At 71.8% G+C, this 111,755-nt stretch carries 111 protein-coding genes, 1 rRNA gene, 1 pseudogene and 1 riboswitch; of the genes and pseudogenes, 75 read left to right on the forward strand and 38 right to left on the reverse strand.

Going from position 1 to position 111,755, the window contains the following annotated elements; genetic code table 11:
- Positions 1-71: ribosomal RNA gene (gene rrf / locus ACX27O_RS31320) — 5S ribosomal RNA — on the forward strand; the annotation flags it as partial.
- Positions 72-157: 86 nt separating this feature from the next.
- Here rrf and ACX27O_RS31325 read toward each other — a convergent pair.
- Entirely contained in the window at positions 158-844 is a 687-nt protein-coding gene (locus ACX27O_RS31325) for a hypothetical protein (RefSeq protein WP_030336594.1), read from the reverse strand.
- Positions 845-913: 69 nt separating this feature from the next.
- On the opposite strand from ACX27O_RS31325, the gene ACX27O_RS31330 reads away from it, so the two are divergent.
- The 3 genes from ACX27O_RS31330 to ACX27O_RS31340 are packed head-to-tail and all read left to right on the forward strand — an operon-like array spanning position 914 to position 5,294.
- Entirely contained in the window at positions 914-3,532 is a 2,619-nt protein-coding gene (locus ACX27O_RS31330; RefSeq protein WP_030336593.1) for a valine--tRNA ligase, read from the forward strand.
- Complete coding sequence (locus ACX27O_RS31335; RefSeq protein WP_030336592.1) at positions 3,529-4,863, forward strand: bifunctional folylpolyglutamate synthase/dihydrofolate synthase; 1,335 nt, start codon at positions 3,529-3,531, stop codon at positions 4,861-4,863. The genes ACX27O_RS31330 and ACX27O_RS31335 overlap by 4 nt, the downstream gene beginning before the upstream one ends.
- A complete protein-coding gene (locus ACX27O_RS31340) occupies positions 4,860-5,294 on the forward strand; it encodes a DUF4233 domain-containing protein (protein ID WP_458940529.1) in 435 nt (144 codons plus the stop codon). Before ACX27O_RS31335 ends, ACX27O_RS31340 begins: the two co-directional genes overlap by 4 nt.
- Positions 5,295-5,336: 42 nt before the next feature.
- On the opposite strand, the gene ACX27O_RS31345 is transcribed toward ACX27O_RS31340, so the two are convergent.
- A complete protein-coding gene (locus ACX27O_RS31345; protein ID WP_210862213.1) occupies positions 5,337-6,794 on the reverse strand; it encodes a VOC family protein in 1,458 nt (485 codons plus the stop codon).
- A 142-nt stretch (positions 6,795-6,936) separates the two neighbouring features.
- On the opposite strand from ACX27O_RS31345, the gene ndk reads away from it, so the two are divergent.
- Positions 6,937-7,362, forward strand: coding sequence for a nucleoside-diphosphate kinase (ndk, locus tag ACX27O_RS31350; RefSeq protein WP_458940530.1), 426 nt, complete (start codon positions 6,937-6,939; stop codon positions 7,360-7,362).
- A 61-nt stretch (positions 7,363-7,423) separates the two neighbouring features.
- Here ndk and sigJ read toward each other — a convergent pair whose 3' ends face one another.
- Positions 7,424-8,350 (reverse strand): RNA polymerase sigma factor SigJ, encoded by a 927-nt coding sequence (gene sigJ / locus ACX27O_RS31355; protein ID WP_458940531.1) that lies wholly within the window; start codon positions 8,348-8,350, stop codon positions 7,424-7,426.
- Positions 8,299-8,730, reverse strand: coding sequence for a carboxymuconolactone decarboxylase family protein (locus ACX27O_RS31360; RefSeq protein ID WP_247676182.1), 432 nt, complete (start codon positions 8,728-8,730; stop codon positions 8,299-8,301). The genes sigJ and ACX27O_RS31360 overlap by 52 nt, the downstream gene beginning before the upstream one ends.
- A gap of 228 nt (positions 8,731-8,958) precedes the next feature.
- Between ACX27O_RS31360 and ACX27O_RS31365 the strand changes: the two genes are divergently transcribed.
- On the forward strand, positions 8,959-10,509 hold the full coding sequence (locus ACX27O_RS31365; RefSeq protein ID WP_030336580.1) for an alkaline phosphatase D family protein: 1,551 nt from the start codon (positions 8,959-8,961) through the stop codon (positions 10,507-10,509).
- Between the two features lie 66 nt (positions 10,510-10,575).
- Here ACX27O_RS31365 and ACX27O_RS31370 read toward each other — a convergent pair whose 3' ends face one another.
- Positions 10,576-11,754: an acyltransferase family protein gene (locus ACX27O_RS31370; RefSeq protein ID WP_209444607.1), complete on the reverse strand. Its 1,179-nt coding sequence runs from the start codon at positions 11,752-11,754 to the stop codon at positions 10,576-10,578.
- Positions 11,755-12,048: 294 nt separating this feature from the next.
- Positions 12,049-13,068 (reverse strand): ArsR family transcriptional regulator, encoded by a 1,020-nt coding sequence (locus ACX27O_RS31375; protein ID WP_030336576.1) that lies wholly within the window; start codon positions 13,066-13,068, stop codon positions 12,049-12,051.
- A 306-nt stretch (positions 13,069-13,374) separates the two neighbouring features.
- On the opposite strand from ACX27O_RS31375, the gene ileS reads away from it, so the two are divergent.
- Both ileS and ACX27O_RS31385 read left to right on the forward strand, forming a co-directional pair.
- A complete protein-coding gene (gene ileS, locus ACX27O_RS31380) occupies positions 13,375-16,521 on the forward strand; it encodes an isoleucine--tRNA ligase (RefSeq protein ID WP_458940532.1) in 3,147 nt (1,048 codons plus the stop codon).
- Between the two features lie 96 nt (positions 16,522-16,617).
- The gene (locus tag ACX27O_RS31385; RefSeq protein ID WP_030336572.1) at positions 16,618-17,307 is read left to right on the forward strand and encodes a lysophospholipid acyltransferase family protein; all 690 of its coding nucleotides are present in this window, start codon (positions 16,618-16,620) and stop codon (positions 17,305-17,307) included.
- A 9-nt stretch (positions 17,308-17,316) separates the two neighbouring features.
- Here the strand turns inward: ACX27O_RS31385 and ACX27O_RS31390 are convergent, their stop codons facing one another.
- On the reverse strand, positions 17,317-18,630 hold the full coding sequence (locus ACX27O_RS31390; protein ID WP_247681079.1) for a hypothetical protein: 1,314 nt from the start codon (positions 18,628-18,630) through the stop codon (positions 17,317-17,319).
- Between the two features lie 107 nt (positions 18,631-18,737).
- Here ACX27O_RS31390 and ACX27O_RS31395 point away from each other — a divergent pair, with 107 nt between their 5' ends.
- The 10 genes from ACX27O_RS31395 to ACX27O_RS31440 all read left to right on the forward strand — a co-directional run bounded on the left by ACX27O_RS31395 (position 18,738) and on the right by ACX27O_RS31440 (position 31,803).
- Positions 18,738-20,732: a TIGR03960 family B12-binding radical SAM protein gene (locus ACX27O_RS31395; RefSeq protein ID WP_030336569.1), complete on the forward strand. Its 1,995-nt coding sequence runs from the start codon at positions 18,738-18,740 to the stop codon at positions 20,730-20,732.
- Between the two features lie 248 nt (positions 20,733-20,980).
- Positions 20,981-21,421 carry a hypothetical protein gene (locus ACX27O_RS31400; RefSeq protein WP_030336567.1) on the forward strand — a complete coding sequence of 147 codons (441 nt, stop codon included), beginning with the start codon at positions 20,981-20,983 and terminating at the stop codon, positions 21,419-21,421.
- Between the two features lie 10 nt (positions 21,422-21,431).
- Entirely contained in the window at positions 21,432-22,925 is a 1,494-nt protein-coding gene (locus tag ACX27O_RS31405) for a WXG100 family type VII secretion target (protein WP_358129729.1), read from the forward strand.
- A 10-nt stretch (positions 22,926-22,935) separates the two neighbouring features.
- Positions 22,936-24,354, forward strand: coding sequence for a type VII secretion-associated serine protease mycosin (mycP, locus tag ACX27O_RS31410; RefSeq protein WP_358134148.1), 1,419 nt, complete (start codon positions 22,936-22,938; stop codon positions 24,352-24,354).
- Between the two features lie 157 nt (positions 24,355-24,511).
- Positions 24,512-25,324, forward strand: a complete 813-nt coding sequence (locus tag ACX27O_RS31415; protein ID WP_081884033.1) for a TIGR03936 family radical SAM-associated protein — start codon at positions 24,512-24,514, stop codon at positions 25,322-25,324.
- Positions 25,325-25,455: 131 nt separating this feature from the next.
- Complete coding sequence (locus tag ACX27O_RS31420; RefSeq protein ID WP_458940533.1) at positions 25,456-28,557, forward strand: Rne/Rng family ribonuclease; 3,102 nt, start codon at positions 25,456-25,458, stop codon at positions 28,555-28,557.
- A 579-nt stretch (positions 28,558-29,136) separates the two neighbouring features.
- Positions 29,137-29,451, forward strand: a complete 315-nt coding sequence (rplU, locus tag ACX27O_RS31425) for a 50S ribosomal protein L21 (protein ID WP_007464063.1) — start codon at positions 29,137-29,139, stop codon at positions 29,449-29,451.
- 11 nt (positions 29,452-29,462) lie between these two features.
- Positions 29,463-29,717: a 50S ribosomal protein L27 gene (gene rpmA, locus ACX27O_RS31430; RefSeq protein WP_007464062.1), complete on the forward strand. Its 255-nt coding sequence runs from the start codon at positions 29,463-29,465 to the stop codon at positions 29,715-29,717.
- Between the two features lie 96 nt (positions 29,718-29,813).
- Positions 29,814-31,283: a GTPase ObgE gene (obgE, locus tag ACX27O_RS31435; protein WP_030336558.1), complete on the forward strand. Its 1,470-nt coding sequence runs from the start codon at positions 29,814-29,816 to the stop codon at positions 31,281-31,283.
- A 70-nt stretch (positions 31,284-31,353) separates the two neighbouring features.
- A complete protein-coding gene (locus ACX27O_RS31440) occupies positions 31,354-31,803 on the forward strand; it encodes a GNAT family N-acetyltransferase (protein ID WP_210863478.1) in 450 nt (149 codons plus the stop codon).
- A 16-nt stretch (positions 31,804-31,819) separates the two neighbouring features.
- Here the strand turns inward: ACX27O_RS31440 and ACX27O_RS31445 are convergent, their stop codons facing one another.
- Positions 31,820-32,479: a DUF6766 family protein gene (locus tag ACX27O_RS31445; protein ID WP_030336555.1), complete on the reverse strand. Its 660-nt coding sequence runs from the start codon at positions 32,477-32,479 to the stop codon at positions 31,820-31,822.
- Between the two features lie 64 nt (positions 32,480-32,543).
- Positions 32,544-33,035, reverse strand: coding sequence for a DUF4383 domain-containing protein (locus ACX27O_RS31450; RefSeq protein WP_030336554.1), 492 nt, complete (start codon positions 33,033-33,035; stop codon positions 32,544-32,546).
- Positions 33,036-33,265: 230 nt separating this feature from the next.
- Between ACX27O_RS31450 and ACX27O_RS31455 the strand changes: the two genes are divergently transcribed.
- The 3 genes from ACX27O_RS31455 to ACX27O_RS31465 are packed head-to-tail and all read left to right on the forward strand — an operon-like array spanning position 33,266 to position 35,257.
- Positions 33,266-34,111, forward strand: a complete 846-nt coding sequence (locus tag ACX27O_RS31455) for a hypothetical protein (RefSeq protein ID WP_030336552.1) — start codon at positions 33,266-33,268, stop codon at positions 34,109-34,111.
- Between the two features lie 31 nt (positions 34,112-34,142).
- Entirely contained in the window at positions 34,143-34,610 is a 468-nt protein-coding gene (locus ACX27O_RS31460; protein ID WP_030336550.1) for a phage holin family protein, read from the forward strand.
- Complete coding sequence (locus ACX27O_RS31465; protein ID WP_030336548.1) at positions 34,607-35,257, forward strand: DUF3618 domain-containing protein; 651 nt, start codon at positions 34,607-34,609, stop codon at positions 35,255-35,257. The genes ACX27O_RS31460 and ACX27O_RS31465 overlap by 4 nt, the downstream gene beginning before the upstream one ends.
- Positions 35,258-35,318: 61 nt before the next feature.
- On the opposite strand, the gene ACX27O_RS31470 is transcribed toward ACX27O_RS31465, so the two are convergent.
- Positions 35,319-36,371 carry a glycosyltransferase family 2 protein gene (locus tag ACX27O_RS31470; RefSeq protein ID WP_358134153.1) on the reverse strand — a complete coding sequence of 351 codons (1,053 nt, stop codon included), beginning with the start codon at positions 36,369-36,371 and terminating at the stop codon, positions 35,319-35,321.
- A gap of 157 nt (positions 36,372-36,528) precedes the next feature.
- On the opposite strand from ACX27O_RS31470, the gene ACX27O_RS31475 reads away from it, so the two are divergent.
- Both ACX27O_RS31475 and ACX27O_RS31480 read left to right on the forward strand, forming a co-directional pair.
- Positions 36,529-37,167, forward strand: a complete 639-nt coding sequence (locus ACX27O_RS31475; protein WP_357640610.1) for an SRPBCC family protein — start codon at positions 36,529-36,531, stop codon at positions 37,165-37,167.
- Complete coding sequence (locus ACX27O_RS31480) at positions 37,164-38,333, forward strand: zinc-dependent alcohol dehydrogenase (RefSeq protein ID WP_210860857.1); 1,170 nt, start codon at positions 37,164-37,166, stop codon at positions 38,331-38,333. The genes ACX27O_RS31475 and ACX27O_RS31480 overlap by 4 nt, the downstream gene beginning before the upstream one ends.
- 48 nt (positions 38,334-38,381) lie before the next feature.
- Here ACX27O_RS31480 and ACX27O_RS31485 read toward each other — a convergent pair whose 3' ends face one another.
- Positions 38,382-39,644 carry a cytochrome P450 gene (locus tag ACX27O_RS31485; RefSeq protein ID WP_030336540.1) on the reverse strand — a complete coding sequence of 421 codons (1,263 nt, stop codon included), beginning with the start codon at positions 39,642-39,644 and terminating at the stop codon, positions 38,382-38,384.
- Positions 39,645-39,790: 146 nt separating this feature from the next.
- Here ACX27O_RS31485 and ACX27O_RS31490 point away from each other — a divergent pair, with 146 nt between their 5' ends.
- Complete coding sequence (locus ACX27O_RS31490) at positions 39,791-40,192, forward strand: hypothetical protein (protein ID WP_030336538.1); 402 nt, start codon at positions 39,791-39,793, stop codon at positions 40,190-40,192.
- A 120-nt stretch (positions 40,193-40,312) separates the two neighbouring features.
- Here the strand turns inward: ACX27O_RS31490 and ACX27O_RS31495 are convergent, their stop codons facing one another.
- Complete coding sequence (locus ACX27O_RS31495) at positions 40,313-40,531, reverse strand: DUF397 domain-containing protein (protein ID WP_030336536.1); 219 nt, start codon at positions 40,529-40,531, stop codon at positions 40,313-40,315.
- A gap of 69 nt (positions 40,532-40,600) precedes the next feature.
- Here ACX27O_RS31495 and pepN point away from each other — a divergent pair, with 69 nt between their 5' ends.
- On the forward strand, positions 40,601-43,117 hold the full coding sequence (pepN, locus tag ACX27O_RS31500) for an aminopeptidase N (RefSeq protein ID WP_458940535.1): 2,517 nt from the start codon (positions 40,601-40,603) through the stop codon (positions 43,115-43,117).
- Positions 43,118-43,165: 48 nt separating this feature from the next.
- Here pepN and ACX27O_RS31505 read toward each other — a convergent pair whose 3' ends face one another.
- Positions 43,166-44,371 (reverse strand): FAD-dependent oxidoreductase, encoded by a 1,206-nt coding sequence (locus tag ACX27O_RS31505; protein ID WP_030336532.1) that lies wholly within the window; start codon positions 44,369-44,371, stop codon positions 43,166-43,168.
- A 185-nt stretch (positions 44,372-44,556) separates the two neighbouring features.
- Positions 44,557-45,225 (reverse strand): PadR family transcriptional regulator, encoded by a 669-nt coding sequence (locus ACX27O_RS31510; RefSeq protein ID WP_030336530.1) that lies wholly within the window; start codon positions 45,223-45,225, stop codon positions 44,557-44,559.
- A gap of 154 nt (positions 45,226-45,379) precedes the next feature.
- Between ACX27O_RS31510 and nadD the strand changes: the two genes are divergently transcribed.
- From nadD to ACX27O_RS31560, 10 genes are all read left to right on the forward strand, one after another.
- Positions 45,380-45,976, forward strand: coding sequence for a nicotinate-nucleotide adenylyltransferase (gene nadD, locus ACX27O_RS31515; protein WP_030336528.1), 597 nt, complete (start codon positions 45,380-45,382; stop codon positions 45,974-45,976).
- 110 nt (positions 45,977-46,086) lie between these two features.
- Positions 46,087-46,494 (forward strand): ribosome silencing factor, encoded by a 408-nt coding sequence (rsfS, locus tag ACX27O_RS31520; RefSeq protein ID WP_030336526.1) that lies wholly within the window; start codon positions 46,087-46,089, stop codon positions 46,492-46,494.
- Entirely contained in the window at positions 46,491-47,120 is a 630-nt protein-coding gene (locus ACX27O_RS31525; protein ID WP_030336524.1) for a histidine phosphatase family protein, read from the forward strand. Before rsfS ends, ACX27O_RS31525 begins: the two co-directional genes overlap by 4 nt.
- Before the next feature lie 48 nt (positions 47,121-47,168).
- Positions 47,169-48,023, forward strand: a complete 855-nt coding sequence (locus tag ACX27O_RS31530) for a DegV family protein (RefSeq protein ID WP_030336523.1) — start codon at positions 47,169-47,171, stop codon at positions 48,021-48,023.
- 3 nt (positions 48,024-48,026) lie between these two features.
- Positions 48,027-48,800: an SDR family NAD(P)-dependent oxidoreductase gene (locus ACX27O_RS31535; protein ID WP_030336521.1), complete on the forward strand. Its 774-nt coding sequence runs from the start codon at positions 48,027-48,029 to the stop codon at positions 48,798-48,800.
- 240 nt (positions 48,801-49,040) lie between these two features.
- On the forward strand, positions 49,041-49,415 hold the full coding sequence (locus ACX27O_RS31540) for a VOC family protein (RefSeq protein WP_030336519.1): 375 nt from the start codon (positions 49,041-49,043) through the stop codon (positions 49,413-49,415).
- A 185-nt stretch (positions 49,416-49,600) separates the two neighbouring features.
- Positions 49,601-50,437 (forward strand): ComEA family DNA-binding protein, encoded by an 837-nt coding sequence (locus ACX27O_RS31545; RefSeq protein ID WP_210862780.1) that lies wholly within the window; start codon positions 49,601-49,603, stop codon positions 50,435-50,437.
- Positions 50,438-50,547: 110 nt separating this feature from the next.
- Positions 50,548-52,887, forward strand: a complete 2,340-nt coding sequence (locus ACX27O_RS31550) for a ComEC/Rec2 family competence protein (protein ID WP_458940543.1) — start codon at positions 50,548-50,550, stop codon at positions 52,885-52,887.
- Between the two features lie 135 nt (positions 52,888-53,022).
- A complete protein-coding gene (holA, locus tag ACX27O_RS31555; RefSeq protein ID WP_357640633.1) occupies positions 53,023-54,003 on the forward strand; it encodes a DNA polymerase III subunit delta in 981 nt (326 codons plus the stop codon).
- 29 nt (positions 54,004-54,032) lie between these two features.
- Complete coding sequence (locus tag ACX27O_RS31560; protein WP_357640636.1) at positions 54,033-54,422, forward strand: hypothetical protein; 390 nt, start codon at positions 54,033-54,035, stop codon at positions 54,420-54,422.
- A gap of 169 nt (positions 54,423-54,591) precedes the next feature.
- Here the strand turns inward: ACX27O_RS31560 and rpsT are convergent, their stop codons facing one another.
- Positions 54,592-54,858: a 30S ribosomal protein S20 gene (rpsT, locus tag ACX27O_RS31565; RefSeq protein WP_030336508.1), complete on the reverse strand. Its 267-nt coding sequence runs from the start codon at positions 54,856-54,858 to the stop codon at positions 54,592-54,594.
- Positions 54,859-55,160: 302 nt separating this feature from the next.
- The gene (locus ACX27O_RS31570) at positions 55,161-56,147 is read right to left on the reverse strand and encodes a phosphotransferase family protein (protein ID WP_358129750.1); all 987 of its coding nucleotides are present in this window, start codon (positions 56,145-56,147) and stop codon (positions 55,161-55,163) included.
- Between the two features lie 61 nt (positions 56,148-56,208).
- On the opposite strand from ACX27O_RS31570, the gene ACX27O_RS31575 reads away from it, so the two are divergent.
- The 13 genes from ACX27O_RS31575 to ACX27O_RS31635 all read left to right on the forward strand — a co-directional run bounded on the left by ACX27O_RS31575 (position 56,209) and on the right by ACX27O_RS31635 (position 68,509).
- A complete protein-coding gene (locus tag ACX27O_RS31575; protein ID WP_030336505.1) occupies positions 56,209-56,745 on the forward strand; it encodes a DUF4240 domain-containing protein in 537 nt (178 codons plus the stop codon).
- Between the two features lie 116 nt (positions 56,746-56,861).
- Positions 56,862-58,739, forward strand: a complete 1,878-nt coding sequence (gene lepA / locus ACX27O_RS31580; RefSeq protein WP_030336504.1) for a translation elongation factor 4 — start codon at positions 56,862-56,864, stop codon at positions 58,737-58,739.
- A gap of 453 nt (positions 58,740-59,192) precedes the next feature.
- Complete coding sequence (locus ACX27O_RS31585) at positions 59,193-59,477, forward strand: GlsB/YeaQ/YmgE family stress response membrane protein (protein ID WP_030336503.1); 285 nt, start codon at positions 59,193-59,195, stop codon at positions 59,475-59,477.
- A gap of 592 nt (positions 59,478-60,069) precedes the next feature.
- Positions 60,070-60,354, forward strand: a complete 285-nt coding sequence (locus ACX27O_RS31590) for a GlsB/YeaQ/YmgE family stress response membrane protein (RefSeq protein WP_210857841.1) — start codon at positions 60,070-60,072, stop codon at positions 60,352-60,354.
- Between the two features lie 249 nt (positions 60,355-60,603).
- Positions 60,604-61,890, forward strand: coding sequence for a sugar ABC transporter substrate-binding protein (locus ACX27O_RS31595; protein WP_030336500.1), 1,287 nt, complete (start codon positions 60,604-60,606; stop codon positions 61,888-61,890).
- The gene (locus tag ACX27O_RS31600; RefSeq protein ID WP_030336498.1) at positions 61,887-62,873 is read left to right on the forward strand and encodes a carbohydrate ABC transporter permease; all 987 of its coding nucleotides are present in this window, start codon (positions 61,887-61,889) and stop codon (positions 62,871-62,873) included. Before ACX27O_RS31595 ends, ACX27O_RS31600 begins: the two co-directional genes overlap by 4 nt.
- Positions 62,870-63,700 (forward strand): carbohydrate ABC transporter permease, encoded by an 831-nt coding sequence (locus ACX27O_RS31605; RefSeq protein ID WP_030336496.1) that lies wholly within the window; start codon positions 62,870-62,872, stop codon positions 63,698-63,700. Before ACX27O_RS31600 ends, ACX27O_RS31605 begins: the two co-directional genes overlap by 4 nt.
- A gap of 71 nt (positions 63,701-63,771) precedes the next feature.
- The gene (locus tag ACX27O_RS31610; RefSeq protein ID WP_210857839.1) at positions 63,772-64,413 is read left to right on the forward strand and encodes an MOSC domain-containing protein; all 642 of its coding nucleotides are present in this window, start codon (positions 63,772-63,774) and stop codon (positions 64,411-64,413) included.
- Between the two features lie 80 nt (positions 64,414-64,493).
- A complete protein-coding gene (locus ACX27O_RS31615) occupies positions 64,494-65,090 on the forward strand; it encodes a helix-turn-helix domain-containing protein (protein WP_358129794.1) in 597 nt (198 codons plus the stop codon).
- A complete protein-coding gene (locus ACX27O_RS31620; RefSeq protein WP_210857838.1) occupies positions 65,090-65,461 on the forward strand; it encodes a hypothetical protein in 372 nt (123 codons plus the stop codon). The genes ACX27O_RS31615 and ACX27O_RS31620 overlap by 1 nt, the downstream gene beginning before the upstream one ends.
- On the forward strand, positions 65,458-66,378 hold the full coding sequence (locus ACX27O_RS31625) for an ABC transporter ATP-binding protein (protein ID WP_030336489.1): 921 nt from the start codon (positions 65,458-65,460) through the stop codon (positions 66,376-66,378). Before ACX27O_RS31620 ends, ACX27O_RS31625 begins: the two co-directional genes overlap by 4 nt.
- Entirely contained in the window at positions 66,378-67,175 is a 798-nt protein-coding gene (locus tag ACX27O_RS31630) for an ABC transporter permease (RefSeq protein ID WP_030336487.1), read from the forward strand. The genes ACX27O_RS31625 and ACX27O_RS31630 overlap by 1 nt, the downstream gene beginning before the upstream one ends.
- A gap of 143 nt (positions 67,176-67,318) precedes the next feature.
- Positions 67,319-68,509: a low temperature requirement protein A gene (locus ACX27O_RS31635; protein ID WP_458940536.1), complete on the forward strand. Its 1,191-nt coding sequence runs from the start codon at positions 67,319-67,321 to the stop codon at positions 68,507-68,509.
- 28 nt (positions 68,510-68,537) lie between these two features.
- On the opposite strand, the gene ACX27O_RS31640 is transcribed toward ACX27O_RS31635, so the two are convergent.
- From ACX27O_RS31640 to ACX27O_RS31650, 3 genes are all read right to left on the reverse strand, one after another.
- Positions 68,538-69,740 carry a low temperature requirement protein A gene (locus tag ACX27O_RS31640; RefSeq protein ID WP_210866630.1) on the reverse strand — a complete coding sequence of 401 codons (1,203 nt, stop codon included), beginning with the start codon at positions 69,738-69,740 and terminating at the stop codon, positions 68,538-68,540.
- 159 nt (positions 69,741-69,899) lie between these two features.
- The gene (locus ACX27O_RS31645; protein ID WP_030336481.1) at positions 69,900-70,802 is read right to left on the reverse strand and encodes a phytanoyl-CoA dioxygenase family protein; all 903 of its coding nucleotides are present in this window, start codon (positions 70,800-70,802) and stop codon (positions 69,900-69,902) included.
- Positions 70,803-71,024: 222 nt separating this feature from the next.
- Positions 71,025-71,885: a hypothetical protein gene (locus ACX27O_RS31650; protein WP_458940537.1), complete on the reverse strand. Its 861-nt coding sequence runs from the start codon at positions 71,883-71,885 to the stop codon at positions 71,025-71,027.
- 320 nt (positions 71,886-72,205) lie between these two features.
- Between ACX27O_RS31650 and ACX27O_RS31655 the strand changes: the two genes are divergently transcribed.
- Complete coding sequence (locus ACX27O_RS31655) at positions 72,206-72,970, forward strand: SDR family NAD(P)-dependent oxidoreductase (protein WP_210862770.1); 765 nt, start codon at positions 72,206-72,208, stop codon at positions 72,968-72,970.
- A 42-nt stretch (positions 72,971-73,012) separates the two neighbouring features.
- Here ACX27O_RS31655 and ACX27O_RS31660 read toward each other — a convergent pair whose 3' ends face one another.
- A complete protein-coding gene (locus ACX27O_RS31660; RefSeq protein WP_030336476.1) occupies positions 73,013-73,801 on the reverse strand; it encodes an enoyl-CoA hydratase-related protein in 789 nt (262 codons plus the stop codon).
- A gap of 19 nt (positions 73,802-73,820) precedes the next feature.
- Between ACX27O_RS31660 and hemW the strand changes: the two genes are divergently transcribed.
- Positions 73,821-75,044, forward strand: a complete 1,224-nt coding sequence (gene hemW, locus ACX27O_RS31665; protein ID WP_030336474.1) for a radical SAM family heme chaperone HemW — start codon at positions 73,821-73,823, stop codon at positions 75,042-75,044.
- 50 nt (positions 75,045-75,094) lie between these two features.
- On the opposite strand, the gene ACX27O_RS31670 is transcribed toward hemW, so the two are convergent.
- Positions 75,095-75,718, reverse strand: a complete 624-nt coding sequence (locus ACX27O_RS31670) for a DUF4870 domain-containing protein (RefSeq protein ID WP_210866628.1) — start codon at positions 75,716-75,718, stop codon at positions 75,095-75,097.
- 225 nt (positions 75,719-75,943) lie between these two features.
- On the opposite strand from ACX27O_RS31670, the gene hrcA reads away from it, so the two are divergent.
- From hrcA to ACX27O_RS31685, 3 genes are all read left to right on the forward strand, one after another.
- On the forward strand, positions 75,944-76,966 hold the full coding sequence (gene hrcA / locus ACX27O_RS31675; RefSeq protein ID WP_030336470.1) for a heat-inducible transcriptional repressor HrcA: 1,023 nt from the start codon (positions 75,944-75,946) through the stop codon (positions 76,964-76,966).
- Between the two features lie 75 nt (positions 76,967-77,041).
- Positions 77,042-78,184 carry a molecular chaperone DnaJ gene (gene dnaJ, locus ACX27O_RS31680; protein WP_030336468.1) on the forward strand — a complete coding sequence of 381 codons (1,143 nt, stop codon included), beginning with the start codon at positions 77,042-77,044 and terminating at the stop codon, positions 78,182-78,184.
- A complete protein-coding gene (locus ACX27O_RS31685) occupies positions 78,185-78,919 on the forward strand; it encodes a 16S rRNA (uracil(1498)-N(3))-methyltransferase (protein WP_030336466.1) in 735 nt (244 codons plus the stop codon).
- 282 nt (positions 78,920-79,201) lie between these two features.
- Here the strand turns inward: ACX27O_RS31685 and ACX27O_RS31690 are convergent, their stop codons facing one another.
- A complete protein-coding gene (locus tag ACX27O_RS31690; RefSeq protein WP_030336465.1) occupies positions 79,202-79,963 on the reverse strand; it encodes an SDR family NAD(P)-dependent oxidoreductase in 762 nt (253 codons plus the stop codon).
- A gap of 99 nt (positions 79,964-80,062) precedes the next feature.
- Here ACX27O_RS31690 and ACX27O_RS31695 point away from each other — a divergent pair, with 99 nt between their 5' ends.
- From ACX27O_RS31695 to era, 7 genes are all read left to right on the forward strand, one after another.
- On the forward strand, positions 80,063-80,422 hold the full coding sequence (locus ACX27O_RS31695) for a histidine triad nucleotide-binding protein (protein ID WP_030336463.1): 360 nt from the start codon (positions 80,063-80,065) through the stop codon (positions 80,420-80,422).
- Positions 80,419-81,807: a serine hydrolase domain-containing protein gene (locus ACX27O_RS31700; protein ID WP_458940538.1), complete on the forward strand. Its 1,389-nt coding sequence runs from the start codon at positions 80,419-80,421 to the stop codon at positions 81,805-81,807. Before ACX27O_RS31695 ends, ACX27O_RS31700 begins: the two co-directional genes overlap by 4 nt.
- Before the next feature lie 131 nt (positions 81,808-81,938).
- Entirely contained in the window at positions 81,939-82,997 is a 1,059-nt protein-coding gene (locus ACX27O_RS31705) for a PhoH family protein (RefSeq protein ID WP_030336459.1), read from the forward strand.
- 15 nt (positions 82,998-83,012) lie between these two features.
- Complete coding sequence (ybeY, locus tag ACX27O_RS31710) at positions 83,013-83,486, forward strand: rRNA maturation RNase YbeY (RefSeq protein WP_030336457.1); 474 nt, start codon at positions 83,013-83,015, stop codon at positions 83,484-83,486.
- Complete coding sequence (locus ACX27O_RS31715) at positions 83,462-84,886, forward strand: hemolysin family protein (RefSeq protein WP_387222377.1); 1,425 nt, start codon at positions 83,462-83,464, stop codon at positions 84,884-84,886. The genes ybeY and ACX27O_RS31715 overlap by 25 nt, the downstream gene beginning before the upstream one ends.
- On the forward strand, positions 84,879-85,265 hold the full coding sequence (locus ACX27O_RS31720) for a hypothetical protein (RefSeq protein ID WP_030336454.1): 387 nt from the start codon (positions 84,879-84,881) through the stop codon (positions 85,263-85,265). The genes ACX27O_RS31715 and ACX27O_RS31720 overlap by 8 nt, the downstream gene beginning before the upstream one ends.
- Positions 85,266-85,270: 5 nt before the next feature.
- Complete coding sequence (gene era / locus ACX27O_RS31725; RefSeq protein WP_156057903.1) at positions 85,271-86,167, forward strand: GTPase Era; 897 nt, start codon at positions 85,271-85,273, stop codon at positions 86,165-86,167.
- 31 nt (positions 86,168-86,198) lie between these two features.
- Here era and ACX27O_RS31730 read toward each other — a convergent pair whose 3' ends face one another.
- A complete protein-coding gene (locus ACX27O_RS31730; protein WP_357640661.1) occupies positions 86,199-86,384 on the reverse strand; it encodes a hypothetical protein in 186 nt (61 codons plus the stop codon).
- 204 nt (positions 86,385-86,588) lie between these two features.
- Here ACX27O_RS31730 and ACX27O_RS31735 point away from each other — a divergent pair, with 204 nt between their 5' ends.
- Complete coding sequence (locus ACX27O_RS31735) at positions 86,589-87,719, forward strand: acyltransferase family protein (RefSeq protein WP_458940539.1); 1,131 nt, start codon at positions 86,589-86,591, stop codon at positions 87,717-87,719.
- Here the strand turns inward: ACX27O_RS31735 and ACX27O_RS31740 are convergent.
- Positions 87,706-88,518: a DUF4097 family beta strand repeat-containing protein gene (locus ACX27O_RS31740; RefSeq protein ID WP_210859607.1), complete on the reverse strand. Its 813-nt coding sequence runs from the start codon at positions 88,516-88,518 to the stop codon at positions 87,706-87,708. The two genes, ACX27O_RS31735 and ACX27O_RS31740, sit on opposite strands and share 14 nt — an antisense overlap.
- A 102-nt stretch (positions 88,519-88,620) precedes the next feature.
- On the opposite strand from ACX27O_RS31740, the gene recO reads away from it, so the two are divergent.
- From recO to ACX27O_RS31765, 5 genes are all read left to right on the forward strand, one after another.
- The gene (gene recO / locus ACX27O_RS31745) at positions 88,621-89,487 is read left to right on the forward strand and encodes a DNA repair protein RecO (RefSeq protein ID WP_210859606.1); all 867 of its coding nucleotides are present in this window, start codon (positions 88,621-88,623) and stop codon (positions 89,485-89,487) included.
- A 4-nt stretch (positions 89,488-89,491) separates the two neighbouring features.
- A complete protein-coding gene (locus ACX27O_RS31750) occupies positions 89,492-90,304 on the forward strand; it encodes an isoprenyl transferase (protein WP_030336443.1) in 813 nt (270 codons plus the stop codon).
- A gap of 71 nt (positions 90,305-90,375) precedes the next feature.
- The gene (locus ACX27O_RS31755; protein ID WP_030336441.1) at positions 90,376-90,561 is read left to right on the forward strand and encodes a hypothetical protein; all 186 of its coding nucleotides are present in this window, start codon (positions 90,376-90,378) and stop codon (positions 90,559-90,561) included.
- A 202-nt stretch (positions 90,562-90,763) separates the two neighbouring features.
- Positions 90,764-90,991 (forward strand): hypothetical protein, encoded by a 228-nt coding sequence (locus ACX27O_RS31760; protein ID WP_030336439.1) that lies wholly within the window; start codon positions 90,764-90,766, stop codon positions 90,989-90,991.
- On the forward strand, positions 90,988-91,749 hold the full coding sequence (locus ACX27O_RS31765) for a pirin family protein (RefSeq protein ID WP_030336436.1): 762 nt from the start codon (positions 90,988-90,990) through the stop codon (positions 91,747-91,749). Before ACX27O_RS31760 ends, ACX27O_RS31765 begins: the two co-directional genes overlap by 4 nt.
- 205 nt (positions 91,750-91,954) lie before the next feature.
- On the opposite strand, the gene gndA is transcribed toward ACX27O_RS31765, so the two are convergent.
- Positions 91,955-93,397 carry an NADP-dependent phosphogluconate dehydrogenase gene (gene gndA, locus ACX27O_RS31770; protein ID WP_458940540.1) on the reverse strand — a complete coding sequence of 481 codons (1,443 nt, stop codon included), beginning with the start codon at positions 93,395-93,397 and terminating at the stop codon, positions 91,955-91,957.
- Between the two features lie 189 nt (positions 93,398-93,586).
- Complete coding sequence (locus tag ACX27O_RS31775) at positions 93,587-93,883, reverse strand: thiamine-binding protein (protein ID WP_030336432.1); 297 nt, start codon at positions 93,881-93,883, stop codon at positions 93,587-93,589.
- Positions 93,884-94,172: 289 nt separating this feature from the next.
- On the opposite strand from ACX27O_RS31775, the gene ACX27O_RS31780 reads away from it, so the two are divergent.
- Positions 94,173-94,613 (forward strand): hypothetical protein, encoded by a 441-nt coding sequence (locus ACX27O_RS31780; RefSeq protein ID WP_156057897.1) that lies wholly within the window; start codon positions 94,173-94,175, stop codon positions 94,611-94,613.
- A 331-nt stretch (positions 94,614-94,944) separates the two neighbouring features.
- On the opposite strand, the gene ACX27O_RS31785 is transcribed toward ACX27O_RS31780, so the two are convergent.
- From ACX27O_RS31785 to ACX27O_RS31795, 3 genes are all read right to left on the reverse strand, one after another.
- Complete coding sequence (locus ACX27O_RS31785) at positions 94,945-95,745, reverse strand: energy-coupling factor transporter transmembrane component T family protein (protein ID WP_458940541.1); 801 nt, start codon at positions 95,743-95,745, stop codon at positions 94,945-94,947.
- Entirely contained in the window at positions 95,742-97,172 is a 1,431-nt protein-coding gene (locus ACX27O_RS31790; protein WP_030338169.1) for an ABC transporter ATP-binding protein, read from the reverse strand. Before ACX27O_RS31790 ends, ACX27O_RS31785 begins: the two co-directional genes overlap by 4 nt.
- Positions 97,173-97,286: 114 nt before the next feature.
- Entirely contained in the window at positions 97,287-97,874 is a 588-nt protein-coding gene (locus ACX27O_RS31795; protein WP_030338170.1) for an ECF transporter S component, read from the reverse strand.
- 73 nt (positions 97,875-97,947) lie between these two features.
- Positions 97,948-98,052, reverse strand: a riboswitch (TPP riboswitch).
- Between the two features lie 107 nt (positions 98,053-98,159).
- On the opposite strand from ACX27O_RS31795, the gene ACX27O_RS31800 reads away from it, so the two are divergent.
- The 4 genes from ACX27O_RS31800 (at position 98,160) to ACX27O_RS31815 (ending at position 102,486) form a co-directional block, all read left to right on the forward strand.
- Positions 98,160-98,981, forward strand: coding sequence for an alpha/beta fold hydrolase (locus tag ACX27O_RS31800; RefSeq protein ID WP_458940542.1), 822 nt, complete (start codon positions 98,160-98,162; stop codon positions 98,979-98,981).
- A 29-nt stretch (positions 98,982-99,010) separates the two neighbouring features.
- Positions 99,011-99,760: a sugar isomerase domain-containing protein gene (locus ACX27O_RS31805; RefSeq protein WP_030338174.1), complete on the forward strand. Its 750-nt coding sequence runs from the start codon at positions 99,011-99,013 to the stop codon at positions 99,758-99,760.
- 119 nt (positions 99,761-99,879) lie between these two features.
- Positions 99,880-100,383, forward strand: a complete 504-nt coding sequence (locus ACX27O_RS31810; protein WP_030338176.1) for a DUF6328 family protein — start codon at positions 99,880-99,882, stop codon at positions 100,381-100,383.
- 105 nt (positions 100,384-100,488) lie between these two features.
- On the forward strand, positions 100,489-102,486 hold the full coding sequence (locus ACX27O_RS31815) for an acyl-CoA dehydrogenase family protein (protein ID WP_030338178.1): 1,998 nt from the start codon (positions 100,489-100,491) through the stop codon (positions 102,484-102,486).
- Between the two features lie 88 nt (positions 102,487-102,574).
- Here the strand turns inward: ACX27O_RS31815 and ACX27O_RS31820 are convergent, their stop codons facing one another.
- The 8 genes from ACX27O_RS31820 to ACX27O_RS31855 all read right to left on the reverse strand — a co-directional run bounded on the left by ACX27O_RS31820 (position 102,575) and on the right by ACX27O_RS31855 (position 107,088).
- Positions 102,575-102,742, reverse strand: coding sequence for a hypothetical protein (locus ACX27O_RS31820; protein ID WP_167337361.1), 168 nt, complete (start codon positions 102,740-102,742; stop codon positions 102,575-102,577).
- Between the two features lie 9 nt (positions 102,743-102,751).
- On the reverse strand, positions 102,752-103,360 hold the full coding sequence (locus ACX27O_RS31825) for a hypothetical protein (protein ID WP_357640687.1): 609 nt from the start codon (positions 103,358-103,360) through the stop codon (positions 102,752-102,754).
- A gap of 109 nt (positions 103,361-103,469) precedes the next feature.
- The gene (locus tag ACX27O_RS31830; protein WP_030338188.1) at positions 103,470-103,868 is read right to left on the reverse strand and encodes a Fur family transcriptional regulator; all 399 of its coding nucleotides are present in this window, start codon (positions 103,866-103,868) and stop codon (positions 103,470-103,472) included.
- The gene (locus ACX27O_RS31835) at positions 103,865-104,164 is read right to left on the reverse strand and encodes an ArsR/SmtB family transcription factor (RefSeq protein WP_030338189.1); all 300 of its coding nucleotides are present in this window, start codon (positions 104,162-104,164) and stop codon (positions 103,865-103,867) included. The genes ACX27O_RS31830 and ACX27O_RS31835 overlap by 4 nt, the downstream gene beginning before the upstream one ends.
- A gap of 42 nt (positions 104,165-104,206) precedes the next feature.
- Complete coding sequence (locus ACX27O_RS31840; protein WP_030338190.1) at positions 104,207-105,073, reverse strand: metal ABC transporter permease; 867 nt, start codon at positions 105,071-105,073, stop codon at positions 104,207-104,209.
- Positions 105,074-105,076: 3 nt separating this feature from the next.
- Positions 105,077-105,838, reverse strand: coding sequence for a metal ABC transporter ATP-binding protein (locus ACX27O_RS31845; RefSeq protein ID WP_210865379.1), 762 nt, complete (start codon positions 105,836-105,838; stop codon positions 105,077-105,079).
- Positions 105,835-106,776 carry a metal ABC transporter substrate-binding protein gene (locus ACX27O_RS31850; RefSeq protein WP_030338195.1) on the reverse strand — a complete coding sequence of 314 codons (942 nt, stop codon included), beginning with the start codon at positions 106,774-106,776 and terminating at the stop codon, positions 105,835-105,837. The genes ACX27O_RS31845 and ACX27O_RS31850 overlap by 4 nt, the downstream gene beginning before the upstream one ends.
- Before the next feature lie 54 nt (positions 106,777-106,830).
- The gene (locus ACX27O_RS31855; RefSeq protein ID WP_030338196.1) at positions 106,831-107,088 is read right to left on the reverse strand and encodes a hypothetical protein; all 258 of its coding nucleotides are present in this window, start codon (positions 107,086-107,088) and stop codon (positions 106,831-106,833) included.
- A 29-nt stretch (positions 107,089-107,117) separates the two neighbouring features.
- Here ACX27O_RS31855 and ACX27O_RS31860 point away from each other — a divergent pair, with 29 nt between their 5' ends.
- The 4 genes from ACX27O_RS31860 (at position 107,118) to dusB (ending at position 110,696) form a co-directional block, all read left to right on the forward strand.
- Positions 107,118-107,459 carry an antibiotic biosynthesis monooxygenase family protein gene (locus ACX27O_RS31860; RefSeq protein WP_030338198.1) on the forward strand — a complete coding sequence of 114 codons (342 nt, stop codon included), beginning with the start codon at positions 107,118-107,120 and terminating at the stop codon, positions 107,457-107,459.
- A 24-nt stretch (positions 107,460-107,483) separates the two neighbouring features.
- A complete protein-coding gene (locus ACX27O_RS31865) occupies positions 107,484-107,963 on the forward strand; it encodes a hypothetical protein (RefSeq protein ID WP_030338200.1) in 480 nt (159 codons plus the stop codon).
- Between the two features lie 116 nt (positions 107,964-108,079).
- Positions 108,080-109,459, forward strand: coding sequence for a glycine--tRNA ligase (locus ACX27O_RS31870; protein ID WP_030338202.1), 1,380 nt, complete (start codon positions 108,080-108,082; stop codon positions 109,457-109,459).
- Positions 109,460-109,523: 64 nt separating this feature from the next.
- A complete protein-coding gene (dusB, locus tag ACX27O_RS31875; RefSeq protein WP_030338204.1) occupies positions 109,524-110,696 on the forward strand; it encodes a tRNA dihydrouridine synthase DusB in 1,173 nt (390 codons plus the stop codon).
- 901 nt (positions 110,697-111,597) lie between these two features.
- Here the strand turns inward: dusB and ACX27O_RS31880 are convergent.
- Positions 111,598-111,755 (reverse strand): annotated as a pseudogene (locus ACX27O_RS31880) (C39 family peptidase); the annotation flags it as partial.

Consider the following 111,755-nt stretch of genomic DNA (forward strand, 5'->3'; position numbering starts at 1 on the left):
CGGAAGCTAAGCCCTCCAGCGCCGATGGTACTGCACTCGTGAGGGTGTGGGAGAGTAGGACGCCGCCGGACAATCTTCCAGAAAAGGCCACCCCACCCGGGGTGGCCCTTTCTGCGTCTGCTCGTTTTCCGGTGAACTGGGCGCCGACCGGTGCGGGTCAGTTTCGGGTCTGCATGCCGTCGCGGAGGTCGCGTAGCAGGTCGCCGGCGTCATTGACCGACCGGCCCGGGAACATCGCCATGACCACGCTGCCGTGGTCGGCCCAACCGCACACCGCGAAGTCCCCTCCCTCGCCGCTGGTGCTGCCACACTTCAGCACGCCGCCGAGGTCGCCCGCGGGCAGCTCGCGCAGCCCGTTCACCGCACCGGTCTCGTCCGACATCAGGCGGAAGAGGCTGTCCAGGTCCCGTTCCGGCTGCCAGAGCAGGGTGGTGCCGCCGAAGATGAGCACCGAGCGCTTCTCGTCGGCCGGGTCGCGGTAGACGGTGCCGAAACTGCGGTCCAGCTCGATGTTCGCCGCCAGGCCGCTGCGCAGATAGTCGGCGGTGCTCTTCGCCCGCTCGCTGTCGTCGCGGGTCAGGCCCACCACCTGATCAGGTGAGGTCAGTTGGGTGTCCTTCTGCTGCGCCACCCGCCACCCAGCGACACCGAGCACCCCGGCACCGGCGAGACCGACCACCAGCGCGGCCCCCCAAGCGATCTTGCGGCGGCGGGACCAGCCACCGGATCGTTCGTCGGGATCGCCCCCGGAGTCTCGGGTGCTCAGCTGGATCGGCTCTTCGGTCAGCTCGACCGGCTCCCGGCCGCCGTCGAGCGACCGCTGGGTGAGATGTGCGTCGGACATAGCCGACACCGTACGCGAACGGCAGGTGGCGCACGTCAGGTCTGCGGAAGCGCTCCGTAGACTTGTCCGGTGACCGAGAGACTGGATGCCCGACGCCCCGACGCCCCGACCCTTGCCGGCCAGTATCAGCCCGGTGAGGTAGAGCAGCGACGGTACGAGCAGTGGGTAGCCGGCGGGCACTTCCGGGCCTCCGCCGACAGCGACAAGCCCCCCTTCACCATCGTCATCCCCCCGCCGAACGTCACCGGCTCCCTGCACATGGGCCACGCGTTCGAGCACACGCTGATGGACGCATTGACCCGTCGCAAGCGGATGCAGGGTTTCGAGGCGCTGTGGCTGCCCGGCATGGACCACGCCGGCATCGCCACCCAGAACCTGGTCGAGCGTCAGCTCGCCGCCGAGGGGCTGTCCCGACACGACCTCGGTCGGGAGAAGTTCGTCGAGCGGGTCTGGCAGTGGAAGGCCGAGTCCGGTGGGGCCATCCTCGGTCAGATGCGCCGCCTCGGCGACTCCGTCGACTGGGACCGCGAGCGCTTCACCATGGACGAGGGGCTGAGCCGCGCCGTCCAGACGATCTTCAAGAAGCTCTTCGACGACGGCCTCATCTACCGGGCCAACCGGATCATCAACTGGTGTCCGCGGTGTCTCACGGCGCTCTCCGACATCGAGGTCGAGCACACCGACGACGACGGCGAGCTGATCTCGATCCGCTACAGCGACGAGGTCGTGGTGGCCACCACCCGGGCCGAGACGATGCTCGGCGACACCGCCGTGGCGGTGCACCCCGACGACGAGCGCTACCAGCACCTGATCGGCACCGAGGTCGAGCTGCCGCTGACCGGCCGCCGGATCCCGATCGTCGCCGACGCGCACGTCGACCCGTCCTTCGGCACCGGCATGGTCAAGGTGACCCCGGCCCATGACCCGAACGACTTCGAGATCGGCCAGCGGCACGACCTGCCCGCGCTGACTGTGATGGACGAGCGGGGTGTGATCACCGTCCCCGGCCCGTTCGAAGGGCTGGACCGGTTCGAGGCGCGCCCGGCGATCGTGGCAGCGCTGCGGGAGCAGGGCCGGATCGTCGCCGAGAAGCGCCCGTACGTGCACGCCGTCGGGCACTGCTCGCGGTGCAAGACCACCGTCGAGCCGCGGCTGTCGTTGCAGTGGTTCGTCAACACCGCCCCGCTGGCCCAGGCCGCGGGTGACGCGGTGCGCGACGGCCGGGTCCGCATCGAGCCGGCCGAGCTGGCCAAGCGCTACTTCGCCTGGGTCGACAACATGCACGACTGGTGCATCTCCCGCCAGCTGTGGTGGGGGCACCGCATCCCGGTCTGGTACGGCCCGGCCGGTGAGATCGTCTGCGTCGGCCCGGACGAGGCGCCGCCGACCGGCGAGGGCTGGCACCAGGACGAGGACGTCCTGGACACCTGGTTCTCCAGCGGCCTGTGGCCGTTCTCCACACTGGGCTGGCCCGAGCAGACCCCGGACCTGGCGAAGTTCTACCCGACCAGCGTGCTGGTCACCGGGTACGACATCCTGTTCTTCTGGGTCGCCCGGATGATGATGTTCGGCCTCTACGCGATGGACGGCCGGCCGCCCTTCGACGTGGTCGCGCTGCACGGCATGGTGCGCGACCAGTTCGGCAAGAAGATGTCGAAGTCGTTCGGCAACGTGGTCGACCCGCTGGACTGGATCGACCGGTACGGCGCCGACGCCACCCGGTTCACCCTGGCCCGGGGCGCGAACCCCGGCCAGGACGTCCCGGTGAGCGAGGAGTGGTGCCAGGGCTCGCGCAACTTCTGCAACAAGCTCTGGAACGCCACCCGGTTCGCGCTGATGAACGGCGCCCACACCACGGGTGACCTGCCCCCGACCGAGCAGCTCTCCACCGTCGATCGGTGGATCCTGTCCCGGTTGGCGCACGTCACCGCCGAGGTCGACGAACAGTTCGAGGCGTACGAGTTCGCCAAGGTGTGCGACCTGCTGTACCACTTCGCGTGGGACGACGTCTGCGACTGGTACGTCGAGCTGAGCAAGCCGGTGCTCGCCGAGGGCGGCGAGCGGGCCGAGGCCAGCCGTCGGGTGCTCGGGCATGTGCTCGACCAGCTGCTGCGGCTGCTGCACCCGGTGATTCCGTTCGTCACCGAGGAGTTGTGGCTCGCGCTGACCGGCGGCGAGACGGTGCAGGCCGCCGCCTGGCCGGTGGCCGACCGGTCGCTGGTCGACGACGCCGCCGAGGCCGAGCTGCTCGGCGTGCAGCGGGTGGTCACCGAGATCCGCCGGTTCCGTTCCGACCAGGGGCTGCGTCCCACGCAGCGGGTGGCCGCCCGGCTGGACGGGCTGTCCGGTGCGGGTATCGCGGCCCACGAGCCGCTGATCCGTTCGCTGGTCCGGCTGGACCCGGCCGGTGACGACTTCCAGGCCAGCGCCACGCTGGCCATGCCCGGCGCGGTCGGTGTCGCGTTGGACACGCGGGGGTCGATCGACGTGGCCGCCGAGCGGGCCCGGCTGACCAAGGACCGCGCGGCGGCCGAGAAGGAGGCCGCGCAGGCCCGGGCGAAGCTCGGCAACCCGGCCTTCATCGGGAAGGCCCCCGAGCCGGTGGTCGCGAAGATCCGCGACCGGCTCGCCACCGCCGAGGCCGACCTGGTCCGGATCGACGCTGCTCTGGAGACACTGCCCTCGTGACCGACCGTACCGATTTCGCCGCCGTCGAAGCCGAGCTGAACGCCCGCGGTTTCACCCGCATGGTCTTCGAGCTGGACCGGATCGAGTCGCTGCTCGACCTGCTCGGCAGCCCGCAGCGGGCGTACCCCGCGATCCACCTGACCGGCACCAACGGTAAGACGTCCACCGCGCGGATGATCGACTCGCTGTTGCGGGCGTTCGGGCTGCACACCGGCCGTTACACCAGCCCGCACCTGGAGACCGTGCGGGAGCGGATCAGCCTGGACGGGGAACCGGTCAGCGAGGAGCGGTTCGCGGCGGTGTATCAGGAGATCAAACCGCTGGCCGAGCTGGTCGACGCGCGGTCGGACGAGCCGCTGACGTACTTCGACATGACCACCGCCCTGGCGTTCGCGACGTTCGCCGACGCGCCGGTCGACATCGCGGTGGTCGAGGTCGGTCTCGGCGGTGCCGAGGACGCCACGAACGTTCTCCAGGCCGGGGTCTGTGTGATCACCCCGATCGGGTTGGACCACACCGAGTGGCTCGGCGACACGCTCCAGGACATCGCGTTGGCCAAGGCCGGCATCATCCACCCGGGCGCCACCGTGATCGCGGCAGCGCAGGAGGAGGAAGCGGCGGGCCCGCTGCTCGAACGCTGCGCCGAGGTCGGGGCCACCATCGCCCGGGAGGGCGGCGAGTTCGGCGTGCTCGGTCGGGCGGTCGCGGTCGGCGGTCAGGTGCTGCGCCTCCAGGGCCTGGGTGGCGTGTACGACGACGTGTTCATCCCGCTGCACGGCGCCCACCAGGCGCAGAACGCGGCGGTGGCGCTCGCCGCGGTGGAGGCGTTCCTGGGTGCGGGGGCTCGACGTCAGCTCGACATCGAGGCGGTCCGGGAGGGTTTCGCCTCGACCAGCTCCCCGGGCCGGCTGGAGCGGGTCCGTAACGCCCCGACCGTCCTGCTGGACGGGGCGCACAACCCGCACGGCATGAAGGCCACCGTCACCGCGCTCCAGGAGGAGTTCGCGTTCAGCAAGCTGGTCGCCGTGCTCGGCGTCCTCGCCGACAAGGACGCGGAAGGGCTGCTGGAGCTGCTGGAGCCGGTGGTCGACCAGGTGGTGGTCACCCGCAACAGCTCGCCACGGGCGATGCCGACGGAACAGCTGGCCGCGCTGGCCGCCGAGATCTTCGGCGAGGAGCGGGTGGCCTCGGCCGAGGAGATGCCGGATGCGATCGAGCTGGCGGTGGCGATGGCCGAAGAGGACGTCCCCGGTGAGCTGAGCGGGGTCGGGGTGCTGGTCACTGGGTCCGTGGTGACTGTCGCCGACGCGCGCCGGCTGCTGAAGCGATGACCAGCCCGGAGCGGGACCCGCACACCTCCGAGGATCCGACCGGTTCGCCGGTCGAGCCGCCGGTGGGGGAGCAGCCCACGGCCGGGCAGCCACGGCGCTCCGGGTTGCGCAACCCGGAGCGGGCGGTACGCGGTCTCGGTGCGGGCACGCTCAGCCTGGAGGCGCTGGTGCTGCTGCTGGCGATCCAGCCGATCCGGGTGGTCGGCGGTGACCTCGGCGGCGCCGCGATCGGCGCGGTGGTGGCGTTGGCGGTGGCCGCCGTGGTGCTCGCCGGCATGATGCGCCGCCCGTGGGCCTGGAACGCCGGCACCGTGCTGCAGGGCCTGCTGCTGCTGGGCGGTCTGCTGCACTGGTCGCTGCTCGGGCTGGGCATCATCTTCGCCCTGGTCTGGGCGTACGCGTTGCATGTTCGCCGCGTCATCCTCGGCTGAGGACGACCCGTCGGCGACGCCCGGAGGCGGGAGCGGGCCGGGTCAGGCGTCGGCGCGTTCGCGCCACTGGGTGAGGGCGACACCGTGGCCGTCCGGGTCACGGAAGGCCGCCGCCCAGCCCTCCAGCTTGGTGCCCCGGTTGACCACCCGGGGCGCGTACGTGAAGCGGACGCCCGACCCGCGCAACCGTTCGTACGCGGCCTCGATGTCGTTGACCTCGAGGTTGACGTGCACGAGGCGGCGGCTGATGGGCGCCGCCCCGGTCACCTCGCGCAGCACGATCCGGGTCGCCCCGGAGGCGAGGACGGCGTTGTGGGCGCCCTGGTCGACCTCGCTGAAGCCGAGCACGTCGCGGTAGAAGCCGAGCGACCGGGACAGGTCGGTGACCAGCAGGGTGAGGCCCACCCCGCTGATCGGTGCGGCGGGATCCGCTGCCGAGTCGGCGGCGAACCCGAAGATCGCCCGGTCGAACTCCTCGTCGGTCACCGTCTCGGGTGCGGCACCGGCCGGGGAGGGATCGTCCAGCGGAAGGTCGAGCGGGTCCAACGGGTCGGCCGCACCGGGGCCGGACCGCTGCGCGGGCGGCGGGTCGAAGCGCTGCGCCGGCGGGTCGACGGTGTCGTCGGAGGGCGGGATGACAGTGTCGTCCTCCGTGGCGTCGAACCGGTCCGCGACGGGTTCGTCGAAGCGCTCCTCGGCGGGTGAGCGGGGGGCTGGGGTGGCCCGCCGTGGCAGCCCGCCGGCCTGCGGTTCGACGACGACGCCCTCCAACACCACCGGGCCGCCCGGGCTCTGGTGCATCACCACGGGCTCGCGTTCCTCGGCCACGACGCCCGCGTCGTCACGCCGGAGATCGTCACGCCGGGAGTCGGTGCGCAGCGGGTCGGCGCGCACAGGGTCACCGAGCGGGTCCCGGAACGGGTCACCGACCGGGTCACGGAAGTCCTCGCGGAAGTCGTCGTCCGGTGCGCGGTCGGCCCACGGCGGCGCGTCCTGCTGGATCAGCACCTCGTCCATCGCCTCCGCGTCGGCGAACTCCGGCGGGAGGTCGGCGACGGCGGCGGCGGTCTCGGCGTGGGTCGGCACCTCGTCCCAGAGGACCTTGACGTGCCGCTGGTCGTCCAACGCGACCCGGATCGGCAGGGTCTGGCCCAGCGACGGCCACTTGGAGACCGGCACCCTCGGCTCGATGATCTTCTTGGACCGGGGCGGCAGACCCGGGGCGTCGATCACCAGTTGGAGTTCGCAGCGGCCGAACGCGTACTGGGTGGGTGGTTCCGAGGCGCTGTGCACGTGCCCGACGCCGACCACCCAGGTACGCCCGCCGCCGCGTACGGTCGCCAGCGCGATCGCCAGCACCAGCAGAGCGACCCCGAGAGCCACGATGGCCCAACTGGTCATGCCCAGGCCGAAGAGGACGACGAACGTGGCAACGGTGCCCAGCACCGCGCCGATCAGCTTGCGTACCGGCGCGATGGGTCGGTTCCCGCCATTCGCCACAGTGGACCTCCCGGGGGTCAGGACCAGGCTAGGCCGGATCGGCCACCGGGGGAAAGACCGGCCGCCGCGCCGACGCCGGGGCCGGGTCGCTAGGCTGACCGTACCGACCCCGAGCGTGAAGCGCGTACAGGAGGAACCCAGCGTGTCCAGCAACAGCCCGGAAGAGCGCAGCCTCGTTCTGATCAAGCCCGACACGGTTCGCCGCGGCCTGGTCGGCGAGGTCCTCTCCCGCTTCGAGCGCAAGGGGCTGCGGATCGACGCGATGGTGCACCGGACGATGGACGCCGCGCTCGCCGACGAGCACTACGCCGAGCACGTCGACAAGGCGTTCTACCCGCCGCTGAAGGACTTCATGACCGGCGGCCCGTTGGTCGCCCTGGTGCTCTCCGGCGACCAGGTCATCGACGTGGTCCGTGGGCTGGTCGGGGCCACCGACGGGCGCAAGGCCGCCGCCGGCACCATCCGCGGTGACCTGTCGCTGTCCAACCGGGAGAACCTCGTGCACGCCTCCGACTCGACGGACAGCGCCAAGCGCGAGATCGCGCTCTGGTTCCCCGAGCTGGGCTGACGCCCCACCGGCCGAGGGCCCGACACCACTGACGGGCCCCCGGCACCACTGACGCCCGAATTCAGCCGGTCGCCGGCACCTTCGCCGGGTTGCCGATCACGTAGATCCCGGTGATCCGACCGTCGGCCGCGGCGATGGTCAGCGTGTACCGGCTGCCGTCCGCGCGGGTGACCAGCACCGCGGGTTCCGCGTTGAGTTCGATCGGCTCCATGGTCACCTGATGACGTGGGCCGTAGACCCCGGCGTAGAACCGGGCGATCCGGTCCGCGCCGGTGACCGGGTTGAGGGCGGCCCGGGCCCGCCCGCCGCCGTCGTTCCAGGCGGTGGCGTCGGCGGCCACCAGGTCGGTGAGGGTGGCCAGGTCGCCGTCGCGGGCGGCGGCGAGGAACGCGTTCAGCAGCCGGTCCCGCTCCGGGCGGCTGGCGGTGAACCGGCGCTGCTCCTGGCGTACCCGGGCGGTCGCCCGGTGGTACAGCTGCCGGCAGTCGGCGACGGACCGGTCCAGGATCTCGGCGATCTCCGCGTACGGCAGGTCGAAGGCCGTGTGCAGGACGTACACCGCCCGCTCCGGCGGGGTGAGCCGCTCCAGGACGTGCAGCAACGCGGTGGAGAGCGAGTCGCGCAGCTCCACCCGGTCCAACGGCCCGAACGGCGAGGGCGCGGTCGGCACCGGCTCGGGCAGCCACGTGCCCACGTACGTCTCGCGGGCCGCCTGCCGGGCGCGTAGGCGGTCCACTGCCAACCGGGTGACCACCCGGGACAGGTACCGGCGCGGCTCGTCGACCCGTGCCCGGTCCACACCCAGCCAGCGCAGGTACGCCTCCTGGAGCACGTCCTCCGCGTCGTGCAGGCTGCCGAGCAGCCGGTACGCGAGCCCAAGCAGCATCGGCCGGTGCGCCTCGAGCGCACCGGCCGCCTCTGCTGCCGCCCGGGTGGTCACGCCTGGGCCGGAGGCTCCAGCCGCATCGTCACCCCGATCCGATTCCACACGTTGATTGTGGCAATCGCGATGACCAGGTCGGCCAGTTCCTTCTCCGACCAGACCTTCGCGGCGTCATCCCACACCTCGTCCGGCACCCCGTGCTCGCCCAGCCGGGTGACCGCGTCGGTGAGGGCCAACGCGGCCCGTTCCCGCTCGTCGAAGAAGGGCGACTCGCGCCAGGTGGCGACCGCGAACAGCCGCCGGCTCGATTCGCCGCCGGCGAGCGCGTCCCGGCTGTGCATGTCCACGCAGTACGCGCACCCGTTGATCATCGACGCCCGGAGCTTCACCAGCTCCAGCACCGTGTGGTCGACGTTCGTCTGGACGTACTTCTCCAACCCGAGGACGGCCTTGTACGCCTGCGGCACGACCTCGGTCGGGTTCATCCGTTGCACGACTACCTCCTGATCGGTTCCGACACCCATACGACGGTTGCGCCGGGCGCGTCGTGACAACCGGGACTGTGACCCCGCTCATGCCGGCGCGGCGATCGGGTGGGCGACAGGCCGACCGACGACCGACGGCCGGCGTTCGCGTCCGCGTCACCCGGGCCGCCGCTCACTGTCACCTCCGCCCGATAGACCCACGGGGTCAACCCATGATCGGGAGGAAGCATGACCGAGCTTGATCGACGTACCCTGCTGCGCACCGGCCTGATGGTCGGCGCCGGAGCCGCCGGCGGCGCGCTGTTGGGCGGTGCCGGCGCGAACGCCGCCCCGGCCTGGCGCCCGGCGGCGCGCCCGGTGCTCACCCACGGGGTGCAGAGCGGCGACGTGACCGCGGACTCGGCGCTGGTCTGGACGCGGGCCGACCGGCCGGGCCGGATGCTGGTCGAGGTGAGCCGACGACCGGACTTCCGGGGGGCGCGTCAGCTGCGCGGTCCGGTGCTCACCCCGAACGGCGACTTCACCGGGAAGGTCCGGCTGCGGGGCCTGCCGGACGCCGAGCGGCTGCACTACCGGGTGCGGGTGGAGAGCCTGGATCGGCACGGGGTGGTCAGCGAGCCGCGGACCGGGACGCTGACCACCGCGCCGGGACGGCACCGCCGACGCGACGTGAAGTTCGTCTGGACCGGCGACGTGGTCGGGCAGGGCTGGGGCATCGCCCCCGACTTCGGCGGCATGTCGATCTTCCGGGCGATGCGGCAGGCCCGACCGGACTTCTTCCTGTGCAGCGGCGACACGGTGTACGCCGACGGCCCGCTGGTCGAGTCGGTGACGCTGCCCGACGGGCGGATCTGGCGCAACCTGGTCACACCGGAGAAGAGCAAGGTCGCCGAGACGCTGGCCGAGTATCGCGGGCAGTTCGCCTACAACCTGCTCGACGAGCACCTGCGGGAGTTCGCCGCGGCGGTGCCGCAGATCAACCAGTGGGACGACCACGAGGTCCTGAACAACTGGTACCCGGGCGAGATCCTGGACGACCCGCGCTACACCGAGCGGCGGGTGGACGTGCTCGCCGCGCGGGCCCGCCAGGCGTTCAACGAGTGGCTACCGGTGCCGGTCGACGGGCCGATGTACCGGCGGCTGTCGTACGGGCCGTCGCTTGACGTGTTCGTGCTCGACATGCGCACCCACAAGGACCCGAACGACGGCAACACGTACGCCGACCCGAAGCGTGGTCTGCTCGGCCGGCAGCAGCGGGAGTGGCTGATCCGGGAGCTGAAGCGCTCCACGGCGACCTGGAAGGTGATCGCCAACGACCTGCCGATCGGAGTGGTGGTGCCGGACGGTCCGGGCGCGCAGGAGGGTGTCGCGCAGGGCGACCCGGGTGCGCCGGCGGGTCGGGAGCTGGAGTTCGCCGAGGTGCTGCGGGCCACCCACCGGGCCGGTGTGACCGGCATGGTCTTCCTCACCGCCGATGTGCACTACTCCGCCGCGCACCACTACGACCCGTCCCGCGCGGCGGTCGGCGACTTCACCCCGTTCTGGGAGTTCGTCTCCGGCCCGGCGCACGCCGGCGCGTTCGGCCCGAACGCGTTGGACGGCACGTTCGGGCCCCGGGCGGCCTTCGTGCACGCGCCGCCGGTGGCCAACACGTCTCCGGCGGAGGGCTTCCAGCACTTCGGTGAGGTCACCATCGACGGTGAGTCCGAGGCCCTGACGGTCCACCTGCGCGACCGGGACGGCGCCTCGCTGTGGAGCACCACCCTCCCGGCCCCCTGACCACAGCTCGTTGGTCGTGAGGTTGGCGGGGCGGACTGGGCAACCTGCCGTCCGCCAACCTCATGATCAGCGGCGGTCGCCGCCGGGAGTGAGGGCCGGCAGGGCGGGCACCGTCCGCTCGTTGGGGTCGGCCGACATGGAGGGTTCGGGGGTCGTCGGCGCGGGGGACGTCGGCGTGGCGGCCGGTGTGGCGGGGACCACCTTTCCCCGGCCGGAGAACCGGCGTCCCACCCCGATCATCGGCTGCTCCACCCAGCGGTAGAGCAGATCGGCGGCGAGCAGACCGACCACCGTGGTGGCGACGAACAACCGGGTGCTGTGCCCGGCGTACGACGGGACCAACGCGATCACCGTCGTCATGGCGAGGTACTGCACCAGGTACAGCGAGTAGGAGCGTTCGCCCACGAACACCAGCGGTCGCCAGGAGAGCAGCTTCGTCGGCAGGCCCGAGGCCAGCATGGCCGGGAGCAGCACCGCCACCGCCACCGCGTAAACGCCGATCATCAACTCCGAGTGACCGTCCTCGGCGGGCGGCCAGTACGGCAGCGACAGGTGCACGGCGACGAACCCGACGAGTACGGCGAGGGACGCCACCGGATGGGTCAACGGCCGGAACAGCGCGTACCCCCGGGGGTGGTGCATGACGACCGCCAGCAGGCAACCCACCAGGATCGACACGTAGTGGATCGGCCAGTAGGGCCAGTCTTTCTCGAACGGGATCAGCGCGACCAGAGCGGCGATGGCCAGCAGCGTCACCGCCATCCGGCGCAGGAACGCGGTGCGGACGAACACGAAGGCGAGCAGCGGCCAGACCAGGTAGAACTTCCACTCGATCGCGATCGTCCAGGAGTGCGGGAACGCCTGGTTCGGCGCGAACTCGTTGACCATGAGCAGGTAGAACGGCATCGACTCGCGCAGCCTCGCGCTGGCGCCGTTGAGGTGCGCGAGGGCGTACGTCGCGGCGAGCACCACCAGGTAGACCGGCAGGATCCGGAAGATGCGCCGGACGTAGAAGGACCGCAGCGACACCCGCCCCCGCGACTCCTCCTCGCGCAGCATCAGCGTGGTGATCAGGAAGCCGGAGAGCACGAAGAACAGTTGGACGCCGACCCAGCCGGACAGCCAGGTCCATCGCGGCCCCCCGAAGTGGAAGGCGACGACGATCACCGCGGCGATCGCACGGAGCCCGTCGAGGGCAGGAAACCGGCGCATCGCTCGGTATTCGGCGTAACTTATCGTGGCCACCCGCTGAATTCTGGGGAGCGGCACACAACGCGTCAAGGCGGCTCTCTGACGCCGCCTCGCTCCGGAACGCCACCCTCCCCGTGACCCCGAGCCGTCGAGCGGGGCGACAACTCCTTGATCAACAACGGTTGGGTGCCGGTCTTGCCAGCGCCGTTCGGCCCGGGCAGGCCGAACAGCTCCCCGTTGCCGACCGTCAGGTCGACGCCGCGGACCGCCTGGACCTTACGACGCTGTGATCCGCAGGCTAGGAGCGACGGGGACGGGTGGGAAACGGATTCGGATCGAGCCGAATGCTCAGGCCGAGGCGTCCGCCGGCTCGTCACCGACGAGCTGTACCAGTGCCAGACCGGCCGGTTCCAGGCCGTACAACACCCGCCGGCCCACCCGGCGACGATGCACCACACCGGCGGCCAGCAGCGCGGAGAGCTGCTCCGACACCGTGCTCGGGGCGAGCCCCAGAGCGGCCGCGAGGCCAGCGGTGGTGGCTGGCCGCGCCAGCGCCCGCAGCACCTGGGCACGACCTCGGCCGACCAGCATCGCCAGCCGGTCCGTGACCGGTGTCGTCCGGGCCGTCGAGGTCGGCCCACCCTCGGCGAGCACCACCGCCCCGCGCGCCTGGTAGGAGACGGCGATGATCTCCGGATGGTCGGTGGCGCAGATGAGTGCTCCCTGCGCGAAGACCAGGGGAATCAGCAGCAGCCGCTGGTTCACCGCCGTGAACTCCTGCTCCGACGGCTTCACCAGCGTCAGCACCGGCTTGTCCCAGCGCACCCGCTCGTGCAGGTCGGCCAGCAGCGCGTCCGGACCGTACGCGGCGAGCGCCCGGGCCCGGTGCAGCACCTCCTCGTCCAGCGCCGCCTGCATCGCCGGCCACCACGGTGCGATGGCCGCGTCCCAGTACGCCTCGATGCCGTCGGCGAGTCGCTCCAGGGCGGCCCGCCGGTCCGTGACGAACGGGCGGAGCCACTCCGGCAGGTCGTCCGGCTGGTAGTAGTGGGGGATCTGCTCGGCGATCACCTCAGCCGGCGTCGCGCGCAGCTCGGCGAGCTGGTCGGCCAGGGTCGGCGCGGCCGACGTGGGGATCGGGCTGAGGAAGTCCGGTGCGGGTAGGCCGACGGTCAGCAGCCGGGCCGGCGCGGTCGCCGGCACCTCGTCGAGCACCCGCCGTGCGTGCCGCGCCCAGGCGGTGTACGGCCAGGGCGCCTGCACCGGATGGCGGTGCAGCACGAACAGGCTGGTCAGCACCTCCCAGAGCGGGCTGGTGGCGATCCGGGTGCGGGACAGGGTCGGCTCGTCCAACTCGATCCGGATCACCCGGTCAGCCTAGGGTGCGGGAGCGCGCGTCACTCGGCGGTGGGGTGGGGTGCGGGTCTTGTATCGTTGAGCACCGTAAGGCGATGACCCGGCCATCACCGGTGAGCCTCCGGAAGAACAGCCGGGCGACCGGCCCAGTAGAACCGGACGGGTGCGGCCCGTCACAGCCGGCAATGAGCGGGCGGTCGATCCTGACCGCCAAGCGGGGTGGTACCGCGGGCCACCCGGGAGCGCCGTCGTCGGCGTACCCGGACGGTTCGTCCTCGCAGACCCACGTTGAGTGAGCTGCGAGGAGAGCGACCCCCGATGGCCTATCCGTTGCACGACCCGACCGCCGCCGGTGTGCCGGCGAGCCCGGACCTGCCCGCGGTCGAGCGCCGGGTGCTGGAGCACTGGACGGCCGACAAGACCTTCGAGGCCAGCGTCGAGGCCCGTCCCGCCGGCACCGACGGCAAGAACGAGTACGTCTTCTACGACGGCCCGCCGTTCGCCAACGGTCTGCCGCACTACGGTCACCTCTTCACCGGCTACGTCAAGGACGTGGTGCCGCGCTACCAGACCATGCGCGGCCGGCACGTCGAGCGGCGCTTCGGGTGGGACTGCCACGGCCTGCCCGCCGAGGTGGTGGCCGAGAAGCAGCTCGGCATCACCAGCAAGGCGGAGATCATCGACCTGGGCGTGGCCCGGTTCAACGAGGCCTGCCGGACCTCGGTGCTGGAGTTCACCCAGGACTGGGAGCGGTACATCAACCGGCAGGCCCGCTGGGTCGACTTCACCAACGACTACAAGACCCTCGACCTGGACTACATGGAAAGCGTCATGTGGGCCTTCAAGACCCTGCACGACAAGGGTCTGATCTACGAGGGTTTCCGGGTGCTGGCGTACTGCTGGCGCTGCGAGACGCCGCTGTCGAACACCGAGACCCGGATGGACGACGTCTACCGGGACCGGCACGACCCCACCCTGTCGGTGTGGTTCGAGCTGACCGCCGACGAGTCCGCCCCGGAGCTGGTGCGCGGGCCGGTCAAGCTGGGCGTCTGGACCACCACGCCGTGGACCCTGCCGTCGAACCTGGCGCTCGCCGTCGGCCCGGACATCGAGTACGCGGTCCTGGAGCGTGAGGGCGAGCGGTTCGTGGTCGGGGCGGCGCGGCTGGCCGCGTACGCCAAGGAACTGGACGGGTTCGAGCAGGTCGGCACCGTGTACGGCCGGGACCTGGCCGGACGCCGCTACACGCCGCTGTTCGACTTCCTCGTCGAGCAGGCCGGGGAGAACGCCTACCAGGTGCTCGGCGCGGAGTTCGTCACCACCGAGGACGGCACCGGGATCGTGCACCTGGCCCCGGCCTTCGGTGAGGACGACCAGAACGTCTGCAACGCCGCCGGCATCCCCACCATCGTCACCGTGGACGACCACACCCGGTTCACCGCGCTGGTCCCGCCGTACCAGGGTGAGCAGGTCTTCGACGTCAACAAGCCGGTGATCCGGGAGCTGAAGGACCGGGGGGTGGTGCTCAAGCAGGACACCTACACCCACTCGTACCCGCACTGCTGGCGCTGTGACACCCCGCTGGTCTACAAGGCGGTCTCGTCGTGGTTCGTCGCCGTGACGAAGTTCCGGGACCGGATGGTCGAGCTGAACCAGGAGATCAACTGGACGCCGGCGCACATCAAGGACGGCTCGTTCGGCAAGTGGCTGGCCAACGCCCGGGACTGGTCGATCAGCCGTAACCGGTTCTGGGGCTCGCCGATCCCGGTGTGGAAGTCCGACGACCCGAACTACCCGCGCCTGGACGTCTACGGCTCCCTCGCCGACATCGAGCGGGACTTCGGCGTACGCCTGACCGACCTGCACCGGCCCGAAGTGGACGACCTGGTCCGCCCCAACCCGGACGACCCGAGCGGTCGGTCGATGATGCGCCGGGTGCCGGAGGTGCTGGACTGCTGGTTCGAGTCCGGTTCGATGCCGTTCGCCCAGGTGCACTACCCGTTCGAGAACGCGGACTGGTTCGAGCACCACTACCCGGGTGACTTCATCGTCGAGTACATCGGGCAGACCCGCGGCTGGTTCTACACGATGCACGTGCTGGCCACCGCGCTGTTCGACCGGCCGGCGTTCCGCAACTGCCTGAGCCACGGCATCCTGCTCGGCTCGGACGGGCGCAAGATGTCCAAGAGCCTGCGCAACTACCCGGACGTCTACCACGTCTTCGACTCGTACGGCTCGGACGCGATGCGCTGGATGCTGATGTCGTCGCCGGTGCTGCGCGGCGGGGACATGGCAGTGACCGAGACGCTGATCCGCGACGCGGTACGCCAGGTGCTGCTGCCGCTGTGGAACGTCTGGTACTTCTTCACGCTCTACGCCAACGCCGACGGGTATCAGGCGCGGCGGCGCACCGACTCCACCCATCTGCTCGACAGGTACATCCTGGCGAAGACGAACGAGCTGGTGTCGACGGTCGGCGCGCAGATGGACGCGTACGACATCTCCGGCGCGTGCGCCACCGTCCGGTCCTACCTGGACGCGCTGACCAACTGGTACGTGCGCCGGTCCCGGGACCGGTTCTGGTCCGGTGACGCCGACGCGTTCGACACCCTGTCGACGGTGCTGGAGACGCTCTGCCGGGTGGTGGCGCCGCTCGCGCCGCTGACCGCGGAGGAGATCTGGCGTGGGCTCACCGGTGAGCGGTCGGTGCACCTGACCGACTGGCCCTCGGCGGAGGAGTTCCCGGCCGACCACGACCTCGTCGCCGCGATGGACAACGTGCGGGCGGTCGCCTCGGCGGCGCTGTCGCTGCGCAAGGCCAAGGGGCTGCGGGTGCGCCTGCCGCTGTCGACGCTGACAGTGGCCTCGCCGGCGGCGGAGCAGTTGCGCCCGTTCGCCGACCTGGTCGCCGACGAGGTCAACGTGAAGACGGTGGAGTTCAGCGCGGAGCTGTCCGCGTACTGCGAGCAGGTGTTGACGGTGGTGCCCCGGGCCCTCGGCCCGCGCGTCGGCAAGCAGGTGCAGCAGGTGATCAAGGCGGTCAAGGCCGGTGACTGGGAGCTGGTCGACGGCGCCCCGGTGGCCGCCGGTGTCACCCTCGCCGAGGGCGAGTACGAGCTGCGCCTGATCGCGGCCGACGCCGAGCACTCCGCCCCGCTGCCCGGCGGCGAGGGCGTGGTGGTGCTGGACACCGACGTCACCCCGGAGCTGGCCGCCGAGGGGCTGGCCCGCGACGTGGTGCGGGTGGTGCAGCAGGCCCGCCGGGACGCCGACCTGGACGTCTCGGACCGGATCGTGGTGTCGGTGTCGGCGTCCGACGAGGTGCGCGCGGCGGTGGCGGGGTACCTCGACTTCGTGGCCGGCGAGGTCCTGGCCGACTCGGTGGACTTCGCCGAGGGCCTCGACGGCTTCGCCGGCGAGGTCGGCGAGGGCGAGCGGGTCACGGTCACCGTCCGCCGGTCGTAGCACGCGGGGCGGACGCCGCCGCACCTCCGTCTGCGGGGTGTGGCGGCGTCCGCTACCGTGACACCGCCCGCTCGCACCTCATCTGCCGGAGGACCAGTGCCCCTGCTCTACACCATCGGCAAGCTGACCGTGGCGCCCACGCTGCGGGTGGCGTTCCGCCCGACCGTGGAGGGTCTGGAACACGTGCCGGAGACCGGCGGCGCGATCTTCGCCGGCAACCATCTCTCGGTGGCCGACGAGCTGTTCCTCGGCACCGTCGTGCCCCGGCACCTGGCGTTCTGGGCGAAGTCGGAGTACTTCAAGGGCGCCGGCGTGAAGGGCGCGATCTCCAAGTTCGTGCTCACCGGCCTGGGCGCGATCCCGGTCGAGCGGGCCGGCGGTCGGGCGGCGCTGTCCGCGTTCGACGCGGCGATCCCGGCGCTCAAGGGCGGTGACCTGGTGGTGGTCTACCCGGAGGGCACCCGCTCGCCGGACGGCAAGCTCTACCGGGGGCGTACCGGCGCGGCCCGGCTGGCCATCTCGGCCGGCGTGCCGATCATCCCGGTCGGCATGATCGGTACGGACAAGGCGCAGCCGATCGGCGCCCGGGTGCCCCGGCCGGGCGCTGCCAAGATCACGGTCCGGTTCGGCAAGCCGCTGGACTTCACCGGCCGGCCGGACGATCGCACCTCGCTACGGCAGATGACCGACGAGCTGATGAGTGAGATCCAGAAGCTCACCGGCCAGGAGTACGTGCCGCGCTACGCCCCGCCGCGGGCCCACCCGGACCCGACCCGCGACGCCTGAGGGCACGGCTCAGCCCCGTTCGGGCTGCACGATCTGGGCGCGCAGGCTGGCCAGCAGGTCGGCGCTGTCGGCCACCGAGAGTCGGGTGAACACGCCGGTGGCGATGCTGCCGTGGTCGACCGACGTGCAGACCACCACGTCACTGCCGTCGGCGCTACCCACCGCGCATCGTTCGTGCCGGCCCCGGACACCGGTGTCCACGCTCTCCGGGGCGCTCAGCGCGTACCGATCGGTGAGCCGGCTGATCTCGGCCTCCGCGTCCGACTCCGGACTGAACCGGAAGCCGGTGCCGCCGAAGACCGTCACCCGCTTGCCGCTCGTCGTGGCGTAGACGCCGGCGAAGGTGTCCTCGGCCAGCCAGTGTTCCTTGCGTACCTCGTTCTCCAACTTCTTGGCGGTCTCGGTGCTGCGGTTGTCCTGGCGCAGGCTGAGGTCGTCCACCTGGACGGGCAGTGCCGCCCGCGCCGGGTACTGGGCCGAGATCGGGAACCCGTAGTAGGCGGGGCAGCCACAGCAGCAGGCCAGCGTGAGCAGCAGCAGCCACGGCCAGCGGCGTCGTCGGCGGACCGGGACCGGCACGTACCCCTTGGGCGCCTGCCAGCCCGGCGGCGGGGCGGGCGGTGGCGCGGTGAACCGCTTGCCCCGGCGCTGCTTGGGCACCTTCGGCGGCGCGGGTGGCGACATCGGTCGGGCCGGCACCATGGGTCCGGCGGCTCGCGGCGCGCTCGGGGCGGCCGGCGGCGGCGCCACAGGTCCGACGGCGCGCGGTGCGATCGGGGCCGACGGCGACACCGGATACGGCCCGACCGGGGGAGCGGGCGGCCCGGAGGACCACTGCCGGGTCTCCGGCGGCGCCGGGTACGACAACGTCGGTGGCAGCGGCGGCAGCTCGGCGGAGGGCAGGTCCCAGCCGCCGGTGTCCACGCCGGCCCACGGGTCGACGGGCGTCTGGTGCTCGGGCGGCCCGACGGAGACCGGCGGGACAGGGGTCGGCTCGGCCGACTCGCCCCAGGCGGCCCGGCGGGGCAGCGGCGGCGGCACCGGAGCCGAACCGCTCCACCTGGGCGCCGGGACCTCCGCGGTGGCGGCAGGTTCCGGCTCGTCCGGCGGGTCCGGCTGGCCCGAGGGGTCCGGGGGGTCCGGCTGGGTCGGTGGTTTCGGCTTGTCCGGCTGGTCCGAGGGGTCCGGCTGTTCCGAGCGGTCCGGCTGGGTCCGGGGTTCGGGTGGGGAGGTCGGCTCGTCGGCGACCGCCGGGTCCCGCTCCGGCTCGGTGCCCGGGGTGCTCCCGTCGGCCGGCCGTGCTCCCGGCTGGGGGTCCGGCATCGCGGCAATCTCCTCTCGCGCCGATCCGAGGTTAGTACCGCGCCGCCACCACCGCCGATCGGGCGTGCGCGCGATCCGCGCCGGGCGAACGCGTACCCTTGGGCATCATGAGTGCCCCGTCCACGACGCCGCGCGCGGCCGCGACCAATTCCGTGTGGTCCCAGCTCGAGCCGCTGCTGCCCCAGGTCTCCAAGCCCATCCAGTACGTCGGTGGCGAGTTGGGTGCGGTCACGAAGGACTGGGACGCCGCCACCGTGCGCTGGGCGCTGATGTATCCCGACGCGTACGAGGTGGGCCTGCCCAACCAGGGCGTGCAGATCCTCTACGAGGTGCTCAACGAACTGCCCGACACCCTCGCCGAGCGGACGTACGCGGTCTGGCCGGACCTGGAGACGCTGATGCGCACGCACGGCGTGCCGCAGTTCACCGTCGACGCGCACCGGTCGGTGCGCGGCTTCGACGTGTTCGGCATCTCCTTCTCCACCGAGCTGGGCTACACCAACATGCTCACCGCGATCGACCTGGCCGGCATCCCGATGCTGTCCGCCGACCGCACCGACGCCGACCCGGTGATCGTGGCCGGTGGGCACGCCGCGTTCAACCCGGAGCCGATCGCCGACTTCATCGACGCCGCGGTGCTCGGCGACGGTGAGGAGGCGGTCCTGGAGATCACCGCGATCGTCCGGGAGTGGAAGGCCGAGGGCTCCCCGGGTGGCCGCGACGAGCTGCTGCTGCGGCTGGCCCGCACCGAGAGCGTCTACGTGCCGCGCTTCTACGACGTCGACTACCTGCCCGACGGCCGGATCCAGCGGGTCGTGCCGAACCGGGCGGACGTGCCGTTCCGGGTGCACAAGCGCACGACGATGGACCTGGACGCCTGGCCGTACCCGAAGAAGCCCCTCGTGCCGCTGGCCGAGACGGTGCATGAGCGGTACGCGGTGGAGATCTTCCGGGGCTGCACCCGGGGTTGCCGGTTCTGCCAGGCCGGGATGATCACCCGGCCGGTGCGGGAGCGGTCGATCACCACGGTCGGGCAGATGGTCCGCGAGGGTCTGGAGTTCTCCGGCTTCTCCGAGGTCGGCCTGCTGTCGCTCTCCTCGGCGGACCACTCCGAGATCGGCGACATGTGCTCCGGCCTCGCCCAGCAGTACGAGGGCACGAACGTCTCGCTGTCGCTGCCGTCGACCCGGGTGGACGCCTTCAACATCGACCTCGCGCAGGAGCTGTCCCGCAATGGTCGGCGTACCGGCCTGACCTTCGCCCCGGAGGGCGGGTCGGAGCGGATCCGCAAGGTCATCAACAAGATGGTGTCGAAGGAAGACCTGATCCGGACAGTCGTCACCGCGTACACCAACGGCTGGCGACAGGTGAAGCTCTACTTCATGTGCGGCCTGCCCACCGAGACCGACGAGGACGTCCTCGAGATCGCGGAGATGGCCCACGAGGTGATCAGGGCCGGCCGCGCCGCGACCGGCTCCAAGGACATCCGCTGCACGGTCTCGATCGGCGGGTTCGTGCCGAAGCCGCACACCCCGTTCCAGTGGGCGGCGATGGACCGTCCGGAGGTCATCGACCACCGGCTCAAGATCCTCAAGCAGGCCATCAACGCGGACCGCTCGCTGGGCCGGGCCATTGGCTACCGCTACCACGACGGCGAGCCGTCCCTCATCGAAGGGCTGCTCTCCAGGGGTGACCGCCGGGTCGGCTCGGTCATCCGCAAGGTCTGGGAGAACGGCGGCCGGTTCGACGGGTGGAGCGAGCACTTCTCGTACCAGCGGTGGGTGGACGCGGCGGCCGAGACGCTGCCCGCGTACGGGGTGGACCTCGACTGGTTCACCACCCGTCAGCGCGACGAGCTGGAGGTCCTGCCCTGGGACCACCTCGACTCGGGCCTGGACAAGGACTGGCTCTGGCAGGACTGGCAGGACTCGGTGAGCGGGTTCGAGCAGGACGACTGCCGGTGGACGCCCTGCTTCGACTGCGGCGTCTGCCCGTCGATGGACACCGAGATCCAGATCGGCCCCACCGGCAAGAAGCTGCTGCCGCTCACGCCGCTGGGCGGCAACGGCATGAAGGTTCCGTCGGGCCACTCGCACCCCTGACCAGGCTGCCGCCGGCTGGCGGCGCCCGACCACCCTCCACATCCGACATGTTTTCCAACGGGCCCACGTCTCGCGGGCCCGTTGGCGTTGTCAGGGCCTCGCCGCGCTGTCGCCCGCACCGGACCCACCGGGATCGGCCGTCATCTGTACCACGTGGTGGTGGCTGGGGCTGCCCCGCCTAGGTCAGACTCGATACGCTGCGTCTGACATGGACCGACCCGGCGGGTCGGGGACGGGGGAGGAATCGCATGGGGAGCATCCCGCCGCCGAGCATCGGCGATCTGCACGTCAGCGTCGAGGACCTGGACGCCGCCGCAGCGTACGTCGAGCGGCTCAGGCAGTACGTCGACGACACCATCAAATACGAGATGGAACGCATCAAGACGCGGATGAAGGGCGACAGCAACAACGCCCAGACCGTCCCGAACGGCACCCCGTTCGGCGCGTACGAGGACGCCGTCATGCAGTGGCGGGCCCTGGAGACCTCCACTGCGAACATGGAAGCGCACCTCACGACGCTCTCCCAGAAGCTCGCCGCGCTGAAGGAGGGCACCGAGGAGATCGCCAAGGCGTTCCGCGACACCGAGGCGCGTAACGGCGCCAACGGCAAGGAGATCGAGCGGCTGCTGGAGTCGGCGTCGCCGCCGCCCACTGCCAGCGGCGCACCCACCTACCCGTACACGGCCTGAGGGGGACGTCATGGCTGGAGGAACCTGGGAGCGGTGCGTCCGCGAGGTGACGCTCTCCGCGGACCCGGAAACGGTCGGTTCGGTCGGAGCGGGCTGGAGCAATCTCTCCAGCGGCCTGCAACAGCTGCGCGACGCGCTCGTCGGTCGGTCGTTCGTCGGCCCGGTCGCGACAGGTCAGGAACGCCCCAACGTCGGCGGTCTGCCCGGGATGCTCGCCGGTTGGAAGGGCAGCGGTGGCGACGCGTACCGCGAGCACCTGGGCAAGATCGGCAAGCAGATCGAGGATCTGATCACCGACGCGACGAACGTCAGTGGCGCGTTGACGCGGATCGAGGGCGACATCCGCAAGTCGGTCTCCACGATCCCGATCCCGCTGATGGACGACTTCGGCTTCAACGAGTGGAGCCTGCCCAACGGCACCGAGCTCGACGACGCCCGCGACGGCGAGAGTTCGTCGGGGTTCCTCGCCGCCCTGCGTCAGGACTACCAGAACAATCCCGCCTCGTACGCCGACGGCGCGTTCCGGGACAAGGCCGACGACCTGGAAGCGACGATGAAGGTCGACGGTCAGGCCGGTGACCAGAAGCGGGGCGGCTGGTGGGACACCAAGTCCCACCTGGACAACTGGTACCGGGACAACCAGCAGGCGGCGAACACCGCGATGGCGCCGCTGCCCCAGGCGGTCTACACGGAGCGTCCCAAGCTGACAGTGGTCCCGCCGACAGGCATCGGTGATCCTCCGCGTGACGACGAGAACGACATCAGGCGTGACACCCGGATTCCGCCAACCGGGCGACCCGACATCGGTGGTGGGGATTTCGGCGGGAAGCCCGATATCGGTGGTGGCCCCACCATCGGCAGCAGGCCGCCGGGCATCGGCGAAACGGGCGGCCCGACGTCCACCGTCGGCCCGTTCTCCCCGACCACGCCGGGCGGGATCGGCGAGGGCTCACCCACCGGCGGCACCGGTCAGCTCACCTCCCCGTCGACCGGTTCCAGCTACCCGGGCAGCGACGCTGGCTACAGCAGCGGTCTGGCCGGCGCCAGTCCGAGCGGCGTCAGCGGCCTGGGCGGCGGCATCGGTGGCGGCGGGGTCGGCAGCGCCGGCCTCGGTGGCGCCGGCGGCGGGTTCGGTGGCGGCGGTGCCGGCGTCGGGTCGGCCGGCGGGATCGGTGCTGGTGGTGGCATCGGCGCGGGCGGTGGCATCGGCGTGGGCGGCATCCCCGGCATGGTGGGTGGCGGCAACGGAAAGCTGCCGCCGATGACGAGCGCCGCGAACGCGCTGCGCGCTGCCGCTGCCGCTGGCCCTGGTGGTGCCGGGATGGCGGGCGGCGCGCGTGGTGCGGGCATCGGCGGCGCCGGAATGATGGGCGGCGGCATGATGGGCGGCGCGGGCGGCGCCGGACACGGCGGTGGCGGCGGCTCCGAGCACTCGTCGTGGTTGACTGAGGACGACGATCCGTGGGGCCCCGGTGACGGGGCGTCGCCGGGCGTCCTTCGGTGAGGATGGACGGATGAGGGTGAACGTCGGAAGCCTCCGGCCGGTAGTCGCCTGTCTGTTGGCGGGGTTCCTGGTGGCGGGGGTCGCCCAGCCGGCGGCCGCCGCGCCTCGGCGGGCCGAGCAGTGGTATCTGGACGAGCTGCGGATCGACCAGGTGCACAAGGTCTCGACCGGGCGGGGCGTGGTCGTGGCCGTGCTCGACAGTGGCGTCGAGGCCAGCCACCCCGACCTGCGTGGCCAGGTGCTTGCGGGTGGTCGCAGCTACGGCGCGGCCGGCGACGGCCGGGCCGACGAGGACGGGCACGGCACGCACATCGCCGGCATCATCGCGGCGAAGGGTGGCTCCGACGGTGTGGACGGCATCGCTCCCGGCGCGAAGGTCCTGCCCATCAAGCTGCGCAAGGGCACCGGGAGCAACAGCGAGGCCGCGGTCGCCCTCGGCATCCGGATGGCCGTCGACGGCGGCGCCAAGGTGATCAACATGTCCTTCGGTGGCCCGGGCATGGCCAGCCCTCAGGAGGCGAGCGCGATCAAGTACGCGCTGGACCACGACGTCGTCGTGGTCGGCTCCGCCGGCAACACCGCCAACGGCAGAAACACAGTGAGCAGCCCGGCGAATACCCCGGGCGTGATCGCCGTGACCGGGACGACAAAGGGTGGCAAGTTCTGGTCCGGCTCCGTCCGGGGGCCGGAGGCGGTGGTCGCCGCTCCGGGCGACAGCGTCTACAACATCACCAACGAGGCGGGCTACGGCTGGGGCGACGGGACCTCCGATTCCAGCGCGATCGTCTCCGGCCTGGCCGCGCTGATCCGGGCGAAGTACCCGGACCTCAGCGCTCCGAGCGTGATCAACCGGATCATCCGGACCGCCCGGGACGCCGGCCCGTCCGGACGGGATCCGCAGTACGGCTTCGGGGTGATCGACCCGATGAAGGCGCTGACCGCCAACGTGCCGCCGGTCACCAGCAACCCGCTGCTCGGTCCGGCCGCCGCGACCGATCCGGACCCGGCCGGCACCGGCGGCCCGGCCCGTACCGGGGGTGCGGACGAGGAGTTCGACGTCACCCAGCACGGTGACCGCGGTGGTCCGACCGACCAGCAGGTGATGGTGGTGGGCATCGGCATCGCCGTGGTGCTGGTGTTGCTGCTGGGGCTGGCGGTGTTCCTCATCTGGAACCGGCGGCGCTACCGGCGGGAGGCGGCCCGAGCAGCCCAGATCCCGGACGAGGTGCTCGACCGGGTGACCCCTGGCGCACCTCCGTCGCCGGACGCGTACTACGCCCCGCCACCCGGCTACGCACCTCCTCCCGGCTACCCGCCGCCACCCGGCCACGGCCAGCCCTCCGGCTACGCACCTCCTCCCGGCTACGGCCCGCCGTCCGGTTACGGCCCGCCGGGCGGGCCACCGCCGGTCCCGCCGACAGAGCGGTAACCGGTCCCGATCGTGATGGCCGGCTGGTGACCTCCGGGTCACCGGCCGGCCATCGGCATTCGCACCGGGTGGTCGCGCCCCTGCTGACCGGTTTGCACCCGTCTGCCGGGGCCATTCGGCTGCCCCGGCTGCGTACCGCCACGGGCTCTGCGCCAGGATGGGCGGACACGCAGGTACACCCGAGGAGCCCACGATCGCCAAGAAGCCTCAACCCGAGGGCGGCCAGGCACCGGTCGTCCAGCGCGTCCGCATCCGGTACGCCAAGCGCGGGCCGCTGCGATTCACCTCGCACCGGGACTTCGCCCGGGCGTTCGAGCGCGCGCTACGCCGGGCCGCCGTGCCGGTCGCCTTCTCGCAGGGTTTCCACCCGCACCCGAAGATCTCCTACGCCAGCGCCGCGCCCACCGGGGTGGCCAGCGAGGCGGAGTACCTGGAGATCGCCCTGCAGGCCGCTGTCGACCCGGAGGCGCTGCGCGCCGCGTTGGACGCCGCGCTCTCGCCGGGGCTGGACGTCCTGGACGCTGTGATCGCCGAGGGCGGCAACCTGCCGGAGCGGATCGAGGCGTCGCGCTGGTACATCGAGTTGCCCGAGGTCGACCCGGCGGTGCTGCGCGCCGCCGTGGACGCCTTCGTCGCGGCCGAGGAGGTGCTGGTCGAGCGGATGACCAAGCAGGGGCGACGTACTTTCGACGCCCGCGCCGCCGTGATATCGATCGATGTCCAACTGCCTACGCCGACGCCTTCCGGGGCGCCGGCCGTACCGTGTGCGATACTCGAACTGGTCGTGCGGCAGGTCACCCCGTCCGTACGGCCCGATGACGTCCTTTCCGGCCTCCGCGTGGTGGCCGACCTGGAGCCGCCGGTTTCGCCGAGGGTGACCCGGCTGGCTCAGGGCACGTTGACCGCGCAGGGTGCGATCGTGGATCCGTTGGATGCGGACCGCGACGGGGCAGCCATCGTTGGGCACTGACCGACGGTCCGTGCTCTGGCAGGCAGACTTCGGCGGTCGCGCACCACGCGCGCCCGGCGGAAACACTTTTGCGGCGACCCTGCGTGGCAGCGCTCACCCGCGCCCGGGGTAGCCAGAACTGGAGAACGTCCATGCTCGAGAACGAGCCCGAGGGCGGCGAACGGACCGGTTCACAGCCGGCCGGCGAGACCGCCGACCAGAGCAGCACTGCCGACGGCGCCGCTGTCGCGCCCCCCACCACCGAGGTCGGTTCGGCCTCGGTGGAACCAGCCGGCGCCCAGAGCGCTCCCGAGGCCGCCGAGCCGGCCGCGCCGGTGCGGCGCACCCGGGCGACCCGTCGCCGGGCCGCCCCGCTCAACCAGCCGGAGCAGACCGACGCCCCGGTCGAGGCGTCCACCGGTGGTGCCGGCAGTGCCGAAGCACCGCAGGCGGAGGTCTTCGCACCGGTCTCCGGCGACCAGGACGTCGCTCCGAAGACCCCCCGGCGTCGCCGCAAGGCCACCGCCATCGAGACGACCGCTGAGGAGCCGCTGGTCGCCGCCTCCGCGGAGGCGGCCTCGGCCGAGGTGGTTCCGCCGGTCAAGGTGACCCGTACCCGGCGCAAGAAGGCCACGCCCGCCGCCGTCGAGGAGCCGCCCGCCACCGAGCAGCCGGCCGCCGCCGTCGAGGAGCCGGCCGTCGGAGAGCCGGTCGTCGAGGAGCCGGCGGAGTCCGACCTGCGCGAGGCCGAGGCCGAGTTGACCGACTCCCCGGCCCTCCCGAGCACGTCCGCCGCCGAGCTGGCCTGGAGCAGTGGCCCGCAGGAGCGCGCCGGCGACGTGGCACCGGGCGTGGCCGTGTCCGGTGTGACGGACGAGCCGAACGAGCCCGCCGAGATCGAGCCGGAGCAGCCGCGTACCCGTCGTCGCCGGGCTGCGCTCTCCGCGCCCACAGTGCTGTTCATGGCACCCCAGCCGGACGCGGTGCCGGTGACCCGACCGGTGGAGCCCGCCGCGGCGGCCGAGGAGCCGGCCGTCGAGGAAGCCGCCGAGCCGTCCCGTCGCCGTCGACGTGGCCGCCGCGAGGTCGAGCCGGTGGAGCCGATCGAGGCGATCGAGGCCGAAGAGGAGCCGACCGAGGAGGCCGACGAGGCCACCGAGGCGGATGAGGACGACGAGGACAGCGCCGCCGCGCGCCGTCGCCGCCGGCGTGGTCGTCGGGGTCGCGGCCGGGGCAAGGGCGGGGCCGACGACGCCGAGGACGAGGAGTCCGAGGAGGCGGCACAGACCGACGAGGAAGAGACCGCCGAGGCCGAGACCGAGGGTGACGAGGACGAGGAGTCCGAGGGCGGGGACGGCCTGACCCGTCGTCGCCGTCGTCGCCGCCGTCGTGGCGCCGGTGACACCGAGGGCGCCGCGGACGACGGCGTGCCCACTGTGGTGAAGATCCGCGAGCCGCGCCGCACCGTCGACGAGGTGCAGGGTGTGTCCGGCTCGACCCGGCTGGAGGCCAAGCGCCAGCGCCGCCGCGACGGCCGGGAGCAGCGCCGTACCCGCCCGCCGATCCTCAGCGAGTCGGAGTTCCTGGCGCGCCGGGAGGCCGTCGACCGGGTGATGGCGGTCCGCCAGCGCGGTGACCGTACCCAGATCGCCGTCCTGGAGGACGGGGTGCTGGTCGAGCACTACGTCACCCGCAACTCTTCCGCGACCATGGCCGGCAACGTGTACCTCGGTAAGGTGCAGAACGTGCTGCCGAGCATGGAGGCCGCGTTCGTCGACGTCGGCCGGGGCCGCAACGCGGTGCTGTACGCCGGTGAGGTCAACTGGGACACCTCCGGGCTGGAGGGGCGGGCCCGCTCGATCGAGCAGGCGCTGCGCTCCGGCGACTCGGTGCTGGTCCAGGTCACCAAGGACCCGATCGGGCACAAGGGCGCACGGCTGACCAGCCACATCGCGCTCTCGGGTCGGCACCTGGTCTACGTACCCAACGGCAACGCCTCCGGGATCAGCCGCAAGCTGCCGGACAACGAGCGTAAGCGGCTGCGGGACGTGCTCAAGAAGCTGGTCCCGGACGGCGCGGGCGTGATCGTCCGGACGGCCGCCGAGGGCGCCACCGAGGACGAGCTGGCCCGTGACGTCAAGCGGCTCCAGGCGCAGTGGGAGGACATCCAGGCCAAGGCCGCCGAGGGTGGTGCTCCGGTGCTGCTCTACGGGGAGCCCGACCTGGTCATCCGGGTGGTCCGGGACCTGTTCAACGAGGACTTCCGCGAGCTGGTGATCGAGGGCGAGCAGTCGTACGACATGGTCGAGTCGTACCTGTCGCACGTTTCTCCTGACCTGGTCGACCGGGTCCGCCGGCACGTCGGCACGAGTGACGTCTTCGCCGAGTACCGGATCGACGAGCAGATCATCAAGGGCCTGGACCGCAAGGTCTTCCTGCCCTCCGGTGGCTCGCTGGTGATCGACCGCACCGAGGCGATGACTGTCGTCGACGTCAACACCGGCAAGTACACCGGCTCCGGGGGCAACCTGGAGGAGACCGTCACCCGCAACAACCTGGAGGCGGCGGAGGAGATCGTCCGTCAGCTCCGGCTGCGCGACATCGGCGGCATCGTGGTGATCGACTTCATCGACATGGTGCTGGAGTCGAACCGTGAGCTGGTGCTGCGTCGGCTCACCGAGTGTCTGGGCCGGGACCGCACCAAGCACCAGGTCACCGAGATCACCTCGCTCGGTCTGGTGCAGATGACCCGGAAGCGGATCGGCGCGGGCCTGCTGGAGGCGTTCAGCGAGACCTGCGAGTGCTGCAAGGGCCGGGGCGTCATCATCCACACCGAGCCGGTGCCGGAGAAGCCGCGCCCCGCCGGTGCGGGAGAGAAGGTCAAGGCGGTCGCCGCGTCGGTGGCTCCCGCTCCGGCGGCCGAGCAGGGCGCCACGTCGTCCCGACGGCGGGCCCGCAAGAACGCCCCGGCGGCGGCCGAGCGGACCGTGGTCGAGGTCGTCGACACCGATTCCAGCCCTGAACCGGACGCCGACTACCAGGACACCATGGGCTACGACCTGTCCCGCTACGAGTCGGACACCCCGGCCGCGCCGGCGATCTCCGACGCCCAACAGGGTGAGTCGGCTCGGCTGGCCGCGGCGGACGACCCGGACGCGCTCGCTGACGGTGAGGGCGACGAGGAGAGCACCGACGGCGGTGGCGGCCGTCGTCGGTCGCGTCGGGGTGGCGCCCGTCGGCGGACCCGCCCCTGAGCACCTGACCGGCCACGTGCGTTGACAAGGTCCCTCTCCCTGGCACAGTGCCCGGGAGAGGGACCTTGCCGTTGCGGTCAGCTGGCGACACCACCCAGGTTCGCGCCGCCGCGCAGGCGGCCGGCCGGCCCCGCTGCCGTGTGGACCTGCCGGAGCGGGACCCGCCGCTCGCGGCGGTGGGCGCCGGGGACGGCCGTACGACCGAGGGCTGCCCGGCGGCGGGCCGGGGCGGCGCTGGTCGACTGACGGACCGTGCGGCGGGGGCGGTCGGAGTGGGCCGACGATCCGCAGCTCACGACCCTGCTCACCGGAGTCGGGCCGAGGTTCGCGCGCGCGGGGTCGACGTCGGGTCGATCGACGATGGCGAACCCGGCCGGCTTCAGCAGCGCCTCGACCGGCTCTGCGCGCGCTGACCAGGGCGGGCCGGTTTGGGGTCCGGGCCGGCAATGGCGTACTCTTGCCTGCGGCCCACCTTTGGTGTGCCGAGTTCCCGTGTGCCCGCGCCGCCGTGCACTGCTACCCGGCGAGCCGCTGCGGGGACGACCGCCAGCAGCCTCAACGACAGGGAGTCCGCCTCCGATGTACGCGATCGTCAAGACCGGCGGCAAGCAGTACAAGGTCGCCGAGGGCGACGTGATCGAGGTCGAGAAGCTCACCGGTGCCCCCGGTGACGCGGTGAAGCTCACCGCGGTGCTCCTCGTCGACGGTGACGACCTGGTGACCGACGCGGCGAAGCTTGCCGAGGTCGCGGTGTCCGGCGAAATCGCCGCGCACACCAAGGGCCCGAAGATCCGGATCCACAAGTTCAAGAACAAGACCGGCTACCACAAGCGCCAGGGTCACCGCCAGCCGTTGACCCAGGTCAAGGTGACCGGCATCTCCAGCGGGAAGTAGGTCGTCCTCCAATGGCTCACAAAAAGGGTGCGTCCAGCTCGCGTAACGGTCGTGACTCCGCGGCCCAGCGACTCGGCGTGAAGCGCTTCGGTGGTCAGGTTGTCAGCGCCGGTGAGATCATCATCCGGCAGCGTGGCACCAAGTTCCACCCCGGTGACCTGGTCGGCCGTGGCGGCGACGACACGCTGTTCGCGCTGTCCGCCGGTGCGGTCCTGTTCGGCACCAAGCGCGGTCGCAAGACCGTCAGCATCGTTCCGCAGCAGTAGTTCTCGGGCTTAAGCGGGCCGCGGACCTCCGGGTCCCGGCCCGCTTAGCCTTTTTCGCGAAGTGCGGGGGTGGACCTCGCTGGAAGGATTGACGCCGTGGCAACGTTCGTTGACCGGGTCGTTCTGCATCTGCAGGCCGGCGATGGCGGGCACGGTTGTGTCTCGATCCACCGCGAGAAGTTCAAGCCCTTCGGCGGGCCGGACGGCGGCAACGGCGGACACGGCGGCAGCGTGTCCCTGGTGGTCGACCCGCAGGTGACCACGCTGCTCGACTTCCACTTCCACCCGCACGTCAAGGCCGACAACGGCAAGGGCGGTGCCGGCTCGAACCGGGACGGGGCCAACGGCCACAACCTGGTGCTCAAGGTGCCCAACGGCACCGTGGTGCAGACCACCGACGGCACTGTGCTGGCCGACATGGTCGGCGCCGGCACCACCTTCGAGGTCGCGCGCGGCGGGCGCGGCGGGCGCGGCAACGCCTCGCTGGCCAACGCCAAGCGCAAGGCGCCCGGCTTCGCCGAGCTGGGGGAGCCCGGCGACCAACTCGACATCGTGCTGGAGCTGAAGAGCGTCGCCGATGTGGGCCTGGTGGGCTTCCCGTCCGCCGGTAAGTCGTCGCTGATCTCGGTCATCTCCGCCGCGAAGCCGAAGATCGCCGACTACCCGTTCACCACCCTGGTGCCCAACCTCGGTGTGGTCCGGATGGACAACCACACCTTCACCGTCGCTGACGTGCCGGGCCTCATCCCCGGCGCGGCCACCGGCAAGGGCCTGGGCCTGGAGTTCCTGCGGCACATCGAGCGCTGCGCGGTGTTGGTGCACGTCATCGACTCGGCGACGTTGGAGCCGGGCCGTGACCCGGTGGCCGACATCGACGCCATCGAGGCCGAGCTGAGCCAGTACGGCGGCCTGGCCGACCGCCCCCGGCTGGTCGCCGTCAACAAGGTCGACGTGCCGGACGGCCGCGACCTCGCCGAGATCGTGCGTCCCGACCTGGAGGAGCGCGGTTACCGGGTGTTCGAGGTCTCCGCGGCCACCCGGGAAGGGCTCAAGGAGCTGACCTACGCGATGGCCGAGCTGGTAGAGGCAGAGCGCAAGGCCGCGCCGCCCGCCGAGCCGACCCGGATCGTGATCCGCCCGATCGCCGTGGACGACGACGGTTTCACCATCACGGCCGAGGCGGACGGCTCGTTCACCGTGCGCGGTGTCCGCCCGGAACGCTGGGTCAAGCAGACCAACTTCGACAACGACGAGGCGGTCGGCTACCTGGCTGACCGGCTGGCCCGGCTCGGGGTGGAGGACAAGCTGGCCAAGGCCGGCGCGCAGCCCGGTGATCTGGTCCGGATCGGCGTGCGCGAGTTCGACTGGCAGCCGACGCTCTTCGCCGGCGTGGAGTTCGTACCCGGCAACCGGGGCACCGACGTCCGCCTGGAGGAGAAGTCGAACCGGGCCTCCGCCGCGGATCGGCTCGCGGCCCGCAAGGCTCGTCGGGTGCGGTCGGCGGACGAGGTGGGCGCGGACGCGTCCGACGACCCCGACGACGAGGACGAGGACGACGCCGAGTAGTTCGTTGCGCTCCGTGATGGGGTTGATTTCCGGAAACCTTCGCGAAATCGGCGCGTCCTAGCGTGGGGTGATGCTGATCGAGTCCCGGCCTGCCATCGATCCGGAGATCGCCGCCATGGTCACCGCGCAGCAGCGTGAGCTGCGCGAGGCCGATGGCGGGTTGGACGGGCAGGTCTTCATGCCGCACGACGACGTCCGCTACCTGGCGGTGGTGGTGAACGGTCGGGCGGTGGCCTGCGGTGGGCTCCAGGCGCTCGACGCCGAGACCGGCGAGGTCAAGCGGATGTACGTCCGGCCCGCGTACCGGGGGCGGGGGATCGGTCGTCAGTTGCTCGCCGCGTTGGAGGAGTGCGCGTTCCGGCAGGGGCACTCGGTGGTCTGCCTGGAGACGGGCACCTACCTGCCGGCGGCGATGGCGCTGTACACCTCGTGTGGCTACCAGCAGATCCCGGTCTACGGCGAGTACGTGGGCAACCCGTACAGCGTCTGTTTCGCCAAGCGGCTGCCGGTCGCGGCCTGACTGCCGCGTCGCCCCCTCAGGCGCCGGTGCTGGCGTGCGCGACGGTCACCGGCTTCGACTCCGGCGAGGCGTGCTGGCGCAGCACGATGCTCAGCAGGATCAGCGCGCCCACAGCGAGGAACTCGCTCTGCCAGTTCTGCATCGACTGGAACCAGAAGTCGCTGGTGCCGAGGAACTCCCACACCCCGATCGGCGGCGCGCCGCTCTGGAGCGCCTGCTCCTGGTTGTAGGCGGCGGTGCCACCGAGCAGGTGACCGACGAAGGAACCGGCGAAGATCAGCAGCAGCGCGATGGAGAGGCTGTTCCGGTAGACCACCAACGGCAGGCCGCCGACGCGGACCGGCCAGGGTGACTGCGGGGTCGCGCGGCGCTCGTCGTCCTCCGGCCGGTCGGTCTGGTCCACCGGCTTGGACTCGGCCGAGCCCCGCTGCACCAGGTACGCGGTGAGCAGTACGTAGCCGCCCATCTGGAGGAACTCCGACTCCCAGTTCTCGAAGACCGCCTCGGCGAAGTGCCCGCTGGTCAGGTACGCCGGCCAGCTCAGCGGTGCGGCCCCGAACTCGGTCAGCTCCTCGTTGTGGGTCTGCCAGCCGAAGACGCTCTGCAACACGAGGAAGACCAGGAACGCGCCCAGCATGGCGACCGCCAGGGCGTTGTCACGCAGCCAACGAGGCATGATCGCACCTCCTTCGCCGGTCGATTACCCCTGTTTGCCTGGCGGCGAAACAAAGAGCGCCAGGTCAGCGCCGTTCAGCGGGGCTGTCCAGGCGTCCACCGGTGCCCGCCTGGTTCGACAGCAGCAGCCCGAGCGCCAGCATCCCGAAGCCGAGCGCGAGGTGCAGCCAGTTGTCGGCGTCGTTGACCGGCAGGATGTTCGCCCCGCCTTCCGGGTTGACCGCCTCGATGGCCAGGCCGTACAGCCAGAGGGCGAGGTAGATCGCGCCGCCGGCGGCCAGGAACACGCGGGCGCCGGCGATGCTGCGGGCCAGCACCAGGCCAGCCAGCCCGAAGAGCAGGTGCACCGCGTTGTGCAGGATCGACACCTGGAACAGCCCGAGCAGGCGGGCGTCCGAGTGGTGCCCGGCGAACCTCAGCTCGCCGTAGTCGGTGGTGATGCCGGGGATGAAGCCGAGGACACCGATCAGCAGGAAGACCCCGGCCACGACCAGTGCGGCCAGCTGGACGCGGGGTCGGGGACCGGCCGCCCGACCGCCTCGTGCGCCTCGTGCCATCGCTGCCCCCTCCGTGGATCTGTCGGCCTCGCGAACCTCACTGTCCGCAGCGGCGACGTGACGCAGCCCGACGATCCTCCATTTTGAAGTTCATCCGGTGGGCCGCGCAGAGAAATGCACGAAGAGGTATGGAAGCCGAAACGCAGGGTAGGTCAATGGTCAGCGGCGGCAACATCGCGCCGCATCCCCCCAGCACATACCGCGACGACTTGCTGAGCGGAAGGGAAATCATGACTTACGATCTTTCACCGACCTCCTCCACGTACGGGCAGCCCTCGACCAACGGCGGCGGCGTCCGCGACCAGGCGCGCCAGGTCGGGTCGGAGGCCGCGCAGGCCGGCGGTGCGGTCGCCCAGACCGCCAAGGAGCAGGGCACCGAGGTCGGCCGTGAGGCGGCCCGGCAGGCCCGCAACCTGTACGGCGAGGCTCGCAACCAGCTCGCCAGCCAGACCGGTGAGCAGCAGCGCAAGGCGGCCGGTGGGCTGCGTTCGCTGGCCGACGAGATGCGCTCGATGGCCGAGCAGGGTGGCCAGGCCGGCCCGGTGACCGAGCTGGCCCGCCAGGCCGCCGACCGGGTGCACGGTGTGGCCGGCTGGCTCGAGGAGCGCCAGCCCGGTGACCTCGTCACCGAGGTCCGCGACTACGCGCGGCGCAACCCGGGCACCTTCCTGGTCGGCGCGGCGGTCCTCGGTGTGCTGGCGGGTCGGTTGACCCGTGGCATCTCGGCGGCGGGTGACGACTCCGGCAACGGTTCCGCCGGCTACCGGGGTGCCGGCGCGTACGACCCGGAGCAGACCGCGGTGATCCCGACGCCGCCGCCGGCGCCTCGCGCGGTGCCGGACGCCGTTCCGGCCGGTGGCTACCTCGACCCGACCCCCGGCACGCACACCCCGCCGACGTCCGGTGGCTACGCCGACCAGACGGCTGCCGGCTACGCCGACCCGGCGTCCGGTGGTTACGCCGAGCCCGGCCGGGGCGACCACCCGGAGCACTCCGGCACCGGTCAGCCGCTGCCGCCGGTGACCCAGACCGACCCGCTGCCGGGCGTGCCGTCCAGCGGCAACCCGCGCCCGTGAGCCGCCGAGTCATCCGAAGGGAGACGACGGCATGAGCATGCCGACGCAGGGGTCCGGCCTGGACTCCGGTTACCACCCCACCGCGGGGGCCCCGCACACCGACGCGGAGGTGAAGAACAGCTCGCTCGGCGACCTGATGCGTCAGGTCACCACCGACCTGTCGACGCTGATGCGTCAGGAGGTCGAGCTGGCCAAGGCCGAGATCCGCCAGGAGGGCAAGAAGGCCGGCAAGGCCGCGGGCCTCTTCGGCGGTGCCGGCTTCGGCGGCTACATGGTGGCTCTCTTCGTGTCCATCGCCGTGTGGCAGTTCCTGGACAACGTCATGGACTCCGGTCTGGCCGCGCTGATCGTGGCCGTGATCTGGGCCGTGGTCGCCGCCGTCCTCTACTCGGCGGCCAAGAAGAACGCCCAGCACGTACGCGGGCTCAAGCAGACCAACGACAGCGTGCAGCGGATCCCCGACGCGCTCAAGCCACACCCGGAGGGAGTCACCCGATGAGCACCGATCCCGATCAGATCCGCCGTGAGATCGAAGCCACCCGCAACAGCCTCAGCTCCGATGTGGATGCGCTGGCGTACAAGGTCAGCCCCAGCCGCATCGTCGACGACCGTAAGCAGCGGGCCCGCTCCGCTCTGCAGAATGTGAGGGACAAGGTCATGGGAACTGCGTCTGACCTCGGCCACGGCACCGGCCAGGCCGCCCACTCGGTGGGCGACCACGCCTCGTCGGCGGCCTCCAGCGTCAGCGACGCCGCGCACTCGGCGGCGGCCACCGTCAGCGACGCCGCCCACAGCGCGCCGCGGGTGATCCGGCAGAAGTCCCAGGGCAACCCGCTCGCCGCCGGTCTGATCGCGTTCGGGGTCGGCTGGCTGGCCTCGTCGCTGATCCCGGCCTCCCGTCGTGAGCAGCAGGCCGCGACCCAGCTCAAGGAGCGGGTCAGCGAGCACAGCGGGGCGGTGACGGAGAAGCTGGGCGCGGTCGCGAACGAGCTGAAGGAAGAACTGCGCGAGCCGGCCCAGCAGGCCGCCGCGTCGGTGAAGTCCACCGCTCAGGATGCCGTGCACGCGGTCAAGGACGACAGCAAGTCCGCCGCGCAGGACGTCAAGGACCAGGCCCAGCAGGCCCGGCACCAGGTCAGCCCCTGACCGGGTCGACCACCGTTGCGACAGCTCGCGGCCACTGCGGTGACCGCGAGCTGTCGTGCTGTCAGGGGCGGTCACCCACCTGTGGGCGCAGGGCCCGGACCGGGTGGGCGGCCCGGCGGATGCGGGTGTCGCCGTACCGGACGCCGCCGAGCAGGAACCGCTGGGCGACCGCGAGCCAGCCGCACACGCCACGCTCCAGCAGCCAGAGCGGTGCCGCCAGCGCCGTCGTCGCGGGGAAGACCGCGACACCGCCTGCTCGACGGCGACCGACCTCGGCGAGCGCGACAGTGCCGGCCGCCGCGCCGAACACCAACCCGGGTCGCCGGGCCGCGACCGCCGCGGCCAGTGCCGGAAGGACCGCGAGCGCGGTCAGCAGGCGCGCCGGCTGCGCCAGATCGTCGTACGCCTGACGGACCCGTTGGCCGCGGAAGTGCGCGGCGTCCGGTGGCAGTCGGCGGACGTACAGCCAGGCCGGGGCGGCCTCGGTGCCACCGTACGCGCGCACGGTGCGGATCAGCTCCAGGTTCTCGAAGAGCACGTCCGGGTCGTACCCGCCCATGCCGAGGAAGGTGCTGTGCCGCACGGCCAGGGTGCCCGGGTAGTCCGCCCCGAACGCCCGGTTGAGCAGCGTGCGACCGGTGTCCCACCAGGCGTGCCAGGGCAGCGGGTCGAAGTAGTTCTGCGGCCGGACCAGATCGACCTCGTCGAGCAGTAGGTGCACGGCGGTCAGCCCGGCCTGGTCGTACCGGACGTCGTCATCGGCGATCACCACGTGCTCGTGCTCCGCCGCGCGTACCCCGGTGCGTACGCCGACCACTTTTCCGTTGAGCCCGGCACCTGTGGCGTCGGGCGGGAGGTGCCGGACCAGCCCCGCCCAGGCGTCGGCGTGCCGGGCGAAGAGGTCCGGAGGGGAGCCGTCGACCACGAGCACCTCGACCCGGTCGGACAGCCAGCGCAGGTAGTCGGTCAACTCGGCCAGGCCGTTGTCGGAGTGCCAGCGCAGCGGCAGGACGTACGTCATCGGCAGACGGACCGGCGACGGGCCGGCGCCCTCGTGTTCGACCTCCCGCCGCGCACCGCGCCGGGTGTCACCAGTGGGGCTGAACGGGGACATGACAACTCCGTGACGGACAGGGCCGCGGCCGGTGCCGAGCAGCGTGTGCCCGCAATCGCGGGGATCAAACGGCCGGGTCGTTTCGACGGCCGGGCCCGGGGTAGCGCTGCCCGTAAGGGCGGTCCATGCCCGGTTTTCCGTGGAGGAGAGAGACGTGATGACCAACAACGGAACCAGGTGGGCGCTGCTCGGCGTCACCGCGGCGACGGCGGTCGGCGTGGGCCGGGCGGTGGCCCGCCGCCGGCATCGGCATCAGCCGCAGCGGCAGGACGGCTGGTACGTGGTGCGTCGCGCAGTGACAGTGGACCGGCCCCGGGACGAGGTGATCGGCTTCTGGGCCGACCGCGAACGGCGGGACCGGGCGCTGGCCGGCTGGGCCACGTTGCGACAGCTCGACGAACGCCGGTGGCGGTGCGTGGCCCGGGACCGGGCCGCCGGTGAGACGCAGTGGCAGGCCGAGATCACCGTCGAGGAGGCGGGCACGCTGCGGTGGCGGGTCGAGGACGGGCCGATGCCGCAGCTGGGGCGAATCGAGCTGGCCGAGGCCCCGCAGGGCCGCGGCACCGAGATCCGCGCCGAGATGCGCTACCGCTCCGGCCCGCTGCGCCGGTTGGTCGGCCTGGTCGGCGGCGACGAACCGGACCTGGCGCTGCGGGACGCGCTGCGGCGGGCGAAGGCGCTGGTCGAGTGCGGCCAGGTGTTGGACACCCGGGACGACCCGTCCGGCCGCAGCCGGGCCCAGGAGAAGAGGACCGACAGGATGCGGGAGACGTTGATGACGGGAGGACGGGCGTGAGGGCGCTCTGCTGGGAAGGCGTCGGCAAGCTGGCGGTCCGGGACGTGCCGGAGCCCCGGATCCGCGCCGAGGGGGACATCATCGTCCGGGTCCGGGCCAGCAGTGTCTGCGGATCCGACCTGCACCTGATCAACGGGTACCTGCCGGCGATGCGGGAGGGGGACATCCTCGGCCACGAGTTCATGGGCGAGGTGGTGGAGACCGGGCCCGGCGTACGGCGGCACCGGGTCGGCGACCGGGTGGTGGTGGGGTCGGTGGTCGCCTGCGGTGGCTGTTGGTACTGCCGGACGGAGCAGTACTCGCTCTGCGACAACTCCAACCCGCAGCCGGTGTTCACCGAGAAGCTGTGGGGGCACGCGGCGGCCGGCATCCTGGGGTATTCGCACGCCGCTGGCGGCTACGCCGGATCGCACGCCGAGTACATCAGGGTGCCGTTCGGTGACATCGGCGCATTCGCCGTACCCGAGGGAGTGCCGGACGACTCGGTGGTGTTCGCCTCCGACGCGATGCCCACGGGATGGATGGCGGCGGACTTCTGCGGGCTGACCGGTGGCGAGGTGGTGGCCGTCTGGGGTGCCGGGGGAGTCGGTCAGATGGCGGCCCGCTCGGCGCAGCTCCTGGGCGCCGAACGGGTCATCATGATCGACCGGTTTCCGGATCGGCTCGCCACCGCCGCCGAACGGATCGGGGTCGAGACGATCAACTACGCGGAGACCGACGTGTTGGAGGCGCTGCGGGAGTTGACCGCCGGGCGCGGGCCGGACGCCTGCGTCGAGGCCGTCGGAATGGAGTCGCACGACGTCGGGCCGACCTACGCGTACGACCGGGTGAAGCAGGCGGCCCGGTTGCAGACCGACCGCCCGACGTCGGTCCGGCAGGCGATCATGGCCTGCCGCAAGGGCGGCACGGTGAGCATCGTCGGTGTCTACGCCGGCCTGGTCGACAAGTTTCCGCTCGGCGCGGCCATGAACAAGGCCCTGGTGCTGCGGATGGGACAGATGCACGCGCAGCGCTACATTCCGATGCTGCTCGACCGGCTCGCCGCCGGCGAGATCGAGCCCGGCTATCTGGCCACCCACCCGCTCTCCCTGGACGAGGGCGTCCACGGGTACGAGCTGTTCGAGAAGAAGGAGGACGGCTGTCTGCGCAGCGTGCTGCATCCCTGACGGGCCGGGGGCACCCGTCTCGCCGGGCACCGTGACCGGTGGGGCGGGTCAGGCCGGGCGGAGGTCGGGCGCGCGGCGGACGTTGGTGACGGTCAGGCCCAGCGGCGGCAGCGCCGGCATCCGGTGCAGGTCCAGGGCCAGGTCCTGGACCGGCACGTCGTAGCGCATGGCGGCGGTCAGGTTGGTGACCGCCCGCTTCATCAGGTCGATGGTGAGCCACTCGCCGGCGCAGCGGTGACCGGCCCAGTGATCACCGCCGCCCTGCGGGATCAGCTCGAACGGGTCCACCCGGCGGCCGGCGAACCGCTCCGGACGAAACAGCTCAGGTTGCGGCCAGATCGCCGGGTGGTGGTTGGTGCCGTAGAGGTCGAGCAGCACCCGCCGGCCCTTCGGAAAGTGATGGCCCTGCCAGTCGAAGGACCGCCGGACCCGGGCCGCCGCCAGCGGGAAGAACGGGTAGTAGCGGCGGACCTCCTGGACGAAGTGCTCGGTGGCCTCGTCGTCGTCGCGGACCCGTTCCCGCCAGGCCGGATGGTCGTGCAGGGCGAGCGCGGCGAAGGCGATGTACTGGTCGACGGCGACCACCGGGCGCAACACGTTGAGCAGCTCCACCGCCGCGATCCGGCGGGGGAGGAGGCGGCCGGCTCGGTCCCGGTGTTCGGCGATCACGGCCAGGGCGCTGCCGGCCGGCGCCGGGGCTGAGCCGACCCGGGTCCGTTCGACGAGGTCGGTGAGCCAGTGTTGGGCGCGGTACCGGGCGAGCCGCCCCCGCCAGTGCCGGGGGCCGATCGCCGCTGGGGCTTCGATCATGGCGTGCAGCTCGGTGGCACGGCGCTCGACCTGCGACGTCGGCAGTGGCACCCCGGCCCAGGCGCAGACCACCCGGGTCAGCAACCGGCCCAGCTCGTCGTAGAGCGACACCGGGCCGGCGCCCTCCCAGGCGGTGATCCGGGTCCGCCACTCGTCGTCGAAGAGCTGGCCGAGTTGCCGGATCGCGGTCGGTGTCATGATCGACATGAACATGGCCTTGCGGTCGTCGTGCTCCGGCCCGTCCAGGCCCTGCACCCCACCCCGACCGGTCAGGGTCCGCTGCACGCGCAGCGGCATCGCGGTGTCACGTTGGAAGCGGTCGTTGTCGTAGAACAGCTCCGCCGCCGGCCGGCCCCGTAGGCAGATGGTCGGGGTGAGCAGGATCCGGGTCTGGAAGACGTCGCTGCCGTACCGCTCGCAGCGCTCGCTGACGAACCGGTAACCGGCGCGCAGCAGTGCGAGGGTGCTGTCCGGGCTGCGGTCGGCCGGCATGGTCGCCATCGGGTCTCCTCACGCGCGGGCGCGGCTGGTCGCCGCCGCCCACCGCGGTTACCCCGGTCGACGCCGCTGAACCCCGGTGCGGCTGGCCCCTCCCAGGGGCGGCGGAACCTGGTTTGCTGCTGGTGGGACAACCACGGGGAGGGCGGATGCGTGACAACAGATCGCCGCACTGGCGGCAGCGGCGAGCGGCCGGAGCACTGGGCGGAGGCCGCGACGGGCGGTCACTGATCGGGCCACCACGGCGGCCCACCCGTCCGCACCGGTTCTTCACAGTGCACCTGGGCTTCACCGCGCCCGGCCCGGCCGAGGCGCGTGAACTGGCAGTGGCGTACGCCGAGGCGTTGAGCCTGCTCCGCTCGGAGGTGGCACTCGGGGCGGCGGCCCTGTCACCGGCCGACGCCTGGCAGCGGGCCGAGCGGCTGTTCTGCGGCGCGGTCGGCCCGGACGGGGAGCGCTGCGTCGACGTGGCCGACCACCCGGGCTTCCACCACGCCCCCGGTCCCGGTGGCCTCGGCTGGGGCGGCGGCGACGGCCCTGGCGATGACTGACCAGCGGCCCCGGGTGGTCGACCCGGGAGGGCGTCGACCCGGCCGCCCGCGTGGCCGTGCCGGTGTCCGCAGCACGGGCACCGGCACGGCGATCCAGCACCGACGGGTCGGCGGGCGCGATCAGTCCAGGTCGAACTCGCCGTCCTGCGCGCCGGCCACGAAGGCGTCCCACTCGGCCTGGGTGAAGACCAGCACCGGCCCGTCCGGCTCGGCCGAGTTACGCATGCCGATCAGGTCGTCGACGAACGCGACCTCAACGGCGCTGTCGGAGGTGTCCCCCTCGGCCCGCTGCCAGACCGCCCGAGAGAGGTCGAAGTCGCCCTTGGGGTGCTGCGCCATGGTTCTTTCCTCCAGTGCCGAGGGTCGTCTGGTGACCGGGTGCCGATCCCCATCGGGCAGGATAAGCGGATGCCGAGCCTGACCCGTGTAGAGGCGACCGCGCGTGGCGCGGCGATTACTGTCGAGTCCTATCAGGTGGACCTCGACCTGACCGGTGACGGTGACGTGTTCCGTTCCCGCGTCGAGATCCGGTTCCGGGCGACCGCCGGCGCCGCGACCTTCGCCGAGGTCAAGCCCGCCAAACTGCTCGGGGTACGCCTCAACGACAGTGACCTCGACCTCGATTTGCTCACCGACAACCGGCTGCCGATCGGTGACCTGGCCGCGGAGAACACGCTCGTCGTCGAGGCGGAGATGGCGTACTCCAACGCGGGCGAGGGGATGCACCGCTTCGTCGACCCGGCCGACGGCGAGACCTATCTCTACGCGATGTCCTTCCTCGACAACGCGCAGCGCATCTTCGCCGCCTTCGACCAGCCCGACCTCAAGGCCCCGTTCACCCTCTCGGTGACCGCACCACCGCAGTGGCTCGTCGCGGGCAACGCCGAGCTGGCCGCCAACCCGGCCCCCGGGCGCTGGGAGTTCGCCCCGAGCGCGCCCCTGGCCACCTACTTCTTCTCGTTGATCGCCGGGCCGTACCACGTCCGGCGGGCCGAGCACGACGGCGTACCGCTGGGCATCTACTGCCGCCAGTCGCAGGCCGAGCACCTGGACGCCGACGCCGACGAGATCTTTACCGTCACCCGGCAGTGCCTGGACCGGTTCCACCAGCTCTTCACCGAGCGCTACCCGTTCGGCAAGTACGACCAGGCGTTCGTGCCCGAGTTCAACGCCGGGGCGATGGAGAACCCGGGCATCGTCACCTTCCGCGACGACTACATCTTCCGCTCGGCGGTCACCGACACCCAGCGCGAGCAGCGGGCCGGCACCATCGCCCACGAGATGGCCCACATGTGGTTCGGTGACCTGGTCACCATGCGCTGGTGGGACGACCTGTGGTTGAACGAGTCCTTCGCCGAATACCTGGGCACCCGGGTCACCGCCGAGGCGACCCGCTTCGACCAGTCCTGGACCACCTTCGCCATGCGCCGCAAGGCCTGGGGGTATGCAGCCGACCAGCGCCCCTCCACCCACCCGGTCGCCCCGCAGGAGGTGGCCGACGCCGACGAGGGCCTGCTCAACTTCGACGGCATCTCGTACGCCAAGGGGGCCAGCGTGCTGCGGCAGCTGGTCGCGTGGCTCGGCGACGAGGCGTTCCTGGCCGGCCTGAACGCGCACTTCGCGGCGCACCGCTTCGGCAACGCCACCCTCGACGACCTGCTCACCAGCCTCTCTGCCAGCAGCGGGCGGGAGTTGTCCGGTTGGGCCGAGCTGTGGCTGCGCCAGCCGCAGGTCAACACGTTGCGCGCCGAGGTCGCCGTCGACGCCGACGGCCGCTACACCGAGGTCGCCGTGGTGCAGACCGCACCCGAGTCGCACCCGGTGCTGCGCCCGCACCGAATCGGCGTGGGCCGCTATGCGGCGGACGGCACCGTCCGGCGCGACGAGGTGGACATCGACCCGGCCGCCGACGGTGGGCGCACCGTGCTGGGTCAGCTGACGGGTGAGCCGGCGGCCCGGCTTCTGCTGCTCAACGACGGTGACCTCACCTTCGCCAAGGTGCGTCTCGACCCGGCGTCGGCCGAGGCCGTCCCGCTGGTGCTGCCCGGCCTGACCGACCCGCTGGCCCGGGCGGTGCTGTGGGGTGAGGCGCTGGACGCGGCGACCGACGGGGAGCGGCCGGTCGCCGGCCTGGTCGACCTGATCGTCGCCGCGCTGCCCACCGAGACCGAGGTGATCATTGCGGAGGACGTGCTGACGCTCAGTCGGTCACTGATCGACCGATACCTCGACCCGCTGACCCGCTCGACAGCGTTGTCCCGGGTCGCCGAGGCGTGCCGGCGCCTGCTCGACGGCGCGCCGGCCGGGGAGTCGTTGCAGCTCGCCGCCGCACGGGGCTGGATCGCCGCCACCACCGACGCCGACCTGCTCGTCGGCTGGCTCGCCGGCCGGGACGTGCCGGCCGGCCTGAAGGTCGACGCGGAGCTGCGCTGGGCGGTGCTGCGCCGACTGGTGGTGCTGGGTGCCGCGGGCGAGGCGGAGATCGCCATCGAGGCGGCCGCAGACGTCAGCTCCGCTGGCGCGGAACGGGCCGCGCGGTGCCGGGCCGCCCTGCCCGACGCGGCGGCGAAGCAGGCGGCCTGGGAGATCATCGTGCGGGGCGACGACCTGTCCAACCGGCTGTTGGAAGCGACAGCCGAGGGGTTCTGGCAACCCGAGCAGGCCGAGCTGACCGCCGCGTACGTCGATCGGTACTTCGCGGAGATGCCGGCCGCCGCGCGCCGGCGTACCCCCTGGACGGCCGACCGGGTGGCGGCCCTGGCGTTCCCCCGCTACGCCGTGGCGCAGCCGACCCGGGAGGCGGCCGCGGCGTTGCTGGCCCGCGACGACCTGACCCCCGGCCTGCGCCGGGTGGTGACCGACGCCGCCGACGACCTGCGCCGCGCGCTGGTCGCCCGGACGGCGGTGGCCGCCGCCTCGGCCTGAACGTTGACCAGCGGGGTGGCCGGCCGGCCACCCCGCTGGCCCACAACCTCAGCGCGGGGCGGGTACCGCAGTGACCGGCGCGTCCCAGTCGATGACGTAGCGCTGCTCGTCGGCGACGGTCTTCTCCGGGTCCAGCACCGTGCGCACCATCAGTGGCATCAGCAACGGCATCAGCGTCCGCGCGACTGCCCCGGGAGCCTTCGCGTGGTTGATCCGGGCCGCGCGCGCCGCCACCTTCTCCACCCGGGTACGACGCAGCCGCACGTACGCGTCGAACGCCGCCTCGACGTCCGGCAGGTCGCGGAGGCAGCGGGCGAGTTGCACGGCGCTCTCGATGGCCAGTGACGCGCCCTGCCCCGAACTGTTCGACGGCGCGTGCGCCGCGTCGCCGACCAGCACCATCCGGCCCCGATGCCAGTGCGGCACCGGCGGCATGATCTGCAACGACCCGACCACCTGGAGGTCGGCGGCGTTGCTGGTCGCCATCAGGTCCCGGCCCGGGTCGTCGTCGCCGTAGCTGCTGCGCAGCGTGTCCAGCCACTGCTCCGCCGGCACCGCCCGGGCCTCGACCAGGCTCATCGGCCGCTGCTGCGGCAGGTTGGCCCCCCACCGGGTGCCGCCACTGGGCTCCGGCCAGTACAGGTAGTAGCCCTGTCGCCCGAACGCGAACGTCATCGTGCCCGGCTCGGCGTCGACCTCGTGTCGGGCCACCGCCTCGAAGCCGAGCAACCCGGTGAAATGAGGGCCGGGCGCGGCCGGGTCGATGAGACTCCGGACCGTGGAGCGGATTCCGTCCGCGCCGACGAGGATGTCGGCGGTGGCGGTGCTGCCGTCCTCGAAACGGGCGATCACGCCGTCGCCGGTCTGCTCGGCGGCGACCAGCCGCTTGCCGTACGCGAACGGCACGCCCTCAGCGGACGCCTGATCGTGCAGCACCTGGTGAAGCTCGGCCCGGTGCACCACGTGCAGCGGCGGCACCCCGGTCAGGGTGGGCAGGTCGATGCGTCGGCGGCCGACAGCCAGGGCGTTGCGTCCGATCGGTGTGGCGATCGCCGTCACCGCGTCGTGGACGCCGACCGTCCGCAGCGCCGCCATCCCGTTGGGCGCGAGGGCGAGGGTGCCGCCGATGCCGGTGGCCGTGCTCGGGTACGCCTCGTAGACGGTTGCGGTGATGCCGGCGCGGCGCAGCGCGAGCGCTGTCACCGGCCCGGCGATGCCACCGCCGATGACGGTCGCGGTTCGTACCGTGGTCATGGTCTCTCCCTTGGTGTGGTCGGTGCCGACGCGCGGACCTGGTGTGGTCGGTGCGCGGGCACGCGGACCTGGGAGGGAGCCCGGTTATCCTCGTGGTTGCCGCTTCGGGCCGGGTGCCTTCCCAGGCGTCGGTTCGGGGTCAGGGCCCCGGTGAGGTGTTGGCGCACCTCGCCGGGGCCGTTCTTTCAGCCGGTGGGATCACCCCCGCGGCTGTCGGTGCTGGTTCTCTCGGCCAGATCGGTCAATTCGGCGGGCATCTCGCCGGTCTCGTGGAAGGCCCGCCAGGTGTCCAGGCCGGGGTAGCTTCCCGAGGTCAGCTCGGCGAGCAGGGCCCGTAGCCAGGCTGCCTCCGCGTCCCGGATGGCGAGGTCGTACTCCGACTCCACCAGGAACAGCCGGGGAATCTCCCGCAGGTGCGCGTCGAGCGTTTCGCGGTCCTGGCGGATCGCGTCCTCCAGCCGGGAGAGCCGTTGCCGCAGCAGGTCGGTGGCCTCGTCGGGGTGCAACGCGGCGAGCACTGACAGCCCGGCCCGGAAGCGGGGGTGCTCCGCCATCGGGGTGGAGACCAGCTCGCGGGCCCAGTCGATCAGCTCCGCCCGCCCGGCGTCGGTGATCCGGTAGACGGTGCGTTCCGGGCGGCGGCCCTCGCGCAGGCTCTCCACCGCCTCGATCAGGTGGTGTTTGTCCAGGTTGCCGATCACCGTGTAGAAGGACCCCCACTTGAACTCCATGTCCTGGTCCTTGCCCCAGGCGCGGAGTGCGGTGGCGATCTCGTACGGGTGCATGGGCCGCTGGACCAGGGCGGACAGCACGGCCAGCGCCAGCAGGTTGCCGACCTTGCGCCGCTTCGGCACGACGACCCCCTCGCTCGTCGACGGCTACTCGTCTACGAATATACGCCGCCGTGCAGGCTGCCGCGACCCCCTGTCGCACCGATGTCCGGCGACGCACGGGCCGACGGTGCCGGGCCGGGACGGTCGTCAACGACGCTCGGCCTACGATCACTGGGTGGAGGAAGATATCCGGCGGATCGGGATCATGGGTGGCACCTTCGACCCGATCCACCACGGGCACCTCGTCGCGGCCAGCGAGGTGGCGGACCGGTTCGGCCTGGACGAGGTGGTCTTCGTCCCCACCGGCCAGCCGTGGCAGAAGGCCGACGAGCCGGTCAGCCCGGCCGAGGACCGGTACCTGATGACCGTCATCGCCACCGCCTCCAACCCCCGCTTCCAGGTCAGCCGGGTCGACATCGACCGCAGCGGACCCACCTACACCGTCGACACGCTGCGTGACCTCCAGGCTGAGTACGGCCCGAAGGTGCAGCTCTTCTTCATCACCGGCGCGGACGCCCTGCAACGCATCCTGTCCTGGAAGGACCTGGACGAGATCTTCGAGCTGGCGCACTTCATCGGGGTGACCCGGCCCGGCTTCCCGCTGAGCGACAAGCACCTTCCGGCGGACACCGTCAGCCTGATCCAGGTGCCCGCGATGTCCATCTCGTCGACCGACTGCCGCGCCCGGGTCGCCAGAGGTGAGCCGGTTTGGTATCTGGTGCCCGACGGTGTGGTGCAGTACATCGCCAAGCGGAGCCTCTATCAGCGCTGAGCGCACCCGTTATGCCCAGGTTTGTGCAGCTAACCGGGCAGAACTGCACGATCGCGATGCCGTCGGGTATGAGACGCTTGGAGGATCGCACGCTTGATCGAAGGAGAACGGTGACAGTTTCCGAACGCGCTCACGAGCTGGCTATCGCGGCCGCCCAGGCCGCCGCCGACAAGAAGGCGCAGGACATCACGATCATCGACGTCGGCGACCAGCTCGCCATCACCGACGCGTTCGTGCTCGCCGCCGCCCCCAATGAGCGTCAGGTGCTGGCCATCGTCGACGCCATCGAGGAGAGCCTGCTGGAGCTTCCGGAGAAGGCGAAGCCGGTGCGGCGCGAGGGCGAGCGCGGTGGCCGCTGGGTGCTGCTCGACTACGTCGACATCGTGGTGCACGTCCAGCACACCGAGGAGCGCGAGTTCTACGGGCTCGACCGCCTCTGGAAGGACTGCCCCACCATCCCGTTCGTCGATCGCGACCTGGTCGAGGCCGACGCCAGCGGGTCCGCCGCCGCCGAATGAGCCGACTGATCGTCTGGCGGCACGGCAACACCGACTGGAACGCCGCCAACCGCGTCCAGGGGCAGACCGACGTACCCCTCAACGAGCTGGGCCGCGACCAGGCCCGCGCCGCCGCCCCGCTGCTCGCGGCGCTGCGGCCCGACGCGATCGTGGCCAGCGACCTGAGCCGCGCCGCGGACACCGCCGCCGCGCTCGCGGCGCTGACCGGGCTGCCGGTCCGCACCGACGCCCGGCTCCGTGAGCGGCACTTCGGCCAGTGGCAGGGTCTGCACCTCACCGAGGTCGCCGCGCGCTTTCCCGACGAGTACGCGCGCTGGCGAGCCGGCGACCCCGACCCGGGGGCGGGCCTGGAGCCCCTGCACGACCTCGGCGAACGGGTCGGTGTCGCGTTGCAGGAGGCAGCCGAAGCGGCCGCGGGCGGCACCGTGGTGATCGCCACGCACGGTGGCGGCTCCCGGCAGGGCATCGGTCACCTGCTCGGTTGGGACAATGCCGTGCTGCGCACCGTCGGCTCGTTGGCCAACTGCCACTGGACCGAACTGCGTCACGACGACGTCCGTGGATGGCAGTTGCGGGCGCACAACGTCGGCCTCATCACCGCACCGGTCGCCGTCGACGCGGTCTGAGCAATCGCGCCTCGGCGTTCGCGGCCTCGATCGGCTAGCGTGCCGGGCATGCCCGTCGCGGTTGTCACCGACTCCACCGCCTACCTTCCGCCCGAGCTGGTGCAGGCGCACCGGCTGACCGTCGTGCCGTTGACCGTCGTCCTCAACGGCGCGGAAGGGCTGGAGGGGGTGGAGACCCAGCCGTCCGACGCGACAGTCGCACTGAGCGCCCGCCGGGTCACCGCGACCACCTCCCGCCCGGCACCGGAGCAGTTCGCCCGGACGTACCGCCAACTGCTCGACGCCGGCGCCGACGGGATCGTCTCGGTGCACCTCTCCGCCGCGCTGTCCGGCACCGTGGAGGCCGCCCGGCTGGCCGCCGCCGACCTGGACGGCCGGGTGGAGGTCGTGGACAGCCGCTCGACCGGCATGGGACTGGGCTTTCCCGCCATCGCCGCCGCCACCGCAGCCCAGGCCGGCGCCGATCTTGCCGTGGTACGCGACGCGGCGCTCGCCGCCGTGGCCCGCACCACCGTCTGGTTCTACGTCGACACGCTGGAGTTCCTCCGTCGCGGCGGCCGGATCAACGCCGCCGAGGCGCTGGTCGGCACCGCGCTGTCCGTCAAGCCGATTATGCACATGCCGGACGGGGCGATCGTGCTGCGCGAGAAGGTCCGCACCGCCAGCCGGGGAGTGGCCCGCCTCGTGGACCTGGCCGTCGAGGCGGCCGGCGACGACGACGTGGACCTCGGGGTGCACCACCTGGCCGCACCGCAACGGGCCGAGGCGTTGCGTGCCGCGCTGACCGAACGGTTCGGCGACCGGCTGCACGACACCTACGTCTCCGAGGCGGGTGCCGTCATCGCGGCGCACGCCGGGCCAGGGCTGGCCTGCGTGGTCGTCCACCGCCGCCCGCAGGGCTGAGCAGTGCCCACGTCGTACGTGGTGACCGGGGGTGGGCGCGGTGTCGGCCGGGCTGTGGTGCAACGGCTGGTGGCCACCGGTGCCACCGTCGTCGTCCTGGAACGCGACGCCGAGGCTGTGGACTGGTTGGCCGGCCACCCGGCCGCCGATCGGCTCGTCGCGGTTCTCGGCGACGCCGCCGACGAGCAGGTGGCCGAACGCGCCGTCGAGCTGGCGGACCGGGCCGCGCCGCTGACCGGCTGGGTGAACAACGCGGCGGTGTTCCGCGACGCCGCGCTGCACTCCGCGTCGGCCGACACGGTGCTGGACCTGATCACCGTGAACCTGCGCCCGGCGGTGGTGGGCGCCGCGGTCGCCGTCCGCCACTTCCTGGCCCACGCCAGCGGCGGCGCGATCGTCAACGTCTCGTCGCACCAGGCCCGCCGACCGGTGCCCGGTGCGCTGCCGTACGCGACGGCGAAGGCCGCCGTGGAGGGGCTGACCCGGGCGCTGGCCGTCGAGTACGGACGGCACGGCATCCGCGCCAACGCGGTAGCGCTCGGCTCGATCGCCACCGAACGGCACGCAGAGTTCCTGGCCGCTCAGGAGCCGTCCCAGGCTGAGTGGATCACCACCGAGCTGAACCGGCTGCACCCGGTGGGCCGGATCGGGCGTACCGACGAGGTGGCCGAGGCGGTCGCGTACCTACTGTCACCCGCGGCGAGCTTCATCAACGGGGTGACACTGCCGGTGGACGGGGGACGGGCCGTGCTCGGCCTCGACCCGGAGGCCCGCTGACAGGTTCTCGGGGGGCAGCTGCTCCGCGCCGCTGTGTTAGCCTCCGTGCGCGCCCCAGATGGGCCTACCCCCGGAGGTTCTGGCTACTTCAGCCACCACGCCGAGATCGACGCGTCGTCCGCGTCTCTCGTGCGGGATCCGGGGCGTCGGCGCCCTCGGGGCTTTGTCATCTGGGTGGCTGGGTGAATGCTGTGGGCCTGCGGTCGGGTCGTCGGATCGACCGGAAAGAAGACCGTACGCATGACAGTCACGTTCAACCACACCATCATCGCGAGCAAGGACAAGAGCGCCTCGGCCGCGTTCTACCGCGAGCTGTTCGACCTGCCGGAGGCCCCCTCGTGGGGGCCGTTCGCCAACGTGCGGTTGGACGACGGCGTACTGCTCCAGTTCGCCGAGCCGCCGGTGGACATCCAGATGCAGCACTACGCGTTCCTCGTCGACGACGAGGTGTTCGTGCGGTGCCTGGCGTTCGTCGAGGGGCGTGGCATCACGTACTGGGCCGACCCGCAGCTGAAGCGGGAGGGGGAGACCAACACCGAGCACGGTGGGCGGGGCTTCTACTTCTTCGACCCGGCCGGCCACGCCATCGAGATCATCACCCGGCCGTACCTGTAGGGGGCGACGGCGTCACCCTCAGCATGCGCGTGGTCTGGAGCCCGGTTACCCAGGCCACGCGCGGCGATTCGGCTCCGCCATAGCAGATCGGGGCATGATCAGGGCGTTGTCCACAGTGGGGGTGGTTGTCCACAGGATGCCGTCGTCACCCTCTACCGTCCCGGCCGCCGCCATAGCGTCGCGCTGTGTCGCACGACGAGGAGACAGAGGTACGCCAGCGCCTGCGCCGGCTGACGGAGGCGGCTGTCGCGCCGTCGCCCCGGCCGGCGGCGCCGCTCACGGGCGTACCCCCGTCGTCTCTGGTCGGCGCGCTGCCTGCGGACGGGCTGCCTTTCCAGCCTGCCGCGCCGGTCGCGGAGCCGGCGTCGGGCGGCCTCGCGCTCCCACCCGGGTCGCGGTTGCCCGGCCCGGGGGCGTTCGACCCCGGGCGACGCGGTGTGCGGGCGTTGGCGGTGGTCGCCGTGGTGGTGGTCCTGGCTGCGGCAGGTTGGGCCTGGCAGGCCCGGCCACAGTCGGAACCGGTCGCCCCTTTGCTCAGCGACGCCGCGTCGGCTGCACCGTCGGGTGGCCCCAGCGTGTCCAGCTCCGGCGAGGTGGTGGTGGCGGTCGCGGGCAAGGTCCGCAAGCCCGGTCTGGTACGTCTACCGGCCGGGTCCCGTCTCGCTGACGCGGTGCAGGCGGCCGGGGGCGCCTTGCCCGGGGTGGACGTGGCGCTGCTCAACCCCGCCCGCAAGGTCACCGACGGTGAGCTGATCGTGGTCGGGGTGACACCACCGCCGGTGCCGGGCGGCGCGGCCGGGCCGGCGGCGGGCGGTGCGGCATCCGCCGTCGGGCCGCTGAATCTCAACACCGCGACGCTGGCGCAGCTCGACGCACTGCCCGGGGTGGGTCCGGTGCTCGCCCAACGCATCCTCACCCACCGGGATCAGCACGGCGGGTTCACGTCCGTCGGCGACCTACGCCAGGTCGACGGGATCGGCGATGCCCGTTACGAGCAGCTCAAGGATCTGGTGACGGTGTGAGCGGGCCCGCCGCTGGTCCACCGCCGCCTCGCATCGCCCAGCCCGGCCCTCCGGTCGAGCAGTCGCAGACCGCGCCCCCGGCTGGTCGGGCCGGATCCGAGCCGCCGGACCTGCGACTGGCGGGGCTCGCCGTGGCGGCCTGGCTCACCGCGCTCGCCGGCCTGCACCTCGGCAGCCGCACCGTGCTGCTGGTGGCCGGCACGGCGGCCGGGCTGACGACGGTTGGGGCCGGGCACCTGCTGGGCCGCCTCGGCGGTCCCCGAGCCGTGGTGCGGCGTTACGGGTGGGTGGCGGTGGCGGTGGGCCTCGGTGTGGTCTGCGGTGGTGCGGCCACCGCCGCCCGGCTCGCCGTCCGCGACGCGCCGCCGATCCGGGCCCTCGCCGAGCAACGGGCTCCGGTCACCGCCGACCTTGTCGTCCGGGACGACCCCCGCCCGATCCGGAGCGCCGGTCGGCCGGGCATGTTGCTGGTGTCGACGCAGCTGGTCCGGCTCACCGGCCCGGACGGCCGGCGGATCCACGCGTCGGTGCGGCTGCTCGTGCTGACGACCGACCCGGCCTGGCGGGGCCTGCTGCCCGGGCAGCGCCTCACCGCCGACGGCCGGCTCGGCGTTCCGCGCGGAGGCGACCTCACCGCGGCGGTGCTCAGCACCAACAGTCCACCGCAGCGGCACGGCGCGCCGTCCTGGGCGCAGCGGGCCGCCGGGGTGCTGCGTACCGGCCTGCAACGCGCCTGCGCGCCGCTGCCCGACGACCCCGGTGGGCTGCTGCCCGGTCTGGTGGTGGGCGACACCAGCCGACTACCGCCCGCCGTCGAGGAGGACTTCCGAGCCACCGGGATGACCCACCTCAACGCGGTCTCCGGCTCCAACGTCGCGATTGTGGTGGGTGCGGTGTTGTTGCTGGCCCGGTGGGCACGGGCCGGTCCCTGGCTCGCCGCCGCGCTCTGTGCGGTGGCGCTGGTGGGGTTCGTCATCCTGGTCCGCCCGTCGCCGAGCGTCGTACGGGCCGCCACGATGGGGGCGATCGGGCTCGCCGCGCTCGCCGCCGGTCGTCCTCGGGCGGCGCTGCCCGCGTTGGCCGCTGCCGTGACCGTGCTGGTGCTCGTCGACCCGGAGTTGGCCGGGGACCCGGGGTTCGCGCTCTCCGTGCTGGCCACCGGTGGCCTGCTGCTGCTCGCGCCGCGCTGGCGGGACGGGTTGCGGCGGCGAGGCGTACCGACAGGGCTGGCCGAGGCGCTGGCCGTGCCGGCGGCCGCCCAACTTGCCTGCGGCCCGGTCGTCGCCGGCATCTCCGGCACGGTCAGCCTCGTGGCGGTGCCGGCGAACCTGCTGGCGGTGCCGGCCATCGCGCCAGCGACAGTGCTGGGCGTGCTGGCGGCACTGGTGTCGCCGATCTGGCCGGCCGGTGCCGGGTTCGTCGCGTGGCTGGCGAGTTGGCCGGCCTGGTGGTTGGTGCTCATCGCCCGGCAGGGGGCTCGGCTGCCGGGCGGCACCCTGCCGTGGCCGGGTGGTGTGCCCGGGGCCCTGCTGCTGACCGGGCTGACAGTCGCGCTGCTGATCGCGGTGCGCCGACCACTCGTCCGCCGGCTGGTCGCGGTGGTCGGTGTCGCCGCGGTGCTGGGTGCCCTGCCGGTGCGGCTGGTGGCCGCCGGCTGGCCGCCCGCCGGTTGGGTGGTGGTGGCCTGTGCGGTCGGGCAGGGCGACGCCGTGGTGCTTCCGGTCGGCAGCGGCCGGGCCGTGGTGGTGGACGCCGGGCCGGAACCAGGTGCGGTGGACGGTTGCCTGCGCCGGCTCGGAGTACGGGAGGTGCCGCTGCTGGTGATCAGCCACTTTCACGTGGACCACGTGGGCGGGGTGGCCGGGGTGTTCCGAGGGCGGCGGGTGGGTGCCGTGCTGACGCCGTCATCGACGGACCCGGAGAGCGGCCGGGACCTGGTCCGGGCGGCGGCCACCGGCGGGCGGGCCGCGCTGCTGACCACCGTGGCCGGCGCTCGCCATCCCGTGGGCGGGGTCGACCTGTTGGTGCTCGGCCCGCCGTACCCGCTGGCGGGGACCAGATCCGACCCGAACAACAACTCACTGGTGCTGCGCGCCACGGTGGCCGGGGTGCGGATCCTGCTGGCCGGCGACGCGGAGACCGAGGAGCAGCACGCGATGGTGACCCGGGCGGCGCCCGGCCAGTTGAGGGCGGACGTGTTGAAGGTCGCGCACCACGGTTCGGCGTATCAGGACCCGGGCTTCCTCGACGCGGTGCGGCCGGCGGTGGCGCTCGTGCCGGTGGGCACCGGCAACACCTACGGGCACCCGAGCCCGGGGCTGCTCGCCCGCCTCAACAGCGGCGGCGTCCGGGTGCTGCGCACCGACACGGACGGCGATGTGGCGGCGGTCCGAACGGGCAACGGTCTCGCGGTGGCCCGGCGAGGTCTGCCCGCAGGCCGGCAGCCCTGAGCCGCACTCCGATTCGATGAACGATTTGCGCATTAAGGGGGGAATCGAGTTAGATGTCTTGATTTGCACTGTGTGCGGGCTGCGCCGACCAAGCAGCGAATGAGCAGGCACGATCCCGCCGCAGGCCGTGCGAATATGGGCGACGTGACCCCCGCCAGCCTCGCCCCCATTCTGCTCGTCCTCGGTGACGAGGAACTGCTCGCCACGCGCGCGGTCACCGAAGCTGTCGCGAAGGTTCGCGGCGTCGACCCCGAGGTGGACGTCCGCGAGTACCAGGCCAGTGCGCTCACCGTCGGTGAGATCGCCGAGATGCTCAGCCCCTCACTGTTCGGCGGACGGCGGCTGCTGATCCTGCGCTCCGGCCAGGATGCCCGCAAGGACCTGGTCGCCGCGCTGTTGGCGTACGCGAAGAATCCCGACCCGGACGTCCAACTGCTGGTGCTGCACCTGGGCGGCGCGAAGGGCAAGGCGTTCGCCGACGGCCTGCGGGCTGCCGGCGCAACGGTGGTCCCGGCCGGCAAGCTCAAGGGGCACCGCGAGCGGGTGGCCTTCGTCCGTGACGAGATCCGCCGGGCCGGGGGGAAGTGCACCGACGACGCCGCCGAGGCGCTCATCGCCGCCGTCGGCAACGACCTGCGCGAGCTGGCCGCCGCCTGCTCCCAACTGATCGCCGACACCGATGGGCGGATCAGCGCCGAGACGGTGTCCCGTTACTACCGGGGTCGGGTCGAGGTGACCGGCTTCACCGTGGCGGACGCCACAATGGTCGGCGACGTGCCGGCCGCGCTCGAGGCACTGCGGTGGGCCCTGCACGTCGGGGTCGACCCGGTGCCCATCGCCGACGCGCTGGCCGACGGGGTGCGGACGGTGGCCCGGGTGGCGTCGGCCGGGCGGGGCAGCCCGTACCAGCTCGCCAGCAGCCTCGGCATGCCCGCCTGGAAGATCGAGCGGGCGCAGCGACAGGGGCGGGGCTGGACGCCGGAGGGACTGGTCCGGGCCATGCAGGTCGCCGCCGAGTGCAACGCGGCCGTCAAGGGCGGGTCCGACGACCGGGCGTACGCCCTGGAACGTGCGGTCTTCTCGGTTGCGGCGGCCCGGCAGGGCAGCGCCAGGTGACGGGGGCGAACCGCCCAGTGTGGGCCACCATGTCCGTGGACGAGGAGCGGTACCGGCCGCTCTACGCCCGGCTCCTCGGCCTGCGGTTCGTCAACCCCGGTGGCGTGCTGTGCTTCCTCTTCTTCGAGGGTGCCATCGCCCTGGCGGTCCTGCTCGCCCTCGCCGAGTTGGTCAGCTGGTGGGCGGTGCTGGTGCTGCCGGTCGTGGTGGCGGCCATGGTCAAGCTCAACGACATGGTGGCCGCGGTCGTGGTCCGCTCCGCCGCGCTCGTACCCGAGCAGGAACGGGACCGGTTTCGCCGGCAGATGGAACCGGTGGTCGGCCGAGCCCGGGTGGAGTGGATCTCGCACAGCGTTCCCGGCGTGGTGATCAGCGCCGACCCGCCGCCACCGCAGCGGCGGGCCAACCCGTCAGACTGAGCACCGACCCCGCAGGGGCCGGCACCGAGCGGCCGGCCCGGAGAAGCCCGGCCGGCCGGTGGCCCGGCGCTGTTCGAGGAGGCACGTCGGCCGACCGACGACTACCAGGACACACGGAAGCCCCGGGCCTGGGCCCGGGGCTTTCCGAATCAGTCTGACGGTGAAGTCGTCAGGCGGAGAGCGCCACCACGCGCTTTGCGATCGCGGACTTGCGGTTCGCGGCCTGGTTGGAGTGGATCACGCCCTTGCTGACGGCCTTGTCCAGCTTGCGAGAGGCGTCCAGCATGAGCGCGGTCGCCTTCTCGACGTCACCGGCCTCGGCAGCCTCGTGGAACTTCCGGACGGCGGTCTTCAGCGACGACTTGACCGACTTGTTGCGCAGCCGGGCCTTCTCGTTCTGCCGGTTGCGCTTGATCTGGGACTTGATGTTCGCCACGCGACAGCCTCGTCTTGATAGCTCGGGTTGGTCAGCTTATTGCGCATGATGACGAACATGCGTCACCGCTGCGCGAAGAGCCAGGTTACCAGGTCGCCCGGGACGAGCCAAAACGGCTCGGCCGAAACCGCCTCCGCCCGGTTCGCGGGCTCATCCGGACGCTCGACGCTTGATCCACTCGCCTTCCTGCAAACCGGGCCATCCGACCACGGCTGACAGCCCGACTTCAAGAAACCCGAGTCGATCACGATCCGCCGGCCCGCCGGCGGGCCGGCGGGCCGGCGGGGCCGCCGGGGCCGCCGTCACTGCCAGCCCTGGCGGTCGGCCAGCCAGCTGAGCGACTGCTCGCCGCTCCATCGCTGGTGTGCGCGCCGGTGCGGCGAGGCCGTGGGCGGTGCGGCCGCCGCGCCGGTGAGGTAGTAGCCGGCGAGCGCGGCGAGCGCGGCGTCCAACGCGTCGGCGGGCGCGCCCGCGCACGCCGGGTGCGTGGCGAAGAGCCGGTCCGCGTCCAGCCCACTGGCGTACGCGGTGAGCAGCAGGCCGGCCAGGTCGAACCAGGCGGGCCCGGAGCAGACCCAGGTCCAGTCGCAGAACCAGGCTCGGCCGTCCGACCCGATCAACACGTTGTCGAGCCGTAGGTCGCCGTGGATCAGACCGGTCGCCCCGGCGGCGTACCGGGGGAGGAGCGACTCCAACTCCACCAGCTCGGGCAGCCGGGCCAGCAGCGGCGCGGGCAGGGGTGGGGTCGGCTCGCGACCGGCGGCGACCTCCTCCCACCAGAGGATGTCCGACCGGGCCAGGTCGGCCAGGCGCGGCAGGCCGAGCGCGGTCAGCTCGGCCGGCGGGTCGGCCAGGGCGGCGGCGATCTGCGCGTACCCGGCGAGGGTGGCGTCCAGCTCGGCGGGCGCCCAGGGCAGGCTCGGGGTGTGTCCGTCGACGGCGTCGGTGCACAGCACGAACCAGCCGGCCGCGGAGAGGGTCCACCGGGGGCGGGGCGCCGGCAGGTCCACCGGCAGCCGGTCGAGGATCGCGGCCTCTCGGGCGTACCAGTCGACCAGATGCGGTTGCTCGGCGGCGGGTGCGGCCTTGACGAAGGCCCGAGCACCGTCGGCGGTGTCGAGCACGGCGGCGAAACCCCTGGTGAAGCCCGCGCCCGCGACCCGGGCGGTGACCACCGGCGCGCCGAGCCGGTCCGCGACCGCGGCCCGCAGCGCCGCCGGCAACGCCGGCCACGACGGGCGCTGGGCGCTCGCGTGGTACGGCACCGGCGGCAGTTGGGGCGAGGACACCCCACCATGCTGCCCTGGGGTACGTGCACGACGCGCGGCGGCACTGCCAGACTGCCAAGCCATGAGGACCGAGGACTTCTGGCAGCTGATCGACGAGGCGCGGGCGGGCGGCGGTGGTGAGCCCGGCCCGGTCGCCGCGCGGGCCGTCGCGCTGCTCGCCGAGCGCGACCCGGAGGACATCATCGGGTACGCGCGGCATCAGACGCGGGTGCTCGCCGCCTCGCACAAGGCGGATCTGTGGGGCGCGGCGTACCTGATCAACGGTGGTGCCTCGGCCGACGGCTTCGAACACTTCCGGGGCTGGCTGATGACGCAGGGGCGTGCCGTCTTCGCCCGCGCTGTCGCCGAACCGGACTCGCTGGCCGAACTGCCCCAGGTGCGGGCGGCCTCGCTCACCGGCGAGGAGTTCTCCGCCGAGCAGATGCTCTCGGTGCCCTGGGACGCGTACCGCAAGGCCACCGCTACCGACCTGCCGGCGGACCGTGACCCGGTGCGGACGCCCGACCTCAACGACTTCTGGGACTTCGACGACGAGGACGAGGCGCGCCGGCGGCTGCCCCGGCTGGCCGCGCTCTTCGTCGAGCCGCCGATGGAGTGAGGGGTTCTCGGGCCGATCCATCGCCCGCGCAGTGGGGGCACCCCGGCGGCGTGGGAACATAGAGGGGGTCGGCGGCGCGCCGGCCTGTTCACGTCAGCCGACCAGAACGGACCGCTGTGCCACCGAAGCTCGATCCCGGCGCGAACGCCCCTGGTGCCACCGACCCCGGTCGCATCCGGAACTTCGGCATCATCGCCCACATCGACCACGGGAAGTCGACCCTGGCCGACCGGATGTTGCAGCTCACCGGCGTGGTCGACCCCCGGCAGATGCGCGCGCAGTACCTGGACCGGATGGACATCGAGCGCGAGCGCGGCATCACCATCAAGAGTCAGGCCGTCCGCATGCCGTGGACGATCCGCGAGGGTGAGCGGGCCGGCGAGCACGCCGTGCTCAACATGATCGACACCCCGGGGCACGTGGACTTCACCTACGAGGTGTCCCGGTCGCTGGCCGCCTGCGAGGGCGCTGTGCTGCTGGTCGACGCCGCCCAGGGCATCGAGGCGCAGACCCTGGCCAACCTCTACCTGGCCCTTGAGAACGACCTGCGCATCATCCCGGTGCTCAACAAGATCGACCTGCCGGCCGCGCAGCCGGAGAAGTACGCCGAGGAGCTGGCCCACCTCATCGGCGGCGACCCCGCCGACTGCATCCGGGTCTCCGGCAAGACCGGCGAGGGCGTCCCGCACCTGCTCGACGAGATCGTCCGGCAGTTCATCCCACCGGTCGGCGACGCCGAGGCGCCCGCCCGGGCGATGATCTTCGATTCGGTGTACGACGTCTACCGCGGCGTCGTCACCTACGTCCGCGTCATCGACGGTCGGATCAGCGCCCGCGAGCGGATCAAGATGATGTCCACCGGTGCGGTGCACGAGCTGCTGGAGATCGGCGTCATCTCACCCGAGATGGTCAAGGCCGAGGCGCTCGGCGTCGGCGAGGTCGGCTACCTGATCACCGGCGTGAAGGACGTCCGGCAGTCCCGGGTCGGTGACACTGTCACCATCAACAGCCGGCCGGCGGCCGAGGCGTTGGGTGGCTACAAGGACCCGAAGCCGATGGTCTACTCCGGCCTCTACCCGATCGACGGGTCCGACTACCCGAACCTGCGCGAGGCGTTGGACAAGCTCAAGCTCAACGACGCCGCGCTGGACTACGAGCCGGAGACCTCCGGGGCGCTCGGCTTCGGCTTCCGCTGCGGCTTCCTCGGCCTGCTCCACCTGGAGATCATCCGGGAGCGGCTGGAGCGCGAATACAACCTCGACCTGATCTCCACCGCCCCGAACGTCGTCTACCGGGCGATCACGGACGACGGCGAGGAGATCGTGGTGACCAACCCGAGCGAGTACCCCACCGGCAAGATCGCCGAGGTGTACGAGCCGGTGGTCCGGGCCACCGTGCTGACCCCGAACGACTACGTGGGCGCGGTGATGGAGCTGTGCCAGGGCCGGCGCGGCACCCTGCTCGGCATGGACTACCTCTCCGCGGACCGGGTGGAGCTGCGCTACACGCTGCCCCTCGCGGAGATCATCTACGACTTCTTCGACCAGCTGAAGAGCCGCACCAAGGGCTACGCGTCGCTGGACTACGAGCCCTCCGGCGAGCAGGCGTCCGACCTGGTGAAGGTGGACATCCTGCTGCACGGCGAGCCGGTGGACGCGTTCAGCGCCATCGTGCACAAGGACAAGGCGTACAACTACGGGGTCACCATCGCCGCGAAGCTGCGCACGTTGATCCCGCGCCAGCAGTTCGAGGTGCCGATCCAGGCGGCCATCGGCAGCCGGGTCATCGCCCGCGAGACCATCCGGGCGATCCGCAAGGATGTGCTCGCCAAGTGCTACGGCGGTGACATCAGCCGCAAGCGCAAGCTGCTGGAGAAGCAGAAGGAAGGCAAGAAGCGAATGAAGATGGTCGGCCGGGTCGAGGTGCCGCAGGAGGCCTTCATCGCCGCCCTCTCCTCCGACTCCGGCGACGGCAAGGCCGCCGGCAAGAAGTAGTTCACGACGCTGTACGCGCCCGGGTGTCACACGCCCGGGCGCGTCGCGTTTCAGGGCGTCCCGGTCGCCCCGCGTGGTGTGGGCGTCGGCGTCGGCACCGTCTCCACTGGCGCGGGCCGCGGGGCGGGGCGCGGAGTGCGGGGTGCTTCGTGCTGGGAGCGTCGGCGCTGTGGCGCGGGATGTTGGGGTGCTGGGGCTCGACGCTGTGGTGCGGCGGTGCGACCGTCGGTGCGGCAATTTTTTCCGTCGCTGTCGTCGGGTCGGTGGGTCGACGAAACCGCCTCCTACCTGTGTGGACGCAACCACGGGCCAATCGACGCGCCGCTGGAGCATCGACGGACGACGCTCTTCTTCGGGGTGAGTCGGTTTGGGTTTTCGGGGGGCCGGGCACTTAGCCGTCACGACAGGAAGCACACAGCTCGTGTGTCAGACATTCTTAGAAGGAGGGCGACCGTGGAGTTCACCGTGTGGGGCATCATCACTGCGATCGTTGTTGGTCTCATCGTCGGCGCGCTCGGCCGTCTGGTCGTCCCGGGCCGGCAGAACATGCCGATCTGGCTGCACATGCTGATCGGTATCGGTGCGGCACTGCTGGGCACCGTTCTGGCGCGGGCCATCGGCATCGCGACCGAGACGAGCGGTGTCGACTGGGGCGAGCTGCTGGTGCAGGTCGTGGTCGCGGCGATCGCTGTCGCGCTGGTGGCCGGTGTGGGTGGCCGCCGCCGCGTGACCCGGTAACACCACGGCACCAACCCTTACCAGCGACACCATCGATGGGCGCCCGGCCGACAGGTCGGGCGCCCATCGACGTTCCGCCCGCCACGGGTGGGCGTCGCCGTCTTCGTACCGTCGCGACGGCCTCCGCCCGACGTTTCGGCAGGCGGCCCGATGTCTGTTTGTGCGGCCGAAGGTCCGCGGCGTGCAGCTCGCGGTCTACGCGGCGCAGCCTCCCGAGTCTGCTGGCGACTTGCCAGGCGTGCGGCGAGCCGGACCGCGGTCATCGTTTCGGTTCCCGGGGGAGCCGGGGGTTCCGGGTCGCCGCACTGGCACGCCGCAGCCCCGTATCGAGAGATCTTGGACAGTTTCCGTTCAGACTGAACGGAAACTGTCCAAGATCTCTGCCAGCTCCGTCGAACGACGACACCGCCGAATGCGGCGACCCCTTGTTGAACGCGGCCAGTGGTCGCGGGCGGTGGAACGTGCTCCTGTCGGCCAGATCGTGATCGTTTGGTGAGTGAAGTCGGTTTGGAATTTGGGTGGGTCGGGCAATTAACGGTCACGACAGGAAGCACACGCACCGTGTGTCAGACATTCTTGAAGGAGGGTGGCCGTGGAGCTCACCGTGTGGGGCATCATCACTGCGATCGTTGTTGGTCTCATCGTCGGCGCGCTCGGCCGCCTGGTCGTTCCGGGCCGGCAGAACATGCCGATCTGGCTGCACCTGCTGATCGGTGTCGGTGCGGCGCTGCTGGGCACTGTCCTGGCGCGGGCCATCGGCATCGCGACCGAGACCAGCGGTGTCGACTGGGGCGAGCTGCTGGTGCAGGTCGTGGTGGCCGCGATCGCTGTCGCGCTGGTGGCCGGCGTGGGTCGCCGCCGCAGCATCACCCGATAACGACCCGGCATCATCTGGTAACACCCCACCACCGGTGGGACAGCACCACTCGAAAGAGCGCCCGGCCACGCCGGGCGCTCTTTCGTGTTGAAGCGCCCAACTTTGGCCCGACGTCGGAGTGCCCGCCGGTGGGGCGCTGCGGTACGTTCGCCACGCTTCGGCCAGCGCCACCCACTGTCGTAAAGGAATTCTCCGTACTAGGGTGCGGCGGAGAAGGTTAGTTCCAGGCGGCGCGAGGGGAGAAGTGGCGTGAACAGGTGGAAGCGGTTGGCCCCGGTCACCGCCATGGTGGCCTCGGCCGCGATGGTGCTGACCGGCTGTGGGGGCTCCGGCGACGACGCGGCCGACGACAGCAAGCTCACGGTCTGGATGATGGGCGAGGGCGGGGACGCGCAGAATTCCTTCCTCGACGGGGTCGAGGCCGAGTTCCGTCAGAAGCATCCCGACACCGATGTGGTCGTGCAGTACATCCCCTGGCTGGAGGCGCCCAAGAAGTTCCAGGCCGCGCTCGCCGGCGGTGAGGGACCGGACATCACCGAGCTGGGCAACACCGAGACCCAGGGGTGGGCCGCCCAGGAGGCGCTCGCCGACGTGAGCAGCCGGATGGGTGGCTGGGCGGACGGCAAGGACCTGCTGCCCGACCTGGTGCGTAACGCGCAGCTCGACGGCAAGCAGTACGGCGTGCCCTGGTACGCGGGTGTGCGGGCCATCTACTACCGCACCGACTGGTTCGCCGAGGCTGGCGTGCAGCCCCCGAAGACCTGGGACGACCTGGTCAGCGTGGCCAAGGCCGTGCAGGCGAAGAAGAAGGGCACGTACGGCATCGCCCTGCCGGGCAACTCCGAGCTGCCCTTCTACTCCTTCCTCTGGGGAGCCGGCGGTGAGATCGCCAGCAACCAGGGCGGCACCTGGAAGTCCGGCTACACCACGCCGGAGGCGCAGCGGGCGGTCAAGTTCTGGACCGACCTGGTGACCGTCCACAAGGTGGCCCCGCCGGCCGCCGCGGGCTGGAACGAGATCGACGCGCGTACCCAGTTCGCCACCGGCAAGGCCGCGATGGCCTTCGCCGGCAGCTGGCAGCAGGGTGCCATCAAGAAGGACAACCCCGAGATCGAGAAGGTCTGGGGTACGTTCCCGATCCCCGGCCCGGACGGCAAGGCGGCGCCCGGTTTCGCGGGCGGCTCGGACGTGGCGATCTGGAAGGACAGCGAGCGGCAGGACCTGGCCTGGGACTACCTGACCGTGCTGCTGAACAAGAAGAACGCGCAGAGCTTCGCGAGCAGCCTCGGCTTCTTCCCGGTCTACCAGGATCTGGTGTCCGGTGACGCGTACGCGAACGACAAGGTGATGGCGGCGTTCGCCACCACGATGCAGAACACCAAGCTCACGCCGCTCACCCCGAAGTGGGTGGAGGTCAGCCGGACGAAGACGGTGACCCAGGCGATGAACAGCTCGGTGATGAAGGGTCAGAAGACGGTCGAGAAGGCCACCGCCGACGCGGCCACCGAGATGGAAAGCATCCTCAACGCCAAGTGAGCACGCTGACCGAGGTGCCGGAGGCGGCCGCCGCGCGGGACACCCCCGCGCGGCGCCGTCGCCGGGTGGACCGCCTGCCCTACCTGCTGCTCCTGCCCGCCCTGCTGATCATCGGGGTGCTGCTGCTCTGGCCGCTCGGCCAGGTGGTGGTGATGTCCTTCTACCGGCTGAACAGCGTCCGGCAACTACGCGGCGATCGGGAGTGGCCGTGGGTGGGGCTCGGTAACTACACCGACATTCTCTCCGATCCGTTCTTCCTGACCGTGCTGCGCAACACGGTGCTGTTCGCCGCGGCCAATGTGCTGCTCACGATGGTGCTCGGCACCCTGGTGGGGTTGCTGCTCAACCGGCTCGGTCGCAAGATGGCGACGTTCGTGGCGAGCTGCGTGATGCTCGCCTGGGCCACGCCTGCGCTGACCGGCACCATCGTCTGGAAGTGGATCTTCGACGATACGAGCGGCCTGGTCACCTGGTTGTTCAACGCGCTGCCGGACGGGCTCTCGAACGGCCTGTTCGGGCGCAGCGACTGGACCGGCTACGGCTGGTTCAACTCGCCACTGCTCTTCTTCGCCATCCTCACGCTGGTGGTGGTCTGGCACTCGTTCCCGTTCATCGCGGTGAGCGTGCTCGCCGGGCTGAAGAGCGTGCCGAGTGAGCTGCACGAGGCGGCCCGGGTGGACGGCGCCAGCCCGTGGCGGGTCTTCTGGAAGATCACCTTTCCGTTGCTGCGCCCGGTCTTCGGAATCCTGATCGTGCTCTCCACGATCTGGGACTTCAAGGTCTTCACCCAGCAGTTCGTGCTGGCCGGCGGCACCCAGGACCGGCCGACGTTCATGCTCGCCATCTACTCGTACGCCGAAGCGTTCTCTCCGCCGCCGAAGTACGGGCTCGGCGCGGCCATCGCGGTCATCCTCACGCTGATCCTGTTGGTGGTCACCGGCTTCTACGTACGCATGGTGCTCAGGCAGGAGGACGAGTCGTGAAGAAGGTCGCCCTCAACGGCGCCGGGCTGCTGGTCGCGCTCTTCGCGGCGTTCCCGGTCTACTGGATGATCTCCACCTCGCTGAAGCCGAGCAGAGAGATCTTCTCGGCCACCCCGCAGCCGGTGCCGACCCACCCGACGCTTGAGCACTACCGGGAGATCCTGACCGGCAACCTGATCCCCGGTGTCAGCTTCCTCGACTTCTTCCTCAACAGCGCACTCGTCGCCGTCTCGACGGTGGTGCTCAGCGGTCTGGTGGCGTTGCTCGCCGCGACAGCTGTGGCCCGGTTCCGCTTCAAGCTGCGGACCAGCTTTCTGATCATGCTGCTGGTGGTGCAGATGATCCCGCTGGAGGCGTTGGTCATCCCGCTGTTCCTGATGATCCAGCGGCTGGGGCTCTACAACACCCTGCCCAGCCTGATCCTCACGTACCTGGGTTTCTCGCTGCCGTTCGCGGTCTGGATGCTGCGCGGCTTCGTCGCGGCGGTGCCGAAGGAGCTGGAGGAGGCGGCGGCGATCGACGGGGCCAGCCGGGCCCAGACCTTCCGCCGGGTGCTCTTCCCGCTGGTCGCGCCCGGCCTGGTGGCCACCAGCATCTTCTCCTTCATCACCGCGTGGAACGAGCTGATCTTCGCGTTGACGTTCATCAACGACCAGGGCAGCTACACGCTGCCGGTGGCGATGACCTTCTTCTTCGGTCGCGACGACACCAACTGGGGTCCGGTGATGGCCGCGTCCACCCTGTTCACCCTGCCGGTCATCATCTTCTTCCTGCTGGTGCAGCGTCGGATGGTCTCCGGTCTGGTGGCCGGCGCCGTCAAGGGCTGAGGGTCGCCCCGGTACCGGTAGACGATCTTGAAGGCGGGTCGACCCTGCCGGCCCCCGCTAGGCTGACCGTCATGACGGGCAGGGTGGCAGCGGTGAACCTCGGCGTGGTGACCGAGGCGGAGTGGGCCGGCGACGCGAGCGGGCGCAGCGGCATCGACAAGCGGTCGGTGGACTCGCCTGTGCTGTTCCGCGTCGACGGGGTGGTTGGCGACTTCATCGGCGAGCGGGCCCACCACGGGGGCGAGGACCAGGCGGTCTACGCCTACGCGGAAGAGGACGCCGCCTGGTGGGCCACCGAACTGGGGCGCGGTATCGGGCCCGGCGGCTTCGGCGAGAACCTCACCACGTACGCGGTGGACCTGACCGGCGCGGTGATCGGTGAGCAGTGGCAGGTCGGATCGGCAGTGCTCCAGGTGACCAAGCCGCGAACGCCGTGCGCCACCTTCGCCGGCTTCTGGGGGGTACCGGATCTGATCAAGCGGTTCACCGTCCGGGCGCTGCCCGGTGCCTACCTGCGGGTGCTTCGCGAGGGGGAGGTGGGGCCGGGTGACCCGGTCGACGTGGTGGACCGGCCCGCGCACGGGGTGACCATCGGTGAGGTGTTCCGGGCCACCACCCTGGAGCCGGAGCTGCTGCCCCGCCTGCTGGAGGCACCCGACCTGCCGGAGTCGATCCGGGACAAGGTCCGCCGGCGTCTCGCCACCCGTAGCTGACATCGAGGGCCGAAGGGCGACCCGGGTGGAACGCCACGCTTTGTTATCACTATCAATAGTGATAACGTTCGGGCGTGGAGATGTCGAGAGAACGCTGGGCGGACCTGGCGCTGCACCCGGTGCGGATCCGGATCCTGCGTGCGGTCGCGGGCACCCGCCTGACCACGCAGGGCCTGCTTGAGCTGCTGCCCGATGTCCCCCAGGCCACGATGTACCGGCACCTGGCGATCCTGGTAAAGGCCGGGCTGGTCGAGGTGATCGATGAACGCAGGGTGCGCGGTGCTGTCGAGCGGGTGTACGCGCTGCCCGCGCGCGGCGCGACGCTCGACCCTGCGGCCCTCGCCACAGCTACGCGGGAGGATCACGCCCGTTACTTCACGGCGTTCATGTCGAGCCTGCTGTCGGAGTTCTCCCGCTATCTCACCCGGGAGCGGATCGACTTCACCGCCGACGGCGTGGGCTACCAGCAACTCGTGCTGCACCTCACCGACGCCGAACTGGGCGAGTTCGCCGCCGGGTTCAACGCACTGGTGGGCCCGTTGCTCGGCAACCAACCCGGCGGCGGGCGGATACCGCGACTGTTGGCGACCGTCCTGCTGCCCACCGATCTGCCGACGGCCGACAGGCGCGCACCCGCGTCGACTGACGACTCCGACACGACGAGAGGGGAAGACTGATGGCATCGGTCATGGTGACCAACGATGTGATCGACATTCGATTCACCGGATGGGAGCGGGTCTGGGTCGGGCGGGAGCGGTTCGCACCGCCCCTCACCGCAGTGCGGCACGTCGCCCTGGTGGACAGCCCGCTCCGCCTGGCCCGTGGCGCACGCCGCGGATACGTGGTGTCCGGCTTCGCCAAGATCGGAGTGTGGGGCCTGTACGGGGGTCCTCGGCAGCTCGTGGCGGCCCGCCGGGCGGAACCAGGGCTGCACCTCGTTCTGGACCGGGCGGCGGTCGACGGCGAGTTCGACGAGGTGGTGCTCTCCAGCCCCGCCGCGCCGGGCCTCGTGGAGGCGATCACGCGTGCCATGGCGGCCCGCGCGTGACCGGCGACCACCTCGCGATCGAGGTGTCGCGCCTGACGAAGCGCTTCGGTGACGTCACCGCCGTGCGTGATCTGAGCTTCACCGTGCGACCCGGCGTGATCACCGGGTTCCTCGGCCCGAACGGCGCCGGCAAGACCACCACGATGCGCATGATGACCGGGCTGGTGTCGCCGACCGGTGGCACCGCCACGATCGGCGGGCGGACGTACGGCCAACTGGCCCGGCCGTCGCGCACGGTCGGCGCCGTGTTCGACGCCAACGCGTTCCACAGTGGACACACCGCCCGTGACCACCTGCGCGTCTACGCCGCGATGGGCGGATACCCGGACAGCCGCGTCACCGACCTGCTCGACATGCTCGGCCTCGCCGAGGCCGCACACCGGCGCACCCGAGGATTCTCCACGGGCATGCGGCAGCGGCTCAACCTCGCCACAGCGTTGCTCGGCGACCCCCGCGTCCTGCTGCTGGACGAGCCCGGCAACGGCCTGGACCCGGAAGGCGTGTCATGGCTACGCGGCTTCCTGCGCCAGTTCGCCGACGAGGGCCGCACCGTCCTGATCTCCAGCCACGCGCTCGGCGAGATCCAGCAGCTCGTGGATGACGTCGTGGTGATCCGGCGTGGCGAACTCGTCGCCGCCGGGCCCTGTTCCCAGCTCGCCGGCCCGCCGGCGGTGCTGGTCACCTCACCCGACGCGGCCGCGCTCGCTGCCGTCCTGACGGCCGGCCCCGCCAACGGCGGCCCGGCACCGCACGTCGAAGCCGCCGGGCCCGACCGGCTGCGGGTACGGGGGCTGGACGCGCCGGGCCTCGCCGACCTCGCCGCCGCCCATCACGTGCGGGTGCACGAGCTGGTCGTCGAGACCACCAGCCTCGAAGAACTCTTCCTCCACCTCACCAGGGACAAGGCGGTCAGCTGATGAACCTCCTGATCAGAGCGGAGTTCCGCAGGCTGCTGGCCACCCGGATGTGGGGCGGCCTGCTGCTCGCCGCCGCTGCGCTGGGCGGCGGCATGTTCGGGGCCATGGCGCTGGCGGGGCCGGAGAACTTCGACCCGCCGATGCCCGGTCTGGACACCGAGGCCGGCCTCCGCGCGATCCTCGGCATCCTCGGCTACACCGCGTTCGTGCCGGCCGCAGCCGGGGCCCTCGCGGTCACCTCCGAGCACCGACACCACACCGCCGCGGTCACCTTCCTGTTCGCGCCGCGCCGTGGGCGGGTGCTCGCCGCCAAACTCGCCACGTACGCGGTGGTCGGTCTCGCCTATGGGCTCGTCCTCGCGGGCACCGCCGCGGTGGCGCTGTTCGCCGTCGCCGCCGCCCGCGGCGTCGCACTCGGTCTGCCAGCCACCACAGTGCTGGCGCTGCTCGGCCGTATCGCCGTCGCGATGGTGGTCTACCTGCTCCTCGGGGCCGGGGTGGGCGCCCTCGTCCACCACCAGATCGCGGCGCTGTGTGTCGTGACCGGCTATCTGTACGTGGGGGAGCCGGTGCTGATGATGATCCCGGGCGTCAACACGCTGTACCCGATCCTCCCCGGCGGAGCCACCGCCGCGCTCACCGATTTCACCTACGTCGCCGACGCCATCTCCGCGGAACTCGGCAGCGGCGCCGTCCACCTCCTCCCACCGGCGGCCGGGGCTCTCCTGCTCACCGCGTACGCGGTGGCCGCCTCGGCGATCGCCGTGTTGCTGCCCCTGCGCCGGGACGTCACCTGACCGTCCCGTGCCGCCGGGACGACACGCCAGTGTCGGGGTGACCGGCGGACGGTAAGAAACGGATGACAGGGCCGAGCCCGAGCCGTTGCCCGTATTGTCCCCTTTGGGGGCGTGCGGTGGAGGCCGGGTGGAGCGCGATGTCGATGGCAACGGATGGCGGCGCCACGGCAGCGGCACCCACCGATCCGGACCTGGAACGTCCGGCGTTTCTGGAACTCTTCTTCGACCTCGTCTACGTCTTCGCGCTGGTCACTCTGGCGAACATGCTCGCCAACGACCTGACCTGGACCGGCCTCGCCGAGGCGTTGGTGCTGCTGCTCGCGTTCACGATGATCTGGGCGCTCACCGTGTGGACGGCGGACACCATCGACCTGACCCGTCCATCAGGGCAGGGGCATCTCATCTGGGTGGCGGCGGCCAGTCTGCTGTTGGCGGCGACCGCGGCCGACGCGTACGGCGATCGTGCGCTGCTCTTCGCGATCACCTTCGTGATCATTCCCCTCAGCACCACCGCCTACTACGCCGTTGTCGTCTCGAAGGGCTGGCCCCTGCGGCGTTCGACGATCCGGATCCAGACCTGGAAGTCCATCACCGCCGTCGGATGGATCGGCGGGGCGCTCGTGGGCGGCTCGGGCCAGCTGCCGATCTGGGCGCTCGCGGTCGTCGTCGAGTACGTCGGGGCGGTGTGCGGCTGGCCGCTGCCCCTGATCGGTCGCTCACGACCCCGGGACTGGCGGCTGGTCCACGCGCGGGTGGCCGAGCGCTACCGGCAGTTCGTCATCATCGCGCTCGGGGTGTCGATCTTCGTGACCGGGACGACCTTCAGCAGGAGCGAGTACACGCTGGAGAGCGCCTGGGCGCTGCTCGTGGTGTTCAGCACGGTGGTGCTGATGTGGCGGATCTACATCTACCGCGCCGGTGAGCTGCTGACCGACGCGATCGTCCGGTCGACCGACCCGGCGTTGTTCACCCAGTCCGCCGCGATCACCCATCTGATCATGGTGGCCGGCATCGCCGGCGCGGCGGTCACCAGCGACCTCGTGGTGAATCGACCGTTGGGCGAGACCCCGCCGTCGTGGGCCGCTGTCATCCTCGGCAGCCCCGCGTTGTACCTGCTCGGCCGGGGCCTCCTCGATTTCACCGTGTTCGGACGCATCTCGCGCTCCCGGCTGGCCGGCGTGGTGCTGCTGGGGTGCCTGGCGCCGGCCACGCCCGTGCTGCCGCCGATCCTGGTCGCCCTGCTCGCCATGATCGTGCTGGCCCTGATCGCCGTGGCGAACCTGGCCAGCACCCGACGACACACCCGTACCCCGGCGCCGCCGATGCTGGGGTGAGACTCCGCGCGGCCGGTGGGGCGACCTCTCATCGGGCCGCCGTGATGACCTCGGCCGGTCTGCGCCGTGCAGCCAGGCCTTCCCCGGCCAGGGTGAGCAGCAGGACCAGGTTCGCCACCACCAGGACTGTCAACGGCGGCAGCCGGAACGCGCCGGGCGCGACAAGCGCGCCCAGCAACACGCCCGCCAGCAGCACGATCGCCAGCACCCGGGACCAGAGAATCCGGGCCGTCACGACGGCATCGAACAGCACGCTGCCGAGCAGGAACAGCGCCGGGCCGCCGAGGATGGCAACCATCACATCCACCGGGGTGTGACCGGACGGCCGAGCGATGACCATCGAGGTGCCGGTCGAGACCAACACCACCCCGGCCACCATCACCAGGTGCGTGTACGAGGTGGAGGTGCCGGAGCGGACCCTCTCCACGGTCGTGACGCTCGGTGGGGCCAGGATCCGCTGGACGCGCTGGAAGTAGAGCTGGAACAGCAGGACCGCGCTGACGAACGCGACTGCGCTCGCGGTCACCTGACCGGCGGTGAACCCGCTGCCGGCCAGCCCCATGCCGGTGCTCAGGATCAACTCGCCGAGCGCGACGATGAAGATCGCCCGGTGCCGCTCGGAGAGGTGCACCCCGGTGAAGATCTGGCTGGCGAGTTCGGTGCGCCCCAGCCCCGGCGTCGGCCAGCCGAACCGTGCCGAGCCGAGGTCGACCACCACCGCGAGCGACCAGAGCGCCAGCCGAGCCGTCCCGTCCACGAACACCCCGGCCACCCAGGGCGCCACGGTCACGCCGAACCAGAAGAAGACCCTGATGCTCCGGGCCTGGATCGGACGATTGACCCGGGTGCCGGGGATCAGGACGGCGTCGCGGACCAGGTGGATGCCGAAGTACGCGGCGACGAAGAGCCACCCGTACCTGCCGAAGGCGTGCGGTGTCGCGATCGCCATCAGCAGGGTGCCGAGCATGACCAGCAGGACGGTCGCCTGGATGATCGGCAGTCGGGGGTCGAACAGGTCGGTGAGCCACGCCGTGAGCACCCAGACCCACCAGGCGGCCAGCAGCAGGACGGCGGTCTGCGCCGCGTTCCGTACGGTGAGGTCCTCGCCCAGGCTGGCGGAGAGCCGGGAGAGCAGGAAGATGTAGACCAGGTCGAAGAAGAGTTCCAGGAAGGTCGGGTATTCCGGCTCGCCGCGACGGCGGAGGATCCGGGGGAGCGGAGCGGACGTCACTGCGGCTGCCTCCTGTGCCACCCCGCGCCCCGGCCAGGCGCTGCGCCCCGGCTCTGCCTACCCGTCACGCTACCGACACCGCGGCGCCCGGTGGCCCGGAAGCGGATACGGGAACGGCCCCCGCCAGCGGTGGCGGGGGCCGTTCTCAGACGCAGGTGATCAGCGCAGCCAGGGGATGCTGCGGTCGAGCAGACCGCGCTCCTTGAGCTCCTTGCGCAGCGGGATCTCGTCGTCGACGTACCCGTCCCAGTTGATGCCCCAGTAGTTGGCGGTGTGGGTGCCCTCACCGATCAGCTGGCGCTGCACCGGGGTGCGGTTGCGGTACCACTCGCCGTTCACGTCGGGGTGCAGCTCGTCCAGCGGACGGATCCACCGGTAGGTGTAGCCGACGAAGAGCATCTTGCGGGTGATGGTCGACAGGTTCGTCGAGCGCGAGTGCCACTGCCGGCGGTCGAAGATGAACGCGTCGCCCGGGTTGGCGGTGATCTCCACCGTGCCCTCCGGGTCCGGGTTGTGCACGCTGAGGTCCTTGGGACGGTCCAGCGAGTTCCACAGGTGGCTGCCCGGGATGACCTTGGTGGCGCCACGGCCGGTCTCGGACAGGTCCGACAGCACGTACGCGACCTTCAGCGAGAACATCGGCCGGGGCAGGTTCGGGTCCATCGTCTCCGGGTCGGAGTTCTGCCGGTACCCGTCCTGGTGCCAACCCCAGTACGGCTTCTCCGGCTCGGCGGCCGGCGGGGTGACGTCCAGGTGGTTGTGGTGGGTGTAGATGTTCCAGCCGGCCAGCCCCCACATGTACGGGAAGGCGATCGGGTGGGTCAGCAGCTCACCGAAGAGCTCGTCGCGCTCCAGGAAGCCCAGCAGGTGCAGGGTGCCGTCCTTCTTGGTGGTGCCCTTCGCCTGCTCCTCCGCGTAGACGCGGTCGACCGCCGCCTCCAGCGCCGCCCGGTGGTCCTCGGTCAGGACGTTGCGCAGCAGGAGGAAACCCTGCTCGTGGAACTCCTTGCGGTCAATGTCGCTGATCGGTTCGTAACCGGTCCGGTCGCCGTAATCGAACACCGCGTCGTACCCCTCCCCATGAGGTGAAACCTTTTCTGGCACAGGCCGCCGATCGTAACGCGGTGGCCCAGGCATCGGGGAGGGTGTGTTGGGGGATTGGGTCGCAGTGGGACCCCACGCAGCGAGAGAAACGCACAGAGTGAGATCAAGGCGATCAATAGCCGGGTTTAATGCATTTTGCCGGATTGTGCGGTCACTGCCGGTTAGGAGATCCGGGTCGGGTCAACCCTCGTTGAACACCTCGGCCACCACCTGACCGGCCGGGCTCTGCTGCCCGTCCACCCGGCCCCACGAGCCGTTGCGCGCGGTCCACTCCAGGTTGCCGAAGCGAACCCGCTTCACCCCGTGGTCCTGGGCGTGTGACACCAGCCAGTGCGCGTACCGCCAGCCGTCGCGTTGGTCGCCCGGGGTGACCGCCAACCCCGTCGGGTCGGTCGGGTCGGTGCCCTTCAATCCCCAGTCCAGCACCAGGTTGCGGGTCAGCTGCGCCGCCGCAGCCGCGCCGTACATCGCCGGGGTGCGCCCCACGGTGCAGGCGACAGCGCCGCTGGCGTCGCCGAGCAGTGCCCGGCTGAGCACCTCGGAGTCGTCGGCCCACTTCTGGTACGCCTCGGGGAACGCCGAGCGCTGCACCCGCTGGGCGGCATCGGTGACGCGCATCTTCTCCCAGCCGCGCACCTTCTTGAGGGCCGCGTAGAACCGGTTGGCCGCGTAGCGCGGATCGCGGATCTGCGCCGGGGTGCCCCAGCCCTGGCTCGGTCGCTGCTGGAACAGGCCGACCGAGTCGCGGTCGCCGTCGGCGAGGTTGCGCAACCCGGACTCCTGGTACGCGGTGGCGAGCGCGACAACGACGGCCCGCTCGGGCATGCCACGCTTCGCGCCGATCGCCGCGATGGTCGCCGCGTTTGCCATCTGGTCGGCGTCCAGCGCGACCCGACCATCGGCCTGCACCGTGCACTTCCGCGCCACCAGCGGCAGCGTGAGGTTGTCGCCGACCTGCCGTACGACGAGCCAGATCGCGATCACGGCGACGAGGATGAGCACCACTCCACCCGCCACGGTTGCCCGAGTTCGCACCCACACCCCCAGATCGACAGTCCGCCAAGCGTACGTCCCCGCACGCCCCCTCCGGGTCGTCCGAGCGGTTCGGGCCCGACTCGGGCGCCTCGGACCGGTTCGGGTCGGCTCCGTTGTCGCGTACCGGTTGGCGACGTTCCCGCTTCGGTGGCGATCTCACCTGCTCGCTGGTTCTGTCACGTGCCGGGTGCCGGCCTGTCGGGAGTGTCACCGGGTGCGCGACGACGGGAAGCGATTGACCAGTCAAGGACTTATCCCTGTTGACATGTCAATCCGACCGACCGCCACCACCTGGGCGAGTCGGTCACCGAACGAGGAGGAGTGTCATGGGAACGCTTGACGGCAAGGTCGTGCTGATCACCGGCACCGGGGGTGGTCTGGGCCGCGTCGCGGCGCTGACCTTCGCCCGGGAGGGCGCGAAGGTCGTCGGGGCCGACCTCCAGGTCGCCGCGAACGACGAGACGGTCGACCTCGTCCGCCGCGCCGGGGGCGAGATGACCGGCATCGCGCCGGTCGACCTCACCGACCCCGAACAGGTACGCACGCTCGTCGACGACGCTGCCGCCGCCTACGGCGGGCTGGACGTGGTCTACAACAACGCGGCAGCGCTCCGCTTCGGCCCGATGCCCGACTTCTCCGTGGCGGACTGGCGCTACACCATCACCGGGGAACTCGACATTCCGTACTTCGTGTCGAAGTTCGCCTGGCCGCACCTGGTCCGGCGCGGCGGCGGCGTCATCATCAGCGCCGCCTCCATGGCCGGGACGATCGGCGGCCACGTGCCGCCGATGGTCGGTCACACCGCCGCGAACGCCGGCATCATCGGGATGACCCGACAGCTCGCGCTCGAAGGCGCCCCGCACGGGATCCGCGCCGTGGCGGTCAGCCCCGGGCCCACCCTCACCCCGGCCAGCGAACGCGACCTCGGTGACAACCAGGAGGCCCGGGACGCCATCACCGCCAAGACGCTGCTCAAGCGCTTCGCGCGCCCCGAGGAGGTCGTCGAGCTGGTGGTCTTCCTCGCCTCGGACCGGGCGTCGTACATCACCGGGGCGAACTACCCGGTCGACGGCGGCGCGACCGCCTGGTGACCCGAGCATGGGCGCCGCGGCTCCCGGCGGCGCCCCTGATCCTCAGTCGTCCTGAGCGGGCACCCAGCGCGCCGGACGTTTGTCGCGGAACGCGGTGACCCCCTCGCGTCCCTCGTCGGACAGGAAGTAACCGGTCGAGACGGCGGAGAGCCGGGCCAGCTCGGCACGCAGCTCGGCGGTGGCCGGCCGGCGCAGCAGATCCTTCGCGCCGGCCAACGCGCCCGGCGCGCCGCGCACCAGCGAGTCGCAGTAGCCGCGCACCGCGTCGTCCAGCCCGTCCGCCGGGACCGACGCCGTGACCAGGCCGATCTCGGCGGCCCGGCGACCGTCGAAGGTGTCGCCGGTCAGGTACAGCTCGGCGGCGGCGCGGGGGTGCAGCCGGGGCAGCACGGTCGCCGAGATCACCGCCGGGATCACCCCGATGCGGACCTCGGTGAACGCGAACGTCGCCTCGTCGGCGCAGACGGCCAGGTCGGCGGCGGCGATCAGGCCGAGCCCACCGGCCCGCGCCGGCCCGGCCACCCGAGCCAGCACGGGCTTCGGGCACTCCCAGACCGCGGCGAGCACATCACCCAACATGCCGGCCGGAACCGTCCCGCTGGCGTACGCCATGGCGGTTTCCTTCAGGTCCGCCCCGGAGCAGAAAACCGGGCCGGTGTGGTCGAGCACTACCGCTCGGACCGCCTCGTCGGCCACCGCGTCCGCCAGCCCGGCCAGCAACTGGGTCATCAGGGCGGTGGAGAGCGCGTTGCGGTTGTGTGGGCTGTCCAGGGTGAGGGTGGTCACCCCACGGGCCGTGGCGACCCGCACGAGGACGTCGGGAGAGGTCATGCCGGGCACACTAGTGGCCATGCCCGGCGTCCTTCCAGATGGTGAGACCGTCCCCGTCGACGGATCGTTGCCCGCCACCGCCACCGCAGCGGTCGGCGCGCGCGGCTTCGGCGTGTACGTGCACGTCCCGTTCTGCGCCAGTCGCTGCGGCTACTGCGACTTCAACACCTACACCGCAGCCGAACTGGGCGGCGGTGCCAGCCGCGAGGGGTACGCCGACACCGTCCTGGCCGAGCTGGCGCTCGCCGCCCGGGTGCTGGGCGACAACCCGCCGCCCCGGGTCGACACCGTCTTCGTCGGTGGTGGCACGCCCACCCTGCTCCCCGCCGACGACCTGGCCCGCATCCTCGACGGGATCGACCGCACCTGGGGGCTGGCCGCCGACGCCGAGGTGACCACCGAGGCCAACCCCGAGTCGGTCACCCCGGAATCGTTGAAGCTGCTGCGGGCGGCCGGCTACACCCGGATCTCGCTGGGCATGCAGTCCGCCTCCCCGGGGGTGCTGGCGATCCTGGACCGCACACACAGCGCCGGCCGGGCCACCGCCGCCGCCCTGGAGGCGCGCGACGCCGGGTTCGCGCACGTCAACCTGGACCTGATCTACGGCACTCCGGGGGAACGGGCCGAGGACTTCGCCGCCTCGCTGGAGCAGGTGGTCGCCGCCGGGGTGGACCACGTCAGCGCGTACGCCCTGATCGTCGAGGACGGCACCCGGCTCGCCGCCCGGATGCGGCGCGGCGAGCTGGCGTACCCCAGTGACGACGTGGCCGCGGACCGCTACCTGGCGGCGGAGGCCGCGCTCGACGCGGCCGGGTTCTCCTGGTACGAGGTCTCCAACTGGGCCCGCAGCGACCAGGCCCGGTGCCGGCACAACCTGCTCTACTGGACCGGCGCGGACTGGTGGGGCCTCGGCCCGGGGGCGCACAGCCACGTCGGCGGGGTGCGCTGGTGGAACGTCAAACACCCCTCCGCGTACGCCCAGCGGCTGGCCGCCGGTGCGTCTCCCGGGCTGGCCCGGGAGGTGCTCACTGTCGACGAGGCGCACATGGAGGACGTGATGCTGCGGCTGCGGCTGGCCAGCGGTCTCCCGCTGGCGGTGCTCGACGCCGCCGGGCGGGCCGGCGCGGAGCGGGCGCTGGCCGGCGGCCTACTGGCCGCCGACGAGTACGCCGCCGGCCGGGCGGTGCTCACAGTGCGCGGGCGACTGCTCGCCGACGCGGTCGTCCGCGATCTGCTGCCCTGAGCGCAGGGCGGGCGGTGTGCCGAACCGGCCGGGGGAGCGGCCGGCCCGGTTCACTTGATGAAGTTGGCGGTCATCGGGTAGCGGTACGGGGTGCCCTCGTTGGCCTTCACGCCGGCGATGATCCCGAACAGGATCTGGATCACCACGACGGCGATGCTGGGCAGGAAGAGCAGGCACCAGCTCACGAAGAGCAGCACGAACGCGATGATCGACCAGAGGATCTGGAAGTTCAGGGCGGCGAGGGCGTGCGCCCGGACGGTCGGCGACTGCTGGCCACGGGCCAGGTAGGCGATGAGCGGGGCGACGAAGCCCAGCGGACCGAAGCTGATCAGCGCGCCGAGCGCGCCGCCGAAGTGGGCGACCAACGCCCAGGTCTTGTCCTCGTTGGTGGCGTAGCCGCCGCCGGGGCCGCCGTAGGCCCCACCGGCCGGATAGCCGCCGGGCGGGTAGCCCCCGGGCGGGGGGTAGCCGCCTGCCGGAGGGTAGCCACCTGACGTCGGTTGGTCACCGGTGGGAGGCGGATAGCCACCGGCCGGGGGATAGCCGGCCGGGCCGGGTGCGCCCGACAGTGGTGCGGTGGGCGGCTCGGCCGACGGGAACGGGCCCGGGGAGGTCGGCTCCGGCGGGTAGTTGCCGGGCTCACCCGAACCGGGAGGGCGAGGAGGTTCAGTCATGGATGTCACGGTAGGGGCCCGTGGCAACGCCGCACCAGAGCGACACCGCCCGGCAGTGCGGGCCGATCGGCCCAGTGCGGTGGCGCGGGCCGCACCGACCGGTGGCCGTTGATCATCGCGTCGGCGGGCCTGCCGACGTAGACTGGCACTCGCTACAGTCGAGTGCCAGGACGGCTCGGCCGGCCCAGGGCGCCGGCGGCCGACGTGCGACAGGAGGTGCGGAGGATGGGTCTCGACGACCGGAAACTCGCAGTGCTCCGCGCCATCGTCGAAGACTACGTCTCCACCCAGGAGCCGGTCGGCAGCAAGGCGCTGGTCGAGCGGCACCAGCTCGGGGTCTCCCCGGCGACGGTCCGCAACGACATGGCCGTGCTGGAGGAGGAGGGTTACATCCGGCAGCCGCACACCAGTGCCGGCCGGGTGCCCACCGACCGCGGCTACCGCCTCTTCGTCGACCGGCTGTCCCGGGTCAAGCCGCTCAGCCCGGCCGAGCGCCGGGCCATCGAGCGCTTCCTGGTCGGCGCTGTCGACCTCGACGACGTGGTGCACCGCACGGTGCGGCTGCTCGCCCAGCTCACCCGGCAGGTCGCCGTCGTGCAGTACCCGAGCCTGGCCCGCTCCTCGGTGCGTCACCTGGAGCTGGTGCCGATCTCCACCACCCGGCTGATGCTCGTCATGATCGCGGACACCGGCCGGGTGGAGCAGCGACTCGTGGAGCTGCCCGGGCCGGTGCCCGCCGACGACGTCACCGACCTGCGCCGACTGATCAACGAGAAGCTCGCCAACGCCCGGCTGTCCGAGACGCCACCGCTGGTGCAGGCGCTGGTCGAGGAAGCGCCGACCGGGCTGCGACCGACCATGACCACGCTCGCCAGCGTGCTGCTGGAGACGCTCGTCGAACGGCACGAGGAACGGATCGCCCTCGCCGGCACCGCCAACCTCACCCGGGGCGGGCTGCTCGACTTCCAGGGCTCGCTGCGGCCGATCCTCGAGGCGCTGGAGGAGGAGGTCGTGCTGCTCAAGCTCATCGGTGAGACCGAGCCGAGCACGACCCGGGTGCTGATCGGCGACGAGAACGAGTTCGACAACCTGCGCGCCGCCTCGGTGGTCAGCACCGGCTACGGCCCGGGCACCACCATCGTGGGCGGGCTCGGGGTGCTGGGGCCCACCCGGATGGACTACCCCGGCAACATCGCCACGGTGCGCGCCGTGGCACGCTACGTGGGCGAGTTGCTGGCCCAGAACTGATTGGTCAGGGCCGATGCGGCCGGCTGCGGCCGCCGACCGGCGCAACGCGAGACGAACATGAGGACACGGAACGCAGTGGCCAGGGACTACTACGGCATTCTCGGTGTGAGCCGGGAAGCCTCCGATGACGAGATCAAGCGCGCCTACCGCAAGCTGGCACGCCAGTTCCACCCGGATGTCAATCCGGACCCGGAGGCTCAGGAGAAGTTCAAGGACATCAACGCCGCGTACGAGGTCCTCTCGGACGACCGGAAGCGGCAGATCGTCGACCTGGGTGGCGACCCGCTCGCCCCGGGTGGCGGCGCCGGTGGCCCGGGCGGCCCCGGTGGAGCCGGCCCGTTCGTCGGCTTCCAGGACATCATGGACGCGTTCTTCGGCGGCGCGGCGGGTGGCGCCCGTGGCCCTCGGCCGCGTACCCGCCCGGGTGCCGACGCGATCCTGCGACTCGAACTCGACCTGCACGAGACGGCGTTCGGCGTCGAGGCGCCGATCACCGTCGACACCGCTGTGCTCTGCACCACCTGCTCCGGTGCCGGCACCGCCGCCGGCACGCACCTGGCGACCTGCGAGGCGTGCGGCGGTCGGGGCGAGGTGCAATCGGTGCAGCGGACGTTCCTCGGTCAGGTGGTCTCCGCCCGGCCGTGCACCGTCTGCCAGGGCTACGGCACCACCATCCCGCACCCCTGCCCCACCTGCGCCGGTGACGGCCGGGTGCGCACCCGCCGGTCGCTGACCGTCAAGATCCCGGCCGGCGTCGAGGACGGCATGCGGATCCGGCTGGCCCAGCAGGGCGAGGTCGGCCCGGGCGGCGGCACCGCCGGTGACCTCTACGTGGAGATCCACGAACGTCCGCACGACGTCTACTCGCGCAAGGGCGACGACCTGCACTGCCGGGTCACCGTGCCGATGACCGCCGCCGCGCTCGGCACCCGGCTGACCATCAAGACGCTGGACAGCGAGGAGCCGGTCGACGTCAAGCCCGGCACCCAGCCGGGCAGCACGCTGCGGCTGCGCGCCCGAGGCGTCCCGCACCTGCGCGGCACCGGCCGGGGTGACCTCTACGTCCACCTGGACGTGCGAACCCCGACCAAGCTCGACGCCGACCAGGAGAAGATGCTGCGCGACTTCGCCAAGACCCGTGGCGAGGAGGTCGCCGAGCTGTCCAAGCAGGGCGGCTTCTTCTCCCGGATGCGCGACGCGTTCAACGGGCACGCCTGAGTGTCCGCGCCGCTGTTCCTGGTCGAGGCGCTGCCCACCGGCGACACGCTGACCCTGGACGGCCCGGAGGGGCACCACGCCGCCACCGTGCAGCGGCTGCGCGTCGGCGAGGAGCTGCTGCTCGCCGACGGCCGGGGTGGCACGGCCGCCGCCGTGGTCACGGCCGTCGGCCGGGGCAGCCTGGAGGTCACCGTCACCTCCCGGGGGTACGCGGACGCGCCCGTACCCCGGCTGGTGACGGTGCAGGGCATCGCCAAGGGCGACCGGGGCGAGCTGGCCGTGCAGGCGATGACCGAGGTCGGGGTGGACGAGATCGTCCCCTGGGCGGCATCGCGTTCGGTGGTCCAGTGGCGCGGCGACCGGGGCGTACGCGCCCGGGAGAAGTGGGTGGCCACCGCCCGGGAGGCGGCCAAGCAGGCCCGCCGACCGTGGCTACCGGTGGTGGCCGGTGCGCCGGACGAGTCCACCGCCACGGTGGCCCGCCGGATCGCCGGTGCCGCCGCCGGGTTCGTGCTGCACGAGGAGGCCGAGGAGCCGCTGACCGGCGTCGACCTGCCGTCGGCCGGGGAGATCGTCCTCGTCGTCGGCCCCGAGGGTGGCATCGCCCCGGCTGAGCTGACAGCCTTCCGCGAGGCCGGTGGCCGGCCGGTACGCCTCGGGCCGGAGGTCCTGCGTACCTCCACGGCCGGCGTGGCCGCGCTCAGCGTGCTCGCCACCCGCCTCGGCCGCTGGTAGCTGGCCACCCCTGACGCCGCCGCTCGTTGCGGCCGCTGGTGGCCCGTCGCTCGTTTCGGCCGCTGGTGTTCCGCCGCGCGCTGGCTTGTGGTCCGGCCGGATCGGAGCCGCCCGCTCGATTGAGCGTGATGCCTCTGGGTCATCACGATGACTGACAGGCATCACGCTCAATGTGGTGTTCGCCGTCGGCCCGCAGGGCCGCGGCCCACCGCCGGTCGGTCGGGGGCCGCGGCCCACCGCCGGTCCGTCGGGCGGACGCCGCAGCGGGTTCGGGTCGCGAGGTCAGCTGCGCAGGTACGAGGCGCCGTTGAGGTCGACGATCGTGCCGGAGGCCCACGTGGCCTGCGGCGAGGCCAGCCAGTGCACGGCCGCGGCGATCTCCTCCGGTTCGCCCACCCGGTCGAACGGGCTCTGCGCCCGGATGGCGGCGCCCTCCTCACCGCGCAGGTACTCGGTGACCATGTCGGTCGCCACGAACCCCGGCGCGACGGTTGCCACCGTGATGCCGTACGGCGCGAGCGCCACCGCGAGGGACTGACCCAACGCGTTCAGCCCCGCCTTGCTGGCACCGTACGCCGGTTGGTGCGGCTCGCCGCGGAACGCGCCCCGGGACGAGACGTTGACGATCCGCCCGCCGCGCTCCCGCATGTGCTGGGCGGCGCACCAGATGACGTTGCCGGCACCGGTCAGGTTGGTCTCCAGCACCTGCCGCCAGCGGTTCTGCCACTGTTCGTACGAGGCGCCGAAGACCGGGTGCGGGTCGTCGCGGTCGCCGTACGTCCCGGCGTTGTTGACCAGCACGTCCAGCCCGCCGAGCAGCTCCGCGGCCCGGTCGACCATGGCCCGGACCGCGTCCGGATCGGTGAGGTCGGCGCGGACCACCACGTGCCCGGCGCCGGGTAGCCGCGCGCGCAGCCGCTCGGCCGCGTCGGCGGAGTCGCGGTGGTGGATGGCCACCCGGTCACCGCTGGCCGCGAACGCCATTGCCACCGCGCTGCCGATCCCGCGCGAGGCCCCGGTCACGAGTACCGCCCGATCCGTCATGCCGGCCATCCTGCCTCAGCCGTTTCTATGCCGGCGAACGGGCCGGCGGCGCGGGCCGCGCCACGGCGGCACCGGCCCGTTACTCCTTACACTGCCCCGATGGGATCCGACTGCCTGTTCTGCCGCATCGTCGCCGGGGAGATCCCGGCCACCGTGGTCCGGGAGACCGACACCACGCTCGCCTTCCGTGACATCGACCCGAAGGCGCCGGTGCACGTGCTGGTCATTCCGAAGGAGCACTACGCCGACGTGGCGACGCTCGCCCAGGGTGACCCGGCGCTCGCCGCCGACGTGCTGGCGACGTCCGCCGCCGTGGCCGAGGACGAGGGCCTGCTCGGCGACGGTTTCCGGCTGATGTTCAACACCGGCGCGTACGGCGGGCAGGAGGTGTTCCACGTGCACGCGCACCTGCTCGGTGGCGCGCCGCTGGGCCCGATGCTGGCCCGGGACCTCGGGTGAGCGTGCCGGACAGCCGCGTGCACGAGCACCTGGACCGGCTCGTCCGGCGGGTGCAGGCCGACGCCCGGGTGCCGGCGGTGTCGGCGGCGCTGCACCGGGCCGACCGACCGCTCTGGACCCGTACCGTCGGCGGGACCGGCACCGACAACCCGCTGGGGCCGGGCACCCAGTTCCGGATCGGCTCGGTCACCAAGACGTTCACCGCGGTGCTGGTCCTGCAGTGCCGCGACGACGGGCTGCTGGACCTGGACGACCCGGTGGGCCGGCACCTCGACCTCCCGGCGCACGGCGAGCTGACCGTACGCCGGTTGCTGTCGCACACCGCTGGCCTGCAACGCGAGCCGTTCGGCGACGTCTGGGACAGCCTGCGCGCACCGGACGCCGACCAACTGGTCGCCGAGCTGGACCGCGCCGAGCGGGTGCTGCCGACCGGCCGCCGGTTCCACTACTCGAACCTGGGTATGGCAGTCCTCGGCCAGCTCGTCGCCCGGCTGCGGGGCGGGAGCTGGGCGCAGGCCCTCACCGAGCGGATCCTGACGCCGCTGGGGCTGACCGACACCACAGTGACCCCACGGCCGACGGCGGCCACCGGGTTCCTGGTCGACGCGTACTCCGACGAGGCGCACCCGGAACCGCCGACCGACTTCGGCGCTGTCGGCCCGGCCGCCCATTTGTGGAGCACCGCCACCGACATGGCCCGCTGGGCGGCGTTCCTGGCCGACCCCGCTGCCCTGGACCCGGCCGGCGCGGTCCTCGCCCCGGCCACCCTGGACGAGATGCGCTGGCCGTTGACCACCACCGACGAGACGCTCTGGGGCGCGGGCTTCGGGCTCGGGCTGATCCTGATCCCACAGGGGGAACGGGTGATGCACGTGGGGCACGACGGGGCGATGCCCGGCTTCCTCGCCGGGGTGTACGGCCGTCGCGGTGGTGACGGCACGGCAGGTGCGATGGGCGCCGCGGTGCTCGGCTCGTCCGGCACGGCCGCCGAACTGCTCGGCCTGCCGCACCGGCTGCTCGCGGTGGCGGTCGAGCACGACCCGGCCGAGATCGAGCCCTGGCGTCCCGGGGCGCCCGCGCCGGCGGCCCTGCGGGGTGCGCTCGGCCGTTGGTGGGGCGAGGGCAGCGAGTACGTCTTCTCCTGGCACGACGGCGCCCTGCGGGCGCGCGGGGTCGACGACCCGGCCGGACGACCGCCGGCGATCTTCACCCCGTTGGCGGACCAGCCGGACGTGTTCCGGGTGGTCTCCGGTCGGGAGGCCGGTGAGCTGCTGCGACTGACCCGGGACGAGGCCGGCGTGGTGGTCCGGATGCACTGGGCGACGTACCGGTTCACCCGCCACCAGGAGACCTTCGACCGGTACGACTTCCGGGCCGGGGGTTGATCGCGGCCAGCGGAAATGGGCGCGATGCGGCCCGTGTTGAACCGATACGATGGGTGTAACGTCCGCACGCCAGGCCAGCAGGCCGGCGCCGAGATCGAGAGCAGGTGGCGCAGGGCCCTTCGGCCCGACCTATGACCGGCACCCCACCTCCCGGCCCGCCCCGGGTGCAGACCAGGATCACCGTGCCCGACCCGAAGATCATGGTGAATCTGCTCGGCGCGGGCGACGAGATCCTCCGACTCGTCGAACGCTCGGTCACCAGTGACGTGCACGTCCGCGGCAACGAGATCACCATCACCGGTGACCCCGCGGACAACGCTCTCGCCGAGCGGGTCTTCAGCGAGCTCCTCGAACTCATCGAGAAAGGCGAGACCCTGACCACTGACGCCGTCCGGCGTACCGTCGGCATGCTCGAGCAGGGCAGCGCCGAGCGGCCCGCCGAGGTTCTGACGCTCAACATCCTCTCCCGGCGCGGGCGCACCATCCGCCCCAAGACGCTCGGGCAGAAGCGGTACGTCGACGCGATCGACACCCACACCATCGTCTTCGGCATCGGCCCGGCCGGCACCGGCAAGACCTACCTGGCGATGGCGAAGGCCGTCCAGGCGTTGCAGGCCAAGCAGGTCAACCGGATCATCCTCACCCGTCCGGCGGTCGAGGCGGGCGAGCGGCTGGGCTTCCTGCCCGGCACGCTCAACGAGAAGATCGACCCTTACCTTCGCCCGCTCTACGACGCGCTGCACGACATGCTCGACCCGGAGACGATCCCGAAGCTGATGGCCGCCGGCACGATCGAGGTCGCGCCGCTGGCCTACATGCGGGGCCGCACGCTCAACGACGCGTTCATCATCCTGGACGAGGCGCAGAACACCACGCCCGAGCAGATGAAGATGTTCCTCACCCGGCTCGGCTTCAACTCGAAGATCGTCGTGACCGGTGACATCACCCAGGTGGACCTTCCCGGCGGGACGAGCAGCGGCCTGCGGGTGGTCCGGGAGATCCTGGAAAACGTCGACGACGTGCACTTCTCGCAGCTGTCCAGCTCCGACGTGGTCCGCCACCGGCTGGTCGGCGAGATCGTCGACGCGTACGCCCGCTGGGACGCCGAGCGGGAGAATCAGCAGGCGCAGGGCGTTCACGCCGTGCCTGGGCGACCCGCCCAGGGCGGCCGGGCCGGCCGCCGCCGCTAAAGCAGAGGAAAGCAGTTGTCCATCGAGATCGCCAACGAGTCCGGTGTCGACGTCGACACCGACGCCGTGCTCGCCGTCGCCCGGCACGCCCTCGACGAGATGGGGGTCAACCCCCTCGCCGAGCTGTCAGTGCTGCTGGTCGACATCGACTACATGACCGAGCTGAACCACCGCTGGATGGGTGGCGACGGCCCGACCGACGTGCTCGCCTTCCCCATGGACGAGGGCAGCGTCGACCACGGCCCGGGTGAGTCCGCACCGGCCGGCGGCGAGCCCGCACTGCTCGGCGACATCGTGCTCTGCCCCGAGGTGGCGGCCAAGCAGGCGGCGACCGCCGGGCACGCGTCGGCCGACGAGCTGCACCTGCTCACCGTGCACGGGGTGCTGCACCTGCTCGGTTACGACCACGCCGAGCCGGAGGAGGAGCGGGAGATGTTCGCGCTCCAGGCTCGGCTGCTGGCGAGCTGGCGGTCGACCCGCACCCAGTGATGTCAACTCCTCCGTTACTGGCGGCCGGCGCCACCGCCGGCCTTCCCGACTTCCAGCTGATCGTCTTCGCGGCCGGCCTGGTGGTGCTGGCCGGCCTGATCGCGATGACCGAGGCGGCCCTCGCCGCCGTCTCACCCGCCCGCGCCGCCGAGCTGGCCCGCGACGGTGTGCGCGGCGCCCGTACCCTCCAGGTCGTCGCCGGCGACGTGGTCCGGCACCTCAACCTGCTCCTGCTGTTGCGGCTGCTCGCCGAGCTGACCGCCACCACGCTGGTGGCGCTCGTCGCGGTGGACAGCTTGGGCGCCGGCTGGTGGGCCGCGCTGGTGACCGCCGGTGCGATGACAGTGGTCAGCTTCGTGGTCGTGGGCGTCGCCCCGCGCACCCTCGGCCGGCAGCACGCCTACGCCGTGGGTCGTGCGGTGGCGCCGCTGGTCCGTTGGTTGGGCCGGGCGCTCAACCCGCTCGCGTCGTTGCTGATCCTGATCGGCAACGCGGTCACCCCGGGGCGCGGCTTCCGGGAGGGCCCGTTCGCCTCCCAGGTGGAGCTGCGGGAACTGGTCGACCTGGCCGAGCAACGCGGCGTGGTCGAGCACGGCGAGCGCCAGATGATCCACTCCGTCTTCGCGCTCGGCGACACCATCGCCCGCGAGGTGATGGTGCCGCGTACGGAGATGGTGTGGATCGAGGAGGGCAAGACGCTCGCGCAGGCGCTGGCGCTGTTCCTGCGCTCTGGCTTCTCCCGCATCCCGGTGATCGGCGAGAGCGTCGACGACGTGCTGGGCGTGCTCTACCTCAAGGACCTGATCCGGCGCTCCCGCGGCGGAGACCCGGGAGCCGAGCAGTTGCCGGTGGCCGAGCTGATGCGCCCGGCGACCTTCGTACCGGAGTCCAAGCCGGTCGACGACCTGCTGTCCGAGATGCAGGCGGCCCGCAACCACCTGGTCATCGTGGTCGACGAGTACGGCGGCACCGGCGGTCTGGTCACCATCGAGGACATCCTGGAGGAAATCGTCGGTGAGATCACCGACGAGTACGATGTCGAGCGCCCGCCTGTCGAACGGCTGGGGGACTCCTCGGTGCGGGTGACCGCCCGCCTGCCGGTGGAGAATCTCGGCGAGATGTTCGACACCGACCTGCCCACCGACGAGGTGGAGACGGTTGGCGGCCTGCTCGCCCAGTCCCTGGGGCGGGTGCCGATCCCGGGTGCCGAGGCCGAGGTCGCCGGCCTCCGCCTGGTCGCCGAGGGCACCACCGGCCGGCGCAACCGGATCGACACCGTGCTGGTCAGCCGGGTGGAGCCGGGCCACGAGCAGGACACCGCGGGGCGCGGCGAGCACGCCGGCCCCGGGGACGACACGGACAACTACCGAGACGACGAGAGGCAACCCGCCGATGCCTGACACACCCGCCGCGCCTGTCGCCCGGCCCACCCCCACCGCGTCGGGCGCGCTGAGCGCCGAGGACGGCAAGCTCGTCGTCCTGGCCCGGGGAGCCCGCGCCCGGGTCGGTGCCGTGGAGGGTGCCGCGGTCCGCGACCAGGACGGCCGGACGTACGCGGCGGCAAGTGTCGCGCTGCCGTCGCTGACGCTCACCGCGTTGCAGTTGGCTGTCGCTTCGGCGGTGGCGGCCGGGGCTAGCCGGTTGGAGGCAGCGGTGGTGGTGACCGAGGCGTCGACGCTGGACGGTGCCGGGCACGCGGCGGTGCGGGACCTCGCGGCCGACGCGCCGGTCCACGTGGCCGCTCCGGACGGCACGGTGCTCGGCACGGTGACCGAGTGAGCCCGGTGCAGGATCCGCAGGCGCGACCGTACCGGGCCGGGTTCGGCTGCTTCGTCGGTCGTCCCAACGCTGGCAAGTCGACGCTCACCAACGCCATCGTCGGCACCAAGATCGCCATCACCTCGAACAAGCCGCAGACCACCCGGCACGTCATCCGGGCGGTGCTGCACCGCCCGGAGTCGCAGCTGGTCCTCGTCGACACGCCGGGCCTGCACCGCCCCCGTACGCTGCTCGGTGAACGTCTCAACGACCTGGTCCGGTCCACCTGGACCGAGGTCGACGTGATCGGCCTGTGCATCCCGGCCGACGAGCCGGTCGGGCGCGGTGACCGGTTCATCACCGGTGAGCTGGCCGGGTTGAAGGCGACAGTGCTGGCGGTGGTGACCAAGACCGACCTGGTGGACAAGCGTCGCCTGGCGGAGCAGCTGCTAGCGGTCAGCGAGATGGGGGAGTTCGCCGAGATCGTGCCGGTGAGCGCGGTGTCCGGGCACCAGGTGGACACCCTGGTCGACGTGATGACCAGTTACCTGCCACCGTCGCCGCAGCTCTATCCGGACGACATGCTCACCGACGACCCCGAGCAGGTGCTGGTCGCCGAGCTGATCCGGGAGGCCGCGCTGGAGGGGGTCCGCGACGAGCTGCCGCACTCCATCGCCGTGGTGGTGGAGGAGATGATCCCCGAGGGCCAGGTCATGAAGATCTACGCTGACCTGTACGTGGAGCGGCCCAGTCAGAAGGCCATCGTGCTCGGGCACAAGGCGAGTCGGCTCAAGGAGGTCGGCACCACCGCCCGCAAGCAGATCGAGGAGCTGCTGGGCAGCCGGGTCTACCTCGACCTGCACGTGCGGGTCGCGAAGGACTGGCAGCGTGACCCGAGGCAGCTGCGCAAGCTGGGTTTCTGATCCACCAGCATTCACCGGCCGGGTGATCCGGTCACCCCTCGCCCGGACGTGCGGCCCAGAAGCGGACCCGGAACCGTTCCACGCCCATGATGGGGATGGGGTGGTCCGGTCGGGCTTCGACGCGGCGCAGTTCGGCACGCTCGGTGACATCGACCCGGGCGTGGTAACGGCCCGGCGGACCGAGGGTCAGGATCGGGCTGGCCAGTGGTTCAGTCATCGTCCCTCACGGTGGTTGCGGGGCCGGCTGAGCCGCCGGCCCCGCAATCGTCGGTGTTCCGGCAGTTGGATCTCGATTAGCCAGAGGTCATTTCGGTCAGCTGGGTGGAAAGGATCACGTTTGGTCGGGGTGGTGACCGTTTCGCGCGGGCACCGCGCAGGGTAGGGGAGTTACGCCCCGCGTCCCCGACCCAGATGCAGGCTGATGCGCAACCGGTATCTCGATCTGCTCCGTTCCCTGGCCATCGTTCGAGTCGTCGTCTACCACGTCACCGGATGGGCGACCCTCACCCTCGTCTTCCCCGCCATGTCGGTGATGTTCGCGCTGGCCGGCTCGCTGATGGCCGCCTCGCTGACCCGCTCCGGGCCGGCGGCGGTCGGGCGTCGGCTGCGTCGGCTGCTGCCGTCGCTGTGGGTGGTCGCTGTGGTCTTCGTGCCAGCGATGCTGTTCACCGGGCTGCCGGTGAGCCCCCGGGTGCTGCTGTGGCTGTTCCCGGTGGCCGACCCGCCGGCCAACCACTGGGGCGCGCTGGCGCTGAGCGTCATCTGGTACCTGCGCGACTACCTGTGGTTCGTGTTCGCCTCACCGGTCGCGTTCTGGCTGTTCCGGCGTGCCCCACTGCCGACCCTGCTCGCCCCGTACCTCCTGCTGGTGATGATCGAGGTGGGGATCTACCCGGCGCCGCCGGTGCTGCGCGAGTTCGGGCTCTACTTCGGAGCGTGGCTGCTCGGCTTCGCCCACCACGCCGGGATGCTGCGCCGACTTTCCGGTTGGCTGCTGTACCCGTTGGCGCTCGCTCTCGCCGTGGGCGGCGGTGCCTGGATCGTCGGGCATCCCGGGCCGCGTGGGTACGACCTGAACGACAACCACCTCGGCAACGCCCTCTGGTCGGCCGCATTCATCCTGATCGTGCTGGGTCGGGCACCGGCCGGGGTCTCCTGGCTGAGCCGGAGCCGACTGGCCGAGCGGGCGGTCACCGTGCTCAACCGGCGCGCGCTCACCGTCTACCTCTGGCACATGCCGTTCGTGGTGGCGCTCACTCCACTGGTCGACGTGGTGGGCTGGTCCCACCAGGACCCGGTGGGCCTGGCCATCCGGGTGCTGCTGGTCTTCGCCCTGGTCGGGTTGGTCACACTGGCCGTCGGCTGGGTCGAGGACGTCGCCGCCCGCCGCCGCCCGGAGCTGATCCCCGGTGGCGCGGCGCAGCCCGCCGACGAGGCGGCCCAGCCGGGCGGCGACACGTCGGACGGTGCCGGGACGATCGGCGGTCGAGTGGTGGTGCCGGCGCAGCGGGTGGCCCGGGAGGAGGCCAGCGTCACGCTCAACGCTGGCTGATCGTGAGGTTGCCGCTGTTGGCCGAACCGTCGAGCACCAGGGACGCGGCCGGGTTGTCGGCGACGGTGACGGTCTCGTCGCCGGAGTCGGCGTTGGACCGGACCCGGTAGCTGCCCTGGGGCACCAGCAGCGTGACATCACCGCTGGAGGCGTGCACCCGGGCCGAGGCGGGCTGGTCGAGCTGGACGTCGACGTTGCCGGAGTTGGCCTCGGCGTCGACAGTGCCGGCCAGCCGGCGTGCGGTGATATCCCCGGACGAGGCACGCAACCGTACCGCCGCGGTGGCCTCGCTCACCTCGATGTTGCCCGAGCGGGCCTCCACCCCGACCGCGCCCGACGCGCCGGAGATCCGCACGTCGCCCGAGCTCACCTGCAGCTCCACCGCGCCGACCCGGCTCAGCTCGACGTTGCCGGAGCTGGTCTCGCCCTGCACCGCCACGCCCTCCGGCACCGTCACCTCGTAGGAGATGCTGCACCGCGAGCCGCAGTCGGTGTCCAGCACCAGTTCGGTGCCCTTGATCTCGTACCGGGTGTTGTCCGGTTCACCGCCCTGGTAACGCACCACCCGCTTGATCCGCACCTCGGACGCCGGGCCGGTGCCCCGCACCACCACGTCACCCGAGCCACCGGAGACCCGGACCGTGGTGATCCGGACCGCCTCGGTGTTGTCGTAGTCGAGCCGGCGGAACGACAGGTTGTCGCACCCGGCGAGCACGATGAGGGTGGCGGTGAGTCCCAGCGCGACGGGAGCGGCGACGCGACGCCGGCGGGGGGTGGTGGAGGTCAGGCGCAGTTGCATGAGCAGCACGCTACGGCCGGGCACGACTCGGCCGCATCGGGGTTCATCCGCGCTTGCACCCCGAACCAACCCTGATTTCACACCCCGAGGGAGAATGGCCCGATGGCCGGGTATCGCCGACAGCTCTACCGCGACGACGCGGTGGTGCTGCGTGTGCAGAAGCTCGGCGAGTCCGACCGGATCATCACCCTGCTCACCCGCCGGCACGGCCGGCTGCGCGCGGTGGCCCGAGGGATCCGCCGCACCACCAGCAAGTTCGGTGCCCGGCTGGAGCCGTTCGGCCACGTCGACCTCCAGCTCGCCGGTGACCCGAAGGGCAACCAGGGCAGCTCGCTGCACACCGTCAGCCAGGTCGAGGGCATCGACCTGTACGGCAAACGGTTCCTGGGTGACTATCCGCGCTACACGGCGGCCAGCGCGATCGCCGAGACCGCGGAGCGGCTGACCCCGGTGGAGCGGGAGCCGTCGCTGCGGCTGTTCCAGCTCACCGTGGGCGCCCTGAAGGCGCTGTCCCGGGGCGAGCACGCCACCACCCTGGTGCTCGACGCGTACCTGCTGCGGGGGATGTCGCTGGCCGGCTGGGCACCGGCGCTGGTCGCCTGCGCGGTCTGTGGCACGCCCGGGCGGCACCGGGCGTTCTCCGTACCGGCCGGTGGTGCGGTCTGTCCGGATTGTCGGCCACCCGGGGCGGCTCATCCCGCGCCGGCCACCATCGATCTGATGTCCGCGCTGACCACCGGCGACTGGGTGATCGCCGACGCCACCGACGCCGCCGTACGTCGGGAGTGCAGTGGGCTGGTCGCGGCTCACCTGCAGTGGCACCTGGAGCGCGCGCTACGCTCGCTGCCGCTGGTCGACCGGGGTCCCTCGGCGGCCGGCGCGGCCTCGCCGCCGGAAGGCACCGGGGCCGTGGTGCTCCGGTCACGTGGCGACGTCGAGGCCGGGGCGGACGGCGCGAACAGGGAGTGACCGAGTGATCCGATCGAAGAAGGCTGGCCGGCGCGAGCCGACCCCGCCGGTGCCACACCCGTCCGGGGCCCGCCCCCCGGCGCTGCCCGCCGAGGCGGTGCCGAGGCACGTGGCGGTGGTGATGGACGGCAACGGCCGCTGGGCCAAGGACCGCGGGCTGCCCCGCACCAAGGGGCACGAGGCGGGGGAGCACAGCCTCTTCGACACCATCGAGGGCGCCATCGAGATGGGCATCCCGTACCTGTCGGCGTACGCGTTCTCCACGGAAAACTGGCGGCGCTCGCCCGACGAGGTCCGGTTCCTGATGGGGTTCAACCGGGACGTGATCCGTCGCCGTCGTGACCAGCTGGTCGACCTCGGTGTCCGGGTGGTGTGGTCGGGCCGGTCCGGGCGGCTGTGGAAGAGCGTCATCTCCGAGCTGCAGACCGCCGAGGAGATGTCCCGCGACAACTCGACGTTGACCCTGCAGTTCTGCGTGAACTACGGCGGGCAGGCCGAGATCGGTGACGCCGCCGCCGCGATCGCGCGGGACGTGGCCGCCGGCCGGCTGGACCCGGCGAAGGTCACCGAGAAGACCGTGGCGAAGTACCTCTACCACCCGGAGGTCCCGGAGGTGGACCTGTTCCTGCGCCCCTCCGGGGAGGAGCGGATCTCCAACTTCCTGCTCTGGCAGACCGCGTACGCCGAGTTGGTCTTCCTGGACACGCTCTGGCCCGACTTCGACCGCCGCCACCTCTGGTACGCGTGCGAGTTGTACGCGCAGCGGGACCGACGCTTCGGCGGCGCGCTGCCCAACCCGGTCGCCCCGGTTATCTGAGCCGACGCGCTTACCCGCACGTCACTCTGGGTATCAGAGTCGTCAGGAGCCACTGACGGAGGTGAACCCACATGATCCAGAAGCGCATTGCCCAGTGGGCGGTGATGGCGATCGCGGTGCCGCTGGCCGCTGCCGGTGCCCGCCGGCTCAGCCACACCCTGGAGGCCCGGCGTGGTCCCTCCGGGGCGACCCGGTTGCTGACGAAGGGTGCGGACCTGATCCGTCCGCAGAAGGCCAAGCGCCGCCGCTTCTTCTGACCAACCCCCCAGCTCTCCCCGGCGCCGCCCGCACCCCGTGCGGGCGGCGCCGTCGTATCCCTCGATGGCGAGACGACGTTGCCGGCCGACGCGCGGGTGGGAAGCGGTGTGCCGAGCCGGGGTGGTGTGCTCGTTTCGGGGTCCTGCGCAAGGGCGGCGGGTAGGGTCCGGAGGTGGTGGGACGACGGCGGCGGGGGGCGAGATGCGGGATCTCCGATTCAAGATGATCATGGCGTTGAACGCCGCCGATCTGGGCGACCCGATCTGTGAGCAGGTGGCCGAGATCTGCGCCGAGATCGCCGAGCAGCACTGCGCCGAGTTCGGCCACACACCGTCGCTGCGCAGCGGTGAGATCGCCGAACTGGCCATCGGTGAGCCGGCCCTGGGCTGGGCGCCGTCGACCCCCGACGCCGGGCAGCGTGCCTGGTGACCGCACCCGCGCCCGCCGTCGACATCCGGCGGGCCGATGATCGCTTCGCCACCCGGATCTCCTGGCTGGACTCCAAGCACTCCTTCTCGTTCTCCCGGCACTACGACCCGGCCAACACCCACCACGGCCTGCTCCTGGTCAACAACGACGACGTGGTCCGGCCGGGGGCCGGCTTCGAGACCCACCCGCACCAGGACATGGAGATCGTGACCTGGGTGCTGCGCGGCTCGCTGGTGCACCAGGACTCGACCGGGCACTCCGGGGTGATCTACCCGGGTCTGGCCCAGCGGATGAGCGCCGGCACGGGCATCCTGCACTCGGAGAAGAACGACGCCTGGCGGCTGAACAACCAGGAGCCGCACAGCGACCCGGTGCACTTCGTGCAGATGTGGGTGCTCCCCGACGAGCAGGGCGTCGACCCCGGCTACGAGCAGCTGGAGATCGAGGACGAGCTGCTGCGCGGCGGTCTGGTGCCGATCGCCTCCGGGATGGACCGCTACGACGGCGCGTCCGCGATCCGCATCCGCAACCGGTACGCGACCCTGCACGCCGCCCGCCTCGCGCCCGGCGACGAGGTCACCATCCCCGACGCGCCCTATGTGCACCTCTACGTGCCCAACGGCACCGTGACGCTGGAGGGCAGCGGCCCGCTCGGCACCGGCGACGCCGCCCGGCTCACCATGACCGGTGGCCGACGGGTCACCGCCGACGAACCGGCCGAGATCCTCGTCTGGGAGATGCACGCCACGGTCGCCTGACCGCCGCCGGCTCGCGTCGCCCTCCCACGATCACGCTGGAACATGGATGTAGTGGCCTCCGCCTTCGCGGAGGCCACTACATCATGGATCCAGCACGATCATGCTGGGCGCTGGGCGCTGGGCGCTGGGCGCGCGGGGTGCCGGGCGCCCGAGGTGTCGGTCGCGCGGGGTGTCGGGCGCGCGGGGCGCCGAGGTGCTGCGCCGGCTACGCCGGGGACTCGGTGCGGTCGCCGGCCCAGGTGGTGTGGAACGAGCCGTCGTGGTCCACCCGCTGGTAGGTGTGCGCGCCGAAGTTGTCCCGCAGACCCTGGATCAGCGCCGCGGGCAGCCGCTCGGCGCGCAACGCGTCGAAGTACGCCAGCGACGACGAGAACGCGGGCGTCGGCACCCCGGCCCGGGTCGCGTCGCCCACCACCCGTCGCCAGCTCGGCACACCGGCGCTGACCGCCTCGGCGAAGTACGGGGCCACCAGCAGCGTCGGCAGGTCCGGCTGCTCGTCGTACGCCTCACGGATCCGGTTGAGGAAGCGGGCCCGGATGATGCAGCCGCCCCGCCAGATCGTCGCGGTGCCCCCGAGATCGATGTCCCAGTTGTATTCCTGGCTGCCCGCGCGGATGTGGTCGAAGCCCTGCGCGTACGCGACGATCTTGGAAGCGAGCAGCGCCCGGCGGACGTCCTCGATGAAGGTCTCCCGGTCGGTGACCTGCCACTTCTCACCCGCGTCGGGGAACGCCCGGCGGGCCGCCTCACGCTGGTCGACGTGCCCGGAGAGCGAGCGGGCGAAGGTCGCCTCGGCGATCCCGGTGATCGGGATGCCCAGGTCCAGGGCGCTCTGCACGGTCCACCGACCGGTGCCCTTCTGCTCGGCCCGGTCCTGCACGATGTCCACGAAGGAGCGGCCGGTCGTCGCGTCAGTGTGTGCCAGCACGTCGGCGGTGATCTCGATGAGGAACGACTCCAACTCGCCGTTGTTCCACTCCCGGAAGATCTCCGCGATCTCGGCCGGCGTCGCGTCCAGGCCGGCCCGGAGCAGGTCGTACGCCTCGGCGATGAGCTGCATGTCGGCGTACTCGATGCCGTTGTGCACCATCTTGACGAAGTGCCCGGCGCCGTCCGGCCCGACGTGCATGCAGCACGGCACACCGTCCACCTGGGCGGCGATCTTCTCGAACATCGGCCCGAGCTTCGCGTACGACTCGGCGGAACCGCCCGGCATGATGCTCGGCCCGCGCAGCGCGCCCTCCTCGCCGCCGGAGACGCCAGTGCCGCTGAAGTGCAGCCCCTGCGCCCGCAGCGCCTCCTCACGGCGACGGGTGTCCGCGAAGTGGGCGTTACCGCAGTCGACGATGATGTCGCCCTCGTCGAGCAGCGGCACCAACTCGTCGATCACCGCGTCGGTGGGCGCGCCGGCCTTCACCATCACGATGACAGCGCGGGGCCGCTCCAGCGACGCCACGAAATCGGCCATCGTCTCGCCCGGCACGAACGTGCCCTCGTCGCCGTGCTCGGCGACCAGGCTGCGGGTGCGCTCCGGCGAGCGGTTGTGCACTGCCACCGTGAAGCCGTTGCGAGCCAGGTTGCGAGCCACATTGCGACCCATCACCGCCAGCCCGGTCACCCCGATTTGAGCCCTCGCCTGATCAGCCATCCGTGCCGCCACCTCTCGTCACACCACTATCAGCGTTTGGAAACTTACCGTGATGTGAGCCGATACGGACCAGTGACCGACGTCGCGTTACTGCACGTGATGTGGACGATGACGCTGGCGGTTTCGACGCCCGACGATGGTCGGCGAGCCCCGCACAGGGAAACCTGTCGTCATTGCCCGCCGCGCGCGTCAGCCTTCGGCGAGACGGGCTTCGATACGGGCGATCTTCCCGGTGAGCGCGTCGGTGACCCCGGGCCGGACGTCGGCCTTGAGCACCACACTCACCCGGGGTGCCCGCGCGGCGACCACGTCGACCGCTCGCTTCACCACCGCCATCACCTCGTCCCACTCACCCTCGACGGTGGTGAACATGGCATCGGTCCGGTTGGGCAGGCCGGACGCACGGACCACCCGAACCGCCTCAGCGACCAGGTCACCCACCGAATCGTCACCGCCGAGCGGGGTGATCGAGAACGCGATCAGCATGAGCCGATGGTGCCAGGAAAAACGGATGCGCGCCGGTGCGGCGGTGGCTAGGGTACGGACATGCGTAACTGACGCCCCACTTCCGAGCCGGCCCGCCGTCCCGCGTCGCGGTCCGTGCGCTCCCGGGCGTCCCGCATCCCCCTCCCGCCGTTCGGCGGCGACGGTCTGCCCGACGCCGGTGAGCAGTCCCTTCCCCACTCGACCGTCGCGCGACGGCGGTCACCAGCCGATCCGACCGACCGCCGCTGCGCGGGACCGGCCGTGCCGGTCGGCACTGAAGGAGGCCCGGATGCCTGCCAGGCGTAACCCGAAGAAGACCCGTACCCCCAGCGCGACGCCGCTCGGTGTCGACCCGGCGGCCGGCCACGGCCCGCTGCCACCCGCCCTGCCGTCCCGCGACCCGTCCCTGCCGGCGGCGCTGATGGAGCCCGGGGCGCTGGCCGAGCCGGCGGCGCTGGTGGAGCCGGGAGCGCTGGCCAAGCCGGGGGCGCTGGTGGAGTTGGCGCAGTCGGCGGCCGTCCCGGACGAGGTGGTGCTGCCGGTCGACCTGCCGGACGCGGTCGACGTGCCGGTGGTTGTCGACGCGCCGAAGGTGGCAGACCTGCCGAAGCCAACCGGGCGGCCGAAGGCACCGACGGCCGGTCCGCCGCAGGGCGGCGGCAACCGCTCCGGCAGCGGCCGCAGCCAACAGGCCGGCCAAGCCCGCCGCTACGCCTTCCGCCGCAGCTAACCAACCCACCCCACCCCACTCCGCCCACCCCACCCGCCCCGCCCGCCGATCTTGCACTTTCTGTCCTCGCACAACCGGCATACCGGGATGAAACAACGACAGGAATCGCAAGATCGATGGGGGTGCGGCGGGGCTGGGCCGGGCGGGGGTTGCGGCGTGGACGGTGGGTGGTGGGTGGTGGGTGGTGGGTGGTGACGACAACATCAGGGATGTAGTGGTCTCCGTCGGCAGCGAGGCCACTACATCCCTGATGTTGTGCGGATCTTGCCGCCGGCAGGCGCCAGAGCCGGGCGGCGCCGCGCGGTGAGTGCGCGGCGCGCGGCGGGTGGGGTCAGCTGATCAGGGGGCGGAAGGTGCCTAGGAGAATGCTCGTGGTCAGGGCTGCTGCGGCGAGCACGACGGCCCCGGCGATGAGGAGCGCGTCGGCGCGGGTGAAGTGCTGCCGGCGGGCGACGGTACGGGGGGTGCCGGCGTCGAAGCCACGCGCGTCCATCGCCACGGCCAGCCGGGTGCCTCGACGGATCGCCCCTACCAGCAGGGCGAACGCGGTGGAGGTGAAGAGCCGCAGCTTCGCCACCGGATTGCGTCCCGCGTCGACGCCGCGCGCACGCCGAGCCATGCTGATCATCTGCCACTCCTGACCGAGCAGCGGCACCAGCCGGAACGCGGCCAGCGCCCCGATGGCGAACCGGGCCGGCGCCTTCGCGTTCTGGATCAACGCGTCGGCCAGGTCGGTGGGGTCGGTGGTCGCGAACACGATCACGCCGGGCAGCGCCACCGCGAACACCCGCAGCACCAGGCCGAGCGCGGTGAGCAGCACGCCGGTGCTCACCAGCACCGGCCCCGCGTCCAGCAGGACCCGACCGGACCGGTCGGCGGCGAACAGCACCAGGGTGACCAGGATGCCGGCGGCGCTGAGCAGCAGGGGCCAGGCCCGTCGGGCCAGTACCCGGTAGCGGATGCCGAACAGCGGCAGCACGGCCAGTTCGAGGGCGATGGCGATCGCCGGGGCGACTGGGTCCAGGGTGGCCAGCAGGATGAACGAGAAGGCGAGTGCGGCGGCGACCTTCGCCACCGGGTTGCGGCGGGCCAACGGCGCGTCCGGCGCGGCGACCGGCTCGATGCTGATCATCGGTGGTCGTCCGGGGCGCGGTGCAGGGTGACGGTGCGGTCGGCGAGCGCGGCGACGAAGTCCGCGTCGTGGGTGACGGTGACCACCCCGTGCCCGGCGTCGCGCAGGTCGGCGAAGAGGTCGACCAACTCCCGCCAGGTCCGCCGGTCCTGGCCGAAGGTGGGTTCGTCGCAGATCAACAGGCGGGGCGCGGTGGCCAGGGCGGTCGCCACGCTCAGCCGCCGCGCCTCACCACCGGAGAGGGTGTACGGGTTGGCGGCGGCGAGTCGGGCCAGCCGCAGCCGTTCCAGCAGCCCGGCCACCGTCTCGTTGACCACCGCCTCCGGTTGACCGGTGCGGCGTGGGCCGAGCGCCAGCTCGTCGAAGACGGTGCTGGTGACGAACTGGTGTTCCGGATCCTGGAAGACCGACCCGATCCGCCGGGCCAGCGCGGGCGCCCGCCAGCGGTGCGGGGGAGTGCGGTGGTCCGGGCCGGCCAGTTCGGCGGACGCGGTGACCCGCCCACTGCCCGGCCGGAGCAGACCGCCGAGCAGCAACGCCAGGGTGGACTTGCCGGCACCGTTGGGTCCGCGTACGGCGAGTGCCTCACCGGCGCGTACCGACAGGTTGGTGTCGCCCAGCCGGGGTGGCAGGCCGACCTGGTCGGCGGTGAGCAACAGCTCCCCGGGCCCGGCGGTGGCGGCCCGGGGCGTGATGGGGTGACCGGGCACCCAGACGCCCTCGGCGGCCAGGGCGGCGCCGTGGGCGGCGAAGACCGCCTCGGGGGTGCCGTCCGCGCGGACGCCGCCTCCCGGTTCCAGGACGACCACCCGGTCCACCAGTGGCAACGCCTCGGCGACCCGGTGCTCAACCAGGATCAGCGTGGTGTCGACGTCCAGCGCGCCGGCCACCGCGTGCCGGACCAGGTCGGCCCCGGCCGGGTCGAGGTTGGCGGTCGGCTCGTCGAGCAGCAGCAGGGCGGGGCGCAGGGCCAGCGCGCCGGCCAGGGCGAGGCGTTGCTGCTCGCCGCCGGAGAGCGCCGCCGTGCGGCGGTCCCGAGGGTACGGGAAGCCGACCCGGTGCAGGGCCTCGTCGACCCGGGGCCAGATCTCGTCGGCAGGTACCCCCCGGTTCTCCAGCCCGAACGCGACGTCGTCGCCGCAGCGGGCCATCACCAGTTGGGTCTCCGGGTCCTGGAAGACGACGCCGACCCGTTCCCGCCCCTTGCGCGGGTCGAGCCCGTCGATCTCGACGGTGCCCTCCTGCTCGCCGGAGTCGTCGGGAAGCAGCCCGGCCAGCGCGCTGAGCAGGGTGCTCTTGCCGGCCCCCGAGGGCCCGAGCAGCAGCACCCGTTCCCCGACCTCGATGCGCAGGTCGACCCCGCGCAGCGCCCAGGCCCGCCGCCCGGCGTGCCGCCACCCGAACCCCCGCAACACCACAGCGCCCACCGAACCCCCTCCCAACCTGTCCAGCCCCGCCTCATCCACGTTGATCAAGAGGTTTGCGTCAGAAAACCGGCTTCTGTTGACGCAAACCTCTTGATCAACGCCATCGGGTGGGGGTTAGACCAGGGCGCGGTCTCGGCCTACCGGGAAGCGGTCCAGGACGCCGGTGTTGGCCAGGGCCCTGGTCAGCAGCCAGCCGCCCGCGCCGGCGATCACGGTGGCGCTGACGACGGTGAGCAGCGCGTACGGGATGCGGTAGTCGGCCAGCGCGTAGTCGACGTTCCAGACGAAGAAGTCGAACAACGCGGCGCTGAGACCGGTCAGCGCGCCGGCGAGCACGGCTGTCGGCAGCCGGAACGACCGGTACCGGAAGGCGGCGAAGGCCAGCTCGGCGCCGATGCCCTGCACGATCCCCTGCGGGATCACCGTGCCGGCCCACTGGCTGCCCAGCAGCGCGGACAGGACCGCGGCCACGGTCTCGCAGTAGAGCGCGGCACCGGGCTTGCGGATGACCAGCCCACCGATCACCGCCGGCATCAACCAGACGCCGTAGAGCAGCGTCTGCGCCGGCGGGAAGAAGGCGAACGCGCCCTCGGTGGCGCTCCAGACCAGGCCCCAGGCCCAGAAGATGACGCCGAAGGCGACCGCGATCACCGAGGCGACCACGATGTCGATGGTGCGCCAACGGTTGGTGGTGTTGTCCATGATTGCTCCCAGTTCAACGAAGAGAACCAGGAGAAGACGCACGCCGCGTCCGGTGGCACCGGACTGCGGCGCGGCTGGAGGTCGACCGAACTCCCTGCGCTGGCATTACCCAGATCAGGTTCGAGGGTCTGCGGGCGTACCCGCACTCTCAGCGCTGTGCGCTCCCCTGTCGGATATGAAGTTGTCTCGGTGACGCTAACACCGACCCGGGTCGTGGGCCCAGCAGGGCATGCGCCTGACCTGCGGGAGCGGCCGGCCCACCGTCTTCTGGGTACGCTTCCGATCATGCGGGTTGATGCACGAGGCCTCACGTTCGACGTGACAGTCGACGGTCCACCGGACGGCGTGCCCGTCCTGCTGCTGCACGGTTTCCCTCAGCACAGCGGTGAGTGGGACGACGTGGTGCCGCGGCTGCACACGGGTGGGCTGCGCACGTACGCGCTGGACCAGCGCGGCTACTCGCCCGGCGCCCGGCCTACTGCGGTGGCCGACTACCGCATCCCCGAACTCGTCGCCGACGTGGTGGCGGTGCTCGACGCGCTGGAGCTGGACGCCGTGCACCTGGTCGGCCACGACTGGGGCGCGGTGGTGGCGTGGGCGGTTGCCGCCCGGCACCCCGACCGGGTGCACACACTGACCGCGGTGTCCGTGCCGCATCCGGCGGCCATGGCGCACGCCCTGAGCACCGACAGCGGACAGAAGGCCCGCTCGTCGTACATGGCGTTGTTCCGCAAGCCGGACAAGGCGGAGAAGGTGCTGCTGGCGTGGCACGCCGCCGCGCTGCGCAAGCTGCTCGGCGGGGTGGGCGACGCGTCCCGGGTGAACAGGTACGCCGACCCGATGCGCGAGCCGGGGGCGCTCACGGCGGCCCTGAACTGGTACCGGGCGATGTCCCGCGCCGACCTGGCCGGCGTCGGCCCGGTCACGGTGCCCACCACGTACGTCTGGAGTGACCGGGACGTCGCCATCGGCCGGACCGCCGCCGAGGCGTGCGCGCCGAACGTCACCGGGGACTACCGCTTCGTGCGGCTGTCCGGGGTGAGTCACTGGATTCCGGACGAGGCGCCGGCCCCACTCGCCGAGGCGATCCTGGCCCGGGCCGGCTAAGTGGCAGGCAATCGAACGACGGAGGACGTATGACGGTGAGTGCCGAGGACTACCTGGCCGTGGTGACCGAGACGATCGGCCGGGTGGCCGCCAGCCAGCGGGAGGCGGTGGGGCGGGCCGCCGACCTGATCGCCGAGGCGGTCCGGGCCGACGGCGTGGTGCACGCGTTCGGCACCGGGCACTCGGAGGCCCTCGCGATGGAGATCGCCGGGCGGGCGGGTGGTCTGGTGCCGACCAACCGGATCGCGCTGCGCGACCTGGTGCTGATCGGCGGCGAGCCGGCCGACCGGCTCGGCCCGCTGCTGGAGCGGGACCCGGCCGTCGCGCACCGCCTCTACGAGCTGGCCCCGGTTCGCCCCACCGACGTCTTCGTGCTCGCCTCGAACTCCGGGGTCAACGGCGCGATGGTGGAATTCGCCACGCTGGTGAAGGAGCACGGTCACGGGCTGGTGGCGATCACCTCGGCGCAGCACTCCGGCCGGATGACGTCCCGGCACCCGTCGGGGCGCAAGCTGAGCGACCTCGCCGACGTGGTGCTCGACAACGGTGCCCCGTACGGCGACGCGACGCTGCCCCTGCCCGGCGGTGGCGCGGTCGGCGCGGTCTCCTCGATCACCGCGGCGTTGCTGGCCCAGCAGGTGACGGTGGAGGTCGTGGCGCGGTTGCTGGCGGCGGGGCAGCGGCCCCCGGTCTACCTGTCGGCGAACATCCCCGACGGCGACGCACACAACAACGAGCTGGAAGCCCGGTACGCGGGCCGCATCCGACGCGGGTCCTGACGTTGCCACACGATGAACGGCCGATGTCGTGAACCTGTTTCGCGCTCGGCCGGGTGGGGCATTGGCGTTGCTGCCGGCGGCCGGGACCGCCGGCAGTAGCGTCTCACCGGAGGTAGCGCGTGTCCAAGGAGACCGAGAAGCAGCGTTGGCAGCGCAACTTCGCCGACCTGCTGCAGGAGTTGCGGGTCGCTCAGACTGGCGTTCAGATCCTCTTCGCCTTCCTGCTCACCCTGCCGTTCAGTAACGGGTTCACCAGGACCAGCGAGTTCCAACGCGACGTGTACATCGTGGCGTTGCTCGCGGCGGCCGCCGCCACCGCGATGATCATCTCGCCGGTGGCGTTCCACCGGGCGCTCTTCCGGCAGGGGCGTAAGCCCGAACTGGTGCGGTTCGCCCACCGGATGGCCACCGGCGGTCTCGCCTTCATGCTGATCGCGATGGTCAGCGCCGTCCTGCTGATCACCGACTTCGTGTTGGACCGGCCGATCGCCTTCCTGCTCAGCGCCCTGACCGGGCTGTGGTTCCTCACGTTCTGGATGATCCTGCCGTTCGCCCGGCGCAACTGGGGTGAGGACGACATCGACGACGATGACGACGACCCGGACACGATCGACGGCCGCTGACCCCACCGATCCGCACGCAGCGCTACCCCCGGGTAACAACCGGGGGTAGCGTGACGGGTAGTCGCACACGTCGACGCAGCCGCACCGAACTTCGAGGGGGCAGCCGTGACCACGACGCAGAACGGCCGACCGGCACCGGACGGCCCCGACTCCGAAGCCACCGCCCAGGCCGCGGCGCCACTGCCCGCGGAAGCCGGACAGGTCTCCGAGAAGGAGGCCCGGCAGGTCGCCGAAGCCGCCCGAGAGTCCACCTGGGACCGACCCAGCTTCGGCAAGGAGTTGTTCCTCGGCCGCTTCCGGCTCGACCTGATCGACCCGTGGCCCCGATCCGACCCGGACGACGTGGCCCGGGCGGAGGAGTTCCTTGGTCGGTTCCGCGCCTTCCTGGCCTCCGAGGTGGACGGCGCCGCCATCGAACGGGACGGCTCCATACCCGACTCGGTGTTCCACGGCCTGGCTGACCTCGGCGCGTTCGGCATGAAGATCGACCGGAAGTACGGCGGGCTCGGGCTGAGCAACCTGCACTACTGCCGGGCGCTCATGCTGGCCGGCTCGGTCAGCCCGGCCATCGGCGCGCTGCTCTCGGCCCACCAGTCGATCGGTGTGCCACAGCCACTGAAGATGTTCGGCACCGCCGAGCAGAAGCAGCGCTTCCTGCCCCGGCTCGCGGCCGGTGAGGTGTCGGCGTTCCTGCTCACCGAGCCCGACGTCGGCTCCGACCCGGCCCGGCTGGCCACCGTCGCCGAGCCGACCGAGGACGGCACCGGTTACCGGCTCAACGGGGTGAAGCTCTGGGCCACCAACGGCATCGTGGCGACCCTGCTGGTGGTGATGGCCCGGGTGCCGGCCACTGAGGGCCGCCGGGGCGGGATCACCGCGTTCGTGGTGGACGGCGACAGCGAGGGCATCACCGTCGAGCGGCGCAACGAGTTCATCGGCCTGCGCGGCCTGGAGAACAGCCTGACCCGGTTCCACGACGTGTTCGTCCCCGCCGAGAACGTCATCGGCGGCGAGGGCAAGGGGCTGAAGATCGCCCTGACCACCCTGAACACCGGCCGGCTCTCACTGCCGGCGATGTGCGTGGGCGCCGGCAAGTGGGCGTTGAACGTGGCCCGTGGCTGGGCCGCCGACCGGGTCCAGTGGGGTCGACCGGTGGGCGAGCACGAAGCGGTCGCGCAGAAGCTGTCCTTCATCGCCGCCACCACGTACGGCATGGAGACCATGCTCGACCTCTGCTGCCTGCTCGCCGACGACGACCGCAACGACATTCGGATCGAGGCGGCGCTGGTCAAGCTGTACGCCAGCGAGATGGCCTGGAAGATCGCCGACGAGCTGGTCCAGATCCGGGGCGGGCGCGGCTACGAGACGGCCGACTCGCTGGCGGCCCGTGGCGAACGCCCGGCCGCCGTCGAGCAGATGCTGCGCGACCTGCGGATCAACCGGATCTTCGAGGGCTCCACCGAGATCATGCACCTGCTGATCGCGCGGGAGGCGGTCGACGCCCACCTGTCGGTGGCCGGCGACATCATCGATCCGGACGCGGGGCTGGGCCGCAAGGCCCGCGCCGGCGCGCGAGCGGGCGCCTTCTACGCGAAGTGGCTACCCACCCTCGCCGTGGGCCGGGGGCAGACCCCCTCGGCGTACGCCGAGTTCGCCCCGCTCGCCGCGCACCTGCGCCAGGTGGAGCGTTCCTCGCGCAAGCTGGCCCGGTCGACGTTCTACGCGATGTCCCGCTGGCAGGGAAAGATGGAACGTAAGCAGGCGTTCCTCGGCCGGGTGGTGGACATCGGCGCCGAGTTGTTCGCGATGTCGGCGGTCTGCGTCCGGGCCACCGCCGAACGTGACAGCCGACCGGAGAACGTCGAGCTGGCCGACCTGTTCTGCCGGCAGGCGCGGGTGCGGGTCGACGCCCTGTTCGCCGCGCTCTGGGACAACACCGACTCGGTCGACACCGCCGCCGCGAAGCGCATCCTCGCCGGCCGCTACGCGGGCCTGGAGGAGGGTGTGCTCACCCCGTCCGAGGAGCTGCCCTGGGTGGCCCGCTGGTCGCCCGGTCCGTCCACCGCCGAGGACGTCCGCCGCCGCATCCCCCCGAAGCCGTGAGCGCCGCGCCGCGCGGACTGGCCGCCGTGCCGGCCCGCCGTGCCGGCCGGCGGTGCGGGTCGTCGACCGGTCGGGCCGGCGGTGTTGGTCAGCGGGAGACCGCCCAGGCCAGCACCCCCGCCAGGATCAGACCGTTGAGCCCGGCCAGCGCCAGGTACGCCGCAGGTGGGATCTTCTTGCCCCGGCGGACGAAGGAGACCAGGACGGCGGCGTAGCCGAGCAGCAGGACGGCGATGACGACGAGGAAGTAGAACACCCGACGACCTTAGCGGCCCCGGCCGCGCAGACCGAGTTGGCGCAGCTCCAAGGCGGCCAGAGCGTCGACAGTCGCGTCGTCGCCGCGACGCCACGCCTCGGCGACGTCCGGGCCGATCCGGGTCAGCTGGCCCAGCGGCTGGGTAGCCAGCGCGCGCAGGGCGAGCAGGTCCCGGCCGGCCGGCCCGGCCGCCAGCTTCGCCGCCGACCCGGCCCGACGCATCCAGCGGACCCGCAACGGCAGCCAACCGAGGAGCACGATGCCGAGCGGGAAGATCAGCACCGCGATGGCCAGGGCGAGGGCCAACTGGTCGACCAGGTGCTGCTGATCGCGGCCGGCGTCGGCGAGCGATCGGGCGGCATCGGCGGCGCGTTGGAACGGGGCGGTGAGTTCGTCGCCGACCAGCGGCACCCGGCCGACCTTGCTGCCGGCGTCGCCCAGGTTGTCGGCGAGGCCACTACCGGCGCCCTCCAGCTTCTGCCCCGGTACGGCGAGCTTCTGCACCAGGTCGTGCAGCCACAGCGCACCGCGGATCGCCGCGTACACCCAGACGACGACGAGCAGGTCGGTGAGCACCTGACGGACGGCGGTCGGAAACCGATCGGCATAGATTTTCACGCCGGCCAGCGTGCCACGAACGTCCCGCTCCGTGCAGCAGTGATGTGAGCGCGGCACGCGACCGGCCGCCGACCGCACCGGAGCGTCGCGCCAGCGGCGGCGCTGCCGGTCAGCGCGGGCAGGTCGGGCAGGTGCCGAAGATCTCCAGCGTGTGGCTGACGTCGGCGTAGCCGTGCTGCGCGGCGACCCGGTCGGCCCAGCTCTCCACTGCCGGGCCGGCCACCTCGACGGTACGACCGCAGACCCGGCAGACCAGGTGGTGGTGATGCCCCTCGCTGCACCGGCGGTAGAGGTGCTCGCCGCCCGGCGGGCGCATCACGTCGATCTCACCCGCGTCGGCCAACCCCTGCAGGGTGCGGTAGACGGTGGTCAGGCCGACCCGCTCGCCGCGCTGGCGCAGCATCGCGTGCAGGTCCTGAGCGCTGTGGAAGCCTTCCATCTCGCCCAGCAGCGCGCTCACCGCCGAGCGTTGCCGGGTGTTGCGCACCGCGGCGCCGCTCTCGCTCATGATCCCTCCCCGGCGTGGCTGACCGCGTCCGCCACGATGTGCGCGACGTGTTCGTCGACCAGGCTGTAGGCGATCTCCCGACCTCGGCGGGAGCCGCGCACCACGCCCGCTCCGCGCAACACCCGCAGGTGCTGTGAGACCAGCGGTTGCGCGGCCCCGAGCTTCTCGACCAGCTCGTGCACGCACCGCTCGCCGCCGGCCAGCTCACTGACGATGGCCAGCCGAATGGGCGCGGACAGGGCGCGGAGCAACTCGCTGGCCCCGTCGAATCCGTCGTAGCCCGTCGCGCTGGTCATCCTGCAACGGTAACCAATACCACCGACGTCCACCGCGCAGGCTCAGCTCAGCACGACCTCGTGCGGCTCCGGTGCCGGTGCGGCGGTCGGCGTCGTGCGGCGGCGCACCACCCGCCAGACACCGCCCGCCACGGCCACCACCAGGAACGAGGCGATCGCCACCAGCACCACCGACGCGCCCGGCGCGGTGTCCGCGGTGGCCGCCACCCAGACACCCGAGCCGGCGGCGAACAACCCGAGCGCCATCGCGGCCGCCATCGTGCTGCGGAAACCCCGGGTGACCTGTTGAGCGGTGGCGACCGGCACCACCATCAGCGCGCTGATCAACAGCACCCCGACGGCCCGCATGGCGATGGTCACGGTGACCGCCGTGGCGACCGCGATCAGCAGGTTCAGCGTGCGGACCGGGAGGCCGGAGACCCGGGCGTACTCCTCGTCGTGGCTCACCGCGAACAGCGCCGGGCGCAGCGCGATCATCGTGACCAGGATCGCCGCGCCGAGCACCGCGATGGTGGTCAGGTCGGCGGGCGAGATGGTGGTCAGCGACCCGAACAGGTACGCGTTCAGGTTCGCGCTCGTCGCGTCGGAAAGACCGACCAGGAGTACGCCGCCCGCGATACCGCCGTAGAAGAGCAGGGCCAGGGCAAGATCACCGGAGGTACGCCCGCGAGCGCGGACGATCTCGATGGCGATCGCGCCGATGGTGGCGGCGATCACCGCGACCAGCACCGGTGAGCGGTTGAGCAGCAGCCCCGCCCCAACCCCGGTCAGCGCCACGTGCCCCACCCCGTCGCCGATCAACGCCAGCCGGCGCTGCACCAGGTAGATGCCGAGCGCCGGCGCGGCCAGGCCGATCACCAGCGCGCCGATCAGGGCGCGCTGCATGTAGGGGTACTGGAAGAGTTCCATGGGTCAGTTGCTCCACAGCCCGGCGGGCTCGTCGTAGCAGTGCGGGTGCACGTGGTCGTGGTCGGGCTCCGCGTGGTGGCCGGCCGGGTCCGGCACCGCGCCGTCATGGGCGATGCGACCCTCGTGGACGACCACGGCCCGGCTGATCACCGGGCGCAGCGGGCCCAGCTCGTGGGCGACGAGCAGCACGGTCCCGCCACGGGCGACGAAGTCGCGCAGCGCGCCGGCGAACGCCTCCTGACTGGCCGCGTCCACCCCGGCGGTCGGCTCGTCGAGGACCAGCAGCTCCGGCTCGCCGGCCAGGGCGCGGGCGATCAGGGTGCGCTGCTGCTGGCCGCCGGAAAGCGTGGACACCGGGTCGCCGGCCCGGTCGGCGAGCCCGACCGCGCGCAGCGCCGCGTCGACGGCGGCCCGGTCGGCCCGACCCGGCGGACGCAGCACCCCTCGACGGGCCAGCCGGCCGGAGGCCACCACCTCGCGGACGGTGGCCGGCACGCCGCCGCCGGCGCCCAGGCGCTGCGGGACGTACCCGATGCGCGCCCACTGTCGGAAACGGCGCAACGGCCGGTCGAAGAGGGTGACCGAGCCGGCGCTGATCGGCACCAGGCCGAGCACGGCGCGGATCAGGGTGGACTTGCCGGAGCCGTTGGCGCCGAGAATCGCGACCACCTCGCCCGCGCTCACGGTGAGCGAGATGTCCCGGAGCACGGGGCGGCCGTCGTAGCCGACCACCCCGTGCTCGACGGTGATGACAGGTGAGGTCACGAGCAGCCCAGGGCGGTCTGCAGGGTCCGCAGGTTGGTGCGCATCACCGAAAGGTAGTCCCCGTCGCTGCCGGCGGCGAGCCCTTCGATCGGGTCGAGCACGGCGGTCTTCGCGCCGACCTGACCGGCGATGGTCTCGGCCACCTTCGGGCTGACCAGGGTCTCGAAGAAGATCGTGGTGGCCTGGTGCTCCTTCGCCTCCTCGATCACGTGCGCGAGGCGCTGCGGCGAGGGCTCGACGTCGGGGCTCAGCCCGGTGATGCCGACCTGGTCGAGCTGGTACCGGTCGGCGAGGTAGCCGAACGCGGCGTGGCTGGTCACGATCTCCCGCCGCTGGCAGGTCGCCAGACCGTGCTTGAACTCGTCGTCAAGCGTCGTCAGATCGGCGCGCAGGGCCGCCGCCCGGGCGGTGTAGTCGGCGGCGTGGTCCGGGTCGGCAGTGCCGAGTCGCTGGGCGAGCTGGTCGCCGATGCCGGCCAACCGGGTCGGGTCGAGCCAGACGTGCGGATCCTTGCCGCCGCTCTCCTCGGTGTGCCCCTCCTCGCCCTCGTGGTCGTGGCCGCCGGCGGACGCGTCCAGCAGCGGCTGCACGCTTGTCACGTCGAACGCCCGGTCGCCGCCGTTCTGGGCCACGGCGTCGTCCACCGCCGGCTGGAACCCCTTGAGGTAGACGATCAGCTCGGCGTCGCTGACCTCACCGACCTGGCTCGGGTTGAGTTCCAGGTCGTGCGGCTCGGCGCCGGGCTTGGCCAGGTTGGTGACCCGGACCGCGTCGCCGCCGATCCGCTCGGCCAGGAACTGGAGGGGGTAGAACGCGGCCACCACGTCGACTCGTTGCGGGTCGGCGCCGGCGCCGCTGGAGGAACAGCCGGCCCCGGCGGCCAGGGTGAGCAGGGCGGTCGCGGCGGCCAGGACACGGTACGTGGTGCGGTTGGTCATGTCGTCAACTGTCCGTGGCAACGATAATGATTGTCAAAAACGCATGATTGCATGTCAGAGGAGCTTCGCGAGACCCACCGTCACCAGCAGGGTGAGCATCACCAGCCGGATCAGCCGGGTCTGCGGCGCCTGAACCGCCCAGGTCGTCGCCAACAGGGCGATCAGGACCCCGGCGAGCGCGAGCGTCAGCAGCCCGCCGATCACCCCGGGCGTGAAGAACGCCACCAGCACCACCACCAGGGTGAGCAGGAACACCGACGTCGGGTTCGCCCCGGCCAACCGGGCGAGCAGAGGGCGCTGCGTACGCTGCATCCCACAGACTCTACGAGGAGGAACCCCCGGTGCTGGTGACCAACCGGTTCGTGGTCGACGTCGATACCGCCGACGACTTCACCGAACGGGCGCACGCCGCCCTCACCGCGCTGGCCGCCCGCCCCGGCTACCTGCGCGGTCAACTGGTCCGGGCACTCGACGACCCCCGGCACTGGTCACTGGTCACCGAATGGGAGTCGGTCGGCACCTACCGGCGGGCCCTGGGCGCCTTCGAGGTCAAGGTCAGCGCCGTACCGCTGCTCGCGGAGTCGATCGACGAACCCTCCGCCTACGAGGCACTGGCCACCGCCGCCCCCGGCGGGGCCGTGGTCGTCGCCGAGAGTGATCGGGCCGCGGGTCCTTACCGCTGAGCCGCCGGACACTACGCTGCTCCTATGACCGCACCCGCCCCGCCACCCGGTCCCGGGGTGGCTCCGCCGTTCGCCGCGCCCCCCACCGAGGGCCGCCGGACCCGGCTCTGGATCGGCCTCGGCGTCGGCGCGCTCGCCGTGGCGCTCTGCTGCGGCGGGGGTGGCACCGCCGTCGTCGGCCTGGCCGTCAGCGGAGTCCAGGCGATCCGGGAACAGGGCCGCACCGTGACCGGCGACTACTACCAGGCGCTGGTCGAGCGGGACTACGGGCGGGCGTACGACCAGCTCTGCGACGACGCGCAGCGGCGTGAGTCCCGGCCGGAGTTCGAGCGGCGCGCCGCCGCCGAGCCGCAGGTGACCGCGTTCCGGGTGGGTGAGGTGGACACCACCTACCTGACCGTGCCGGTCGACGTGACCCTTGCCGGCGGCGATCGGGAGCGGCAACAGGTCAGCCTCGGCCAGGACGGTCAGACCGGCGGCGTGGAGGTCTGCGAGGTCAGCTGACCCGTCCCCGGTATTCTGCTGGGGCTCGGGGGGTCGATCGTCGTACCGTGGTCCCCGAACCGACCGTTCCATCCACATCTCGCCCCCGCCGACCGCCAGCCGGCGTAGGAGGAAACATGCCAGCCGACCGTATCGACGCCGTCGTCAGCCTCGCCAAGCGCCGAGGCTTCGTCTTCCCCTCCAGTGAGATCTACGGGGGCACCCGATCGGCGTGGGACTACGGTCCGCTCGGCGTGGAGCTCAAGGAGAACGTCCGCCGGCAGTGGTGGAAGACCATGGTCCAGCAGCGCGACGACGTCGTCGGCCTGGACTCCGCCGTGATCCTGGCCCGGAAGGTGTGGGAGGCGTCCGGCCACATCGCCGAGTTCGTCGACCCGCTCACCGAGTGCCAGTTCTGTCACAAGCGGTTCCGCGCGGACCACCTTGAGGAGGCGTACGCCGAGAAGCACGGCAAGCCGCTCACCTCCCTGTCGGAGCTGAATTGCCCCAACTGCGGCAACAAGGGCACCTTCACCGAGCCGAAGATGTTCAACGGCCTGATGAAGACCTACCTGGGCCCGGTGGAGAGCGACGAAGGGCTGCACTACCTGCGCCCGGAGACCGCGCAGGGCATCTTCGTCAACTACAAGAACGTCGAGACGGTCGCCCGCAAGAAGCCGCCGTTCGGCATCGCGCAGACCGGCAAGTCGTTCCGCAACGAGATCACCCCGGGCAACTTCATCTTCCGGACCCGCGAGTTCGAGCAGATGGAGATGGAGTTCTTCGTCGAGCCGGGCACCGACGAGCAGTGGCACGAGTACTGGCTCCAGGAGCGCTGGAACTGGTACCTCGACCTGGGCCTCTCGGCGGACAACCTGCGCCTGTACGAGCACCCCAAGGAGAAGCTGTCGCACTACTCGAAGCGGACTGTGGATATTGAGTACCGCTTCCAGTTCGGCGGCACCGAGTTCGCCGAGCTGGAGGGTGTCGCCAACCGCACCGACTTCGACCTCTCCACGCACAGCAAGCACTCCGGCGTCGACCTGTCGTACTTCGACCAGAGCAAGAGCGAGCGGTGGATGCCGTACGTCATCGAGCCGGCCGCCGGTCTGACCCGGGCGGTGCTCGCCTTCCTGCTGGAGGCGTACGACGAGGACGAGGCGCCGAACACCAAGGGCGGCGTGGACAAGCGCACCGTGATGCGGTTCGACCCGAGGCTCGCCCCGGTCAAGGTGGCGGTGCTGCCGCTGTCCCGCAACGAGGCGCTGTCGCCCAAGGCGAAGGACCTCGCCACGCTGCTGCGCAAGCGCTGGGTGGTGGAGTTCGACGACTCGCAGGCGATCGGCCGCCGCTACCGCCGGCAGGACGAGATCGGCACCCCGTTCTGCGTCACCGTCGACTTCGACACCCTGGACGACAACGCCGTGACGGTGCGCAACCGGGACACCATGGCCCAGGAGCGGGTCTCCCTGGACCAGGTCGAGCGCTACCTGATCGAGCGACTCCCGGGCTGCTGAGACTCCGCCCACGGGGCCTCGGCCGACGCGATCAGCGCCGGTCGGGGCCCCGTACACTTGTGCGGTGACTGCCTCGACCGTGCCGGCGCTGCGCCCGCTGACTCTCGGCCAGCACCAGGTGTGGCCGCCTGTCGTGCTCGCGCCGATGGCCGGGATCACCAACGTCGGGTTCCGCCAGCTCTGCCGTGAGCAGGGCGGCGGCATCTACGTCTGCGAGATGATCACCACTCGGGCGCTGGTCGAGCGCAACCCGAAGACACTGCGCATGATCGCGTTCGGCGACGACGAGAAGCCCCGCAGCCTCCAGCTCTACGGCACCGACCCGGAGATCACCGCCGCCGCCGTGCGGATCGTCGTCGAGCGCAACCTGGCCGATCACATCGACCTCAACTTCGGCTGCCCCGTACCCAAGGTCACCCGGCGGGGCGGCGGCGCGGCGCTGCCGTGGCGGCGCCGGCTTTTCGCGCGGCTGGTGCGGGCCGCGGTGGCTGCCGCGGCGCCGTCCGGGGTGCCCGTCACGGTCAAGATGCGCAAGGGCATCGACGACGACCACCTGACGTACGTCGAAGCCGGGCTCGCCGCCCAGGACGCCGGCGTGGCCGCGGTGGCCCTGCACGGGCGAACGGCCTCGCAGCGCTACTCCGGCACCGCCGACTGGGACGCGATCGCCACCCTCAAGCAGGCCCTCGACGTGCCGGTGCTCGGCAACGGCGACATCTGGGAGGCCGACGACGCGCTGCGGATGGTGGCCCACACCGGCGTCGACGGCGTGGTCGTCGGGCGCGGCTGCCTGGGCCGGCCGTGGCTCTTCGCCGACCTGGAAGCCGCCTTCAACGGTCGGCCGGAGCGGCGGCTGCCCACCCTCGGCGAGGTGGCGGTGACCATGCGGCGGCACGCCGAACTGCTGGTCGACCAGTTCAGCGCCGGCGCGCGCAACCCGGCCCGAGGCGAACGCGACGGCTGCACTGACTTCCGCAAGCACGTCGCCTGGTACCTCAAGGGCTTCCCGGTCGGCGGCGAGCTGCGCCGCTCCCTGGCGATGATCGAAAGCCTGGCCCAGCTCGACGACCTGCTCGGCAAGCTCGACCCGGCGGAGCCGTTCCCGGTGACCGCCCTCGGGCAGCCGCGCGGGCGCACCAACTCGCCGGGCAAGGTCGCACTGCCAGACGGTTGGCTGGCCAGCCGGGACGACGACACCGTCCCCGAGGGCGCCGAGATGGACGACTCCGGCGGCTGAACCCTCGGTCCGCGACGGGTCGCCGTCGGCGGGCGCGTCTCCGGCGGGGCGCGCGACCAGGTCGCGCCGGGCGCAGGGGGCGCGTCTCTGCCGGGGCGCGCGACCAGGTCGCGCCGGGCGCAGGGGGACGGACATAGGTGTACGGCAGGCTGTAGAGCTGATGTCGTAAACGAGTCATGACCTCAGCTCGTCATGACCTCAGCTCGGAGTGCGCTGCTCGGCGCTGCCGCCGAACTTCTACGGCCACCAATACCCCGTCGTTGCCTGCGGGCGGGGTTGCCTGCGCGTCGCGTCGCGTTGCCCCGGCAAGGCGTTGCCTGGGTGCGGGGTTGCCTGCGCGTCGCGTTGCCTGCGTGCGGCGTTACCCCGCTCGGCGTTGCCCCGGCAAGGCGTCGCCTGGGTGCGGCTCGCCCCCGCACGGTGTTGCCTGCGTGCGGTGTTGCCCTCGCGCGGTGTTGCCCTCGCGCGGCCCTTGCAGCAGGACCAAGTGCTGCCACCGCAATGCCCTGGATGCCGTCGCGACGCTGATTCGTCTACGACATCAGCTCCAAAGGATCCGTGACCCCAACCAAAGGGCTCGCCCCGGGCGCTCGTTGCCATGATGCGCGCAACTTCCAGGATGTTGGTGTCTCCTGCGTGTCTGAGGCAGCAACATCCTGGAAGTTGTGAGGATCTTGGGCGCGGGGCGCGGGGCGCGGGGCGCGGGGCGCGGGGCGCGGGGCGCGGGGCGCGGGGCGCGGGGCGCGGGGCGCGGGGCGCGGGGCGCGGGGCGCGGGGCGCGGCCTGGACATGCTGAAGGGCCGGGCCCCGTGGTGGGGTCCGGCCCTTCGGCGGTGTGCTGGGGTGCTGGGGTGCTGGTGTGCTGGTGTGCTGGTGTGCTGTGCAGCTGGTGTGCTGTGGGTCAGCTGGTGGCGTAGCCGCGGGTGGCGATCCAGTCGGCGAGGTGCTCGACGGTGACCTCGTAGGAGGCGGTGTTCGGGTCGGCGGAGTCGGCGATCTTCACCACGTTCCCGCCATCGCGGTAGCCGACGACGCTGATGTAGTGCCCGCCCTCGAAGG

The organism is Micromonospora sp. SD19 (assembly GCF_054462275.1).

Coding starts and splice junctions, on each gene's coding strand:
- ACX27O_RS31690 (WP_030336465.1), bottom strand. CDS start 79,963: ATGACGGATCGGGCGGTACTCGTGACCGGGGCCTCGCGCGGGATCGGC.
- ACX27O_RS31785 (WP_458940541.1), bottom strand. CDS start 95,745: ATGATCAGCATCGAGCCGGTCGCCGCGCCGGACGCGCCGTTGGCCCGC.
- ACX27O_RS31390 (WP_247681079.1), bottom strand. CDS start 18,630: ATGCCGGACCCCCAGCCGGGAGCACGGCCGGCCGACGGGAGCACCCCG.
- ACX27O_RS31365 (WP_030336580.1), top strand. CDS start 8,959: ATGACCGAGCTTGATCGACGTACCCTGCTGCGCACCGGCCTGATGGTC.
- ACX27O_RS31865 (WP_030338200.1), top strand. CDS start 107,484: ATGACCGCACCCGCCCCGCCACCCGGTCCCGGGGTGGCTCCGCCGTTC.
- ACX27O_RS31735 (WP_458940539.1), top strand. CDS start 86,589: ATGCGCAACCGGTATCTCGATCTGCTCCGTTCCCTGGCCATCGTTCGA.
- ACX27O_RS31450 (WP_030336554.1), bottom strand. CDS start 33,035: ATGGCACGAGGCGCACGAGGCGGTCGGGCGGCCGGTCCCCGACCCCGC.
- ACX27O_RS31695 (WP_030336463.1), top strand. CDS start 80,063: ATGGGATCCGACTGCCTGTTCTGCCGCATCGTCGCCGGGGAGATCCCG.
- ACX27O_RS31805 (WP_030338174.1), top strand. CDS start 99,011: ATGACGGTGAGTGCCGAGGACTACCTGGCCGTGGTGACCGAGACGATC.
- ACX27O_RS31505 (WP_030336532.1), bottom strand. CDS start 44,371: ATGACCACGGTACGAACCGCGACCGTCATCGGCGGTGGCATCGCCGGG.
- ACX27O_RS31670 (WP_210866628.1), bottom strand. CDS start 75,718: ATGACTGAACCTCCTCGCCCTCCCGGTTCGGGTGAGCCCGGCAACTAC.
- ACX27O_RS31560 (WP_357640636.1), top strand. CDS start 54,033: ATGTCCGTGGACGAGGAGCGGTACCGGCCGCTCTACGCCCGGCTCCTC.
- ACX27O_RS31575 (WP_030336505.1), top strand. CDS start 56,209: ATGAGGACCGAGGACTTCTGGCAGCTGATCGACGAGGCGCGGGCGGGC.
- ACX27O_RS31440 (WP_210863478.1), top strand. CDS start 31,354: ATGCTGATCGAGTCCCGGCCTGCCATCGATCCGGAGATCGCCGCCATG.
- ACX27O_RS31620 (WP_210857838.1), top strand. CDS start 65,090: ATGGCATCGGTCATGGTGACCAACGATGTGATCGACATTCGATTCACC.
- ACX27O_RS31740 (WP_210859607.1), bottom strand. CDS start 88,518: ATGCAACTGCGCCTGACCTCCACCACCCCCCGCCGGCGTCGCGTCGCC.
- ACX27O_RS31730 (WP_357640661.1), bottom strand. CDS start 86,384: ATGACTGAACCACTGGCCAGCCCGATCCTGACCCTCGGTCCGCCGGGC.
- ACX27O_RS31465 (WP_030336548.1), top strand. CDS start 34,607: ATGAGCACCGATCCCGATCAGATCCGCCGTGAGATCGAAGCCACCCGC.
- ACX27O_RS31340 (WP_458940529.1), top strand. CDS start 4,860: ATGACCAGCCCGGAGCGGGACCCGCACACCTCCGAGGATCCGACCGGT.
- hrcA (WP_030336470.1), top strand. CDS start 75,944: ATGGGTCTCGACGACCGGAAACTCGCAGTGCTCCGCGCCATCGTCGAA.
- ACX27O_RS31855 (WP_030338196.1), bottom strand. CDS start 107,088: ATGCAGCGTACGCAGCGCCCTCTGCTCGCCCGGTTGGCCGGGGCGAAC.
- ACX27O_RS31455 (WP_030336552.1), top strand. CDS start 33,266: ATGACTTACGATCTTTCACCGACCTCCTCCACGTACGGGCAGCCCTCG.
- recO (WP_210859606.1), top strand. CDS start 88,621: ATGGCCGGGTATCGCCGACAGCTCTACCGCGACGACGCGGTGGTGCTG.
- rplU (WP_007464063.1), top strand. CDS start 29,137: ATGTACGCGATCGTCAAGACCGGCGGCAAGCAGTACAAGGTCGCCGAG.
- ACX27O_RS31405 (WP_358129729.1), top strand. CDS start 21,432: ATGGCTGGAGGAACCTGGGAGCGGTGCGTCCGCGAGGTGACGCTCTCC.
- ACX27O_RS31495 (WP_030336536.1), bottom strand. CDS start 40,531: ATGGCGCAGCACCCCAAGGGCGACTTCGACCTCTCTCGGGCGGTCTGG.
- holA (WP_357640633.1), top strand. CDS start 53,023: ATGGGCGACGTGACCCCCGCCAGCCTCGCCCCCATTCTGCTCGTCCTC.
- ACX27O_RS31615 (WP_358129794.1), top strand. CDS start 64,494: ATGTCGAGAGAACGCTGGGCGGACCTGGCGCTGCACCCGGTGCGGATC.
- ACX27O_RS31395 (WP_030336569.1), top strand. CDS start 18,738: ATGAGTGCCCCGTCCACGACGCCGCGCGCGGCCGCGACCAATTCCGTG.
- ACX27O_RS31485 (WP_030336540.1), bottom strand. CDS start 39,644: ATGGCGACCATGCCGGCCGACCGCAGCCCGGACAGCACCCTCGCACTG.
- rpmA (WP_007464062.1), top strand. CDS start 29,463: ATGGCTCACAAAAAGGGTGCGTCCAGCTCGCGTAACGGTCGTGACTCC.
- ACX27O_RS31755 (WP_030336441.1), top strand. CDS start 90,376: ATGATCCAGAAGCGCATTGCCCAGTGGGCGGTGATGGCGATCGCGGTG.
- ACX27O_RS31415 (WP_081884033.1), top strand. CDS start 24,512: ATGGGCGGACACGCAGGTACACCCGAGGAGCCCACGATCGCCAAGAAG.
- ACX27O_RS31850 (WP_030338195.1), bottom strand. CDS start 106,776: ATGACCAACCGCACCACGTACCGTGTCCTGGCCGCCGCGACCGCCCTG.
- ACX27O_RS31325 (WP_030336594.1), bottom strand. CDS start 844: ATGTCCGACGCACATCTCACCCAGCGGTCGCTCGACGGCGGCCGGGAG.
- ACX27O_RS31400 (WP_030336567.1), top strand. CDS start 20,981: ATGGGGAGCATCCCGCCGCCGAGCATCGGCGATCTGCACGTCAGCGTC.
- ACX27O_RS31720 (WP_030336454.1), top strand. CDS start 84,879: ATGCCTGACACACCCGCCGCGCCTGTCGCCCGGCCCACCCCCACCGCG.
- ACX27O_RS31470 (WP_358134153.1), bottom strand. CDS start 36,371: ATGTCCCCGTTCAGCCCCACTGGTGACACCCGGCGCGGTGCGCGGCGG.
- mycP (WP_358134148.1), top strand. CDS start 22,936: ATGAGGGTGAACGTCGGAAGCCTCCGGCCGGTAGTCGCCTGTCTGTTG.
- ACX27O_RS31775 (WP_030336432.1), bottom strand. CDS start 93,883: ATGCTGATCGCGTTCTCGATCACCCCGCTCGGCGGTGACGATTCGGTG.
- ACX27O_RS31800 (WP_458940542.1), top strand. CDS start 98,160: ATGCGGGTTGATGCACGAGGCCTCACGTTCGACGTGACAGTCGACGGT.
- ACX27O_RS31610 (WP_210857839.1), top strand. CDS start 63,772: ATGACGGGCAGGGTGGCAGCGGTGAACCTCGGCGTGGTGACCGAGGCG.
- ileS (WP_458940532.1), top strand. CDS start 13,375: ATGGCCTATCCGTTGCACGACCCGACCGCCGCCGGTGTGCCGGCGAGC.
- ACX27O_RS31830 (WP_030338188.1), bottom strand. CDS start 103,868: ATGAGCGAGAGCGGCGCCGCGGTGCGCAACACCCGGCAACGCTCGGCG.
- ACX27O_RS31630 (WP_030336487.1), top strand. CDS start 66,378: ATGAACCTCCTGATCAGAGCGGAGTTCCGCAGGCTGCTGGCCACCCGG.
- ACX27O_RS31490 (WP_030336538.1), top strand. CDS start 39,791: ATGCGTGACAACAGATCGCCGCACTGGCGGCAGCGGCGAGCGGCCGGA.
- ACX27O_RS31840 (WP_030338190.1), bottom strand. CDS start 105,073: ATGGAACTCTTCCAGTACCCCTACATGCAGCGCGCCCTGATCGGCGCG.
- ACX27O_RS31660 (WP_030336476.1), bottom strand. CDS start 73,801: ATGACCTCTCCCGACGTCCTCGTGCGGGTCGCCACGGCCCGTGGGGTG.
- ACX27O_RS31635 (WP_458940536.1), top strand. CDS start 67,319: ATGGCAACGGATGGCGGCGCCACGGCAGCGGCACCCACCGATCCGGAC.
- ACX27O_RS31420 (WP_458940533.1), top strand. CDS start 25,456: ATGCTCGAGAACGAGCCCGAGGGCGGCGAACGGACCGGTTCACAGCCG.
- gndA (WP_458940540.1), bottom strand. CDS start 93,397: ATGGCTGATCAGGCGAGGGCTCAAATCGGGGTGACCGGGCTGGCGGTG.
- ACX27O_RS31705 (WP_030336459.1), top strand. CDS start 81,939: ATGACCGGCACCCCACCTCCCGGCCCGCCCCGGGTGCAGACCAGGATC.
- ACX27O_RS31780 (WP_156057897.1), top strand. CDS start 94,173: ATGCCTGCCAGGCGTAACCCGAAGAAGACCCGTACCCCCAGCGCGACG.
- pepN (WP_458940535.1), top strand. CDS start 40,601: ATGCCGAGCCTGACCCGTGTAGAGGCGACCGCGCGTGGCGCGGCGATT.
- hemW (WP_030336474.1), top strand. CDS start 73,821: ATGCCCGGCGTCCTTCCAGATGGTGAGACCGTCCCCGTCGACGGATCG.
- ACX27O_RS31460 (WP_030336550.1), top strand. CDS start 34,143: ATGAGCATGCCGACGCAGGGGTCCGGCCTGGACTCCGGTTACCACCCC.
- ACX27O_RS31360 (WP_247676182.1), bottom strand. CDS start 8,730: ATGAACCCGACCGAGGTCGTGCCGCAGGCGTACAAGGCCGTCCTCGGG.
- ACX27O_RS31835 (WP_030338189.1), bottom strand. CDS start 104,164: ATGACCAGCGCGACGGGCTACGACGGATTCGACGGGGCCAGCGAGTTG.
- ACX27O_RS31870 (WP_030338202.1), top strand. CDS start 108,080: ATGCCAGCCGACCGTATCGACGCCGTCGTCAGCCTCGCCAAGCGCCGA.
- ACX27O_RS31795 (WP_030338170.1), bottom strand. CDS start 97,874: ATGGACAACACCACCAACCGTTGGCGCACCATCGACATCGTGGTCGCC.
- ACX27O_RS31530 (WP_030336523.1), top strand. CDS start 47,169: ATGCCCGTCGCGGTTGTCACCGACTCCACCGCCTACCTTCCGCCCGAG.
- ACX27O_RS31475 (WP_357640610.1), top strand. CDS start 36,529: ATGACCAACAACGGAACCAGGTGGGCGCTGCTCGGCGTCACCGCGGCG.
- ACX27O_RS31760 (WP_030336439.1), top strand. CDS start 90,764: ATGCGGGATCTCCGATTCAAGATGATCATGGCGTTGAACGCCGCCGAT.
- ACX27O_RS31540 (WP_030336519.1), top strand. CDS start 49,041: ATGACAGTCACGTTCAACCACACCATCATCGCGAGCAAGGACAAGAGC.
- ACX27O_RS31525 (WP_030336524.1), top strand. CDS start 46,491: ATGAGCCGACTGATCGTCTGGCGGCACGGCAACACCGACTGGAACGCC.
- ACX27O_RS31445 (WP_030336555.1), bottom strand. CDS start 32,479: ATGCCTCGTTGGCTGCGTGACAACGCCCTGGCGGTCGCCATGCTGGGC.
- ACX27O_RS31655 (WP_210862770.1), top strand. CDS start 72,206: ATGGGAACGCTTGACGGCAAGGTCGTGCTGATCACCGGCACCGGGGGT.